Origin of the sequence: Limnobacter sp. (genome assembly GCF_036846585.1) — a bacterium.
Taxonomy (GTDB): domain Bacteria; phylum Pseudomonadota; class Gammaproteobacteria; order Burkholderiales; family Burkholderiaceae_B; genus Limnobacter.
The window spans coordinates 13722-116635 of the sequence record NZ_DAIUBR010000002.1; the positions used below are offsets into that span (position 1 = coordinate 13722).

At 53.9% G+C, this 102914-nt stretch carries 120 protein-coding genes, 2 tRNA genes and 2 pseudogenes; 65 read left to right on the forward strand and 59 right to left on the reverse strand.

Annotated elements, in window-relative coordinates; translation table 11 throughout:
- Positions 1 to 35: 35 nt before the first annotated feature.
- From V7028_RS00975 to V7028_RS00990, 4 genes are all read right to left on the reverse strand, one after another.
- Positions 36 to 404, reverse strand: a complete 369-nt coding sequence (locus V7028_RS00975) for a MarR family EPS-associated transcriptional regulator (protein WP_334118240.1) — start codon at positions 402 to 404, stop codon at positions 36 to 38.
- Positions 405 to 701: 297 nt separating this feature from the next.
- Positions 702 to 899, reverse strand: coding sequence for a hypothetical protein (locus V7028_RS00980; protein ID WP_334118241.1), 198 nt, complete (start codon positions 897 to 899; stop codon positions 702 to 704).
- Between the two features lie 23 nt (positions 900 to 922).
- Positions 923 to 1135 carry a HipA N-terminal domain-containing protein gene (locus V7028_RS00985; protein WP_334118242.1) on the reverse strand — a complete coding sequence of 71 codons (213 nt, stop codon included), beginning with the start codon at positions 1133 to 1135 and terminating at the stop codon, positions 923 to 925.
- Positions 1136 to 1456: 321 nt separating this feature from the next.
- Positions 1457 to 2896: a Fic family protein gene (locus V7028_RS00990; RefSeq protein ID WP_334118243.1), complete on the reverse strand. Its 1440-nt coding sequence runs from the start codon at positions 2894 to 2896 to the stop codon at positions 1457 to 1459.
- A 198-nt stretch (positions 2897 to 3094) separates the two neighbouring features.
- On the opposite strand from V7028_RS00990, the gene V7028_RS00995 reads away from it, so the two are divergent.
- Positions 3095 to 3940, forward strand: coding sequence for a hypothetical protein (locus V7028_RS00995; protein WP_334118244.1), 846 nt, complete (start codon positions 3095 to 3097; stop codon positions 3938 to 3940).
- On the forward strand, positions 3927 to 4250 hold the full coding sequence (locus V7028_RS01000) for a hypothetical protein (protein WP_334118245.1): 324 nt from the start codon (positions 3927 to 3929) through the stop codon (positions 4248 to 4250). Before V7028_RS00995 ends, V7028_RS01000 begins: the two co-directional genes overlap by 14 nt.
- A 17-nt stretch (positions 4251 to 4267) precedes the next feature.
- Here the strand turns inward: V7028_RS01000 and V7028_RS01005 are convergent, their stop codons facing one another.
- The 5 genes from V7028_RS01005 to V7028_RS15290 form a co-directional block, all read right to left on the reverse strand.
- The gene (locus tag V7028_RS01005; RefSeq protein WP_334118246.1) at positions 4268 to 4714 is read right to left on the reverse strand and encodes a hypothetical protein; all 447 of its coding nucleotides are present in this window, start codon (positions 4712 to 4714) and stop codon (positions 4268 to 4270) included.
- Between the two features lies 1 nt (position 4715).
- Entirely contained in the window at positions 4716 to 5087 is a 372-nt protein-coding gene (locus V7028_RS01010; protein ID WP_334118247.1) for a hypothetical protein, read from the reverse strand.
- Positions 5071 to 5607 carry a nucleotidyltransferase domain-containing protein gene (locus V7028_RS01015; RefSeq protein ID WP_442918668.1) on the reverse strand — a complete coding sequence of 179 codons (537 nt, stop codon included), beginning with the start codon at positions 5605 to 5607 and terminating at the stop codon, positions 5071 to 5073. Before V7028_RS01015 ends, V7028_RS01010 begins: the two co-directional genes overlap by 17 nt.
- Before the next feature lie 96 nt (positions 5608 to 5703).
- Entirely contained in the window at positions 5704 to 5982 is a 279-nt protein-coding gene (locus V7028_RS01020) for a helix-turn-helix domain-containing protein (protein ID WP_334118249.1), read from the reverse strand.
- Between the two features lie 4 nt (positions 5983 to 5986).
- On the reverse strand, positions 5987 to 6394 hold the full coding sequence (locus V7028_RS15290; protein WP_442918663.1) for a HipA domain-containing protein: 408 nt from the start codon (positions 6392 to 6394) through the stop codon (positions 5987 to 5989).
- A gap of 656 nt (positions 6395 to 7050) precedes the next feature.
- Between V7028_RS15290 and V7028_RS01030 the strand changes: the two genes are divergently transcribed.
- The 5 genes and pseudogenes from V7028_RS01030 (at position 7051) to V7028_RS01050 (ending at position 9461) form a co-directional block, all read left to right on the forward strand.
- On the forward strand, positions 7051 to 7215 hold the full coding sequence (locus tag V7028_RS01030; RefSeq protein ID WP_442918664.1) for a DUF4143 domain-containing protein: 165 nt from the start codon (positions 7051 to 7053) through the stop codon (positions 7213 to 7215).
- A gap of 14 nt (positions 7216 to 7229) precedes the next feature.
- The gene (locus tag V7028_RS01035) at positions 7230 to 8717 is read left to right on the forward strand and encodes a mannose-1-phosphate guanylyltransferase/mannose-6-phosphate isomerase (RefSeq protein ID WP_334118251.1); all 1488 of its coding nucleotides are present in this window, start codon (positions 7230 to 7232) and stop codon (positions 8715 to 8717) included.
- Positions 8718 to 8945: 228 nt separating this feature from the next.
- Complete coding sequence (locus tag V7028_RS01040) at positions 8946 to 9203, forward strand: HI0074 family nucleotidyltransferase substrate-binding subunit (RefSeq protein ID WP_334118421.1); 258 nt, start codon at positions 8946 to 8948, stop codon at positions 9201 to 9203.
- A pseudogene (locus V7028_RS01045) lies at positions 9158 to 9286 on the forward strand (DUF3375 family protein); the annotation flags it as partial. The gene V7028_RS01040 and the pseudogene V7028_RS01045, both read left to right, overlap by 46 nt.
- A gap of 52 nt (positions 9287 to 9338) precedes the next feature.
- Positions 9339 to 9461 carry a Wadjet anti-phage system protein JetD domain-containing protein gene (locus tag V7028_RS01050; RefSeq protein ID WP_334118422.1) on the forward strand — a complete coding sequence of 41 codons (123 nt, stop codon included), beginning with the start codon at positions 9339 to 9341 and terminating at the stop codon, positions 9459 to 9461.
- Here V7028_RS01050 and V7028_RS01055 read toward each other — a convergent pair.
- Positions 9458 to 11197: an ATP-binding response regulator gene (locus V7028_RS01055; RefSeq protein WP_334118252.1), complete on the reverse strand. Its 1740-nt coding sequence runs from the start codon at positions 11195 to 11197 to the stop codon at positions 9458 to 9460. The two genes, V7028_RS01050 and V7028_RS01055, sit on opposite strands and share 4 nt — an antisense overlap.
- A gap of 90 nt (positions 11198 to 11287) precedes the next feature.
- Positions 11288 to 12463, reverse strand: a complete 1176-nt coding sequence (locus tag V7028_RS01060; protein WP_334118253.1) for an ATP-binding protein — start codon at positions 12461 to 12463, stop codon at positions 11288 to 11290.
- A 54-nt stretch (positions 12464 to 12517) separates the two neighbouring features.
- Here V7028_RS01060 and rfbA point away from each other — a divergent pair, with 54 nt between their 5' ends.
- Positions 12518 to 13396: a glucose-1-phosphate thymidylyltransferase RfbA gene (rfbA, locus tag V7028_RS01065; RefSeq protein WP_334118254.1), complete on the forward strand. Its 879-nt coding sequence runs from the start codon at positions 12518 to 12520 to the stop codon at positions 13394 to 13396.
- Here rfbA and V7028_RS01070 read toward each other — a convergent pair.
- On the reverse strand, positions 13363 to 13704 hold the full coding sequence (locus V7028_RS01070) for a nucleotidyltransferase domain-containing protein (RefSeq protein ID WP_334118255.1): 342 nt from the start codon (positions 13702 to 13704) through the stop codon (positions 13363 to 13365). The two genes, rfbA and V7028_RS01070, sit on opposite strands and share 34 nt — an antisense overlap.
- Entirely contained in the window at positions 13701 to 14105 is a 405-nt protein-coding gene (locus V7028_RS01075) for a nucleotidyltransferase substrate binding protein (protein ID WP_334118256.1), read from the reverse strand. The genes V7028_RS01070 and V7028_RS01075 overlap by 4 nt, the downstream gene beginning before the upstream one ends.
- Positions 14106 to 14131: 26 nt before the next feature.
- Here V7028_RS01075 and rfbC point away from each other — a divergent pair, with 26 nt between their 5' ends.
- Positions 14132 to 14683: a dTDP-4-dehydrorhamnose 3,5-epimerase gene (gene rfbC, locus V7028_RS01080; RefSeq protein WP_334118257.1), complete on the forward strand. Its 552-nt coding sequence runs from the start codon at positions 14132 to 14134 to the stop codon at positions 14681 to 14683.
- On the opposite strand, the gene V7028_RS01085 is transcribed toward rfbC, so the two are convergent.
- A complete protein-coding gene (locus tag V7028_RS01085) occupies positions 14667 to 16778 on the reverse strand; it encodes a TonB-dependent siderophore receptor (RefSeq protein ID WP_334118258.1) in 2112 nt (703 codons plus the stop codon). The two genes, rfbC and V7028_RS01085, sit on opposite strands and share 17 nt — an antisense overlap.
- Before the next feature lie 153 nt (positions 16779 to 16931).
- Here V7028_RS01085 and nusG point away from each other — a divergent pair, with 153 nt between their 5' ends.
- Entirely contained in the window at positions 16932 to 17435 is a 504-nt protein-coding gene (nusG, locus tag V7028_RS01090; protein ID WP_334118259.1) for a transcription termination/antitermination protein NusG, read from the forward strand.
- A gap of 70 nt (positions 17436 to 17505) precedes the next feature.
- Here nusG and V7028_RS01095 read toward each other — a convergent pair whose 3' ends face one another.
- Positions 17506 to 17910 (reverse strand): hypothetical protein, encoded by a 405-nt coding sequence (locus V7028_RS01095; protein ID WP_334118260.1) that lies wholly within the window; start codon positions 17908 to 17910, stop codon positions 17506 to 17508.
- Between the two features lie 134 nt (positions 17911 to 18044).
- Here V7028_RS01095 and rfbB point away from each other — a divergent pair, with 134 nt between their 5' ends.
- Both rfbB and rfbD read left to right on the forward strand, forming a co-directional pair.
- A complete protein-coding gene (gene rfbB / locus V7028_RS01100) occupies positions 18045 to 19073 on the forward strand; it encodes a dTDP-glucose 4,6-dehydratase (protein WP_334118261.1) in 1029 nt (342 codons plus the stop codon).
- Between the two features lie 103 nt (positions 19074 to 19176).
- Positions 19177 to 20124 carry a dTDP-4-dehydrorhamnose reductase gene (gene rfbD / locus V7028_RS01105; RefSeq protein WP_334118262.1) on the forward strand — a complete coding sequence of 316 codons (948 nt, stop codon included), beginning with the start codon at positions 19177 to 19179 and terminating at the stop codon, positions 20122 to 20124.
- On the opposite strand, the gene V7028_RS01110 is transcribed toward rfbD, so the two are convergent.
- The 3 genes from V7028_RS01110 to ftsY are packed head-to-tail and all read right to left on the reverse strand — an operon-like array spanning position 20125 to position 22728.
- Positions 20125 to 21033 carry a cell division protein FtsX gene (locus V7028_RS01110; RefSeq protein ID WP_334118263.1) on the reverse strand — a complete coding sequence of 303 codons (909 nt, stop codon included), beginning with the start codon at positions 21031 to 21033 and terminating at the stop codon, positions 20125 to 20127. It abuts the gene before it with no gap.
- A 22-nt stretch (positions 21034 to 21055) separates the two neighbouring features.
- The gene (locus V7028_RS01115; RefSeq protein ID WP_334118264.1) at positions 21056 to 21790 is read right to left on the reverse strand and encodes a cell division ATP-binding protein FtsE; all 735 of its coding nucleotides are present in this window, start codon (positions 21788 to 21790) and stop codon (positions 21056 to 21058) included.
- The gene (ftsY, locus tag V7028_RS01120; RefSeq protein ID WP_334118265.1) at positions 21787 to 22728 is read right to left on the reverse strand and encodes a signal recognition particle-docking protein FtsY; all 942 of its coding nucleotides are present in this window, start codon (positions 22726 to 22728) and stop codon (positions 21787 to 21789) included. Before ftsY ends, V7028_RS01115 begins: the two co-directional genes overlap by 4 nt.
- 116 nt (positions 22729 to 22844) lie before the next feature.
- On the opposite strand from ftsY, the gene V7028_RS01125 reads away from it, so the two are divergent.
- The 5 genes from V7028_RS01125 to V7028_RS01145 are packed head-to-tail and all read left to right on the forward strand — an operon-like array spanning position 22845 to position 27122.
- Positions 22845 to 24248, forward strand: coding sequence for a M16 family metallopeptidase (locus tag V7028_RS01125; RefSeq protein ID WP_334118266.1), 1404 nt, complete (start codon positions 22845 to 22847; stop codon positions 24246 to 24248).
- Positions 24249 to 24274: 26 nt separating this feature from the next.
- Positions 24275 to 25624, forward strand: coding sequence for a M16 family metallopeptidase (locus tag V7028_RS01130; RefSeq protein ID WP_334118267.1), 1350 nt, complete (start codon positions 24275 to 24277; stop codon positions 25622 to 25624).
- Between the two features lie 6 nt (positions 25625 to 25630).
- Positions 25631 to 26236 (forward strand): 16S rRNA (guanine(966)-N(2))-methyltransferase RsmD, encoded by a 606-nt coding sequence (gene rsmD, locus V7028_RS01135; RefSeq protein WP_334118268.1) that lies wholly within the window; start codon positions 25631 to 25633, stop codon positions 26234 to 26236.
- A gap of 59 nt (positions 26237 to 26295) precedes the next feature.
- Positions 26296 to 26799 carry a pantetheine-phosphate adenylyltransferase gene (gene coaD, locus V7028_RS01140; RefSeq protein ID WP_334118269.1) on the forward strand — a complete coding sequence of 168 codons (504 nt, stop codon included), beginning with the start codon at positions 26296 to 26298 and terminating at the stop codon, positions 26797 to 26799.
- 8 nt (positions 26800 to 26807) lie between these two features.
- On the forward strand, positions 26808 to 27122 hold the full coding sequence (locus V7028_RS01145) for a YfhL family 4Fe-4S dicluster ferredoxin (protein WP_334118270.1): 315 nt from the start codon (positions 26808 to 26810) through the stop codon (positions 27120 to 27122).
- On the opposite strand, the gene V7028_RS01150 is transcribed toward V7028_RS01145, so the two are convergent.
- Complete coding sequence (locus V7028_RS01150) at positions 27062 to 28333, reverse strand: hypothetical protein (protein WP_334118271.1); 1272 nt, start codon at positions 28331 to 28333, stop codon at positions 27062 to 27064. The genes V7028_RS01145 and V7028_RS01150 overlap by 61 nt on opposite strands.
- Before the next feature lie 133 nt (positions 28334 to 28466).
- Between V7028_RS01150 and V7028_RS01155 the strand changes: the two genes are divergently transcribed.
- From V7028_RS01155 to V7028_RS01175, 5 genes are all read left to right on the forward strand, one after another.
- Positions 28467 to 29366 (forward strand): hypothetical protein, encoded by a 900-nt coding sequence (locus V7028_RS01155; protein ID WP_334118272.1) that lies wholly within the window; start codon positions 28467 to 28469, stop codon positions 29364 to 29366.
- 65 nt (positions 29367 to 29431) lie between these two features.
- Positions 29432 to 29737, forward strand: a complete 306-nt coding sequence (locus V7028_RS01160; RefSeq protein ID WP_334118273.1) for a hypothetical protein — start codon at positions 29432 to 29434, stop codon at positions 29735 to 29737.
- Between the two features lie 62 nt (positions 29738 to 29799).
- Positions 29800 to 30120, forward strand: coding sequence for a hypothetical protein (locus V7028_RS01165; RefSeq protein ID WP_334118274.1), 321 nt, complete (start codon positions 29800 to 29802; stop codon positions 30118 to 30120).
- Positions 30121 to 30126: 6 nt separating this feature from the next.
- The gene (locus V7028_RS01170) at positions 30127 to 31686 is read left to right on the forward strand and encodes a DUF4384 domain-containing protein (RefSeq protein ID WP_334118275.1); all 1560 of its coding nucleotides are present in this window, start codon (positions 30127 to 30129) and stop codon (positions 31684 to 31686) included.
- A gap of 16 nt (positions 31687 to 31702) precedes the next feature.
- Positions 31703 to 32182, forward strand: coding sequence for a hypothetical protein (locus V7028_RS01175; protein ID WP_334118276.1), 480 nt, complete (start codon positions 31703 to 31705; stop codon positions 32180 to 32182).
- A 231-nt stretch (positions 32183 to 32413) separates the two neighbouring features.
- Here the strand turns inward: V7028_RS01175 and V7028_RS01180 are convergent, their stop codons facing one another.
- On the reverse strand, positions 32414 to 32764 hold the full coding sequence (locus tag V7028_RS01180) for a hypothetical protein (protein ID WP_334118277.1): 351 nt from the start codon (positions 32762 to 32764) through the stop codon (positions 32414 to 32416).
- 31 nt (positions 32765 to 32795) lie between these two features.
- Between V7028_RS01180 and V7028_RS01185 the strand changes: the two genes are divergently transcribed.
- The 6 genes from V7028_RS01185 (at position 32796) to V7028_RS01210 (ending at position 38815) form a co-directional block, all read left to right on the forward strand.
- Positions 32796 to 33092 (forward strand): hypothetical protein, encoded by a 297-nt coding sequence (locus tag V7028_RS01185; RefSeq protein WP_334118278.1) that lies wholly within the window; start codon positions 32796 to 32798, stop codon positions 33090 to 33092.
- A gap of 56 nt (positions 33093 to 33148) precedes the next feature.
- Positions 33149 to 36025, forward strand: a complete 2877-nt coding sequence (locus V7028_RS01190) for a hypothetical protein (RefSeq protein WP_334118279.1) — start codon at positions 33149 to 33151, stop codon at positions 36023 to 36025.
- Positions 36026 to 36105: 80 nt separating this feature from the next.
- Positions 36106 to 36672 (forward strand): RNA polymerase sigma factor, encoded by a 567-nt coding sequence (locus V7028_RS01195; protein WP_334118280.1) that lies wholly within the window; start codon positions 36106 to 36108, stop codon positions 36670 to 36672.
- A complete protein-coding gene (locus tag V7028_RS01200; protein ID WP_334118281.1) occupies positions 36669 to 37328 on the forward strand; it encodes a hypothetical protein in 660 nt (219 codons plus the stop codon). Before V7028_RS01195 ends, V7028_RS01200 begins: the two co-directional genes overlap by 4 nt.
- Positions 37329 to 37345: 17 nt before the next feature.
- A complete protein-coding gene (locus V7028_RS01205) occupies positions 37346 to 38167 on the forward strand; it encodes a caspase family protein (RefSeq protein ID WP_334118282.1) in 822 nt (273 codons plus the stop codon).
- A 15-nt stretch (positions 38168 to 38182) separates the two neighbouring features.
- Positions 38183 to 38815 carry an OmpA family protein gene (locus V7028_RS01210; RefSeq protein WP_334118283.1) on the forward strand — a complete coding sequence of 211 codons (633 nt, stop codon included), beginning with the start codon at positions 38183 to 38185 and terminating at the stop codon, positions 38813 to 38815.
- Between the two features lie 5 nt (positions 38816 to 38820).
- On the opposite strand, the gene ychF is transcribed toward V7028_RS01210, so the two are convergent.
- The 4 genes from ychF to leuA form a co-directional block, all read right to left on the reverse strand.
- Positions 38821 to 39912, reverse strand: coding sequence for a redox-regulated ATPase YchF (gene ychF / locus V7028_RS01215; protein WP_334118284.1), 1092 nt, complete (start codon positions 39910 to 39912; stop codon positions 38821 to 38823).
- 46 nt (positions 39913 to 39958) lie between these two features.
- Positions 39959 to 41071: a patatin-like phospholipase family protein gene (locus V7028_RS01220; RefSeq protein WP_334118285.1), complete on the reverse strand. Its 1113-nt coding sequence runs from the start codon at positions 41069 to 41071 to the stop codon at positions 39959 to 39961.
- Positions 41068 to 41667 (reverse strand): aminoacyl-tRNA hydrolase, encoded by a 600-nt coding sequence (gene pth / locus V7028_RS01225; protein WP_334118286.1) that lies wholly within the window; start codon positions 41665 to 41667, stop codon positions 41068 to 41070. Before pth ends, V7028_RS01220 begins: the two co-directional genes overlap by 4 nt.
- Before the next feature lie 84 nt (positions 41668 to 41751).
- Positions 41752 to 43425: a 2-isopropylmalate synthase gene (leuA, locus tag V7028_RS01230; RefSeq protein ID WP_334118287.1), complete on the reverse strand. Its 1674-nt coding sequence runs from the start codon at positions 43423 to 43425 to the stop codon at positions 41752 to 41754.
- Between the two features lie 141 nt (positions 43426 to 43566).
- Here leuA and V7028_RS01235 point away from each other — a divergent pair, with 141 nt between their 5' ends.
- On the forward strand, positions 43567 to 44034 hold the full coding sequence (locus V7028_RS01235) for an Lrp/AsnC family transcriptional regulator (RefSeq protein ID WP_334118288.1): 468 nt from the start codon (positions 43567 to 43569) through the stop codon (positions 44032 to 44034).
- 22 nt (positions 44035 to 44056) lie between these two features.
- Here the strand turns inward: V7028_RS01235 and V7028_RS01240 are convergent, their stop codons facing one another.
- The 7 genes from V7028_RS01240 to V7028_RS01270 all read right to left on the reverse strand — a co-directional run bounded on the left by V7028_RS01240 (position 44057) and on the right by V7028_RS01270 (position 49869).
- The gene (locus tag V7028_RS01240; protein ID WP_334118289.1) at positions 44057 to 44722 is read right to left on the reverse strand and encodes an exopolysaccharide biosynthesis protein; all 666 of its coding nucleotides are present in this window, start codon (positions 44720 to 44722) and stop codon (positions 44057 to 44059) included.
- A gap of 73 nt (positions 44723 to 44795) precedes the next feature.
- Positions 44796 to 45383 carry a 50S ribosomal protein L25/general stress protein Ctc gene (locus V7028_RS01245; RefSeq protein ID WP_334118290.1) on the reverse strand — a complete coding sequence of 196 codons (588 nt, stop codon included), beginning with the start codon at positions 45381 to 45383 and terminating at the stop codon, positions 44796 to 44798.
- Between the two features lie 99 nt (positions 45384 to 45482).
- Positions 45483 to 46436: a ribose-phosphate diphosphokinase gene (locus tag V7028_RS01250; RefSeq protein WP_334118291.1), complete on the reverse strand. Its 954-nt coding sequence runs from the start codon at positions 46434 to 46436 to the stop codon at positions 45483 to 45485.
- A gap of 73 nt (positions 46437 to 46509) precedes the next feature.
- A tRNA-Gln gene (locus V7028_RS01255) sits at positions 46510 to 46586 on the reverse strand.
- Between the two features lie 14 nt (positions 46587 to 46600).
- Positions 46601 to 47515, reverse strand: a complete 915-nt coding sequence (gene ispE / locus V7028_RS01260; protein ID WP_334118292.1) for a 4-(cytidine 5'-diphospho)-2-C-methyl-D-erythritol kinase — start codon at positions 47513 to 47515, stop codon at positions 46601 to 46603.
- 4 nt (positions 47516 to 47519) lie between these two features.
- On the reverse strand, positions 47520 to 48089 hold the full coding sequence (locus V7028_RS01265; protein WP_334118293.1) for a hypothetical protein: 570 nt from the start codon (positions 48087 to 48089) through the stop codon (positions 47520 to 47522).
- Between the two features lie 4 nt (positions 48090 to 48093).
- Entirely contained in the window at positions 48094 to 49869 is a 1776-nt protein-coding gene (locus V7028_RS01270; RefSeq protein WP_334118294.1) for a tetratricopeptide repeat protein, read from the reverse strand.
- 78 nt (positions 49870 to 49947) lie between these two features.
- On the opposite strand from V7028_RS01270, the gene mutM reads away from it, so the two are divergent.
- On the forward strand, positions 49948 to 50766 hold the full coding sequence (gene mutM, locus V7028_RS01275; RefSeq protein ID WP_334118295.1) for a bifunctional DNA-formamidopyrimidine glycosylase/DNA-(apurinic or apyrimidinic site) lyase: 819 nt from the start codon (positions 49948 to 49950) through the stop codon (positions 50764 to 50766).
- Positions 50763 to 51914: an A/G-specific adenine glycosylase gene (gene mutY, locus V7028_RS01280; protein ID WP_334118296.1), complete on the forward strand. Its 1152-nt coding sequence runs from the start codon at positions 50763 to 50765 to the stop codon at positions 51912 to 51914. Before mutM ends, mutY begins: the two co-directional genes overlap by 4 nt.
- Here the strand turns inward: mutY and rapZ are convergent.
- The 10 genes from rapZ to V7028_RS01330 all read right to left on the reverse strand — a co-directional run bounded on the left by rapZ (position 51870) and on the right by V7028_RS01330 (position 59618).
- Positions 51870 to 52730 carry an RNase adapter RapZ gene (gene rapZ / locus V7028_RS01285; protein ID WP_334118297.1) on the reverse strand — a complete coding sequence of 287 codons (861 nt, stop codon included), beginning with the start codon at positions 52728 to 52730 and terminating at the stop codon, positions 51870 to 51872. The genes mutY and rapZ overlap by 45 nt on opposite strands.
- A 2-nt stretch (positions 52731 to 52732) precedes the next feature.
- Positions 52733 to 53716 carry an HPr(Ser) kinase/phosphatase gene (hprK, locus tag V7028_RS01290; protein WP_334118298.1) on the reverse strand — a complete coding sequence of 328 codons (984 nt, stop codon included), beginning with the start codon at positions 53714 to 53716 and terminating at the stop codon, positions 52733 to 52735.
- A 4-nt stretch (positions 53717 to 53720) separates the two neighbouring features.
- Positions 53721 to 54191 carry a PTS sugar transporter subunit IIA gene (locus V7028_RS01295; RefSeq protein ID WP_305563847.1) on the reverse strand — a complete coding sequence of 157 codons (471 nt, stop codon included), beginning with the start codon at positions 54189 to 54191 and terminating at the stop codon, positions 53721 to 53723.
- A 110-nt stretch (positions 54192 to 54301) separates the two neighbouring features.
- A complete protein-coding gene (gene hpf / locus V7028_RS01300; RefSeq protein WP_334118299.1) occupies positions 54302 to 54631 on the reverse strand; it encodes a ribosome hibernation-promoting factor, HPF/YfiA family in 330 nt (109 codons plus the stop codon).
- A 40-nt stretch (positions 54632 to 54671) separates the two neighbouring features.
- On the reverse strand, positions 54672 to 56192 hold the full coding sequence (locus V7028_RS01305; protein WP_334118300.1) for an RNA polymerase factor sigma-54: 1521 nt from the start codon (positions 56190 to 56192) through the stop codon (positions 54672 to 54674).
- Positions 56193 to 56205: 13 nt separating this feature from the next.
- Entirely contained in the window at positions 56206 to 56955 is a 750-nt protein-coding gene (gene lptB / locus V7028_RS01310) for an LPS export ABC transporter ATP-binding protein (protein WP_334118423.1), read from the reverse strand.
- A 5-nt stretch (positions 56956 to 56960) separates the two neighbouring features.
- Positions 56961 to 57518: a lipopolysaccharide transport periplasmic protein LptA gene (lptA, locus tag V7028_RS01315; RefSeq protein WP_334118301.1), complete on the reverse strand. Its 558-nt coding sequence runs from the start codon at positions 57516 to 57518 to the stop codon at positions 56961 to 56963.
- Positions 57515 to 58114 (reverse strand): LPS export ABC transporter periplasmic protein LptC, encoded by a 600-nt coding sequence (lptC, locus tag V7028_RS01320; protein WP_334118302.1) that lies wholly within the window; start codon positions 58112 to 58114, stop codon positions 57515 to 57517. The genes lptA and lptC overlap by 4 nt, the downstream gene beginning before the upstream one ends.
- Positions 58099 to 58626 (reverse strand): KdsC family phosphatase, encoded by a 528-nt coding sequence (locus V7028_RS01325; RefSeq protein WP_334118303.1) that lies wholly within the window; start codon positions 58624 to 58626, stop codon positions 58099 to 58101. Before V7028_RS01325 ends, lptC begins: the two co-directional genes overlap by 16 nt.
- Positions 58626 to 59618 (reverse strand): KpsF/GutQ family sugar-phosphate isomerase, encoded by a 993-nt coding sequence (locus tag V7028_RS01330; RefSeq protein ID WP_334118304.1) that lies wholly within the window; start codon positions 59616 to 59618, stop codon positions 58626 to 58628. Before V7028_RS01330 ends, V7028_RS01325 begins: the two co-directional genes overlap by 1 nt.
- 106 nt (positions 59619 to 59724) lie before the next feature.
- On the opposite strand from V7028_RS01330, the gene V7028_RS01335 reads away from it, so the two are divergent.
- Positions 59725 to 61725, forward strand: a complete 2001-nt coding sequence (locus tag V7028_RS01335) for a monovalent cation:proton antiporter-2 (CPA2) family protein (RefSeq protein ID WP_334118305.1) — start codon at positions 59725 to 59727, stop codon at positions 61723 to 61725.
- A 4-nt stretch (positions 61726 to 61729) separates the two neighbouring features.
- Here the strand turns inward: V7028_RS01335 and V7028_RS01340 are convergent, their stop codons facing one another.
- The 8 genes from V7028_RS01340 to V7028_RS01375 are packed head-to-tail and all read right to left on the reverse strand — an operon-like array spanning position 61730 to position 69621.
- Positions 61730 to 62365 carry a type II secretion system protein gene (locus tag V7028_RS01340; RefSeq protein ID WP_334118306.1) on the reverse strand — a complete coding sequence of 212 codons (636 nt, stop codon included), beginning with the start codon at positions 62363 to 62365 and terminating at the stop codon, positions 61730 to 61732.
- A complete protein-coding gene (locus V7028_RS01345) occupies positions 62362 to 63135 on the reverse strand; it encodes a type II secretion system protein (RefSeq protein ID WP_334118307.1) in 774 nt (257 codons plus the stop codon). The genes V7028_RS01340 and V7028_RS01345 overlap by 4 nt, the downstream gene beginning before the upstream one ends.
- Complete coding sequence (locus V7028_RS01350) at positions 63132 to 64214, reverse strand: hypothetical protein (RefSeq protein ID WP_334118308.1); 1083 nt, start codon at positions 64212 to 64214, stop codon at positions 63132 to 63134. Before V7028_RS01350 ends, V7028_RS01345 begins: the two co-directional genes overlap by 4 nt.
- On the reverse strand, positions 64211 to 64771 hold the full coding sequence (locus V7028_RS01355) for a hypothetical protein (protein WP_334118309.1): 561 nt from the start codon (positions 64769 to 64771) through the stop codon (positions 64211 to 64213). The genes V7028_RS01350 and V7028_RS01355 overlap by 4 nt, the downstream gene beginning before the upstream one ends.
- Positions 64768 to 65628 carry a hypothetical protein gene (locus V7028_RS01360; RefSeq protein WP_334118310.1) on the reverse strand — a complete coding sequence of 287 codons (861 nt, stop codon included), beginning with the start codon at positions 65626 to 65628 and terminating at the stop codon, positions 64768 to 64770. The genes V7028_RS01355 and V7028_RS01360 overlap by 4 nt, the downstream gene beginning before the upstream one ends.
- Positions 65625 to 66647 (reverse strand): type II secretion system F family protein, encoded by a 1023-nt coding sequence (locus V7028_RS01365; protein ID WP_334118311.1) that lies wholly within the window; start codon positions 66645 to 66647, stop codon positions 65625 to 65627. The genes V7028_RS01360 and V7028_RS01365 overlap by 4 nt, the downstream gene beginning before the upstream one ends.
- An 8-nt stretch (positions 66648 to 66655) precedes the next feature.
- On the reverse strand, positions 66656 to 67633 hold the full coding sequence (locus tag V7028_RS01370) for a GspE/PulE family protein (RefSeq protein WP_334118312.1): 978 nt from the start codon (positions 67631 to 67633) through the stop codon (positions 66656 to 66658).
- Positions 67630 to 69621 (reverse strand): type II secretion system protein GspD, encoded by a 1992-nt coding sequence (locus tag V7028_RS01375; protein ID WP_334118313.1) that lies wholly within the window; start codon positions 69619 to 69621, stop codon positions 67630 to 67632. The genes V7028_RS01370 and V7028_RS01375 overlap by 4 nt, the downstream gene beginning before the upstream one ends.
- Positions 69622 to 69819: 198 nt before the next feature.
- Here V7028_RS01375 and V7028_RS01380 point away from each other — a divergent pair, with 198 nt between their 5' ends.
- The 23 genes from V7028_RS01380 (at position 69820) to tatC (ending at position 85443) form a co-directional block, all read left to right on the forward strand.
- Positions 69820 to 70608, forward strand: a complete 789-nt coding sequence (locus V7028_RS01380) for an ABC transporter ATP-binding protein (RefSeq protein WP_334118314.1) — start codon at positions 69820 to 69822, stop codon at positions 70606 to 70608.
- Entirely contained in the window at positions 70605 to 71390 is a 786-nt protein-coding gene (gene mlaE / locus V7028_RS01385; RefSeq protein ID WP_334118315.1) for a lipid asymmetry maintenance ABC transporter permease subunit MlaE, read from the forward strand. Before V7028_RS01380 ends, mlaE begins: the two co-directional genes overlap by 4 nt.
- Before the next feature lie 12 nt (positions 71391 to 71402).
- The gene (gene mlaD / locus V7028_RS01390; protein WP_334118316.1) at positions 71403 to 71876 is read left to right on the forward strand and encodes an outer membrane lipid asymmetry maintenance protein MlaD; all 474 of its coding nucleotides are present in this window, start codon (positions 71403 to 71405) and stop codon (positions 71874 to 71876) included.
- A 21-nt stretch (positions 71877 to 71897) separates the two neighbouring features.
- Entirely contained in the window at positions 71898 to 72764 is an 867-nt protein-coding gene (locus V7028_RS01395; protein ID WP_334118317.1) for an MlaA family lipoprotein, read from the forward strand.
- Positions 72765 to 72837: 73 nt separating this feature from the next.
- The gene (locus V7028_RS01400) at positions 72838 to 73461 is read left to right on the forward strand and encodes an MlaC/ttg2D family ABC transporter substrate-binding protein (protein ID WP_334118318.1); all 624 of its coding nucleotides are present in this window, start codon (positions 72838 to 72840) and stop codon (positions 73459 to 73461) included.
- A 1-nt stretch (position 73462) separates the two neighbouring features.
- Positions 73463 to 73714 (forward strand): STAS domain-containing protein, encoded by a 252-nt coding sequence (locus tag V7028_RS01405; protein ID WP_334118319.1) that lies wholly within the window; start codon positions 73463 to 73465, stop codon positions 73712 to 73714.
- A gap of 33 nt (positions 73715 to 73747) precedes the next feature.
- The gene (locus V7028_RS01410) at positions 73748 to 74656 is read left to right on the forward strand and encodes an ABC transporter ATP-binding protein (protein WP_334118320.1); all 909 of its coding nucleotides are present in this window, start codon (positions 73748 to 73750) and stop codon (positions 74654 to 74656) included.
- A complete protein-coding gene (locus V7028_RS01415; protein ID WP_334118321.1) occupies positions 74653 to 75408 on the forward strand; it encodes an ABC transporter permease in 756 nt (251 codons plus the stop codon). Before V7028_RS01410 ends, V7028_RS01415 begins: the two co-directional genes overlap by 4 nt.
- 33 nt (positions 75409 to 75441) lie before the next feature.
- A complete protein-coding gene (locus V7028_RS01420; RefSeq protein ID WP_442918666.1) occupies positions 75442 to 75684 on the forward strand; it encodes a BolA family protein in 243 nt (80 codons plus the stop codon).
- 14 nt (positions 75685 to 75698) lie between these two features.
- On the forward strand, positions 75699 to 76955 hold the full coding sequence (gene murA, locus V7028_RS01425; RefSeq protein WP_334118322.1) for a UDP-N-acetylglucosamine 1-carboxyvinyltransferase: 1257 nt from the start codon (positions 75699 to 75701) through the stop codon (positions 76953 to 76955).
- Positions 76952 to 77587, forward strand: coding sequence for an ATP phosphoribosyltransferase (hisG, locus tag V7028_RS01430; RefSeq protein ID WP_334118323.1), 636 nt, complete (start codon positions 76952 to 76954; stop codon positions 77585 to 77587). The genes murA and hisG overlap by 4 nt, the downstream gene beginning before the upstream one ends.
- Positions 77588 to 77607: 20 nt before the next feature.
- On the forward strand, positions 77608 to 78930 hold the full coding sequence (gene hisD, locus V7028_RS01435; RefSeq protein WP_334118324.1) for a histidinol dehydrogenase: 1323 nt from the start codon (positions 77608 to 77610) through the stop codon (positions 78928 to 78930).
- Positions 78931 to 78937: 7 nt separating this feature from the next.
- Positions 78938 to 80038: a histidinol-phosphate transaminase gene (gene hisC, locus V7028_RS01440; RefSeq protein WP_334118325.1), complete on the forward strand. Its 1101-nt coding sequence runs from the start codon at positions 78938 to 78940 to the stop codon at positions 80036 to 80038.
- Positions 80039 to 80052: 14 nt separating this feature from the next.
- The gene (gene hisB / locus V7028_RS01445; protein ID WP_334118326.1) at positions 80053 to 80640 is read left to right on the forward strand and encodes an imidazoleglycerol-phosphate dehydratase HisB; all 588 of its coding nucleotides are present in this window, start codon (positions 80053 to 80055) and stop codon (positions 80638 to 80640) included.
- Entirely contained in the window at positions 80637 to 81269 is a 633-nt protein-coding gene (gene hisH / locus V7028_RS01450; protein WP_334118327.1) for an imidazole glycerol phosphate synthase subunit HisH, read from the forward strand. Before hisB ends, hisH begins: the two co-directional genes overlap by 4 nt.
- Before the next feature lie 57 nt (positions 81270 to 81326).
- Complete coding sequence (hisA, locus tag V7028_RS01455) at positions 81327 to 82076, forward strand: 1-(5-phosphoribosyl)-5-[(5-phosphoribosylamino)methylideneamino]imidazole-4-carboxamide isomerase (RefSeq protein ID WP_334118328.1); 750 nt, start codon at positions 81327 to 81329, stop codon at positions 82074 to 82076.
- Entirely contained in the window at positions 82076 to 82840 is a 765-nt protein-coding gene (hisF, locus tag V7028_RS01460; protein WP_334118329.1) for an imidazole glycerol phosphate synthase subunit HisF, read from the forward strand. The genes hisA and hisF overlap by 1 nt, the downstream gene beginning before the upstream one ends.
- A gap of 14 nt (positions 82841 to 82854) precedes the next feature.
- Positions 82855 to 83280, forward strand: coding sequence for a phosphoribosyl-AMP cyclohydrolase (hisI, locus tag V7028_RS01465; protein WP_334118330.1), 426 nt, complete (start codon positions 82855 to 82857; stop codon positions 83278 to 83280).
- A 13-nt stretch (positions 83281 to 83293) separates the two neighbouring features.
- Positions 83294 to 83632, forward strand: a complete 339-nt coding sequence (locus tag V7028_RS01470; RefSeq protein ID WP_334118331.1) for a phosphoribosyl-ATP diphosphatase — start codon at positions 83294 to 83296, stop codon at positions 83630 to 83632.
- A 22-nt stretch (positions 83633 to 83654) separates the two neighbouring features.
- Positions 83655 to 84002, forward strand: a complete 348-nt coding sequence (locus V7028_RS01475) for a histidine triad nucleotide-binding protein (protein ID WP_334118332.1) — start codon at positions 83655 to 83657, stop codon at positions 84000 to 84002.
- A gap of 46 nt (positions 84003 to 84048) precedes the next feature.
- Entirely contained in the window at positions 84049 to 84285 is a 237-nt protein-coding gene (gene tatA / locus V7028_RS01480) for a Sec-independent protein translocase subunit TatA (RefSeq protein ID WP_305561588.1), read from the forward strand.
- A gap of 24 nt (positions 84286 to 84309) precedes the next feature.
- Positions 84310 to 84690 (forward strand): Sec-independent protein translocase protein TatB, encoded by a 381-nt coding sequence (gene tatB / locus V7028_RS01485; protein WP_334118333.1) that lies wholly within the window; start codon positions 84310 to 84312, stop codon positions 84688 to 84690.
- 15 nt (positions 84691 to 84705) lie between these two features.
- Positions 84706 to 85443, forward strand: coding sequence for a twin-arginine translocase subunit TatC (gene tatC, locus V7028_RS01490; protein ID WP_334118334.1), 738 nt, complete (start codon positions 84706 to 84708; stop codon positions 85441 to 85443).
- Positions 85444 to 85467: 24 nt separating this feature from the next.
- Here the strand turns inward: tatC and V7028_RS01495 are convergent, their stop codons facing one another.
- Entirely contained in the window at positions 85468 to 86622 is a 1155-nt protein-coding gene (locus tag V7028_RS01495) for a Do family serine endopeptidase (protein WP_334118335.1), read from the reverse strand.
- Between the two features lie 22 nt (positions 86623 to 86644).
- On the opposite strand from V7028_RS01495, the gene V7028_RS01500 reads away from it, so the two are divergent.
- The 8 genes from V7028_RS01500 (at position 86645) to V7028_RS01535 (ending at position 92633) form a co-directional block, all read left to right on the forward strand.
- On the forward strand, positions 86645 to 87406 hold the full coding sequence (locus tag V7028_RS01500; RefSeq protein ID WP_442918667.1) for a Nif3-like dinuclear metal center hexameric protein: 762 nt from the start codon (positions 86645 to 86647) through the stop codon (positions 87404 to 87406).
- Between the two features lie 64 nt (positions 87407 to 87470).
- On the forward strand, positions 87471 to 88076 hold the full coding sequence (petA, locus tag V7028_RS01505; protein WP_334118337.1) for a ubiquinol-cytochrome c reductase iron-sulfur subunit: 606 nt from the start codon (positions 87471 to 87473) through the stop codon (positions 88074 to 88076).
- A gap of 25 nt (positions 88077 to 88101) precedes the next feature.
- Positions 88102 to 89367, forward strand: a complete 1266-nt coding sequence (locus V7028_RS01510; protein WP_334118338.1) for a cytochrome b — start codon at positions 88102 to 88104, stop codon at positions 89365 to 89367.
- A 26-nt stretch (positions 89368 to 89393) separates the two neighbouring features.
- Positions 89394 to 90152, forward strand: coding sequence for a cytochrome c1 (locus tag V7028_RS01515; RefSeq protein ID WP_334118339.1), 759 nt, complete (start codon positions 89394 to 89396; stop codon positions 90150 to 90152).
- Positions 90153 to 90227: 75 nt separating this feature from the next.
- Positions 90228 to 90830, forward strand: coding sequence for a glutathione S-transferase N-terminal domain-containing protein (locus V7028_RS01520; RefSeq protein ID WP_334118340.1), 603 nt, complete (start codon positions 90228 to 90230; stop codon positions 90828 to 90830).
- 46 nt (positions 90831 to 90876) lie between these two features.
- Positions 90877 to 91419: a ClpXP protease specificity-enhancing factor gene (locus tag V7028_RS01525; protein ID WP_334118341.1), complete on the forward strand. Its 543-nt coding sequence runs from the start codon at positions 90877 to 90879 to the stop codon at positions 91417 to 91419.
- A gap of 14 nt (positions 91420 to 91433) precedes the next feature.
- A tRNA-Thr gene (locus V7028_RS01530) sits at positions 91434 to 91509 on the forward strand.
- Positions 91510 to 91763: 254 nt separating this feature from the next.
- Positions 91764 to 92633 carry a class I SAM-dependent methyltransferase gene (locus V7028_RS01535; protein WP_334118342.1) on the forward strand — a complete coding sequence of 290 codons (870 nt, stop codon included), beginning with the start codon at positions 91764 to 91766 and terminating at the stop codon, positions 92631 to 92633.
- 21 nt (positions 92634 to 92654) lie between these two features.
- On the opposite strand, the gene V7028_RS01540 is transcribed toward V7028_RS01535, so the two are convergent.
- From V7028_RS01540 to V7028_RS01570, 7 genes are all read right to left on the reverse strand, one after another.
- Complete coding sequence (locus V7028_RS01540; protein WP_334118343.1) at positions 92655 to 93254, reverse strand: UbiX family flavin prenyltransferase; 600 nt, start codon at positions 93252 to 93254, stop codon at positions 92655 to 92657.
- 8 nt (positions 93255 to 93262) lie between these two features.
- Positions 93263 to 93595, reverse strand: coding sequence for a Grx4 family monothiol glutaredoxin (gene grxD, locus V7028_RS01545; RefSeq protein WP_334118344.1), 333 nt, complete (start codon positions 93593 to 93595; stop codon positions 93263 to 93265).
- A 73-nt stretch (positions 93596 to 93668) separates the two neighbouring features.
- Entirely contained in the window at positions 93669 to 94532 is an 864-nt protein-coding gene (gene prmC, locus V7028_RS01550; protein ID WP_334118345.1) for a peptide chain release factor N(5)-glutamine methyltransferase, read from the reverse strand.
- Complete coding sequence (prfA, locus tag V7028_RS01555; protein WP_334118346.1) at positions 94529 to 95611, reverse strand: peptide chain release factor 1; 1083 nt, start codon at positions 95609 to 95611, stop codon at positions 94529 to 94531. Before prfA ends, prmC begins: the two co-directional genes overlap by 4 nt.
- Positions 95612 to 96880, reverse strand: a complete 1269-nt coding sequence (hemA, locus tag V7028_RS01560) for a glutamyl-tRNA reductase (RefSeq protein WP_334118347.1) — start codon at positions 96878 to 96880, stop codon at positions 95612 to 95614.
- 54 nt (positions 96881 to 96934) lie between these two features.
- On the reverse strand, positions 96935 to 97678 hold the full coding sequence (locus V7028_RS01565) for a response regulator transcription factor (protein ID WP_334118348.1): 744 nt from the start codon (positions 97676 to 97678) through the stop codon (positions 96935 to 96937).
- Positions 97679 to 97820: 142 nt separating this feature from the next.
- Complete coding sequence (locus V7028_RS01570) at positions 97821 to 98453, reverse strand: TetR/AcrR family transcriptional regulator (protein ID WP_334118349.1); 633 nt, start codon at positions 98451 to 98453, stop codon at positions 97821 to 97823.
- 149 nt (positions 98454 to 98602) lie between these two features.
- Here V7028_RS01570 and V7028_RS01575 point away from each other — a divergent pair, with 149 nt between their 5' ends.
- Together V7028_RS01575 and V7028_RS01580 are read left to right on the forward strand one after the other, a co-directional pair.
- Positions 98603 to 99772: an alkane 1-monooxygenase gene (locus tag V7028_RS01575; RefSeq protein WP_334118350.1), complete on the forward strand. Its 1170-nt coding sequence runs from the start codon at positions 98603 to 98605 to the stop codon at positions 99770 to 99772.
- A gap of 18 nt (positions 99773 to 99790) precedes the next feature.
- Positions 99791 to 100864: a 2Fe-2S iron-sulfur cluster-binding protein gene (locus V7028_RS01580; RefSeq protein ID WP_334118351.1), complete on the forward strand. Its 1074-nt coding sequence runs from the start codon at positions 99791 to 99793 to the stop codon at positions 100862 to 100864.
- Between the two features lie 10 nt (positions 100865 to 100874).
- Here V7028_RS01580 and V7028_RS01585 read toward each other — a convergent pair whose 3' ends face one another.
- Positions 100875 to 101612: a hypothetical protein gene (locus tag V7028_RS01585; RefSeq protein ID WP_334118352.1), complete on the reverse strand. Its 738-nt coding sequence runs from the start codon at positions 101610 to 101612 to the stop codon at positions 100875 to 100877.
- A 118-nt stretch (positions 101613 to 101730) separates the two neighbouring features.
- Positions 101731 to 102914: pseudogene (locus V7028_RS01590) on the reverse strand (hypothetical protein); the annotation flags it as partial.

A 102914-nucleotide genomic window follows, 5' to 3' on the forward strand; every position in this document is an offset into this window, starting at 1 on the left:
TGCCTGAACCGCCACAAAGAATGACGGGTGTCACTTTAATCACGGTTTTTCACTCTTTCTTTGCTTCGTGTTTTAACTTCCGATTGAAGAGCCTTGATCTCCGCCTTCAGCGCCTCATATTCTTCCATCTTCCTTTTCAGAAAGTTGCTTGTCAGCTTGGCTTTCTCTGCAATACCCCTGGGTGTAAGCACATACACATACCCAAACTTGTTTTTGCTGTTGGCAAAGTTTTGCATCTTCACCAAGCCTTTTTCCGTTAGGGCTTTCAGGCAGTAATTCAACCCGCCCACGCTAACGCCCAGCTTTTCAGCCAGCTCACGTTGGGTAAGGTCGGGGTTATCTTCCAGCAGCCGCATAACGCGGTAGTTGGTGTCTTCCTGAATTTTGGCTTGTCGGCTAGTCATTTTTGGGTTTTGGGCACGCTACCGCCCTGCTGTGTAACGGTCAGCATGCGCAGGTAGAAAGGCTAGGATAACGAAGATTTGTTAAAGTTTGAACAATCATGGCAGGTCTGATCGAATATTTTCTGTACCCCCGCATTTGCGGGGGGTTATTAAACAACCAGTTGCGCAATGGCCCACTGTTGGGTGCTGAACACTTCTGGCAATGAAACGCCATCGCGAATGTCGCGGGTGTGCTTTCCGTGGGCCAGTGGCCGTTCGTATTTTTGCATGGCATCGCGGTTCAATAGTTGGCAACCGTCAATGGTGTGCCTGCGCAAGGGTCAGTGTGGTCAATTCATTGATGACCAGGCAGGGTGCGTTTTTCGATTCAAACTTAATCAGGTGGGTGGAAGCCCACGCGCCATCTGCAAACCCCAAGCCATGTGTGGGGTGTTGCATCACGTTCAGTTTGTCTTGCACGCCTGCGGCGGACAGGCGCACTTTCCCGTTCCACACGGCAAGGTTCCTGTCGTTCTCGTTCAGGCATTTTGCCAGTTCATCCAGATCAAGTGCTTCGAACTGCGCAGGCAGTTGAAGTTGTTCAATGGCATGTTGGGGGACAGGGCAAAGCCTTCTTGTTGCCACTGTGGTGTGTATTCGAACCGGTGAATGCGTGTGTATTCAAAATGTACCGTGGCCACATGTTGCTGGCCGATGTACAGGCCCAGGGTTGGGTGTTCAGAACCAGCCATCGTTGCCCTCGGTGTGGCTGCCTGGTAACTGTGCATGCAGATGTACGCTCAGGCTTACGCCCCGCTAAGTGCGGCTGCTTGTTCAATGGTTAAACCTTGCTGCGTGCGCGCCGCTTTGATGAACAAGCCCAACGATGTCGGGGTGCAGGCTTCACTCGGGTTTGGGGGCTGGGTTGGGCTGACTTTCTTCATAAATTCTATTGTGGTGGAATTTTATTGATTGATTAACGCTGAGGTATCGCTGCTGTCGAAGCATGGTTGGCAGGGTTTGATGTGTTGCCTTGGCCGGTAAGTGCTGATCACCAACAACGCCCGGGAGTTTCACCGAGTGCCGGGCTTGGTGGTTGAAGAATGGGCGATTGAATAAGTTTTGTACTTTACCCACGCTCGGTATTCTGATGGCCGAAGGCCGTAACGCGCCAGTACGCCTTCATGAATGCGGCGAAGTTCTTCAATAATCAGGGTCTGAATTTCAGCCTGGTGTTGCACTTCTACGTTGGCTTGCACCGTGTTTTGAATAATTTCAAAAGCGTCACGGTTTGTGTGTAGAACAACTTCCCGAATGGTACTTTTAATCAGTTCTCGCCACTTCAGGCGCAGTGGGTTGGGTTCGGCCAATTCTTGGGTAATGGTCAGGTATTCCTGGCTTGATCGTTCGTAGGCCCACATATACAAATCACGAAGCAATTCAACACGCGTCATTTCATATACACCCAGGGTGGCGCGGCTGTAGGCGGCTTCGGGTACGTCCAGAAAAGTAAGCGGGCACAGGTTTGCGCGAAACAGGGGCAAATTGGCTGCAAGCCGGGAGGTCCGCTTGTTGATGTCTGCAAAAGGTTGCAGGTAGGGCAAATGCACCATCATGAAAAAGGATTGTTCGAACGGATCCGTAATTTGATTGGCTTTGGCAAGGAGTTGGTTAAGTAACTCATCGATTTGCTGCGGTGCTGCCAGGGGGCGGTAAACGCTTTTGCCAATATCCACAGCATGCTGGCGTACTCGGCCTTCGTCTTCGGGGTTGGGTAGCAGGTTTTCTGAAAGTGCGCTGTGCAGGTTCATGATTGTGTAGCGGTCGAATGCTGCGTTGTCGATGTTTTGAACCAGCAGTTCAATAGCTGTTTTGTGGTTCAAAATCATTTGTGTTTCAAGTGCGGCTTTTCCTGTGGCTGCGCGTCCATGTTCGATCAGTTTGCGTGTGTCTAGCCTTGAGTAGGTGTTGCCTTCCAGCTGGCTGGATGCCCACGACAAATCGATCAACAATCGGTCAAGGATTGCCCGGCTGTATGTACCCGCAGGCAAATCGTTTTTGGATGTGCTGCCAATTCGGTAAAGCTGTTGACGCAGTGTTGTAGGCAAGTACCAGGTTTTGTTGGGTTGGTAACTGGCCAGAAATTCGCGTTGATAGCCGACTGGTTTTTTGGCGTGAATGGGTAGGTCGATGTAAGCAAGTATGTCTGCGCTATCAGCAGACACGGGGATGTGCTGTGGAAACGAAGCGCTGGATATGTGGCTCACTTCCTTGGCCTTGCCCTCATTTTTTTCATTGTTTGCAGCGCGATATTTGCGCGCGCGCGCGGCCCCTTGGGCTGTAATTGCGCCATTTTTTATCATTTCGCTGACAATACGCTGAGCCGTGCGACGGGACAGTTGTGGGTGCAGTGCTAACAATTCCTGAAGGCCTATTCCCTGCGGGTTTTCAGCAATGCTGCGGTAAATGCTGGTGTGGATTGGCATTGTTTTTGGCGCAATTGTGGTTGGCATGGCGCTATTTTGGCGCAATTTAACGAATCGCGCCAGTTGTTTGGCGCAGCTACGCATCTCCTGCAAGTCGCCGGTTTAATAACGGATGGTCAGGGTGACAGATTGGTCCGTGCATAACCCAACTCAGCGCTTCTCACCCTGCTGCTTTTCCCCGTAAATTGGGCGCAATGTTTCACGCGCACATTTCCGGAGGTTTACGTGGCCCATTTTATTCACCGTTTCTGCCTGTGTATTTTGTTGCTGACCACAGCAGCATGTGCCAGCAAAACCCCGCTTCAGGTCGAGGGGCTTGCCGACACAGGCAAGCAGTACACCAGTACGCTGAAGAAAGTGAACAGCTTTGCGCTGGATCACACCCTTGAATTCACGGCCGACCTGTTGCCCAATTTGCCCCGCGACAACACCACCTTGCAGCAGCACACCGATGCCATGCGGCAACGGGCGGCGCTGGTGCAAACCACCGCGAATTACTTTGACACACAGGCTTTGTATTTCGCCGAGCTAAGCGCCCTGGCCAAAGGCGACCACAGCACGGGCACCACGCGGGCTTTGAAAAAGCTGGTAGAAGCACTGAACAAGGCGCCCGATGTGGGGGGCATACCGCGTGTAACCAAGGACGCGGTGGCGGGTATCGCCGGGCATGTGGCCAGCTGGAAGCATTCGGCGCAGGTTCGCGACGAATTGCTGCGCAGTGCTGAACCGGTTGCGCAGGCCTTGTTAACGAACCAGTTGATTCTGGACGAGCAAATACAGTGGATTACCCAGCGCGAAACCCTGGCCCGTCAGCTTGAATACCGGGAAGAAGTGCAGAAGCCTTTTGTGGGCGACAAAAAATTGCCCGAGCGCTGGAAGAAGGCGTGGATGGCCGACATTACGCAGCCACCCACCATTGAGCTGCTGGAGCAGGCCAAAGCAGCAAGCATCGAGATGCAGCAGGCCTGGGTGAATGTGTTGCGCGGGGAGGGTAGTTTTGAGCACCTGCGCAGCGTGTTCGATCAAATCAATATCAACATTGCGGCGGCACACAACCATGACCCCAAGTGATTTCCATTCCATTCAAAACGATTTACATGCGGTGTTTTCTGCGCTGTATTTGATTGATGCCGACCAGCTAAGCAGCGAGCAACGCAAGCAGCACCAGCAGGCGCTGTCAGCGGCTTACCTGGCCTGGGTGAATGCCGAGAACGCGAAGTTTGACCTGTTGAGCAGTCAAGTTAAAACTGAGCTTGTTCAGTTGGCGGGGCAGGTAAGGGCGGTTCGTGATGGAGTTTCCGGTTTGTTGACGCCCCCTGAAAGGTTGGGCGCTTTGGCGCAGGGAATGGATGTGTTGGCGCGTTTGGCGAGGATTTTGTAGAGCTGTTTCTTGGCGGTTCAGTTGCCCCAAAGGTAGTTTATGCCCAGCACAGTGGGGCGCGGTGCATACACCACGCAGGGTTTTAGCGTGCCTAGAGCAATCCAGTCAAAAAGTGCATCAAGCAGTTTGATTTCTTCCTGGGCGTATTTGCAATAGGTTCGAATCACTTCATGGCAAACCAGTCGAAACCGGGCGGGGTGCGCCAGCAGTTCGCGGTATTGCAAGGGGTTCAGGTTCAGCAGGGGTTCAAGGTCGGGCCGGTCGTGAAACCACAACGTATTTCCGGTTTGTATGGTACTTGCCCACCGCAGGCCTTGCAGTTTGTTGGAAGGATCAGCGCTGGCTTTGATTTTCAAAAGTGCGCTTTGCAATTCTTGAACTGAGTGGTTATTTTGAAGCAGGTGTACCAGCAAATTGGGTGCGTTGTTTCTGGCCTGGTTGCCTACCAAAAATATGCTGTGCACCTTATCCCCAAACCCTTGCAGCAAGGGTGTTCCCAATGTGTTTGTTTGGTCGCGGGCAATGTGCTGCAAGCGCTGTGGCGAATATTCGCCATGTAGACGCGGGTAGGCCAGCGGTGCTTTCGAGTAGCTGAAAAACGGTGTACCTGTTTTCTGAGCGATATCCCGCCTTGCGAAGTGCTGCCAGAGAGAGGGAGTGTGCCGCGTTGTAAGCAAGATCGAAGCGACTGTCTTTCGATAAACTGACGTTTTTGGCATCGTGGAGTTTACGGTTTGCGGTGCTAACGAGTCCGTCAAATTCAGCCTTAATAAAAGCCTCCTGTTTTAATTGCCCTATTTTTAGCAAGTTATCAAACGGATTATTTTCTTTGTTCATCGATCACATTGAGGACTGAAATGGTTGGTGCGTCAAAAATTCGACGCATAAACTCGGTGTCTATTTTCTGTGCGAATTCTTCGGTCCGATACAGCGTGGGTTGAATGGTTCGCCCCAGTTGTTGTTCCGCAGGTTGCAATATGTCAAAGAGGTCGTGGAAGTGAAGCTGGTCGCTCACTACCATTAAATCAATGTCGCTTTTTGAATTGTCTGTTCCCTTGGCAATAGACCCGAATATGATTGCACGGTCTATCTTGGTGGCGTGATTTTGCAAGCAGTTCGCGATTACTTCCCGTATGCCAAACGTTTTGATGATCAGGGAGCGAAGATCTAAAAAAACCGGATTTTGCTTATTGGCTTGAAAGTGCTTTTGGTTGCCTTGTTGGGTTGTAAGAACAAGCCCGGAGGATTCCAGTTTAAGCAGTTCGCGTTGCACAGCGCCTTTGCCAACATTGGCATGTCGCACCACTTCGTTGAGATAAAAAGACCGTTCGGGATGCAAGAAGAGCAAACCCAACACCTTCTGCTGTGTTTTGGAGAAAAGACTGTCTGATATGGAAGTTGGTATCATAATGGGTACGATAATACCCGTTTTGGGTATCAAAGTGCAAAGGGATTAAATTTTACATACCCCCAAGCGCAAACCCATCACCCCCAATATTTTATTCATGGTTTGTACGGTGCCCTGGCTTCGGCCTTGTTCAATGTCTTGCAAGGTGCGGGCGGAAATTCCCGCAACTTTGGCCAGTTCGGCAGTGGTTAGCCGAAGGCTGGTTTTAAGGTGTTGAACCACCTGCTGCAAAGGCCAGTGCGGGTTGGCCAAAATGTCTTCAACCACTTGCTGGCGTATACGCATTTGCTCGCTGAGGCTTAAGGGTTTGTAACGTTTGTCCATGTTGTTATTGCAGTGCCTGCAAGGCGTTGATTTGTGCTTTCAAATGTGGGCCGATTAACTGAAACAGTTCGGGTTCAATACCATGCTTGCGAGGGTTTTTTTGAATGGCAGAAAGCGGTTTGATCAGGCTTTGCAAGCTGGCAACAAGGTAGGTGGTGGCACCTGCTTGTAGCTGTTCGATGAACTGAATGATGTCGGCCCACTGGGGTACCGATGCGGTTTCCTGTTGCCAGCGCATGCGGCGTGCAATGCCATCGGGGTGCAGCACCATGGGTGCGAAATCAAACAGTGGCGTTAGTTGAAGATTGCCTTGCATGTTGCGTGTGAACGCGGTGTTGCGTGCATGGTTGTCTTTGTTGCCCAGCGCCAGGTTAAGTACATCCCGGCGAATGTATTCTGCAAGCTCGGGCAACGGGTTTGCGCAGTGTTGGCAAATGGCGGCGCAAGCACGCCTTGGCCTTCGGATTGAAGCAACGCAATTTGTGCTGTATCAACCCATTGCCCATGAATACACAATTGAAGTGTGATTTCTTTTTCTATCATTTACACAGATTACTATATAAAGTAATTCAGTTAAAGCATGTAGTTACGATATTTTTCTGTGTAAATAATGGTTTGAGTTTTGGTGCTGTAAAAGTTTGGCTGTCGGGAGGCGGTACACCGCGCAAGCCGATGAACGTTGAATGTTTGAAAGGCGCACTGACAATGGATTGACGTTGCAGATGAATATATTATGTGCAAACCGAAGTTATAACTTTAAATTAGCATGATTATCCCAAGATTGGCTGCCAGTGCGGTTGAGCGTTTGGCCAAACGGTTCCCTGTAGTGGCAATTACGGGCCCAGGCAGTCGGGTAAAACCACGCTGACCCGTCATTTGTTTGCCCACGCTGTTTTCCTGGTTGCAAGGCTTGGGATATGACCTGCAGCGCATGGGCGATTTCGTGCTGGCAGGTTCTTCCCAGTTTGAGTTGGTTCGTCATATGACGCAATCGACTGGTTCGCGAATTACGCCGCCACTTATGTTGAACGTGATGTGCGGCAGTTGTTGCAGATCAAGGATTTACAGTTGTTTCAGCGCTTCTTGCGTTTGCCACCGTATTTTGAAAACTTCGGCAAACGTTTGGTAAAAACACCCAAGCTGTATTTTCTGGACACGGGCTTAATGTGTTGGTTGTTGGGCATTCATTCTGCCGAGGTGTGGGCCTGGACGCACGCACTGGAGAAACTTTGATAATGGACATAACCATGAAGAACACAAACCGAGTAATCCCAGTGATTTTGTGTGGTGGCGCAGGCACACGCTTGTGGCCTTTGTCGCGCAAAAATTTTCCGAAACCTTTTTTGAAGGTGGGCGCTGAAAGTTTGATTGCGCAAACCGTGCGGCGCGCGGCGGCGGTTGCAAAGTCTTCTTCATCGGAAGACATACTGCTGGTTAGCAACGAAAGCTATCAATTCCTGCTGCAAGACGAATGCATGCCGGTTTTGCAAAGTGAAGGTGGTGGCATTGCCTTGCACCAGTTGCTGGAACCGCAAGGCCGCAACACTGCACCGGCCATTGCCTTGGCTGCGCAGTGGGCACAGGCCAAATACCCCGATGAAAACCCGGTGCTGCTGGTGCTGCCCGCGGATCATTTAATTAACCCCGTGACTGAATTTGTGCGCGTTGCACAGCAGGCGGTGGCCGCTGCGGGCAAGGGTTGGCTGACCTGCTTTGGCATTACCCCCACCGCGCCTGAAACTGGTTTTGGTTACATACAACAGGGTGCCCCTGTGGACGAAATCAACCGCGTGTTTGCGGTGCAGCGTTTTGTGGAAAAACCCAGGCTTGAATTGGCCATGGAATACCTGGCCAGTGGCCAGTACGTGTGGAACGGCGGCATGTTTGCATTGCGTGCAGGCGATTTGCTGCATGCGCTTGAAACGAACGAACCCACCGTGGCCGCGCAAGCGCAGGCCGTGTGGGCAGGTGCAAAAGAAAGTAAAAATGCAAAAGCAAGCGGCAGCGTATTTACTTTCAACAAAGAAGAATTTGCCAGGCTGCCCGACATCAGCATTGATTACGCCGTGATGGAAAAAGCCAGCAACGTGGCGGTGGTTGCGGCCAGTTTCCAGTGGAGCGACATTGGCAGCTGGGCGGCATTGGCCGACCAATGCACAGCCGATGAACAAGGCAACACCGTGCAGCAGGAAGGTGAAGGTCAGTTGATTTCAATCGACAGCAACAACACCCATGTGCGCATGGGCAACCGCGCCGTGGCCACGCTGGGCGTTGAAAACCTGTTGATTGTGGACACGCCCGACGCATTGCTGGTGGCCGACAAAAGCCGCCACCAGGATGTAAAAAAAGTGGTGGAAAACTTGAAGGCACAGGGCAGTGATTTGGTGAATTTTCACCCCACAGTGCACCGCCCATGGGGCACGTACACCGTGCTTGAAGATTCAAACGGCTACAAAATAAAACGCATCGAAGTAAAGCCTGGTGCATCGCTTAGTTTGCAGATGCACCACCACCGAAGCGAACACTGGATTGTGGTCAGTGGCACCGCCGAAGTAACCAATGGCGAGAATGTATTTTTGGTGCGCAAGAACGAGTCCACCTACATACCCGCGGGCAACAAACACCGCTTGGTCAACCCTGGTGTGATGAACCTGGTGATGATCGAGGTGCAAAGCGGTGACTACCTGGAAGAAGACGACATTGTGCGTTTTGATGATGTGTATGGCAGGGCTTGATTAAAATGAGCAGGCGCTTGATATGCGCCTTTTTTCGAGCGAAACTGATAATGCGGCCTGTACGCAAAAGTTGGCTTGATCTTGTAAACGTTGAAAAAGCGGATGACGACTTTGTAATTGAGCGCTCGGCTGTGATTGAGGAAGGTGTTATGGACAATCAAAGGCTCTTAGAGAGGGCTCAACTTTTTGAAGGCGAATGTGCGTTTGGGCGAGGCATGTGAGCAGTCGGTGAATTCTTTTATCCGCGATTCGGTAATCCAGCGTTTCGAGTTTTGTTGGGAGTTGGCCTGGAAGGTCTTGAAGCTGCGGCTTGAGCAGTTAGGTATTGCCGCTTCTAACCCTCGTGATGTTTTTAAGGAAGCACTTGCAGCAGGTTTGATTCATGATGGAAATCGATGGAGTGAAGCGCAGCGCATGCGAAATTTGTCGAGCCCAATCAAAGGGTGTTGGCGGACGATATTGCCGTGCTTGATGACACTGCTGTGAAAGAACGTTTTCAGCAATTCGTTCAAGGGGCCAGGGAATTGTTGACTGATTTTCGGGAGGTTGAACACAATTTTCGCCACCTTGCTGGCGCATAGTGCCTACTGGGGAATTGAGGACAAACCAGTTCATGCAAATTTGCCCTTGCTTTCAGCCGATGAACGGGCTCTTTATCATGATTTGCGAGATAACCTGATTCGCCCCAATTTGCGGCTGGAGCAAGAACTGATTTCCTTTCAATGGTTTTCAAGTCAGCTTTAAGCTGTTTTTTCGCCCATCAATTCACCCAGCGTATTTCGAAGTTGCACGCCACTAAGCGGTTTGTGCAAAATCAGGAAGCCTGATTTTCTGGCTTCCTGAATGCGGCCCGGTGCGGTGTCACCAGTCAATATGACAGCCGGAATGTTTCCAAGTTGCGCCTGCAGGGCGTGAATGGCTTGTACCCCTGTGCTTTTGTTGCGAAGGCGGTAGTCGGCCACAATGGCATCGGGTACCTTCCCACGGGCCATCAAAATGCGCAGTGCGGTTTCTGCATCCTCGGCAGAAATGGTGCTGCACTGCCAGCGGGCAAGCATTTCAGTCACGCTGGCGCGCACCATGTCGTCGTCGTCAATCAACAGCACGGTTTTGCCGGCCAGCGGCGTTTTGCTGATTTGTACTTGCCCGGGAACGTCTTGCAGTTGGCTGGCTTCGCCTTGGGGTACGGTGACATAAAACATCGACCCTTTGCCCGCAGTGGAATTGACACCAATGTCGTGATTCAGCAATTTGCCCAAGCTGTGTGCTATGTAAAGCCCCAGCCCCAAGCCCTTGGCTTTGTCGCGTTCGGGGTTGCCCAGTTGGTAAAATTCATGAAATACAGTTTCCCTTGCGCCGGGGGGTATGCCGATGCCTGTGTCGTGTACTTCAATACGAATGTGTTGGCCTTGCTTGCGGCAGCCCACAACAACCCGGCCTTCGCGCGTGTACTTGATTGCGTTTTCAATGTAGTTGCGCAAAATCAGTTCAAGCAGTTCCGGGTCGGTGTAGGCGCAGGCCTTGGTGTTGGCCAGGCGAATGTCCAGCCCTTTGTGTTGCGCCTGGGTGTTCAGTTCATTGCAAATTCGCTTAAGCAGCGGGGCAAGCTGAATGTGTCGGGGTTTGGCGGTGATGGCGGCCGCGTTTATTTTTGCAGAATCAAGCAACGCATTCAATAAATTGCGAAGCCCGTAACCTGCTTCCTGAATGCGATCCAGCAAACTTCGGCTGGGGTGGTTGGCCAGGTCTTCACTTAATGCGTCCACCAGCAATTCGATGGCCTGTACGGGCTGGCGAAGGTCGTGGCTGGCTGCAGCCAGAAAGCGGGTTTTGGCAATGCTGGCTTGTTCAGCCACACGCTTTTGCATGGTGAGTTCTTCAACCAGCTCGGCATTCTGAAAACGCAGAAGAATGGATTGGATCACCAGGTTCTGCAGGTTGCGGCCGTAGTGAATATTGATCAGCACATACACCAATGCCACTGTGCCCAGCACAAGAAAGAATGGCTCCATTTCCCAGTAGCAGCGCAAAATGAACGGTAGGGCGGCGGGCACTGCGAACGCAACATAGGCCGGTGTATGGCATGCATGCGAGGACACCGCGCCCGACACCATGCCCGCCAGAAAGATGGACAGGGTCATGAGGACCAGTGGGTCCGATGAAAAAAAGATGACGCCGGCGATGCCCCACAATGCGCCAGATGCGGCGGTAAGCTGAATTGCAATACGAAGCCAGTATTGCGCATCGAAGTGTTCATCTTCGCGAAGGAAGCGCCTGCGCACCAGCCAGCGCAAGGCTGTGAGCAAGTAGATGGCGATTGCCCACAACAACAGTGCAGTGTCTTGGCCTGTTGACCACAACAATGCAGCAAACCCGGCTGCTGCAGCCATAACCCCATACAACACAAAGGGAAGGTGTTCAAAAAGAAGTTTGGTTTTTTCCCGCAGTACAACGTGCTGGTGGGGATCGTCGAATTTCATATGCAATGCAATAAATAAATTGTACTAAGCATAAGTGGTGTTGCAAGGGCCCCGCAACGCCTAAATGTGTACCCCCCCCTGTTTTGTCACCTAAACAGGTTTTTCTTGCCCCAACTGTTTGATGAGTTGGATCAAGGGCAATGCATGAACGTGGTTGCCCATCGGGAAAGCGCTTCCCCCCCCGTGGACCACTATTTTTCGTGTGGGTGCGATGTCCTCGCTTGCGGTGTGAAACCCGCGTGACAACGTGGGTGCACTGTTGCGTTTGATTTCAATGGCCCAGCGTTGTTTGTTTTTATGCTCAATCACCAAATCGATTTCGGCCCCGCCGCTGCTGCGATAAAAGCCAGCGTGGGTATGTGCTGGCAAGCGGCTCAGAATTTGCTCAACGACAAAGCCTTCCCAACTGCCACCCACCACCGGATGACCCAGTAACTCGTTGAATGTTTCGATGCCCAGCAACGCGTGGCATATCCCGGAATCGCGAATATACACTTTGGGTGCTTTGACCATGCGTTTGCCAACATTGCTGTGCCATGGTTGAAGCCTGCGAACCAGAAGCAAATCAACAAGCAGGTCAAGGTAGCGTGAAATGGTGACACTGCTTGTGTCAATTGCACGGGCCAGTGCAGATGCATTGAATGTTTCGCCTTGATTGTGCGCAAGCATGGTCCAGAATCGACGCAGTGTTTCCGCAGGAATGCGGGGGCCAAGTTGTGGAATGTCGCGCTCAAGGTAAGTGCGAATAAAGTTGTCTCGCCAATTCAGGCTTGACGCTTCATCATTGGCCGCAAGGCTTTCAGGAAAGCCTCCCCGCAAATACAGTTGTTCGGTGCTTGCTTGCCCTGCCGTTTCGTCAATCGACAGTGGCACCATTTCTGCATAGGCGATGCGACCAGCCAGGCTTTCACTGCTTTGTTGCAGCAATGAAATGGAGGCTGAACCCAGCAGCAGAAATTGTCCGTGTTTGTGGCCTGCTCGGCGGCGTTTGTCGATAATGCTGCGCAAGGGCGCAAACAGACCTGGCAAACGTTGTACTTCGTCGAGCACAATCAGTTTGCCTTGATGTAAATCGCAAAAGGCTTCGATGTCGTTTAGCATGACCAGGTCGCGCGGGCTTTCAAGATCAAGGTAAACAGAGGGCTGTTGCCCTGCAATTTCAAGCGCTAGCGTGGTTTTCCCGACCTGCCTTGGCCCCATGACTGCAACAGCAGCATTTTGGCCAAGCAAGGTCTGAACCGATGATTGAATATGTCTTTTGTACATTCTTGCAAATTTAACATAACATATTAAATATGCAAGGTTAATGAAGGTAAAAATATGAACCGCAAAGGCATTGTGTTGGCCGGTGGACAAGCCACCCGCCTGTACCCGGCAACAGCAGCGGTCAGCAAACAATTGCTGCCCGTTTATGACAAGCCCATGATCTACTACCCGCTTGGCACCTTGATGCTGGCTGGGGTGCGCGAAGTGCTTGTTATTTCCACCCCGCACGACACGCCCCGGTTTGAACAACTGCTGGGCGATGGCAGCCGCTGGGGCATGCGCATTGAATACGCTGTGCAGGCCACGCCGGGTGGTGTTGCGCAATCGCTAACGGTGGCTGAACCTTTTTTGCAGGGCGACCCTTGCGCCCTGGTGCTGGGCGACAACCTGTTTTATGGCCAGAACCTGGTGCGGCAAATGCAATATGCCTTTGGGCAAAAGCGTGGTGCCACGGTGTTTGCGTATTCAGTGGCCAACCCGCAAGCCTACGGTGTGCTTGAATTGAATGCCGAAGGCACGGTGGTGGGTGTTGAAGAAAAGCCTGCACAACCGAAAAGCAAGCAAGCGGTAACCGGCCTGTACTTTTTTGACGGGCAGGCTGTTGGTATTGCAAAAGGGTTAAAGCCTTCGCCCCGGGGCGAGCTTGAAATTACCGATGTTATTCGTGCTTACCTAAGCATGGGCCAGCTGGAGGTGCAGCACATGGGGCGCGGCCAGGCTTGGCTGGACACCGGTACCGCAGACAGCCTTCTGGATGCCGCCAATTTCATTCAAACCATTGAGCGCAGGCAGGGCTTGAAAGTAAGCTGCCCTGAGGAAATTGCATGGCGCAACCAGTGGATCACTTCTGTACAATTGGCCGCGCTGGCCATGCCTTTGCGCAACAGTGGCTATGGCGATTACTTGCTGGGTTTGATTGAAGCAGGGGTTTGAATTACTTCGTAATTTGTTTGAATGATTTTTTGAAATTCCGGAGAAATGCTGTGCCAGTCGACCAAGTCGACTTTCCATGGCAGATCAGATTCCGAAAATGCATTGTTTAATTCGGCGCGAATGCTCAACGGCAAAGGTTTGGAATCAATTAAAACCAGATCGAGATCTGAAAAAGGCTTCGGCAAGCCGCCCACCCTGGAGCCAAAGGCCCAAACCGTGTAGTTGGGGACATGCCTTTTTAGCAGGTCCAGAACAATTTGTAATTCATGCGCCTGAATTTTAAGCGTGGAATGAGATGGGCTTATCACTTGTTTCTGGTCTGTAGCTGTTTGACAAGGTATTGCGCTTCATTCAAAAAGGCCGGGATTTCCGCCACCACTTGAAGGGCGATTGATTCATCGTAGGTGTGGCTGGTTTTAGAGCGCATTTCGCGATATTTTCTCCACACGGTCCAATCGCTCAGCAACAACCCTTGTTCATTGCCGGTTCGAATCAAATCCTGAAATGCGAGCGCATCAATTTCTGCGGGGCTGGGCGATGTAGACTCCAGAAAACGCTTCAGCATTTTGTGGCTGAGTTCGTATGTGAATTCAAAACGCTGGATCAAACCATCGCGAATTTGTGTGTCGCTGGTGTCTAGGTAATAGCGTTGAATGCCCTCGTTGAGGCGAAGAATTGCATTCTGAAGAGAGCTTAGGTCTAGGATCATGCCAAGAATGATAACCGCGAATTTCTATGAAATGTAACTTTACTCCTTTACATGGTTTGTTGCTGCTAACCCCTTTGGTATATACCGATGCGCGGGGACACTTTTTTGAAAGCTTCAATGCGAAAACTTTTAAACAGGTGGCGGGCATTCAACCCGATTTTGTGCAAACCAATGAGTCACTTTCAAAGCGCGGCGTGTTGCGCGGCCTGCATTGGCAAACAGCACCCAAGGCGCAAGGCAAGCTGGTGCGTGTGGTGCACGGCGCGGTGTTTGATGTGGCCGTGGACCTGCGCGAAAACTCAGAAACATTCGGGCAGTGGTATGGCTGTGAACTGAGCGATCAGAACCATGTGCAGTTGTGGATACCCCCGGGGTTTGCACATGGTTTTTTAACGCTGACGGATACTGCAATTACAAGCTACCAGGTGACTGAACACCACAGCCCCGACCACGAGCAGTGCCTGGCCTGGAACGACCCGGTGCTGAACATTGCCTGGCCCTTGAAGCGGGCCGGTGTTGCACAACCCGCCCTGTCGCCGAAAGACGAACAGGGCATTGCATTTACAAGTCTACGCTGACCGTGGCCTTGACCACACGCGGTGCGCCCACGCCCACATACGGGTTGCCTGCGGTGCTGTAGTAATTTTTGTCGGTGGGGTTGTCCACCACCAACTGGAATTGCGTGGGTGTGCGGCCAATCACGGTTGAGTAACGTGCACCCAGCGAGGCCACGGTGTAACCACCGATGAAGGCCTGGTTTGCATCATTCACCGCGCGTTTGCCGGTGTAGTACAGGCCACCGCTAAGGCTTAAACCCGGTACATCTTGCAAACGGTATTCAGCAAACAGGCTGGCTGTTTGTTCGGGTGTGTTGTTGGGCACTTTGCCAAGCGTTGCTGCATTGTTGGCGTTTTGCAATTCAGCATCCATCAACAGGGCAGACGCAGCGATTGAAAGTTGTTTGTTCAATTCACCTGTCCACGCCATTTCGAAACCGCTGAACTGTGCCTTGCCATTCAGACCAAATACATTGGTGTTCGGGTCTTGAAAAGTAGAGGCACGTTCGATGTCAAAATATGCAATTTGCGCCAGGCTGTTCTGGCCCACTTTGAACTTGGCACCCACTTCACGCTGTTCCGATTCCGCAGGGTCAAGCAACTGGAATGCATTCGCTGCGTTGGCTGGTGCCTGGCCCGATTCTTCCAGACCTTCCACATAGCTGGCATACAGCGAAACATCCTGGCGTGGCTTGTACATCACAGCCAGCGAGGGCGTGGTTTCTTTCGCGTTGTACAGGCGTACAGTGCGCGTGCCATCGGCGGCTACACTCAGGTTCTCTGTGCGGTAGTCGCCACGGCGAAGGCCTGCCAGCAACTGCCATTGTTCGTTTAACTGCATGCGGTCGAACACATACAAGCCTTGGTCATCAATGGTGGCGGCTGAATAGGCCCCGGTGAATGAAACGCTTTGTGGTTCGATTGTGCGGGGGTTGTACAGGTTTTGGCTGAAAATGGTTTGCCCACCCGCAACGCCCGGCGTGTTGCTGGCGCGTGTGTTGGTGGTGTAGCCGAATGACAGGTTGTGTGTCACTGTGCCTGTGCGCACTTCGCCGTACACTTCGCCACGGTAATTGGTGTTGTCGAATTGTTGGTCGCGGGTGTACAAAATTCGAAGCTGACCCTCGCCGGTGTTCAGGTCGTAGTTCTGGAATTGCGAGAAGTTGCGGTCTCGGGTGGTTTCGGCGTAACCGGCTTCAAACAGCACGCCCCATGAATCGTTCAACACATAGTCGACGCGGGCCAGGTAGTTCTGGGCATTCGCATCGTATTGTTGCCATTCGCCAGCCAGGTTGGTTTTGTTGTCAGGTACGGGGGGAAGGGTAATGCGGCCGTTGACTGCAGGCAGCAATGCGATGGCGGCCTGTTCGCTGACTGATTTTTCGTAATGTTCGATGTCAAAGCGGAAGCTTAGGCGGTCGGTGATTTTCCAGTCGTAAGCAGCGCTGACCAGTTCGCGCTCGCCACTGTAGTTGTTCACGCCAATGTCTTCGGAGCCTTTCACCAAATTAACGCGCAGGCCTTGGCTGTTGTTTTCACCAAATTTGCGGCCCCAATCCAGGTGCGTGGTTGCGGCACCGTATTCATTCACGCTTTGGCTAAGGCTAAGCACGGGTTTATTGCCGGCACGCTTGGTGACCAGGTTAACCACGCCCGAGGGGGGAATAAAACCGTAGTACAGCGAGGATGCACCCTTGAGCACCTCGACTTGCTGTTTGTTTTCAAGCGGTACATCAACCAGGTTGATGATGGGCAGCGAACCGTTCAAGCGGTAGTTGCCGCGGTTTTCAACCAGAATGCCCCGAATGGCAATGTTGTCGTAAGTCGAGCCATTCAACTGGGCGCGTGTAACACCGGCAGTGTTGCGCAATGCGCCATACAGGGTGGTGGCGGATTGGGCGTCCAGCACTTCACGGGTGACGGAATTGACCGTCAGTGGAACATCAATTGGTGCCGTGTCGCGAAAGGTGCCTACTTGTACGGCGCCGCTTGAATAGCTGCCTTGTTCGCGGGCTTGTACTTCGACTTCCTGCAGTTCATTGTTGGTGGTTTGCGCCAGGGCGGCGGTGGGCAGGCCCAAAGTGAGCAAGGCCAGTGAAATGGGTTTGAGTTTCATGTGTGGTGATGTGGAGAGTTTTGATTTTATGAATAATTAATTATAAATGATAATGAATCGCATTATCAATATCAATTAAGAAAACTGTTGTTTATCCAGGTCTGTGAAGGGTTTAGAATGTGGCCTGTGTTTTAACCGGAAGAACCCTGCAGCATGGCCAAGTGGTATGTGATGTACACCAAACCCCGCCAGGAACCCGTGGCGCTGGACAACCTTCAGCGCCAGAATTACACGGTGTTTTATCCCCAGGCCCGCGTGCTGAAACGCAAGACAGGCAAGGGTTGTGCAGCGGTGGTGGAACCCCTGTTTCCCCGATACATGTTTGTGAACCTTGAAGTGGGGGTGGACGATTTTTCCAAGCTGCGTTCAACCAAGGGTTGCATGGATTTGGTGAAATTTGGCGGCAAGCCGTCCACTGTACCTGCCGAGCTGATCGAGTTGATTCAAAGCCAGATCGATGACCAGTGCGTCATTGACCTTGCCACATTTCCAGAACTGAAGGTGGGCAGTGGCGTGCGCATTGCAGAAGGCCCTTTTGAGGGCTTGATGGGTACCATTGCTTCGCAGAAAAGCGACGAACGCGTTGTTGTGCTGCTGAACATTCTGGGCGCAGAACGTAGCGTGGAGCTGCGGCGCAATCAGGTTGACAAGGTTTGAGGCTTGCCAAGAACAGCGCGAAGCGTGTCCCCCCACTGATGCCCACAGCTTTTTCGTCTTCACCGCAGGCTTACTTTGTGCGGTTCCAGTCGTTGATGCAAGCCAGTTGGATTTTGCTGCGCTCAACCGGGCCGGTTTGTGTCAGGGTGCGGTTCTCGCCGGGCATGATGTACAGCTCGGTGGCCTGTGTACCCGTTAAAACGCGACAGCGCTTGGGGTGTTTTGCGTGTTTGTTTTCGATGTAAATTGCCGTTTCTTCGCAAGACTGCGTTACGCTGGCCTTGGTGGTGCCGTCGGAAAGGTTCTGTTCTTGTTTGCCTTCAATGTTGCACAAGCTGGCCGATGTGTTGCTGTTTGCGCTGTTGCTGGCTTGGTCATTGCCGGGCGCGGGAACTACGGCAACACATCCGGCCGCCAAAGCGGAAATGATGGTGGCCAGGCTGATTCGGGTAAAAAGCGTTGGATTGTTGGTCATGTTCTGTCCCTGTTGAAATAAAAGCCCGGTTTGGGCCTGTAATGATGAACGGTCGCCCTGCGCCACGAGGTGTAATGTGGCATATCGTTTATAGTTGGCTTAATCACCAATTCTATGCAAATTACCTACCCATCATGACCCTTCTTGTTACCGGATCTGCAGGTTTTATTGGCTCTTGTTTTGTGCGTCAGCATTTTTCCTACAGCACGGAGCCTATTGTTAGTCTGGATGCCCTGACCTATGCCGGGCACCTTAGTACCTTGGCCACGGTGAGCGAAAAACCACAGCATTATTTTATCAATGCATCAATCGGCGATGTAGATGCAGTGCGCGCTATTTTGAGCGAACACAAACCACGCGCCATTGTGAATTTCGCAGCTGAAAGCCATGTAGATCGATCCATTCTTGGCCCGGGTGCATTCATTGAAACCAATGTTGTGGGCACTTACCGCTTGCTGGAATGTGCGCGCGAATACTGGAATGGATTGGCGGGCGACGCCAAAAATACATTTCGATTTTTGCATGTCAGCACCGACGAAGTGTACGGTACGCTTGGCCCGGACGATGCGCCGTTCGCCGAGACCCACCGTTACGAACCCAACAGCCCCTATTCAGCCAGCAAGGCCGCCAGCGACCACCTGGTGCGCGCCTGGCACCACACGTATGGCCTGCCTGTGCTGACCACCAATTGCAGCAACAACTATGGCCCGTACCACTTTCCTGAAAAGCTGATTCCGCTGTGCATCATGAATGCATTGAATGGCAAGCAACTGCCCGTGTATGGCGATGGCCAGCAAATTCGCGACTGGCTGTTTGTTGAAGACCACACCCGCGGCATACGCACTGTGCTTGAGCAAGGCCGTTTGGGCGAAACCTACAACATTGGTGGCTGGAATGAGAAAGCCAACCTGGATGTGGTGAAGCTGATTTGCAGTTTGCTGGATGAGTTACAACCGCGTGCGGATGGTGCTTCCTATTCTTCGCAAATTGCATTCGTGACCGATCGCCCAGGGCATGACCGCCGCTACGCAATTGATGCGCGGAAAATTGAACGCGAATTGGGCTGGAAGCCTGCAGAAACATTCGAAACCGGAATTCGGAAAACGGTGCAGTGGTATTTGGCGAACCAGGCGTGGGTGGGTGAGGTGACCGCGGAAAGGTGAGCGATCGGGATACAAGCTGATTGGGCCAATAAACCAGCAAGCCAGGGTTTGCGACTTGCGTAGTTCAGTTAAACTATCGCAACAGTTTTCAGGAGAATTTGTTTTGGGAATCCGCGTACTCGTGCTTGGCGCACAAGGCCAGCTTGGCCACACCATCGGCCAACACGCCAAACCCGCCTTGATGGAAACGATGGACGCATGCATCACCTATGGCCGCGAGAAAGCCGACCTGAGCAAACCTGACACAGTGATCAACGCGCTGAAAGATGTTCGGCCCGATGTGGTGATCAACGCCGCCGCCTACACGAATGTGGAAAAAGCAGAAACGGAAAGCGAGTTGGCACATGCCATCAATGCCAAGGCCGTGGGTGTGCTGGCCGAGCAATGCAAGAAGCAGGGTGTGGCGCTGGTGCATTACAGCACCGATTACGTGTTTGATGGAAAGGCCGCACAACCCTACCTTGAAACCGATGCCACCAACCCGTTGAGCGCCTACGGCAAATCGAAACTGGACGGCGAGAAATACCTGAAAGAAGTGGGTGGCAACTGGGTGGTGTTTCGCACGGGTTGGGTGTACGGCCAGCGTGGTAATAACTTCTGTAAAACCATGATCAAGCTGGCGCAGGAACGCGACACACTGAATGTGGTTGACGACCAAACCGGCGCCCCGACACCGGCCAACTGGCTTGCTGAGCTGGGTTTGAGTGTTGCTGGTGTGGTTGCCATGCACCGCTACAAATCCACGGGCAAATTGGCCCCCACATTCCTGCCCGATTTTCCTTCCGAAATTCCCGGCGGCGAAATTTTTCATGCCAGTGCAATGGGTGTTACCACTTGGTTTGACTACGCGCGTTTGGCTATCGATCTTGCGCACAAACAAGGCATTGTTCAGCACATGCCGAACATTGAGCGCGCGAAAACCGCTGACATGAATTTCGCTGCACAGCGCCCTGCGTATTCTGTGTTGAGCAACAAGAAACTGATGGACACCTTCCGTGTGAACCCACCCGAGTGGACAAAAGGCGTGCGCAATTTTGTGTTGAATTATTGATCAGTGAATGCGCAGCACCGTACTTTTCACGGAAGCCCAGGCACCCAGCATCACCAGCACCACCCACACCAGAATCAGCCCCAGTGCGGTAATGCCACTGGGTTGCTCGAAGCGAAAGTCGCGATCAAATTCACGAATGAATTGCCCTGCTGCGTCGTCGGCCAAACCCATTGCGCCACTGACTACCCCATAAGCCAAACCAAACGCCACCAGCGCCAGGCTGACTGACCACCACAGGGTAGGGCGGCCCACTTCGGTGTCGGTTGCGCCCAGCGATTTCAACACATGCACTTCGGCCTGGTTGCGAATCAGCTGCAAGCGCACAGTGTTGAAGGTAACCACCAACACCATGCCCGCAATCAACACGGCCAACGCCATGGCAATAATTTGTGTGCCGTTTAACACCGATTGAAGGCGGCGTACCCACTGTGCGTCGTACTGCACATGTTCAACACCCGTGAAGTTTTGCCATTGTGCAATTTTGTCTTCAATGGATCGGGTGTTGGTGGTGGTGTCTACTTCCAGCACCACAACCACCGTGTAGGGCAGCGGGTTTTCGGGCAGCGCTTCTGCCAGGTCGGGTGTTTGGCTTTGGGTGCGCAAACGTTCCATGGCCTGTTCGGGCGTCACGATACTTACGCTGTCCAGATCGAAATCGCGCTTCAACTGTGCAGCGGCAGTTTTTACGGAATCAAGCGACGCATCGGGTTTGAAGTACAGGCTGATTTCGGGGTCGCCCACCCAGCGGTCCATGCTGGGCACAATGGCGCTTAGGCCCTGCGCAATGGTCCAGGGCATTGCCAGCGCAATGGCCAGCACCAAGGCGTTGAACAGGTGACCAAGCGGTTCGTCCAGCCAAAGTTTCAAACCGGCAGAAATTGAAAACCACTGCAAACGTAACCAACGCATGTGTTGTCTCTTGAAAGGTTGATCAGGCCCCGTAGGCCTTGTTCAGAAAGTCTTTGGAAAAAGTTTGCACGCCGGCTTCACGACCGCCGTTTTGCGACAAATCCGCCGGTGCGGGCAGCACGGCCCCTTCGCCCAGTTTCAAGCGATGTGTTATGCGGTTAAAACGGTGTGCTTCGTGCGTGGCTACAATGATCGTTACGCCTGCACGGTTGAATTCTTCAAGCAAACCAACCACGCGCGCGGCCGATTCATCATCCAACTGTGCGGTGGGTTCGTCGGCCAGCACCAATGCCGGGCGATTCACCACGGCGCGCGCAATTTGCAAACGCAGTTGCTGCCCGCCCGACAATTCGCTGGGCAGCATGCGGTCGGTGTGGCTTAAACCCACGCGGGCCAGCGCGGCTTTCACGCGGCCTTGAATATCGCTTTCACTCAAACCCACCACACGCAGGGGCAGTGCAACGTTGTCAAAGCAATTGCGGTTGTGCAGTAGTTCGACATCAAAACCTGTGTAGCCCACACTGCGGCGGTAGTGTGAACGTTCGCGGCGGTTTAGCCGTGCAATCGAGCTTTTGCCCACCAGAATGTCGCCACTGGTGGGTTGTTCGAAGGTGGCCAGCAGCCGCAATATTGAACTTTTGCCTGCACCGGAATGGCCTTCCAGCAGGGTGAAAGACCCCTTTGGCAACTGGAAATTCACGCCCTTCAAAGCGGCGTGCGTGCCGTACTTCAAGGTGACGTTTTTAAATTGGATCATGCAGTTTGATTTCCGTCTGTGTCTATGCCAACCAGCGCGTTGGCAAATTCGCGGGGGCTAAAGGGGCGAAGGTCGCCCAGCTTTTCGCCCACACCAATGAAGGCCACTGGAACGCGGGTGCTCATGCTCATGGCGGCCAGAATACCGCCTTTGGCTGTGCCGTCCAGCTTTGTGACCACCAGTGCAGTCAGTGTAAGCGCATCGTTGAAGGCTTTGATTTGTTGCAAGGCATTTTGGCCATTGGTGGCATCCACCACCAGCACGATTTCATGCGGTGCATCCATCTTGGCTTTGCCCAGCACTTTCTTGATTTTCTTCAATTCTTCCATGAGGTGAATCTGCGTGGGCAAGCGGCCCGCGGTGTCGCAGATTACAATGTGTTTGTTGCGCGAAATACCCGCTTGCACTGAATCGAATGCCACAGCGCCGGGGTCGCTGCCCTCGGCAGAAATGACATCGACATTGCTGCGCTGGGCCCACACATCCAGTTGTTCACGCGCTGCGGCACGAAAGGTGTCGCCAGCTGCCAACAGAACGGAGTAACCAATTTCACCATAGTGATTGGCCAGTTTGCCAATGCTGGTGGTTTTTCCGGCACCGTTCACGCCCACCACCATCATGACCAGGGGGCGTGCACGGTCCACGCCCATGCTGGTTTCAAGGGGGCGCAGCAGGTCGAACACGGCATCGCGCAGCACAAGGCGAACATCCTCGGGCTTGGTCAAACCTTTTTGATATACCGTGTCGCGCACCTTCTGCATCAACAGTTCGGTGGCTGGCAAGCCGCAATCGGCCAGCAGCAGGCGTTCTTCCATTTCTTCGAAAAAGGCTTCATCAACCTTTTCACCCGTGAACATGGAGGTGAGGCCGGAACGGGTCTTGGTCAATCCAGATTTCAAGCGGCCAAGCCAGTCCTGTCTCTGCCCAGGAATCTGCATGTAAAACTCCAATTGAGGAAACTAAGCTGTGCGAACGACTGTCACACAGCGAGATGTTGAATGACTTATTCTACCATTGAGCTTAAAACGGACGTTTGCTGTAAAAGGTGTCTTGAATGATAAAAACTGGTTTTCAACTGAATCGATGTTTCGCAGCACTTGCGGGTGGCGTGTTGCTGCTGGCTTCAAGCGTGCTGCCTTTGGCCCACGCGGCCGACGGCGATATTACCGAGTACAAACTGAACAACGGCCTGCGGGTGGTGGTGAAAGAAGACCACCGTTCGCCCACTGTGGCGCACATGGTGTGGTACAAAGCCGGCTCGATGGACGAGTACAACGGCACCACCGGCGTGGCGCACGTGCTGGAACACATGATGTTCAAAGGCACCAGGCGTTTGGCTGTTGGCGAATTTTCCAAAACTGTGGCGGCCTTGGGTGGGCGCGACAATGCATTCACCAGCCGCGATTACACCGCGTATTTTCAGCAGCTTCAGGCCAAAGACCTGAACAAGGTGATGGCGCTGGAAGCCGACCGCATGGCAAATTTGGTGCTCAGCGAAACGGAATTCAAAAAAGAAATCCAGGTGGTGAAGGAAGAACGACGCTACCGCACCGACGATCAGGCCCAAGGAAAGCTGTATGAGGCCTTCATGGCCACAGCCTTTCAGGCCAACCCCACGCGCATGCCGGTGATTGGCTGGATGAGCGACCTTGAAGCCATGACCTACAAGGACGCCCGCAAGTGGTACGACACCTGGTACACCCCGCAAAATGCGGTGCTGGTGGTGGTGGGCGATGTGCAGCCCGCGCAAGTGAAAACCATGGCCGACAAAACATACGGCAAGGTCAAGCCCAAGACGCTTGAAGAGCGCAAGCCGCAGGTGGAACCCAAGCAGGAGGGCATACGCCGCGTGCAGGTGAAAGCGCCGGCCGAGAACCCGTATCTGATTATGGGTTTCAAGGTGCCCAAATTGAACGACGTGCTGAAAGACCGCGATGCTTATTCCCTGGCCGTGTTAAGTGCCGTGCTGGACGGTTATTCCGGTGCGCGCCTGAACCGCGAACTGGTACAAAACCAGAAAGTGGCGTTGCAGGCGGGTGCCAGTTACGACATGACAGGCCGTGGCCCTTCGCTTTTTTACCTGGACGGCACGCCGGCTGCGGGCCAAACCGTGGAAAGCCTTGAGAAAGCCTTGCTGGCACAAGTGAAGGAAGTGGCCGACGAAGGTGTTAGCGAAGCCGAACTGGCGCGCGTGAAAGCGCAACTGATTGCCAGCCAGGTGTACAAGCGCGATTCCGTGTTTGGGCAGGCCATGGAAATTGGCCAGAACCTGATGATTGGCCTTGAGGTGGCGGACATTGACCGGATGATCGAGCAGATCAAAACCGTGACGGCAGCAGAAGTGCAGTACGCCGCGCAAACCTTTTTTGATCAAGACCAGTTGACGGTGGGCACCCTGTACCCCTTGCCGATTGACCCGAACAAAAAAGACGCGCCGCCCAAGGGCTTGAGTCATTAATGAGTTACCAAGCAGGAAGTAAAACCATGTTGAGTAGCAAAAACAAAGTATTTATCCGTGGCCTGTTTGCTGCGGGTGCGACCGCAGCGGCCGTATTCGCTGCGCCTGCAAGTGCGGCGTTGCCCATTGAAACCTGGACTGCCGCCAGTGGTGCGAAAGTGATGTTCATGCGCGCAGAAGCCTTGCCCATGCTGGATGTTCGCGTTGATTTTCCGGCGGGCAGCCGCGCCGACCCCAAGGGCAAGGAAGGGCTGGCCAGCGCCACGGGCGACATGATTGGCCGTGGTGCGGAAGGTCTTTCTGAGAATGAAATTGCCGATGGGTTTGCTGACACGGGTGCCCAGTTTTCCGGGGGCGCAAGCACCGATTCCGCGGGTGTGCAGTTGCGCACGCTGACTTCCGAGCCTGAATTTTCAAAGGCCATTGCGCTGATGAAAACCGTGCTGCAAAAGCCTGTGTTCAATGCCGATATTCTGGCGCGTGAAAATGCGCGTTCGGTTGCGTCATTGAAGGAATCGCTGACCAAACCGGACACCCTGGCCGACCGCGCATTTGCCACGGCCCTGTACCCGAACCACCCCTATGGCACGCACACCACGCAAGCCAGCCTGAACAATATTGCCCTGGCCGATGTGCAGCAGTTCTACAAAACCCGCTACTTGGGCAACAAGGCGGTGGTTTCGCTGGTGGGCAACATTACCCGTGAACAGGCCGAGACGCTTGCCAATGAATTAACAGCCAGTTTGCCCAAGGGCGAACTGGAAGGCAGCCCGCTGGGTGGCACCGGTTTTGAAGAATTGCAGGCGGCCATGAAAGGCCAAACCATTCAAATAGACCACCCCGCCGCGCAAAGCCACGTGTTGATGGGGCTGCCCGCCATGCGCCGTGGTGCACCTGATTATTTTGATTTGCTGGTGGCCAACCATGTGCTGGGTGGTGGTGGTTTTGTGTCGCGTTTGATGGACGAAATTCGCGAGAAGCGCGGGCTGGCGTACAGTGCTTATTCCTATTTCATGCCTTCTGGCGATGCGGGCCCTTTCCAGGCGGGCGTGCAAACCAAGAAGGAATCGACAGCCGAGGCGGTCAGCATTATGCGCAAAACCATTCTGGAATTCATCGAGAAAGGCCCCACGCAGGCCGAGTTGAATGCAGCCAAACAAAACCTGATTGGTGGCTTTCCTCTGCGGATCGACAGCAATAGCAAGCTGATTTCCAATATTTCGATGATGGGCCTGTACAACATGCCGCTGGATTACCTTGACACCTGGACTGCCGGGATTGACAAGGTGACCGTGCAAAGCGCCCGTGCGGCGTTTGCCAAACACGTGAATGCCGACAAGCTGGTGACCGTGGTGGTTGGCGGCAAGGTTGAGTGAAACACGTTGAACAAGTTACGAATAATTGGTGGCGTGTGGCGCAGGCACCAGTTGCCTGTTGCGCCCGTGGAAGGGCTACGGCCCACGCCCGACCGCGTGCGCGAGACCGTATTCAACTGGCTGGGCCAGGATTGCACCGGCATGGACGTGCTGGATTTGTACGCAGGCACTGGCGCTTTGGGTTTTGAGGCCGCTTCCCGCGGGGCGGGCAGGGTGGTCATGGTTGAACAGAACCGCAAAGTAGTGGCCCAGCTTCTGGACAACAGGGCGTACCTGCTTTCCAAGTGGACCGACACCACTGCGCCCAAACCCGTGCTGGTGGTGGATTCTGGCAACGTACTGGCAAGTCTTAAGCGTTTTGCCACGGCCGGGGCAGGTTTTGACCTTGTTGCGCTTGACCCACCTTTCAGAAGCGAATTGATGCAGGCCACCCTGCCGTTGATTAAACCGGTGCTAAAACCCGGTGGCTTGGTGTACGCTGAATGGCATGAAAACCTGTTTTCTGACGAAGCGGCACTGTGCAAGGCGTTGAATGTTAGGGAAATTGAGGTTTTGAGGCATTTAAAAGCGGGTCAAGTGCATGCGCATTTGTTCGCCCTGCCTGCTCTGTGATACAAAGCGGGGATGGTGCATTTATCACGCTAAAGAAACCCTTCACATGGAGATCAGCGATGCGCATTGCTGTGTATCCCGGAACATTTGACCCGCTAACCCGTGGCCACGAAGATTTGGTTCGCCGCGGCGCGAAAATATTCGACAAACTGGTGGTTGGTGTGGCCGACAGCCCCAACAAGAAGCCGTTTTTCTCCATGGACGAGCGCGTGCAAATTGCCCGCGAGGTGCTTAGCCATTACCCCAACGTGGAAGTGAGGGGTTTTCGCGGTTTGTTGAAAGATTTTGTGCGCGACAACAACGCCAATGTGATTATTCGCGGTCTGCGCGCCGTCAGCGATTTTGAGTACGAGTTTCAAATGGCGGGCATGAACCGCTATTTGTTGCCCGATGTGGAAACCATGTTCCTGACACCATCGGACCAGTACCAGTTTATTTCCGGCACCATTGTGCGGGAAATTGCTTCGCTGGGCGGCGATGTCAGCAAGTTTGTGTTTCCGTCCGTTGAACACTGGTTGAACGAGAAACTTGGTTTGACACCGCCCCAGGTGATCAACAAGTAGAAAGAGTTATGGCTTTAATCATCACCGATGAATGCATCAATTGCGACGTGTGCGAGCCCGAGTGCCCCAACGGTGCGATCAGCATGGGTGAAGAAATTTACGAAATAGACCCCGGCAAATGCACCGAGTGCGTGGGGCATTTCGACGAACCACAATGCGTGGTGGTGTGCCCGGTTGAATGCATTCCCAAAGACCCGGCCCACCCTGACACCCAGAAGCAATTGCTGGGCAAGTTCTTCAAGCTGCACCCGGACAAAACGCCTTATTTGCCTGCTGGTGACGCACCGGTTCCCGTGAAAGCACCCCCCACCGAAGGTTGTTGAACGGGACACAACACCAAACCGAACCTGCCTTGCGGATAGTTGTTTAGCACCCTGAACCAGCCTTCCTGCCACGTCCAATAAGGCTTGTCTTCCCGAATCAGGGTTTCATCCGGATCGCAATTCATTTCACGAACCTGCCCCTGTGCCGGAATGCCTTCGCTGCCCTCAATGGCATCAGGCGAAATTTCCAGCAAGCCCTCTGAGGCCCGGTAGTTCACCTTGAAAGTCCAGGCTTGTGCGTCTTCATGCGTGTAGGTCCATTCGGCCTTGTTCAGTACCCAGTCTTGTGCTGGCAATCCACCTTCAAGTCGCTGCATCGAAAATGCGGCCTGATGGGTTTCAGGCAGGTCGTCGCGGCGCACATAGGTGCGAAGGTTCTCGCCGTTGATCTTCACAAAAGGCGCACCTTCGCCATTGTTGGTTTGTTCAATGGCCAGCACCAGTTGGTCTTGTTCGGCAGTGCCGGTCCAGGGAAAACCGCCCCACTGGCCGTCAATGTCCAGTTTGATCTTGTTCAGTTTCAAGGCACCACCCGGCAGTTGCTCCGGCTGGGCGCTCATCGATATGTACAGTTGATTGTCCACTTCAGGTGCCTTGGCGCCAAGCCGCCAGCCCAGGCTTAGCTGGCTTGCGTCAGCTGAATTGCCCAGTTCAAATTTGAGTTGTTCCAGTTGACCTGTTAACAGCTGTTGCGTTTGGGGATTGCTGACAGAAAATGTGGCCTGTTCAATGTTCAGTTTTTTCAACGCAATTTGCGGCGTGAAAAACCCGGGGTTTGCCACTTGGGTGCTTTGCCAGCCACGCGCGGCCAAAGCCACCGGCAACACAGGTGAGCAACCCAGTGTGTGGCTACTGCAATCGACCTGTTTTTCAGATTGAACCGCCAGGCCTTTCAGGGTGATTGAATCAACCAGCAGGCGGCCCTGCTTCACCGATTCCACTGCGTTCATGCCCAAGCGTAGCAAGGCCAGTTGAACGTTTTCCTTGCGGGTGGGGTCGTCGATTTCAATTTCAGAAATGATCAGTTGTGGCTTCAGGGAAAGCGCAAGTACCACGCGTTTTACATCGATGCGCTGGTCGGGGTATTGATTTTGGATGCTTTGAAGGCGGGGTTCCCAGATGAAGCGGGGAACCACAACGCCGTGGGTCAGGATCAAGACCACTGCAAGTAGCAGCACGATGGCTGCACCACCTGTTAACGCTCGGTACATGGGAGTAAACGTGCCAATTGCAAAGCGATACCGTACCACATCCGGAAGTACTGTCGAAATTCAAAAATAATTTGAACGGGATTCCAGACACCGCCGACTTACCTTTCACTGATTAACTTTGAAGGCAAACAACATGGCTGTTCACACTCGGCAAGACTGGAAGCGGATTGTCCTGATCGCGGTGCTGGCATGCCTGCCAGGTGCGGCCCTTGCGGAGGTTCAGCAACGCACATCCATTCGCGGTGCCTCAGTCAATGTTGCCCTGATGGGCGGCGAGGCGGGGTCTAGCATGTCGAGTGGTACCGGTTTGCAGCAAGGAAGCTCAATCCAGTCTGCATTTATAAGCGGGGTGGTAATCAACGGTGCTGTGGGCACCGGAAGCCACTCGACAATCACGCTGTCTTCAACACGCAAGGTGCGGGGCAGCAACATTCAGCTTAGCTCATTCAAAGGTGTGTTGGTCAATGGTTCGGCATTGGTGGCCAAAGCCAGTGTGCAGATGGCAAGCGTGGGGGGCGACGTCAGTGGCAACAATTTGCAGATTGCAAATGTGAGTGGTGCGGTGGTGAATGCTGCGGCGCTGGCTGCGAAGTCTACGGTGCAAATTGCCAGCGTGGGTGGGAATTCAAAAGGGTCGAACCTGCAAATTGCAGATGTGAAGGGTGCTGTGGTGAATGGCGCAGCGCTGGTGGCGACCGCTGATACCCAGCTGGCTTCTGTGGGGAACAATGTTCGGGGCAGCAATGTGCAACTGGCCGTGATGCGGGGTGCCATTGTGAACCTGGCCGCAGCCGGTGCAATCGCCGATGTACGTGTTGCGTCGGTGGGTGGCGCGGTGAATGGTGCAAACACCCAAAGCGCAGTGGTTACAGGCGGCATTGTGAATTTGGCGGCTGTCGCTGCCAAGGCTTCTGTGTTGGTGGCTGCGCGGTCTGGCGGCGTGGGTGGCAACGCGCAGTCCGCTTTTGTGGGTGGTGGTGTTGTGAATATTGCCGCTTACGGTCAAAGCTCAACGATAGAAATCGGAAATTAGTGGGTATGCGTTCGGCCCGCTTTCATGTTTATAAAAAAGCGAACGTTTTTAATTTTGGAGAAATCATGATGTTGAAGTCCATGTCTTGTGTAGTTGCCTTGTTGATGTCTTTTGCAATTGCAGGCACTGCGTCTGCGGAAATCACGATCAAGGGCAAGAACGATCAGCAAACCCGTGTCGATGGCGCTGTGACCAACATTGCCATTGGGTCTGAAACCGAGGCCGAGCAAAACCTGTCGTCGAATGTGGGAAGTGTGTCTATTGGCGGTGACAACAAGCAGGTTACCGAGGTGGAAGGTGCTGTTACCAACATTGCAATTGGCAGCAAGTCCAAGGCGATGCAAAACCTGTCTTCCAATCGCAGTCTTTGATCCTTGATGTGGTCGGAAGGATTCTGCCCGATGGCCACACGCTTTTTTTTCGGAGATTTTTCATGAGTAAATTGTTTTGCCTTGTCTTGGGGCTTCTGTGCTGTGTTACTGCCCAGGCCAAACAGGAGGACCCCACGCCCCGGCGTGAAATGAGCCCCCGGGATGCGGCCACCGTCACAAATATTCAGGCCAAACGCTGGACCACCTTTGGGCAGGCCCAGCAAATTGCCCGGACTGAAAGTGGCAACAAGCCAGGGCAAAAAAGCTGTGTGACGCAGGTGGGGCAGCCTAGCCAGCCTGTTAACGATGCGCCAAAGTATGGCCCGCGCCAAACACCGCAGATGGTGGTGGTAACGGGTAGCGTAATCAATGTGTGTAACTGAACAAACATGAACAAAGTTCGAAAGCGATTGTGTGGGTTGGGCGTGTTGGCCTTGATGGCGGTGTCGGGTTGCGCGGTCAACCCCCGGAACGACATCGATTTTTACGAATCGGCTTACACCCGCAACAAGCCTGTGGTTGCACCAGTGCGGTCTGTGTCCAATTTCAACGAGGCGCTGGCCTGCATGGACAAGCTTCTGGCTGATTCAGGACGTGGCCCCACCTTGGTGACCAGCAAGGCGATTCCCGATGCTTCGGGGCGTTTGTTTGTTGGTACGAAAGACATGGTGGTCACCGCTTTGCACGCCATGTCCCGAACCAGCAACGCTTTTCGATTTGTGGACTTTGAGTTGAACCAGCTTTCCCAGGACTCGGTGCAGGGCATGACCAATTGGGCCATGAGTAAAGGCTATGTGCAGTTGCAAATGCCCAGAATTTATGTGTCCGGATCTATTAGCTTTATGGACCAAAACATCAGGAGCGAGAGACAAGGGGCTGGGCTGGCCACACCTTTGTTTGATTTTGGCATGAGCCGTGACAAGAATTCCAGCGTGTTTGGCATGGACCTGCACCTGGGTGACTTCGCAACTCGAACCCTGATTCAGGGCATTGCATCGGCCAATGAAATTGTGGTGGCCAATGCTGGCATGGGCATGGATGCTGGTGGACGAATCAACAAAACAGGGGTGCAGTTTAATTTGGGTGCCGAGGTGTCTCAAGGCGTTGGACCAGCAGTGCGTTCATTGGTTGACCTGGGCATGATCGAGTTGATTGGTAAGTGGGCACAATTGCCCTATTGGCAGTGTTTGGCACTTGATTCAAATCACCCGGAATACACGGCGCAAATGCTGGCATGGTGGGAAAAAATGACTGCAGAACAGCGAGTGCTTTTTTTTCAGAACAGTTTGAACCGACAGGGCTACTTTGGCGGACCACAAGATGGCAAACCAAGCCTTGCGCTTGAGAAGTCAATTCTGGCCTATCAGACAGACGAGAATTTGATTGAGACGAGCCGTGTCAATTTTGAGACCTATGCCCGGTTTATGAAAAAGCTGGTGGCATTTGATGAGGCCGGAAATTTAACGCAAATTGGTTGGCCAGTTGCTGGAAAGCCCCACGGTAAATCCAGGCCTGAATTGATTGTTCGTTTGAACAAGGACGACAGGGTGTATTACCCGGGCGAGGCATTGAACTGGACTTTCAGCACCACCCAGCGCGCTTATGTGTACTGTTATTACGAGGATTCAGCCGGTGTGGTGTCGCAGGTTTATCCCAATATGTTTCAGAACCTCCAGCCTGTGGCGGGCAACAAGGCCATTGTAATTCCCGACCAAACCCTTGAGAAAAACTTTTTAATCACCCTGAACCGACCTGGTGTTGAAACTTTGTTGTGTGCGGCGTCACCCAAACAATTGGCCAGTAGTTTTCCGCTGGCATTAAAAACAAAGCCGCTTTTGCCAATGCAATACGTTGAGAACATGGCAGACATTCAGCGGGCATTTTCAATGTTTGAATCTGAAGAAGCGGATGTACAAGTGCTGCGCTGGACTGTGCTTGGCGGTAATTAAAAAAATCGGGATAAACATGAAATGGCTTGGGCGTTTTGTTTGCATGGGTGTTTGCTTCACGGGTTTGCTGGGTCAGGCGGTAGCGCATACCGGTTCAGTGGTTATGCCTCCTTTGAGTGGCGGCGCGCCACCATCCACACTTGAAACGCCCGGGGTGCCGGCAAAAGCGGTCTCGCGGTCCACTGACCAGTCGGCGCTTAGTGGTTTGTTGGCGGCAAACAAAGCAGGCAACGCAGAAGGCAGCAGCACGGATGCAGCCAATTTGGTATTCCTGAAATTTCAGCACATTCAGGGAAATCCGGTTTATTTGATTGATGATCGCCGCCGTGAGGGCTTTGTTTTTTTCTCGGTACCCGTTCAAGAGTTTCAGCGCATTACCCAAATTGAATTGCCAGCGGGGCTTGAACATTTATTGGATGGGGGGATACGTGTTGTTACCGCCCTTGAGTCAAAAAACATTTCTTCAAATTCAACCAATCGAGAATCAAATGAATAAAATTTATCAACAGCTGATGTTTGGTATTGCGTGTGTTGCCTTGGTCGGTGTCGCACAAGCGCAGACTGTACCACTGGACAGGTTGCGTGAAATTGTTCGAGGTAACGCTGCGGCTGCGGCCTCCAATCCGATTGACTTAAATAACGCGACCGAAGCTGGCGGTAAAGTTACGCCTAGTACAGCACTTCCGTCGGGGCTCCAGCCAATATCCATTAGCGAGGTATCTCCATCTCAGGTGCGCACTCCGCGCGCGCCCCGGGCACCTGCGCGCAGTGCCCCCCGCGCCACACCTGCACCAGCAGCCCGAATTGCTCCCCGGGCGGTTGTGCCAGTGGCAGCAACTGCAGTTACTTCAGCGCCTGGCGTTACCGCTGCGCCAGTGGCTACCCTCGCTGCCGTATCATCTTCAGCCGCGTTGCCAGCGCAATCGCTGGCGGTGAAAGCGTTGCCCTTGCCCCAGCAAACTGAAGCGGCCAGTGCGGCCGATTCAATCGCCTCATCAACAACCAGCGGCGTGGATTCTGCCGGGCAAGTTTCATTGAGCAGCTTGTTGGCTTCGAATTCTGGAGATATCGAAAACACGGCCCAGCCGCTTGCCGATCCCACTGTGTATTTGAAACTTCAGCAAACGCAAGGCAAGGCGTTCTACCTGATTGATCAACAGTTGAATGAAGGCTTGGTGTTTTTGGCCTTGTCTGCAGACGATTTTGAACGGGTGGCCGGGTTTCAGCTGCTTGATGTTGAGCCAGACACCCTGGTGGGTGTTGCCATGTCATCTGAACTTCATCAAGCGCTGTTGGCCACTTCGTCTGCCGCCATTGCAAAAGTGAGTGAAGGCGTGGGGCTGGTCGAGTTGCCCGGTGGTGTTGTTCGGGTTGTGTCAAATTCCCAAAGCGTTTCTGACCAATGAAGGTTCTGGCTTTGTTTTGGGTTTTATTCATCAGCTTCTGTTTTTCAGGCGGTGTTTTGGCAAAGCCAGGGTCAGTCCTCACAAGCCCTTTTCCCCGAATTGAGGTTGCACAGCACACCAGCCTGATTCGGCGGGCAGAGGTCGATCAATCTCGTGATTTGCTGTACACCGCCGCCGATGACAAAACTGTACGGGTTTGGCAGCTGCCTGAACTGAAAGCACTCAAGGTATTTCGTGTGCCAATGTCTTCAGGTCATGAAGGTCAGTTGTTTGGGTTGGCATTGTCTGCCGATGGCACTGTGATTGCTGCAGCGGGGTGGACCGGCTGGGATAAAGAACGCACCGCATCGGTGTATTTGATTGATGCGCAAAGTGGCGCATTTTTGGGTCGCATCAAAAATTTGCCGCAAGGGGTTTCGGCACTTCGGTTTCTGGGGTCTTCAAATTACCTGGCGATTGGCTTGATGGGCAATGCCGGTTTGCGCGTCGTAGATGTTCGTACCCAAAAGGTGTTGTTCAAAGACACTGAATATGGTGCCGACGTTCGGGACATTGTGTTGAACAAGGAGGGTCAGCTTGCAGTAACCAGCCTGGATAAATTCATTCGGTTGTATGGGGCAGATTACACCTTGCTCGGGCGAATCAAACCCGATCCGCAGGGCACACCCTTGACCCTTAGGTATTCGCCAGACAATCGCTTGCTTGCTGTGGGCTACTTTGAGCATGCTGAAGTTCATTTGCTTGATGCAAACACCTTGCAGCTCAATTTGAAGGTTAAGGCTGGTCACCTAACCTTGGGCAAAAACATCAATTCACTGGAATGGTTGCCGGGCGAGAGGCGCGGTGAAGAATCGGTAGACAGACTGTGTGTTGCGGGCGAGGCCTTAAAATTAAAGCTGGTTAAAACAGCGTGTTTCCAGGTTGAGCAGGGGTTACAAGATTCCATTAAAATCAGCGACACGCAAAGTTATTCAGTTGCATATTCAAAGATCAATGGCATTGTGCGCTGGAAAAATGATCGACTCGTTTTGTTAACTGAAGAGCCCGCCTTGCATGTAATGAACAAGGCCGGGAAGATCGAATATTCAGCCCGATCATCGGTGTTGAATTTTCAGGATACTTCGAAGTTTCTCGCCTTGTCTGCCGACGCACAACGCGTTCAATTCACTGCGGACAACGGGGCTGGCGAACTGTTTGACCCTTTGCTGTTTGATGTGTCCAATGGGCGACTCGAGACAAAAAAGCCTGTAGCACAACGCAGTATCAGGCTAGTGACTGCACGGCAAAATGTGCCTGGCGAGCAGCTTGATTTGACCGATCGTTACAAGCCCACATTGAACCAGCAGGCATTGCAGCTGGAGGCGTTTGAGCGTGTTGAAAGCCATGCATGGTCTGCTGATGGAGGCGCTTTGTTGCTGGGCACCAGTTGGGCCTTGCGGCACCTTGACAGACAAGGAAACCCCCGGTGGGTTGCAAGATTGTCGGCCGTGGCCTGGGCGGTTAATTTAAGCGAGGATGGAAAGTGGGCTGTGGCCGCGCTTTCAGACGGAACCATTCGCTGGTTCTCAACTGCCACCGGGCAAGAACAGCTGGCATATTTTCAGCATTCAAACAGGGATGACTGGATCGCCTGGCGACCAAACGGCTTGTACATGGCTTCACCGTCTGGTGATCAATTCCTTGGTTGGCACATGAACCGCGGAATGGACAATGCGCCCGACTTCTTTTTGGCCGCTCAATTTGAGCGCACATTGTACAAACCCGAGCAGGTGCAGCGAACCTTGCTGGATGAGAATTCTGTTTCAAAAAATCTTGTTTTGCAAAATGTGCTGCCGCCACGGGTCACGATTCAAACCAATCGCCTTGTTCAACGCAGCTCGGGAGAATGGGTTCTCACCATGAGGATCAAGGGCGAAACATTGGGGCCAAAGCCCAATGATGTCATTGTTTTCGTCAATCAGATTCCCGTGACGGCACCTGATGAAAGAGCTTTGGGTTGGCTCGACAGAGGGACGTTTGAGCGCGAAATTGAGATTGTGCTGACCCACCGATTCAACGAATTGCGGGTGGAGGCAATGACCGATCATTCACTGGGGCTTGCCCAAACCACAGTATCCTTGCCCCATAAAAGTCCCGGTTCAACGCGTCGCGAATCGGACCAAGGCAATTTGTACGTGTTTGCTGTTGGCGTCAGTGGGTTCAAGAACTTGTCGGATGCGCACCAACTCGATTTTGCGGCCAGTGATGCATCGCAGTTTGCGCACGCCATGCGGCAGTTTGGCGAATCGAATTACCGGCAAGTGCATGTTCGGCTGCTTGCGGATCAGGCCGAGAAGGGCCCCACCAAAGCCAATATCGAGGATGCCTTGAAATTCCTGTTACAGGCCAGGGCACAAGACACGGTGATGATTTTTCTTGCTTCTCACGCGGTGCAAGATGTGCACAAAAATTATTACTTCGTGCCTGCGGATGTCTCGGTGGCTGACCTGAAAAGTTTGACCGATCTGAATCCGGATTCCCGTGTGGCACGAAAGGGTTTGATTTCGTGGGAGGTGTTTTTCGAAGCGTTGCGCAACACGGCGGGTCGCCGAATTTTGATTGTGGATACCTGCCATGCGCAGGGAATTGAGGGTCGTCTTAACCCGGCATCGCTGATCAAGCGCTCAGTGTCGTCGCTGTTTCCAATGTTGTTGGCCTCGGCCAAAGACGAGGATTCCCAAGAATATGCGCTTGCCGGGCGTGGCTTGTTTACGCATGGCCTGCTTCAGGGGCTTGAGCAAACATCCGCCAGCGGACGGGCGCTGACAGTGCAAAGCTGGTTTGACCAAGCGGTGCCCCTGGTTGCGCAACTGCGAGACCAAACCATTGGACAACAAACCCCCCAACTGATTGCCACGTCGGAAATGCGCAATTGGCAGATTCTTGGCCATTAAATTCTTTGAACCGGAAATACTTCATTGCCTACTTACCTGCTGTATCCAACTGATCCACAATTTTTCACGCTGACCGAATCATGACTCCCAGCGAATCTGTTGCACATTTGATTCAGCGCATCGCGTTGCGAGATGAAGCGGCTTTCCAGCGCTTCTATGCTGCTTTTTCCAGGCGGATTTTTACCTTTGTGAAAAACCATCTGCATTGCGAGGAGATGGCCAAGGAAGTGGTTGTGGACACCATGCTTGCTGTGTGGCGTTCAGCTGGCACTTTTGGCGGTCGATCCAAGCCCGAAGTGTGGGTGCTGGGTATTGCGCACAACAAATTGCTGGACAGGCTGGACAAGGAGCGGCGCCACCAGGGTGATTACCTTGAGGACATGGGCGATTGGCAGTCTTTGTTGGGCAGTTGTGATGATTGCGAACAGGAGCGCATGCAGCAAGACCTTGGGCAAGGAGTAAGACTTTGTATGGACAAACTGGGTACGCAGCATCGGGAGGCGTTGACTTTGGTCTACTTTGATCAGCTTACGGTGGCGCAGGCTTCAGAAGTTACTGGGGTGCCGGATGGCACGATCAAGACACGGCTTTTTCATGCCAGGCAGAAGCTGAAAAGTTGTGTTAATAAACTGAAGGGTTTGCTATGACGGGCAATGAACTTGATTTAAGGCGATTCGCAGAACAGTTGCCCTTTTTTGTGAGCGGCACGCTGGATACAGAAGAACAACGCTGGATGCACTTGACCCTGAGTGGAAATCCCGAGTTGTATGAGCATTTGCGCTGGCATCACACCCTGATGCAGCAAGTGGTTCTTGATGAAGAACATGCCCAGTTACAGGCACCTGCTGATTTGGGCTGGTCGGATATTAAAAGACAAATGAACAGGCCACATTTGTTCGCATGGTTTCAAAGTGCGTACAAGCATTGTGTGCGCTGGTTGTCCACACCTGTGCGTGTGGGGTCATTTGCCACGTCGCTGGTTGTTTTTGCAGCAGGCAGCGCAGTGCTGGTGGGGTACATTGGCCAGCCGGAAACGCCCGCACAATTTTCTGACTTCAGAAGCTGTGGCGTGTTCGCTGAAGACAGGGATTATGCTTATTTCCAGATCGGATTCAAACCCGGAGTTGGCGAGCAGCAAATTCGACTGGCCTTGATACAGAGCAATATTTCTATTGTGGCTGGGCCAACCCACATGGGAGAGTACACCGTCAAAGTTCCTCGGCGCACCATGGAAGGTGCACCTGACCTGTTCAGCACACTGGATGTGGTTGAGTCGGCGTCATCAATCCAATACCCACATTGATATGAAAGGCAGTAACCATGAAGATGTTTAACAGTGTGGTTTTCAAATGCTGGCTGGTGGTGTTCATTCTGTTCCCGGTAACGGGAAAAACAACTGCTGGCGAGCGCAAAGTTGCCTTGGTGATTGGTAATTCGAAATACGCGTCGGCTCCTTTGCGAAATGCCACACAAGATGCACGATTGATAGCGAGCTCCCTGCAAAGCCTGGGTTATCAGGTCAAGCTGCTTGAGAATAAAAACCAGCGGGAAATGATTGTTGGCATGGAGGACTTTTGGCGACTGGGTCGGGATGCAGATGTTCGTGTGTTTTTTTTCGCTGGTCATGGATTGCAGTATCACGGAAAAAATTATTTGATTCCGGTGGATGCCGTGGTCAATTCTGAACATGACATCTCCCCGAAATCAGTGTCGGTCGACGATTTGATGCAGCGCCTTGGCGGTTACAGGACAGGCGTCAATGTTTTAATGGTTGATGCCTGCCGTGCCTATCCGATACCCAAATCAATTGATCCCGGTCTGGGCAGACTGGGTGGCACAAAGAAGCGCTCACTGATTGAGAAACCGGGAGGATTGGCTGCACAAATTGCACCAACGGGAACCTTGATTGCCTATTCCACCGCGCCTGGTGAGCTGGCCTTCGATGGCAAGGACGCTGTCAGCCCCTACGCACAGGCTTTGAGCAGGCACATTCAAACACCTGGTTTGCATGTAGAGCAAATGTTCAAGCGAATTCGGGTCGATGTGTTGAAGGCCACCGGTGGTGCCCAAACACCTTGGGAAAGTAACAATCTGGTCGGTGAGTTTTGTTTCACTGTTGACCAGCGAGGGCGATGCCTTTAAATCAATGGAGAAGTCATGATCGTTAAATATATCGTCGCTACATTGTACGGAATTGCCGCAATCGGGATTGTTTCCCATGCGCGTGCTGATTCGGTCACGAGCGATACCACCGTATTTTCGGGCAGGGTTCCCACCGTGGAAGAGTTGATCAAGGCGTTGTCCCCCCACCAACCTGTGGCTCGAACAAAAACCCGTTCGCTGGACCTTTCGCTTCTTAGTGACGAGGACCGCTTGCAACTTGCACAGCACGGAGAGCCGCTAGAGGAAAGTGGGCTGGATTTGCCCGAAAGGCCAGTTCAGGTGAACCTGTCCAAAGCCAGCCTCGACATGATTGAGTTTGAGTTTGATTCCGATCAAATCAAGCCCGAGGCTTGGCCCGTGTTGATGCGGGTATCCAAGGCGATGCAATCTGCTGAACTGGAGGGGCAAAAATTCACCATTGAAGGGCACACCGATGCCAAGGGTAAGGAAGGCTACAACCTTGAGCTTTCAAAAAGACGGGCGGCATCGGTCAAACAGGCGCTGGTCACTCAACTGAAGGTACCCGCCACCCGCCTTTTCACAATTGGTAAAGGTGAGGCACAACTGTTGAATCCAGCCCGGCCTGACAATGGCGAAAACAGGCGAGTGGTGTTTGTGGCGTTTTAAGTTGCTTAAACATTAAACAGGAAGTTCAGCACATCGCCGTCTTTCACCACATATTCTTTGCCTTCAGCCCGCATTTTCCCAGCTTCTTTGGCGCCGTTTTCACCTTTGAACTGGATGTAGTCTTCATACGCAATGGTTTGGGCACGAATGAAGCCGCGTTCAAAATCCGTGTGAATAACACCCGCAGCTTTGGGGGCTGTGTCGCCAATGTGAATGGTCCAGGCGCGTACTTCCTTCACGCCTGCAGTGAAGTAGGTTTGCAATCCCAGCAGTTTGAAGCCGGCGCGGATCACGCGGCTTAAGCCAGGCTCAGTCATGCCCATGTCCGCCAGAAATTCCATTTTGTCGGCGTCGTCCAGGTCAGCAATTTCAGCCTCAATGGCAGCACACACAGCCACAACGGGCGCGTTCTGTTTGGCGGCATATTCCTGAAGGCGTTCAACGAAAGGGTTGTTTTCAAATCCGTTTTCGGCCACGTTGGCCACGTACATGGCGGGCTTGGCGGTGATCAGGCCGAAGCTTTTGATGGCAAACAGTTCTTCTTCATCCAGGCCCAATGCGCGCACTGGTTTGGCCTCGTTTAACTGGGTTTCGCAGCGCTGCAAAATGGCCAGCACCTTGGCGGCTTCCTTGTCGTTGGCGCGTGCCTGTTTGGCAAACCGGTGTATCGCTTTTTCCACGGTGCCCATGTCGGCAAGACACAACTCGGTTTCAATGGTTTCAATGTCTGAAAGCGGGTCCACCTTGCCGTTCACGTGGATTACGTTGTCGTCTTCGAAACAGCGAACCACGTTCACGATGGCATCGGTTTCGCGGATGTGCGCCAGAAACTGGTTGCCCAAGCCTTCGCCTTTGGATGCCCCAGCCACCAGGCCGGCGATGTCCACAAATTCGACTGTGGCGGACAAAATGCGTTCGGGCTTCACAATGCCAGCCAGTTTCTGCAGGCGTTCATCGGGTACTTCAACAACACCCACATTGGGTTCGATGGTGCAGAAGGGATAGTTTTCCGCAGGAATGCCTGCTTTGGTCAGCGCGTTGAACAGGGTGGATTTACCGACGTTGGGAAGGCCAACGATGCCGCATTTGAGGGTCATGAGAATTCGCTAAGTGCTTAATTGAATGGGGTGAATTGTACCGCGCCTAGCGATTCACGTCGGCGAGCCACTGCTGAAAATCGTCTGCCATGCGCTCGCTTTCACGAATTGCAGCTTGCCACAGCGGTATGCGAATGCGATGGTCAAAGTTGTAGCGTTTGAAGTCGCCGCGGTCTGGAATTTTTTTCGCGGGCAGGCGCTTCACAAATTCTGGTGACGGACACACCAGAATCACATTGCTCATCCACTCGGGTTTGGCTTTGCGCACTTTCAAAAACTTGTCTAGCCAGCCGGGTGTTACGGTGGGGGCAAAGTGCGGGTACAGCACCAAACCTTCCAGGCGATTGTAGGGCAGAGCCAGGTGGTAGTCGGTCAGCCCGCCATCCCAGAAAGGGCCTTCATGGTATTTCACTTCAGGGTGGTTTTCAGACAAAGCCCTGGCAATTTTGTACACCGGGTTCAGCACAAACGGAATGCTGCCGCTTGCCAGCAATGCATCGTGAATGTTCAGCGCATCCAGATCTTCAATGTGGGTTGGAATGCGGTCAAAGGGTTGTTTTAACCAATCGGTGTGCGCGCCTGGGCTTTGAAACACCCAGCGCTCGAAGTAGGCGGACAGTTTGTTGCGGTTCATGCTGTTGGCCAGCACGGCACTGGCAAAGCCGCGCTTGCGCGCGCGCAGTTGTTGCGCATGGTGCAAAGGGGTAAGCCCTTTGTTGACCCACACCAGCAGTTCTTTGCCCACTGGTTTCACCATGTGCTGCGCTTGCTCAGAAACCACAGCCTGCACCATGGCGTGGCACACGCGGCTTATTTCATGGCGGTCCACGCCCTTGCTGTAATCTTGCGTTTCAACATATTGCTGGGCAAGGCGCTTCAAGGTGGCTGCCGGGTTGTTGCTGGCTGCGGCTGCCATGCGCCACGCGCCAATGGATGCACCGATTAGTTGCAAAGGTTTCACGCCTTTTTCGGCGCGGGTTTGCAAATGGTCCGCACCCAGCCAGTCGTTGAACAAGTACTGGTCAAGCCCCTGCAAAATCAAACCCTTCGGGCCACCGGCTGCCGCAGGTATGGCGCAAATGTCTTCGGGCTGCAAGCCCTTGTTGGCAATGTGCGCCTTGGCGCGGTCGCCCAGAATGATTTGTATGCTGCTTTTCATGCGCACTCCGTGTGAATGTGCGTGGTGGCTTGCCCAATTTGCCCTTTCAAAATCAACTCGGTGTTTTTAAGTAGCACGTCGATTGATTTGTCGATCACCTGCTGTTGTTCGCTGCTGGGGCGGTGCAACACAAAATCTGCTACACCCTGTTGCAGGTTCAGGCTGCGGGGGTGGCCAATGCCAATGCGCGCACGCCAGAATTCACTGCTGCCCAAGTGGGCATGCATGTCTTTCAAACCATTGTGCCCTGCAAGCCCGCCACCTTTTTTCATTTTGATCTGACCTGGCAACAAGTCAAGCTCATCGTGCGCCACCAGAATTTCTTCCGGGTTTATTTTGAAGAATTTTGCCAAGGCGCCCACTGCTTGCCCAGACCTGTTCATGAAGGTGGTGGGAAACAGCAGCCAAACGTCTTCCCCTGCAAACTTGATGCGCGCCATGTCGCCAAAAAAACGTTTGTCGCTTTGCAAAAATACATTGTGTTTGCGCGCAAGTGCTTCTAGGTACCAAACCCCTGCGTTGTGGCGGGTGTCTGCGTACTGGGGGCCTGGGTTGCCAAGGCCGACGATCAACTTGATGGGGGTGTTGCTGGACATGAAGAAATACAGCCCTGTGAATCACAAGGCTGTATTTTCACCGATACGCCGGTGGTTTCCAAACAATCTCGCTGATTATTTGATCTAGGCTGCAGCTTTTGAAGGGGCTGTGGCTTCAACCCTTCGCCACGCACTGATCAGCGCCATCAAGCTGGCGGTGGTGATGTTGTCGTGAAAGCCCACGCCAAACTTGCTGCCGGGCACATTCGGTACGCTCACCTCGATCATGGCCATGGCTTTTGATTTCGCGCCTTGGCCCACGCTGCGTTCCTCGAACCCCACAATGTCCATGGGTACACCAAGGGCTTGCACGGCGGCGTCCAGCGGGCCGTTGCCCACGCCTTCAATCCGTGCGGTTTCGCCGTGTTGCTGCACTGTAATTTCAATGCCTTGCCCACCCTCGGCATCGAATACTTTGTGGCTGATGTAGCGCGGCTGGCTTTCATCATTTTGCAAATAGGTTTGTTCAAACAAGGCCCACAAGGCGGACGAGGTCATTTCGGCTGCCGTGCTGTCGCTAACCTTTTGCACCACACTTGAAAATTCAACCTGCATGCGGCGTGGCATTACCACACCATGTTCGCGTTCCAGAATGTAGGCGATGCCGCCTTTGCCTGACTGGCTGTTCACGCGGATCACGCTGTCGTAAGTGCGGCCAACATCGACCGGGTCGATTGGCAAATACGGTACTTCCCAAACGGCATCGGGTTGTTGAATGTCGAAGCCTTTTTTAATCGCATCCTGGTGCGAACCGGAAAACGCCGTGTACACCAAATCGCCCACATAAGGGTGGCGGGGGTGAATGGGCAGTTGCGTGCAACTTTCCACAACACGGGCCACGGCATTGATGTCGGAAAAGTCAAGGTTTGGGTGCACACCTTGGGTGTACATGTTCAAGGCCAGCGTCACAATGGCCACGGTGCCGCAGCGTTCGCCGTTGCCAAGCAAGCAGCCTTCCACGCGTTGTGCGCCCGCCATCATCGCCAGTTCAGCGGTGGCCACGCCGGTGCCACGGTCGTTGTGCGGGTGCACGGAAAGCACCACATGCTCGCGCCGCGCAAGGCGCCGGTTCATCCATTCAATTTGGTCGGCAAATACATTGGGCGTGCTCCACTCCACAGTGGTGGGCAGGTTGATGATGATTTTTCTGCCAGGCCCGGCTTCCCACGCTTCAATGGCGGCGTTGCAGGCCTGCAAGGCCACGTCCAGTTCCGTCATGTTGAAACACTCGGGCGAATACTGCAAAACCCATTGTGTTTCGGGGTTTGCGTCGGTCAGTTCTTTCACCTTTTGCACCCGCTTTTTCACCATGTCGATGACTTCAGGCACTGTCATGCGGAACACCGTATTTCTCCACACGGGTGCGGTGGAGTTGTAGATGTGGACGATGGCGCTTTTGGCACCAATCACCGATTCCACTGTTCGCTCGATGAGATCATCACGAGCCTGGGTCATGACCATGGGGGTGACGTCTTGCGGAATCAAATCGTTGTCGATCAAATGCCTAACCACGTCGAAGTCGATCTGTGAGGCGGCGGGAAAGCCGACCTCGATTTCCTTGAAACCAATGCGCACCAATTCCTTGAAGAAGTCCAGTTTGGTGGCCATGCTCATGGGCTCAAAAATCGCCTGGTTGCCGTCGCGCAAGTCGGTGCTTAACCAGATTGGCGCATTCTCGATGGCCTTGTTGGGCCATGTTCTGTCGGGCAGGTCCACTTTGTAAGCGGGGCGATATTTGCTGGCGGGGTTCTTCAACATGCTGCTTTGGCCTGAAACGTGAATCGATGAAGAACAGTGTAGGTGCTTTACCGCGAAATATGATTGCGTTTATTGCTTTGATATTTGAATTAATTGGCAGATAATTGCGTATAAATTGAATTAATGGGTATTAAAATCGATATGCAAGAACTTGACCGCTATGACAAGCGAATTTTGACCCTGTTGCAGGCCGATGGGCGAATCAGCAACCAAGACCTGGCCGATGCAATTGGGCTGTCGCCTTCGCCGTGTTTGCGCCGCGTGAAAGCGCTGGAAGAAGCGGGGCTGATTACTGGTTACCGGGCCTTGGTGGATGCCAAAAAACTGGGCTTTAGCCTGATGGCACTGATTTATATTTCAATGGATCAACACACGCCCGAGCGCTTCGCCAGTTTTGAAGGGGCGATTGCCGCCATTGCCGAAGTGCTGGAATGTTTGTTGATTACCGGGCAGCAGGCCGACTACCAGTTGAAGGTGATCGTGGCCGACATGGATGGTTACCAGAATTTGTTACTGAATAAAATTACCCGCATCAAGGGGGTAAGCGGTGTGCATACCAGTTTTGTGTTGCGCCGGGTGGTGGACAAAACGGAAGTGCCGGTGGCTTAGTTTGGCAACTGAGCTGGGCAAGCTAGTTTTGCAGCATGTTTTGAATCATCATGCCCCCACCACCAATCAGCACACCGAAATACACAATAGAGGCCACATTGGCCAAGTGGCCCAGCAACACCGCAGCACCGTCGCGTTGAATAAGGCCCACAGCCAGAAACAGCAAGGCAATGCCGGGCACAGTGTTGCTGAAAGGGATGAAGCCGAACGGGGCCATCAGCAACACGGCGCCCAATATCAAGGCACCATCATTGATGATGTTCATCATGCGGCCTTGCGCAAGCCAGGCCATGCGATGTGGTCGGCTGATTTTTTCAAGTCGAGGAATCCACACCAAACCTTTTTCAAGGGCATTGCGCAGTTTGTCGGCGGGCAGGGCGCGTTCTTTGAAGCGTTTGGGCAACCACAGTGTGCGGTCAAAAATCCGGCTGATGCCGATCAGCAAAATGGCCGCACCAAAAATGGTGCTAACCCCGGGAATTGAAACAGGCACCATGAATACCAAGGTAAGAAACGCCACCAGCAGCAGCATGCCTTCGCGGCCGACCAGTTCCAGAATTTCACCCAGGCTTACCGTGCTGGCCGGCAGTTGTTCAATGACAAGCCTGATTTGCTCGCCCAGCGTACGTTCGTCGGTGGAATGTGTGTTGTTCAATTCAAGTGCTGTGGTTGATTGTGATGGAGGCATTCATTGTGCCCATAAAAAAAGCCGCTGAACCAGGGCGCAGCGGCTTTTCTGAAGACTAACTTGCGACAGCGACTTACTCGTCGCCAGCCTTTGCAGCGCCAGCCTTGATTTTCACGCTAACAACTGACAGGTCTTGCTGGCCGTGGTTGGGAATGCTTACGCCTTCAGGGAACTGCAATTCAGTCACGTGGATAGAGCGCTTGGTAACATCCAATACGCTGCAATCTACGGCGATGAATTCTGGCAGGTCTTTGGGCAAACATTCGATTTCAATCTGGTTGGCTACAAAAGTAACCAGGCCAGCGTACAGCTTCACGGCTGGGCTTTCCAGATGGCCAGAGAAGTGCAAAGGCACGTTCATGTGGATCTTCTGGTTGCTGTCGATGCGCTGAAAATCGATGTGCAGCAACTGCGCCTTGTAAGGGTGTGACTGGTAGTCGCGCAGCAACACTTGCTGTGACTTGCCATCAATTTCCAGATCCAGAATGCTGGAGTGGAATTTTTCCTTTTGCAGCGCGTGCCACAGGGGGTTGTGTTCAATTGACACAGCCTGAGCTTCCTGATTTGCGCCATAAACAATGCCAGGTACCTGGCCAGCACGACGCAGGCGGCGGCTCGCTCCGGAACCCTGCTCTGTGCGGGATGTTGCAACTACTTTCATGTTGATTCTCCAAAATTGACTTCACCGCGACCAGTGAAACCAAATTATGCGGCACTTAAAGGCGTCCGCAAAAAAGCCCAAAAAACATTTTGCTACTACTTAATCGATAAACAGCGAACTGACGGAGTCGGAGCGCACGATGCGGCGAATGGTTTCAGCCAGCAGTTCGTCTACGCTCAACACCCGAATGGTGTTGCTGTTTTGTGCTTCTTCAGACAAAGGAATGGTGTCGGTCACCACCAGTTCATCCAGATCAGATTCTTCCACACGCTGAATGGCCCCACCCGACAGCACCGGGTGTGTACAGTAAGCCACTACCTTCTTGGCGCCATTGGCTTTCAGGGCGGCGGCGGCTTTGCACAGAGTGTTGGCTGTGTCGACCATGTCGTCCATGATCACGCAGGTGCGGTCTTTCACATCACCAATAATGTTCATCACTTCAGCCACGTTGGCGCGGGGGCGGCGTTTGTCGATGATTGCCAAATCGCAGTTCAGGCGTTTGGCCAGTGCACGGGCGCGAACCACACCACCCACATCAGGCGACACCACCATCAGGTTGTCCAGGTTCTGCTTCCACACATCGCCCAGCAACACGGGTGAGGCATAAATATTGTCCACGGGAATGTCGAAGAAACCCTGAATTTGGTCGGCATGCAAATCCATGGTTAGCACGCGGTCTACACCGACCACCTGCAGCATGTTAGCCACCACCTTGGCGGTGATTGCAACGCGGGACGAGCGCACACGGCGGTCCTGACGGGCGTAGCCAAAATAAGGAATTGCAGCGGTAATGCGGCCGGCTGATGCACGCTTGAGCGCGTCGATCATGACCATCATTTCCATCAGGTTGTCATTCGTGGGCGCGCAAGTGGACTGCAGTACAAATACGTCTTTGCCGCGAACGTTTTCGTTGATCTCAACCATCACTTCGCCATCAGAGAAGCGACCCACGGTGGCTTTGCCTAGCGGAATATTTAGCTGCTTGGCCACTGATTCGGCCAATGCAGGGTTTGCATTGCCAGTGAAGATCATTAGACTGCTGTCGCTTGCCATTGTTTACCCCGGGGCTTGACGTGTGCGTTGGCGAAATAAAAAAAGGGCCAACCTGTGGCTGGCCCTTTGGTATTGGCAGAGGAGGAAGGACTCGAACCTTCGAATGCCGGAATCAAAATCCGGTGCCTTAACCAACTTGGCGACTCCCCTAAAACTTTTTCAATTCAAACCGTGATTTTGCATTGAAACCACTTTCCGGCTTTCAATTCAGGTGCATCGGCGACTGCTGCCACTGCGTTACTGAGCTGGCTTGGGCTGGCAAACACAGCAAACATGGCGGAGCCGGAACCTGACATTCGAATCAATTGCGGGTTGAACCTTGCAACACAGTTTGTAAAAACACCAAATTGGTGTTCCCAGACTGGGAAGTTGCGGGACACAACAGCTTGCAAAGCATTCCGTGTGTTGCCCTTCAGAAAGGCCATCAACTCGCTATTCATTCGGCGGGCCGAATCGAAGACCGCTATTTTGACGTCACTTGAGTTGCGTGTCAATTGCGGATCGCTAAAAATTTTCGGTGTTTGGCAAGAAATTGGTGGTTTGTAGACAATTAAGTGGCCCGAGACCCCGGAAATCGGCGTGATGGTCTCGCCAATGCCTTCGACAAAGGCGCTGTTGTTCTGCAAAAAGAAGGGCACGTCGGCGCCCAGCTGCAAACCGGCTTGTGCCAGTTTTTCGTCGGAAACCGGGTTGCCGTGATGGTGTTGAAGCAGGCGCAGGACAGTGGCCGCATTGCTGCTGCCACCGCCCAGCCCGGCTTGTTCCGGAATGTTTTTTTTCACCTGAATGCGAACAGCAAGGTTTTGGTCAAGGTTTGCCTGCGCGTAAAAGGCCTTGCAGGCGCGAACGGTCAGGTCCGTCTCTTCGGGCAGGTGCACCAGGTCGCCTTCACGCGCAATGTTCAGCTGACCATTGTCGGAAGGGTGCAAGGTTAGCGACACTTCATCGGCCAGTGTGATGGGGCAGAAAATGCTTTGCAGCAGGTGATAGCCGTCTGCCCGGCGCCCGGTGATGTGCAAAAACAGGTTGATTTTGCCTGGGGACAGGGCAGACAGTGTGGTTGGCTGGGCAGTGTGCACGGGTTTACTTGCGCAAGGCACCACGTGGGATCAGGTCGATTCGACCCGATGTGTTGTTCTCGACAAATACAACGCGATACCGCCCGTTCCGGTTTTCCCAGGCCCAGTTGGCGGGCAAAGCGGGCAGCTCGTCGGGATTGGGGTTTTCCATCCATTGAACCAGGGCTTCGGCGGGCAGTTCAACGGGGAACATCAAGTCGAACAGGCTTTGCCAGTTTTTGGCAAGGTACACGCGGCCGTCGGCAGCGCGCACTTCATAGAACTCACCCAGGCGTTTTGCGCTGCCCAGGGACGGGCCCAGTGTGGAGTTCACTTCAAGGTAGGCAATTTCCGGTGCCTGGCTGGGCCCGGAGCGGCCTGATCGCCATTCGTAGGTGCCGGAAATGGAGTCTGCTTCTACTTTGCCATCGGCCTGTTCTACTTTCCAGATCAGGCCGAAGCGGCCATGGTGGCAGCTGGACTGAATGGCCCCGCAATCCACTTCAGTGGATTTGTCTTTTCCAAGGGTGCTGCAGGCACCCAATGTTGCGCTGATCGCGGCGATGCAGCCAAGGCGAATGAACAACAAAGACATGAACTTAAATTTCCTCAAGCTGTTGAACCAGTTTTTTCAAGGGCTTGCTGTCGGGGTAGCGGCCTGTCAGGTTTTGACCAAGCTGACGGGCCTCATCTTTTTTGCCTGATTTCATTAACACTTCCATCAGGTGCAGGCCTATTTCCTCGTCTTGCCGCAAATCATAAGCTTTTTTCAACGTGGCTTCTGCATTGTCCATTTCACCAAGGCGATAGTGAACCCAGCCCAGCGAATCCAGAATGAAAGGATCATTGGGCGCAAGTTCGACCGCTTTCTTGATTAGTTCCAGTGCTTCATTCAGGCGAATGTTGTTTTCGGCCCAAGTGTAGCCCAGTGCATTGTAGCCGTGGGGGTTGTCTGGGCGAACGGTGATCAGGCGCTTGAGGAATTGTTCGACGTTGGGCAGGTCGTCCTGGCGTTCCGCCACCATGGCGCGTTCATAGAGCAGGTCGGGTTGGTCGGGGTAGCTCAGCAAGGCCAGTTCAAGTTCCGTTGCTGCCTCGGCGGGTGCTTTCTGCGATTCAGCCAACTGCGATTTCGCCAATGCAAGCCGAACCAACTCTTCCTCATTCTTGGCTTTGAACTGGTTCAGCACTTTTTTGGCACCTGGCGTCTTGCCCTGTTTTTCCAACAGCGCTGATTTCTTCAGTTGAATGTCCAGGTCGTCTGTGGCATTGGGTGTGCTGTCGAGCCATTTCAGTGCGGCTTTGTAGTCTTTACGCTCCACGGCCATGTCGGACAAGGTGGCGTGGATCAGTACCTCGTTCTGTCGATCGGCTGGTGGGGTTTTGTCCAGGTAAATCCGGAAATGTTCCTCGGCTGCCTTGTAATCTTTCAGCTGGGTCAACACAAAACCCTGGCTTGAATACAGCGGAATGTTGTCGGGTTGCAAGGCGATCATTTCGCCGAACCGCTGGCGTGCCTGCTGCCATTGTTGCAGTTGGGTGTGGTTGCGTGCCAGGTACAGGCGGGCACCAAACCAGTCCGGGTTCTGGTTGGCCAGCCCGTTGATCAGCTGCATGGCGCTGTTGGGGTTGCCGTCGCGTTTCTCCATGAACTGCGCCATCAAGACGTAGAAACGTTCCTGGGGCAATTTCCGGACAACATTTTCCATGTGCCCAACGGCTTGGGCAGGTTGTTCGGATGCGTTTGCAACCTGTGCAAGCATGGTTTGCACTTCGACATCTGCCGGGTCGTTGCCGAACAGGTCCAGTGCCGTGGCGTAGGCCTTGGGTTTGTCGGGGATGCGCATCAGCATGTCCAGCGCAGCTTTTTCAACTGTCACTGTACCCAAACCAGGGTGGCTGGCTTCGGCGTTCTTGATGTCATTCAAATATGTTTTCAGCGCGGGCAGGGCGTCGTCCACTTTGTTGGTGCCAAGTTGCAGCAACATGACGGAACGGCTGGCCTGTTTGTCTTCGGGTGACAGTTCAACCCACACCTTGGCGGCATTCAATGCAAGTTCCAGCTGGCTTTCAGCCAGGCTGATTTCAACGGCGCGTTTGGCAAGCTCGGGGTTCTTCTGCTGTTTGGCCGCTTCGGTGTATGCCAGCGTGGCAGAATAGGTGTCGCCGCGCTGGCTTGCAATTTCTGCGGTCAACAGGGCAAACAAAGGGTCTTGTTGCACCAGTTGTGCCACGCGTTCTTCATAGGCTTGCTGTTCTGAAGAAACCGGCTTTTGCGGCTCGGTTTGTTCAGTGGGGGCTGTTGCGCAGCCTGCCAACATGGCGGTGGCTAGTAAAATCGTTGGGCCTGGGGTGGTCCATTTAAAACAAGTCATACTGTTGAACCCAAAGAAAACTGGTGAATCCACATTCATTTTTATCACATTAACAGATGCGCGTGCGCGCTTTAGCTTATGCCTGAATTACCCGAGGTAGAAATCACCAAAAGAGGCGTAGACCTTCACTTCACTGGTCAACGCCTGTTGGCTTGCACGGTGCGCCAGCCGCGTTTGCGCTGGCCTGTGCCTGCGGATGTGCAAAGTTGTGTAAAGCAGGTGCTGTGCGCGGTGCAACGCCGCTCGAAATACATGTTGATGGATTTTGGCGGGCACGTGCTGGTGGTGCACTTGGGCATGTCGGGTTCCATGAAAATTGTCAACGCAAGTACGCCGTGGGACAAACACGACCATATTGAATGGAATTTCGGCGAGAAGGTGCTGCGGTATAACGACCCGCGCCGTTTCGGCAGTGTTGAATATGTGCTGAAAGAGCCGGGCTGGGAAAGCCGCTTTGTACGCTTTGCGAAGTTGGGCCCGGAACCATTCGATGGTGTGTTCACGCCCGAATCTTTTTTCAAGGCCACGCGTGGCAAAAAAATTTCCATCAAGGCGCTGTTGCTAAGCGGCATGGCGGTGGTGGGTGTGGGCAATATTTATGCTTGCGAGGCTTTGTTTCGCAGTGCCATCCGGCCGGGCAAGGCAGCAGGCCGTTTAAGCCGTGCCAATGCGGCTGCTTTGCACGCTGCGGTTGTGTCGGTGTTGGCCGAAGCAATTGAACGGGGTGGTTCAACCCTGCGTAACTTTCAGGCCGTTGATGGCGAGCTGGGACATTTCCAGCTTCATTGCGATGTGTATGGTCGGGAAGGCATGCCTTGCAAGCGTTGTGGTGCAACAATCAAGCGCCGTGTGATGAGCCAGCGCAGCACATTTTATTGTGCGCAATGTCAACAATGAGGTCAGCATTGAAGGTGTTAAAGGGTGAGCAATTTGCCAGTGCCCTGGTGCTGTGGCAAAAGCAGCATGGCCGCCAGCACTTGCCTTGGCAGCACACGGGTGATGCCTACAAGGTGTGGTTAAGCGAGGTGATGTTGCAACAAACGCAGGTCGCCACGGTGCTGGCCTACTATGCGAAATTTTTGCAGGCCTACCCCACGGTGGCCGATTTGGCAGTGGCACCGGAACAGGATGTGATGCAGTTGTGGGCGGGTTTGGGTTACTACACCCGTGCCCGCAATTTGCATGCCTGTGCGAAACAGGTGGTGGCCCGGTTTGGCGGGAAATTTCCGCGTGTGGTGGTTGAACTTGAAAGTTTGCCTGGCATTGGGCAGTCCACGGCGGGTGCAATTGCATCACTTGCTTACGGTGTTCCGGCCCCCATTCTGGACGGCAATGTGAAGCGTGTTTTTTGCCGCTACTACGGCATTGAGGGCTATGCAGAGCAAGCACCCATCAAGAAAAAGTTGTGGGCAATTGCGGCTGACAACGTACCTGTTGCTGAGCCGGGTGTTTACAACCAGGCTTTGATGGACCTTGGTGCCACGTGTTGTTTGCCACGCAACCCGGTGTGTTCCGCATGCCCTTTGATGGGCAGTTGCGAGGCCTTGCGCAAAGGCATGGTGGGCCAGTTGCCCACACCGAAGCCCAAAAAGCCCCGCCCCGAGCTGCATTTCATCAGCCTGATTGTTCAGGATGAGCATGGCCGTGTGTTGTTGGAATTGCAAACAGGCAAGGGGGTTTGGCAAAGCCTGTGGACCCCGCCCTGCGTGGCCTGCAGTGCGCAGCCTGACACGGCTGAATTGTTTTCATTGGTCGATCAATGGATTGAACGGTATGGTTTGGCCAATTCGGATGTTGGCGCCAAACAGGCGTTGTGTGGGCAGATGGAAACCTTGCATGGTCAACCTTGGCTGGTGCACGAGCTGACCCACCGCAAAATGCATTTCAAGGTGTTGGTGTTGACGCTACCGGGTGTGCGTGGCGGGTTTTACATGGTGGATGAAAAACCGGTGCCGAAAATTGTGCACAAGCTCATGGTGCAGGTTGCGCAGCTGCTCCAGTCAACCCAGGGTGCGGTGGCGAAGCAGAACGCTCTCGATTTCTGACAGTGGTGTTTGTGTGAAACGTCGTGCCAGTGTTTCAGCCACATACACGGAACGGTGTTGCCCGCCTGTGCAGCCAACGGCCACAGTCACATAGCTGCGCTGTTCGTTGAGATAAGAGGGCAGCCATTTGCGCAGGTAGTGTTCAATGTCGTTGATCAGTGCGTCACTGCGTTCATCGGCCTGAATGTAGCGCTGCACTTCAATGTCTTTGCCGGTGAGCGGGCGCAAATTCCTGTCGTAATAGGGGTTGGAAAGGCAGCGCACATCGAACACCAGGTCGGCATCGCTGGGCAAACCTTTCTTGAAACCAAATGTTTCAAACACCAGCGTAAGCCTGGCGGACTCCTCTTCAACCGTTTCCAGCACCCAGCGGCGCAGCACGTTGGGCAACAGGGCTGAGGTGTCAATGCAGCTTGCAATGGCGCGAAGGGGTTCCAGGGCGTCGCGTTCGGCGTCCACACATTCCTGCACGGTGGCTTGTTCGCCCAAGCGGGCGCTCATGGGGTGGCGCCTGCGGCTTTCAGAATACCGGGTGATCAGGGTTTCATTGTCAGCATCCAGAAACAGGATGCGAACATCGGTTCCTTTGGCCTTCATGTCTTGAATGATTTGCGGTACATCAATGATGTCGCGGCCTGTGCGCGCATCGGCTGCAATCGCAATTTGGGAAATGCCTTCCGAGGACAGTCGGCTAATGACTTGCGGAATGAATGAGGGTGGCAGGTTGTCCACACAATAGAAATGCGAGTCTTCAAGTGCTCGAATGGCAACGGATTTTCCGGATCCAGACAGGCCGGTGACCAATATTACTTTCATTGTTAATCCTGACCCATGTCTGTTTCCGTGTCGGGATCGGCCTGCAGGTAGTCGATGCCCCCCAGTTCGCTGAGCATTGCTTTTTGCTGGCGGACCATGAATTCATCCAGTGTATTAATGCCCCGCATTTGCAAAATGGTGTTGCGCACCGCAGCTTCCAGCAATACAGCCAGGTTGCGGCCCGCGGCAACCGGCAATATGGCCTTGCGAATGGGCAGGCCCAGTATTTCCTGAAACTGTTGTTCGGTCGCCAAACGTTCCTGGTGCAGCTCAAGTGATGCTTTTCGCACCAGGTGCACGATCAGCTTCAGCCGCATTTTGCGGCGCACGGCTGTTTCACCAAAAATCGCTTTGATGTCGAGCAGGCCCACGCCGCGCACTTCCATCAGGTTGCGGATCAGTTCCGGGCAGCGCCCTTCGATCAGGTTGGGCGCCACGCGTGAAAACTCCACCACATCGTCGGCCACCAAGCCATGTCCGCGTGAAATCAATTCCAAACCTAGCTCACTTTTGCCCAGTCCCGATTCCCCACAAATGAGTACACCCATGCCCAACACGTCCATGAACACGCCGTGCATCATGGTGGTGGGGGCCAGCCATTTGTTGATGTAAACGCGCAGGAAGTCGATGATTTCCGCTGCGGACAGGGGCGTTGCCAATAAGGGAATGTTGGATGCGTTGCAGGCATCCTTGAGCAGGGCATGGGGCAGGAAAGATTCTGCCACGATGATGGCAGGTGGATCGCCTTCAATCAGTTTTTCGATTTGGTGTTTTTTGCGGTCGTCGTCGATGCGCGAGAAGTATTCAATTTCCTGCCGGCCAAACACCTGGATACGACCGGGGTGAATGGTGTTGAGGTGACCCACAAGGTCTGATGAAGCAAAACACTGAAGGTCAAGGTGGCGATCGCCGCCATTCAGCCCCGCAAGCCAATCCAGCTTGAGTTTGTTGCGGTTGGCTTCGATCAGTTCTTTCAGTTGCTTCACAGGTTTAACTCGCGGGTTGGTAGGGCTCCCAGTTGGCGATGAGCTGATGCGTGGCGCCCGGATCGACTTCCGTCAATAGTTTTTCGCGGAAATCTTTGTCAGACAACATTTGAGCCAGTTCAGACAGTATATCCAGATGATGCTGGTTTGCGCTTTCAGGCACCAGCAAAAACATCAGCAGCTTGACGGGTTGACCGTCGGGGGCGTCGAAAGGAATGGGGTCTTGCACACGAACGAGTGATGCAACAGGTTCACGCAGGCCCTTGATGCGGCCATGCGGCACAGCCACCTGCTGGCCCAAGCCGGTGGATCCAAGGCGTTCACGCGCAAAAAGGCTGTCAAACACTTTGGATCTTGCGATACCTTGGTTGTTTTCAAAGACCAGTCCAGCTTGTTCGAATACCCGCTTTTTGCTGGTGACCTGTGTGTCCAACAATATGTTGGATGGAGGGAGTAGATTTGCGATCAAGTTCATCGCTGTTGATTCCTGAGACCCGCTTCTAATCGTGGGGCCGATTATACGCCATAAAAACAGAAAAGGCGGATGTATGTCCGCCTTTTGAAATTACCTGCAATTACAGGGGTTTATTCAGCTTCTTCGACCAATTGATGTTTTATGGGGGTGTGGTTGTGGTTGGTAAGTTTGTCTTTGTGACGCAAAACCTGCCGATCCAGCTTGTCGGCCAGTGCGTCAATGGCAGCGTACAGATTTTCGTGACTTGATTCCGCATGAATGTCTTTTCCGCGAACGTGCAGTGTGACATCTGCCCTTTGAACCAGCTTGACCACCGAGATGGTCACCGACGCATCAATAACATGGTCAAAATGCCTTTTCACCCGATCCAGTTTTTCAATCACATAATTTCGAATTGCTGGGGTAACTTCCAGATGATGACCATTGATGTTCAAGTTCATAAGGTATCTCCTTTCGTTGCTGCGGGGGACGCTTTAACAGTTAAAGCGACTTTCGCATGTTCACCGGGGGAATTTTCAGTGACTCCCGGTATTTAGCGACCGTGCGTCTTGCGACCACGATGCCCTGTTGACCGAGTAGGTCGGCGATTTGGCTGTCAGATATCGGCTGCTTGGCGTCCTCCGCAGAAATCAGTTGCTTGATGAGTGCACGGATGGCCGTGCTGGAAGCCTGACCACCTGAATCGGTAGAAACATGACTTCCGAAGAAATACTTTAGCTCAACCAACCCATAGGGCGTCAACATATATTTTTGCGTGGTGACTCTTGACACGGTCGATTCATGCAGACCCAGCAAGTCGGCAATTTCCCTCAGAACCAAGGGCTGCATTGCGATTTCGCCGTGATTGAAGTAACCAATCTGCCTTTCAACAATCGCTTGGCTAACCCGTAAAATAGTGTCAAATCGTTGTTGAACGTTTTTTAACAACCAGCGGGCCTCTTGAAGCTGGGCGCTTAGCTGCGCACTTTGCCCGCGGTGTGAACGCAAAATTGAGGCATACATTTCATTGATGCGAATTTTTGGCATGACATCCGGGTTCAGTTGCACATGCCATTGGCCGCTTATTTTTTTGACAATGACATCCGGCACTACATGATCATCATCAATTCGTCGAAAGCGCGCGCCGGGGAAGGGTTCCAGGGAACGGATGATCTGGTGGCACAGTTTCAGCGCCTCTTCATCGATGTTCAGCGCTTTTTTCAGCTTTGTGTAGTCGCGCTGCGCAAGCAAACCCAGGTGGTCGCGAATGATGGTTTGGCAAGGCGTGTACAGGCAGATTTGCTGAACAATGTCGCGGCGCTGGGCCAGTTGCAGCAACAGGCATTCCGAGGCATTGCGCGCGCCCACGCCGGGCGGGTCGAAACTTTGAAGCAGGCGCAGTGCGGCGCTCAGTTCTTCAAATTCCAGGTCGGGTTCGTTTTGCAGTGTTTCCCACAAGTCTTCCAGTTCAATGGTCAGGTAGCCGTCGTCGCTCAAATAATCAATCAGCCACAGCACCAGGTTTTTGTCGCGCTCGCTGGCCTGTGTCATGCGCAACTGATCGATCAGGTGCTGGTGCAGGCTGCTGTCGGGTGCGGCCAGTTGAAGGCCGGGCTTTTCTTCATCGCCATCGGAATTGGATCCGCTGTTGTCTCGCCAGTCGCCTTCCCAGTTGTCTTGAATGGAGTCGATGGTTTCGCGCTGAACAATTTCCTCGCCCTGGTTGTCTTGCTCCGCTTGTTGGTCGCTGACGGGTTCCGGGGTTTTGCGCGGGTCGGGTTCTGCCTGAAAGCTGTCGCCCTGGGGTTCGTGCATTTCGCCGTTGCTGCTGTCCAGGCTCAGGGTGCGTTCGCCCTCAATTGCTTCTTCGTCGGCCAGCTCCAGCAAGGGGTTCTCGGCCAGGGCCTGTTGAATTTCCTGTTGCAATTCGAGCGTGGACAATTGCAGAAGCCGAATGGATTGCTGCAGCTGTGGCGTAAGTGTGAGGTTTTGCGAGACTTTGAGCTGAAGGGATTGTTTCATGGCGTTTTCAGCTTTACATCCGGAAGTGTTCGCCGAGGTACACGCGGCGCACATCGTCGTTTTTCACAATTTGCTCGGGGCTGCCAGAGGCGAGCACATGGCCTGCGCTGATGATGTAGGCGCGGTCGCAGATGCCCAGCGTTTCACGCACATTGTGGTCAGTGATCAACACGCCAATGCCTTTTGATTTCAGGAAGGCCACGATGCGTTGAATTTCCAGTACAGCGATTGGGTCAACGCCAGCGAAAGGTTCATCCAGCAAAATAAAACGTGGTTGACTGCCCAGGGCGCGCGCAATTTCGAGGCGGCGGCGTTCGCCACCTGAAAGGGATGCTGCCAGCGAGGTGCGAATGTGGGCAATTTGCAGGTCATCGAGCAAGCCTTCAACGGCTTGGTCAATCGATTTGTCTTTGGGCGGGTTGATCTCGAGCACTGCGCGAATGTTTTCTTCCACGGTCAGTTTGCGGAAAACAGATGCTTCCTGCGGCAGGTAGGACAGGCCTGCGCGAGCACGTTCGTGAATGGGTTGCAGGGTGATGTCGCGGCCTTCCAGGCAAATATTGCCCTCGTCGGCGCTGACCAGGCCAACAATCATGTAAAAGCAGGTTGTTTTGCCCGCACCGTTGGGGCCCAGCAGCCCAACCACTTCGCCAGTGTCCACATGCAGTGAAACATCTTCAATGACGCGTTTGCTGCGGTAGGCCTTGCGCAGGCTAAGTGCTTGCAGGCGACCTTGCCCCGTGAGCGTTTGGGCGGGTGGCATGTTGTTCAATTGGCAGGTTCCGTGGCTTGTTGGTTTTTGGGCTTGATCACAGCCTGTACCCGCGAGTTTCCTTTGCTGTTGGGTGTGCCCACGACGCTGAGGAACTCGGTGTTCTGTTCATAGGTGATCTTGTTGCCTGAAATGGATTCAGTGATTTGCCCGTTGGTGCTTTTCTGGATACTGGCGGCACCTGTCAGTGTGACGATGGATTTGTCGCCGTCAAATTCAATGGTGTTGCCAGTGCCGTTGATCAACAGGATTTCGTTGGGCACTTCCGAATCGCGTTGCTGTTTGAAGCGGGCTGGTTTGCCTTCCACTCTGGCGTTCTGGGTGCCGTCGCTGCTTTCCGTCAGCGTCAGTTTGTCGCCGCGAATTACAAGGCTTCCACGGGTCAGCAATACATTGCCGGTGAACACGTTCACGTTGGACCTTTCGTTGTAGGTCATTTGATTGGCATCAATGGTCGTGGGCTGTCGTTTGTCCAATTCCAGAGCCTGTGCGGGCGCGCCCATCGCCAGCAGGTGTGCAGCCAGAATGACAGGAATCCATGATGTGCGTTTCATCGTTTTGCCTCTATGCGAAACTTGATGGACCCTTGCGCAGTTAATTCGCCGGTGTCGTTGTTCAGGGTGGCCCCTTGGGCTTCAAATTTTTGGCCTGGACGGGTTACCAGAACTTTTTTATCAGTTGTAATTTCATTGGTAATGTTGTCTATCCTGATTTCATCGGACTTCATCACGGTGAGCAAACCATTGTTGCGGCTGTTCACGACAACATCTTTTTTAAGAAAAATTTCATCGGTGTCCAGCAGGTAGACTCCAGTTTTGGCATTGCCATTGATCATCACATTGTTGGGTTCGAACTGTTCAAGTTCAGGGTCGGTGATGTTCCATACATTGCCCTGGGGTATGTGTTCAGCAGATTTGCTGCGAATGATCGAATATTTATTTTCGGCAAGGTTGTGGTTTTGCACTGAAAAATTGCGCACGTAATAATCGCTGCTGGCCGGATCGGCTTTGCCGCTGGAACTGAACAGACTCAGTTCGGATTGAATGGCAAACCAGTACGATGCGGCCGCCAACAAGAATGTGAGCAGCAAGGGAATGAACTGCGAGAGCAGGTCGAAAAAAGCGCCCAGTGGTTTCACTGCTGTTCCCATGGGTTGATGTAGCCCCCCTGGTTACCCAGAATGAAGTCGCACAGTTCGCGAACAGCACCGTCGCCGGCTGGTCGGGTGTTGATCCAGTTGGCTGTTTTCCTCATGGCTGCTGGCGATTGTGGTGTGGTGGCGGCCAGTGCAACGTGCTGAAGCACAGGGTAGTCGGGCCAGTCGTCGCCGAAAAAGCCACATTCATGCCACTCCAGGCCCAGCGATTGGCGAATGCCATCGTACGCTTGAAGCTTGGTTTTGCAACCCTGCACAAGTTGGTAAATACCCAGGTCTTTGGCGCGTTTCTCGACAATGGTGCTTGACCGTGCCGTGATCCACACCACTTTGATGCCGTGGTCCATCAACAGGCGAAGGCCTTGACCATCGAATACGCTGAAGCGTTTCATGACTTCGCCATCGTTGCCGAAATAAAGCCCGCCATCTGTCAGCGTGCCATCCACGTCGAAGCCCATCAGCTTGATGTGGCTTGCAGCCTGTTTCGAATCGGGTTTTAAATCCATTACACCACCTTCGCTTCAAAGAGGTCGTGAAAGTTCAGCGCACCTACGATGTACCCTTGTTTGTCAATGACGACCACCTGGCTGATGTGGCATACCTCCATCATGCGGACAGCCTCCACGGCCAATTTGTCGGGTGCGATGCACTTTGGCGCGGCGTTCATGACTTCGCTGACCAGCAGGCCACGAAGATCCAGCCCCTGTTCGATCAGGCGGCGCAGGTCGCCATCGGTGAATATACCGAGCAGCTTGTTGTCCGTGTCCGCCACAGCGGTCATGCCCAAGCCTTTCCGGGTGATTTCCAGAATGGCGCTGGAAATGCTGACCGAGGGGGCCACCACTGGAATGCGTTCTCCTTTGCGCATGACATCGCTGACATGGGTCAGCAGCTTGCGGCCCAGGCTGCCACCAGGGTGCGACAAGGCAAAGTCTTCTTCGCTGAAGCCGCGCGCTTTCAGAACAACCACAGCCAATGCGTCGCCCAGTGCCAGGGCGGCGGTGGTGCTGGCGGTGGGGGCAAGGTTCAAGGGGCACGCTTCTTTTTCAACGCCGCAGTCCAGTACCAGATCAGCCTGCCGTGCGAGTGCCGAATCCAGTTTGCCTGTCATGGCGACAATTTTTGCCCCCCGCCGCGTGATGGCTGGCAGCACGGCAACCAGTTCTTCGGTGTTGCCGGAATTCGACAGGGCGATGACCACGTCTTCGGGGGTGATCATGCCCAAATCGCCATGCGAGGCTTCGGTGGCATGTACAAAGAAAGAGGGGGTGCCCGTGCTGGCAAAAGTGGCGGCAATTTTCTTGGCAATCAAGCCAGACTTGCCCACGCCGATCAGTATGACCCGACCTTTGCAGTTCAAAATTGAGTTTGCGGCTTCGCTGAATTGGTCATTCAGTCGGTCAGACAGAGCAGACACGGCCTGTGCTTCAATGGCCAGTGCTTCTCTGGCCATGGCCAGAAAATCATGATTGTCTATATTCGACGGTGTTTGTGACATGTTGGACCCTGATAGACTTAAGCATTAAAGGTGCTTGAGACTGTTCGCTTTTCAGGGCAGTATAGCAAAGCGCGTGCCAATTCTCTTCACTTCTTAAGCATTAAACGTGCCTAACGCTCTAGAGCTTTCTCTGATTCTTATGCTGATCGCCGTGCTGGCGGTTTCGCTCTTCCGTCACTGGAAGCTGCCCGCGATGCTGGGCTATCTTTTTGCGGGCACGCTGATTGGCCCCAATTCACTGGGTATCGTGCCGGATTCTCCGGAAACCCGACACCTTGCAGAGTTTGGCGTGGTGTTTCTGATGTTCTCCATCGGTCTTGAATTCAGTTTGCCAAAATTGCATGCAATGCGCCGGGTGGTTTTCGGGCTGGGGCTTGCGCAGGTCAGCTTGACCATGCTGGGAGTCATGGCGCTTGGCCTGCTGGCAGGCTATTTTTTCAATGTGCCGTTCAGCACGGCTTTTGTGCTGGCGGGCGCGGCAGCCATGTCGTCCACGGCGATTGCCAGCAAATTGTTGTCTGAACGGCTTGAACTTGATTCGCCGCATGGTCGCCAGGTCATGGGTATTTTGCTGTTCCAGGATTTGGCGGTGGTGCCGCTGCTGATCATCATTCCTGCCTTGGGGCAAAGCGCGGAAAACCTGACCTTGACGCTGAGTGTGGCCTTGGTGAAGGCTGCTTTGGTGCTGGGTTTGATGCTGGTGTTTGGCCAGCGCATGATGAACTGGTGGATGACCTTTGTTGCTCGCAGCAAGTCACAAGAACTGTTCGTGCTCAATGTGCTGCTGATTGTTCTCGGCCTGGCCTGGCTGACTGAACTGGCGGAGTTGTCCCTTGCTTTGGGCGCATTCGTAGCGGGCATTTTGATTGCTGAGACGCAGTACAAACACCAAGTGGAAGAAGACATTAAACCATTCCGCGATGTGCTGCTGGGTTTGTTTTTTGTCACCACGGGCATGTTGTTGAATCCGCAGGTGGTGTTGGAAAACTGGTATTGGGTGCTTGGGCTGGCGGTGTTCCCCGTGCTGGCCAAGTTGATTTTGATTGCGGTATTGGCCCGAATTTTTGGTGCGAACACGGGTACTGCAATGCGCACGGGTATTTACCTGGCGCAGGCCGGTGAGTTTGGTTTCGTGTTGCTGGCCAATACCGGATCGGCCGGTTTTGACCTGGTGCCCGACCCCTGGCTGCAAACCATCACGGCCAGTATGGTGTTGTCGATGCTGGCTGCGCCGTTCATGATTCAACACGCCGACCGCATCGTGTTGCGTTTTTCAAGCCAGGAATGGTTGCAAAAGTCGCTTGAGTTGCACCAGATCGCCCAGAAAAGCCTGGCCACCACCAAGCACGTGCTGATCTGTGGTTTCGGGCGAAGTGGGCAACACCTGGCCCGCTTGCTGGACAGGGAAGACTTGGACTACGTGGCGCTGGATCTGGATCCCGACCGAATTCGGGAGGCCACTGCAGCTGGCGATTCAGTGGTGTTTGGTGATGCGGCCAAGCGTGAAACCCTTGTGGCAGCGGGTTTGTTGAGGGCCTCGTGTGTGGTTGTCACGTTTGCAGAATTCAAGTCAGCCGAAAAAGTGTTGTTGGCTGTTCGCGCCTTGGCACCAAATGTGCCGGTGGTGGTTCGCACTTATGATGAAAGTGATCTTGAGAAGCTGACTGCGGCAGGTGCCACCGAAGTGGTGCCTGAAATTCTTGAGGGCAGTTTGATGTTGGGTTCGCAAGCGCTGATGTTGATTGGTGTGCCGGTTTCCCGTGTGGTCAAGCAGATTCGGGCGATTCGCGAGTCGCGCTACCAAATGTTTCGAGGGGTGTTTCGGGGTGTGGACGATGAGGCCGACACACCGGAGAATCAGTGGGTGCGTTTGCATTCGGTGTTTGTTGAGCCGGGTGCCAGTGGTGTGGGTAAAAGCCTGGCTGAACTGGGTATTCTGGATCTGGAAATTGAAGTGTGCGCCATTCGAAGGCGTGGCATTCGGGGGGGGGATCCGTCGCCCGACACGCGACTGGAGTCGGGCGATATTCTGGTGTTGAAGGGGCAGCCCGATTCACTGAGTTTGGCCGAAGCAATTATTCTTGGCCGAACTGTTACCGGGCGATAGAAATTTAGCGAAGAACGTACAGTGCCGCGCAGGGCTGGCCATTGGCTTCATCCCAGTGGCCGTCTTTTGTGGTGCAAAGCGTTTCTTCGTTGTCGAGAACCTGCACCGTGCCGCGCAAGGGGTTGCCGTCGTCCAGCTTGCGATCGATTTCAGCAAGCCGGCTAACCGAGATGTTTTCCCCCAGCAGCAAGGTCATTGCGTTTTCCCGCGAGTTTGCGCCTTGAAGGGTGTTGCTGAGCAGGTAGTGGCTGCTGAACTGGTTTTCCATTAAGCTGCCAGGTGTGCAGTTGCCCGAGGTGTCAGTACCTGCCCGGAAGTCGCCCTGAATAAAGCCTGACAGTTGAAGGTGGGTGAATACATCGCATGTTTCATCGCCTTCAATCAACCCGTTGCCGTCACCGCCTGTGCCCGACAAACCCGCAGCAGCCGCCGCAATGAAGTCGCCGGGCAGGGCGGAGTAACGGGCCTGGAACGCGGAAATTGCAGTTTCCAGGTTTGCAATGTCGGTGACCGTGGCGTGAACACGGGCGCTGTTCAACAGTTCGCGGCCCTTGAGCACGCCGCCCGCCAGTATGGCAACAACGGCCAGCGCAATGGCCAGCTCCAGCAAAGAAAATCCGTGTTGTGGGTGTTGTTTCAATTTGATTCTCCTGAATAAGCAATTGGGTCGAGCGCGCCACGTTTCATCCACAGCCAGTTCATTCGTTCAAATGAAATCCAGACCGGGTTTTGTGTGGTTTGCTCGGGGTCGATAAAAAACTGTTGAAAGCGGTTTTGGTTGATGCTGTGATCGCTTGTGCCGCTGTTGGTCACCACCGGGTAGGCCACCCACACTGCAGTGGCGCTTAGCAGGGTGTGCGCACCACAACCTGGTTGCGTGTTGGTGGGCAGGGTTTGACCTGCAACGCTTTGGCAAAGGTGGATGGCAGGCAAAGGCCCTGTGCCTGCACTGTGGTTGGTCGTGAAGGGCGCCATCACAATTTCGGCCAGTTGTTGCGGGCTTAACTGTTCAAAAGGTTGGGTAGATACCAAGGTGTTTTGTGCTGGTTCACCTGCGCTTTCCAGTGTGGCCACTGCCATTTTCCAGTTGCCGGAAAGTCCCCAGGTGCTCAGCGTGGCATTGGGCAGCCACCCTTCGGCGCGGGTGCAAGCATCACCAGTTCTGGATTCCTGTCCGCCAGCCTGCAGTGCGGGGCAGGGCAAGCGGCCTGTGGCCAGAATAAAGCCTTCAACAGCTTCAGCAATTCTCTGTTTGCTGGACAGTTCATGTGTTGTCTGGTTTTTCTGTTGTTGACCCGCAAGCAGATGCAAAATCGGGCCGAGAATGATGGCCAGCACCACAATCACCAGTGCAATTTCAATCAGCATGAAGCCTGCTGTGTGCGGTTTGCAATTGTGCGATCTGTTCATGGCTTCACCTGATTTACCACCATGCCGCTGATTGGTGAATAGGTGATTTGGAAGTTTGCAAGATCTGCCTTGGTGTTGTCTGGCCATGAAAAGTCGCAGGTGCATGCGGTGCTGTTGGTGCTCAATGGGCATTCTTGTCGTTTGCTTGGGCGACACGATTTGTTGCTGGCAGCCACTGGTTCGAAACGACTGACCGGCCATTGGCTTTGAAGTGTGGCGGGGCCTGCAAATATGCAAGGCGATTCGGGTGTGCTGAAGCAGACGGGTTGTTCGCTTGAGGTCGATGACCATTGCCCTGGTTCATCGCAGTTGCAGGTGCATTTTGTTTTTGTACAGCGGCAAGCACAGTTTGAATTCACGGGTGTGAAGGTGTTGGTTGTTCCGGGTGCCTGAATCAGGTTTTCGTGGGGCGGGTTGTTTGTGTTGCGCAGCGTGTCCCGAAGCAAATGGATTTGTGCCTGCACCATGTGGGCTTGTAGCTCATTTACTCGGATCAGCATGTACGGTGGCGTGACATCGTAGTGATGTTCGCCTGTGCTTTGAATCGATTTCGCAACCACTGCCGCAATGTTTTCTTCGATCCGGTTCTGTTGCGCAGGAATGCGAATACGCATGGCAGGTTTTGAATAATCGACCCAGCGGCTCCACCCCAGTGCATTGGGCTGCAGCAGTTGGGCTGATACGGCGTAATGCCAATGGTGGCTGGCAGCGTGCGCCAGCTCATGGTTTCGGGCACTGATTCCACGATTCAAATAATTGATGGCGGTTTTGCTGTGAATTGGCAAGTAAGCCCACGGCTTTGCCAGGCAAGTGGTTTGCGGCGGGCCTTCCGGCAGTGTGGCCGGGCATGGAAGGTGTCCCAGATGACTTTGGCTGTGAATGCCCTGAGTGCTTGCAAAACCCAACAGGCCGGAACGAATGTGATCAAGAATCTGGCTTTGTCGGGTTTGCTGCTCAAGCTGCAGTGCGTGTTGAAGTGCGCCGGATTCAGCTATTTTTGAGGTTGCAAAACCACCCAGTATCACCAGCACCAGTACCACGAGAAAAGCGTACCCTTGGTGGCTTGCTTGCATGTTCATGGCAGCCACCTTTTTGAAACCGGATCAAAATGTTTGCGGCCTGTGGGCGTGTTGATCCAGCCGCTCACGGGTGCGGTTTTGTTTTCATCATTTGCGGGTCTGGAAATTTTCTCTGGTGCTACCAGTACATTCGATGCAAATGGCGCGTTCGGGTTTACGGTTTTTTCGGGCACGTTGTTCATGGTGTTCGAGCTGCCTGCGCATTGCAGTGAATACGGGGTTTGCTCGATATCGGCACGGGCTTCAATGCGGCAGTTCCCTGATGCAGTTTCAGTGGTCTGAAGCCAGTTGAAAAACGCATTCCACATGTCAGCTTCATTTGAAAACTGTTGAGCAATTGATACTGCTTTTTGGTGGTTTTCTTTTTGCGTTGACGTTGCCTGTAGCGCATGCGCGATCCGTTGTGTAGTGGTGTTTTCCATCTCGTTTTGCGCGGAAATGTTGTCAAAATGCATGAACAGAAACAAGCCCAGAAGCAAAAGGCCGCAGTCAATGGCTGGCCGCGCACAACGCATCCAGCGAATACACTGCCCTGGCAAAAAACCGGAATTGTTCATGGGGCAAGTGCTGCCGTGCTGCACACTGCCAGCGTGGGCGATTCAAGGGTGCAACCCTTGGGTGCGCGTTTGCGTTCCCTGTTCAATTGCGCCGTGGTGCTGACATGTCCGTCACCATGCCACTGAATACTCAAGGCTTTCAGGTTTGCGCGGTCACCTTTGCCGAACTTGTTGATCTGGGTTGACCACGGTTCGAGCAACAATGGTGAGCCACTGGTTTTAATGTTTTTTACTGCATGCTGATTGTGCCGAAGTGTCTGGTTTTCAAGGGCCATGATTTGTTGACTTGAATGAAACTGCAGCAGCATTGCCGTGGTCAATGTGCAGGTCGCGGCAACCAGGCGCAGTTGTTGGTAGGTGGCACATGGTTTGTGCCACAAATTGAGAAGAAGCCGCAATGTGGCAATACGTTTTCCAGCACCCTTTTTCTGTTCTGTTGTCCATTTGCCAAGGTGCTTCGATTCGATCGCATTCACGCGAAGCATGGGTGTGGCGCGTTCGAAATTCGAAGGGTTTTCTGTGGACACAACGGTGATTTGTTGCCCCATGGATGCCAGTGCTTGACGCTGATGTTGATGAACTGGCTGTTCGGGTATTTCAACAAACCGTAGAGGGTCGTATTCAACACTTGTCCAAACGTAGGGTGGTTGAATGTAGGGTGTTGTTTTTGCAGCGTGCAGATTCAGGTACACCCGCGTTTCAGGCAGTGTGAAGCTGGACAATGCTGTAGCACTGCCAAGAAAGGCGTCAAATGGCATGCGCATTTTTTCATGCCATACCCCTTCGTGTTGGTGAAACAGCAAGGCATGGTTGTGGTGGATGACCCACGCATCTGCATTGGCAGAAACACGTTTCATGACAATCCCGTCAGGTTGCTGTAGAGCGGAGCCAAGGTAAATTGATAAGCCATGGCAAGGGTTAGCGCTGCAATACCCAAAGCCAATGGGGGCAGAATATTTTGCAAGCGCTGTTGGGCTGTTCTTGCGTGTATTTCATACACCTTCGAGGCCAGAAAAAAACAGTGCGCCAGGTTGCCGGTTTGTTCGGCCAGTTGACACTGTCGAATCAGGAATTGCGGGGCCTGGGCATGTTGCATGGCCTGCGGCAGAGTCATGCCCTGTTTCAGGTTTTTGTGGATGTGGGTCACCAACAAATTCAAGGTGTGCAGCATGGTGTGGTTCGGGTTAAGGCGACCCGGCAGCCTGCCCAGCGGCATGGCCCTGTAACGCAGGCAGTGCATCAGGTCCAGGCCAGCATTCAGTTCGCATGCCATGACATGGTAAAAGCTGGATGCCAGCCAGGCTTTGTTGGGCAATAGAAACCGGGTTTGCAAGCCCGTTTCCTGTTTTCGGGCAAGGCGTATAAACAGGGACGCAAGCAATGTCATGCCCCCGATACCCAGCAACAGTTCGGCCAGGCCGGCCGATGCTTGCCTGTTGGTGTTGGCCAGGTGGGGGCTGCTGACATGGTGTAAAAACACCCAGCAGCAAATGGCCATTGTCAGCACAAGGCCAGGATAAATCAAACTTCTCGTCAGTGTTTGGTTTGCAGTGCTGGTGGTGTTCCAGCGTTGTAATTGTTCTTGCAGTGCTGTGCCCAAATCGCCGTTGGCCTGTGCACACAGCAAGGCCACTTCCAGTGGCATGGGAAGTGCACCGAAGCTGGCCCGGAATGCGGTTTGCAGACTTTGTCCGGTTTCAAGAAACATGGCTGTGCGTTGCAGTTTTTCATGCAGCAGTTGACCTTGCCTGTGGTTGCACTGTAGTTCGCTGCTGAGAACAAGTGCATCAAGCACGGGCATGCCAGACTGCAGCAATTCTGCCCACTGGCCCATCCATTCTCGCCAGCTTGTTGCGCGTATTGTTCGCTTCGACATATTTGTTTTCATGGAAAGGGCACGTACGACCGGGTTGTGCACAAGCGCATCAGTTGTTCAATGCCCGTGCAGTTCAATACCAACTGACGTTCCATGTTTTTCAAATTAATAACTTCAGCGAACAATTGTCGTAATTCTTCATTGGGTGTCGCTTTCAGGCGAAGCGTGGCAATGCCGTTCAGGCAATTCAGAAGGCTGCCAAGTCGCACATTCAGTTCGGTTAAGCGGCACAAGGCGCCCAGGCAATCGGGTGCGTGGATTGAGGCAAACACCCTGTGCCCCGTCAACGCCGCATTCAGGGTTAGTTCAGCTGTTTCTTCATCGCGAATTTCACCGACCAGAATGGTGTCGGGGTCTTGCCGCATCAACGAACGCAGTCCGGATGCAAAATTCAGATGAGGCAACCGTGACAGGTCGGTTTGCATGGCATTCCCGTTGACAATTTCAACCGGGTCTTCCAGCGTGGCAATTCGACCGGCACGTGTTCCCAAGGTGTTCAGCATGGCGTGCAGTGTGGTGGTTTTGCCGCTGCCTGTTGCGCCTGCCACCAGCATCAAGCCGTTTTCGTGTTGCAGCAATTGTTCGATCTGGTATTGCGCGGGGGCGCGCAAACCCAGATCATTCAGGTGTTTTTTTTCGCTGGTGTTCAGCAACCGGATGACCAGGTTTTCACCGTGCAGGGTGGGGTGGGTGGCCAGACGCAGTTCAACATGCTGTTTGCAAAGGCGTGCGTCTTGGGGGCGCCTGGTTTCGGCGATGTTCATTTTTCCTTCGGCTTTGAAAGCCTGAATCAATGATCGACCGGTTTCATGTTGCACCTCCATGGCCTGGCTCAGGGCACCATGAATGCGTAGCTGAACCCGGTAGCTGGCTGCAGTGGGTGTGATGTGTATGTCCGAAGCGCCCGATTCAACTGCGTGATGGATGGTGGAATCGGTGGTGCGCAAAGGGTGCGTTGCATCGGCTGCGTGGTTGGATTGATTCATGGGTTTCTGGCTTGAATCAATGCGCGCACTGTGATGAAAGGCAGCGTGCAGTCCAGTTTTTCACACATCGATTCTGCCTGGGTCAGTTGCGCCAGGGCCTGTTCGACATGGCCTTGCCGGGCTTGAAGCAAGGCCATGTTGTAGCGGGGTTCGGGTGCTTTTGGAAAGCGTTGGGCAAGTAGTTCAAGCAGGGATTGAAGTTCCCGGTGTTGTTCAGACTGAAACAAACCCAAACCCGTTGCCAGTGCATCGGCCAATTGATGTTGTTTCTTGTCGCTTGATGGGCTGTAGGGCAGTTCAGCGTGATGTTGCTGGTTTGATGCGCTGTCAAGTACGGTGGCTTTCAGCAGCACCACCAGTTCAATGTGGCTTTCACGGTGTGTGGCACTTTGGGCGATTGGATTCAGTGCTTCCGGTGCACCGGGAATTCCACGGTCAAGGGTCGCTTTTTCCTTTTGCCGCAACCCGCCGAGCAATGCCATTTCGCCGCTTTTCAAACGCAGTATAGATTCCAGTTCCCGCGTTTGAACTTCCGGTACCCGGCTGACAATGTTGAGTTGTTGAAGGGCTGGGTTGGGGTCTTGAACAAAGCCGACGATTCTGCTGAGTGTTGGGCGCACACGCAGTTGAATGGCGTTGTTGTCTGCAATTTGCGGTGTCACTGTCATTAAAAACCCCACCGGCACAGTTTGCACCTGGGTGGTGAATGTTGAAAATGCAGGGCTGTTTTGCGTGGGTGCGCTGGTTTGTACATCGGTGGTGAAGTAAACCCGGTTGTCGATCACTTTCAGCACGGCCGCTTGCTGGTTCATCGTCACAACCCTGGGAGAGGACAGCACCGAAGTTCGCCCGAATTCCTCCAGTAAGCGCAATACCACGTTCGCATCTGTGTTGGCAGTGTTCCGCAAGGCGCTGAAGGTGATGGCGGGGTTCGCCACATTCAAGCCTTGCACGGCCAGGCCGGCGGTGATGCCGTTCTGGCGAAGTACGTTCCAGTCAATGCCGCGTTCGTAACGGTCGTTCAGGGAAATTTCGGTGATCACGGCTTCAATCACGATTTGTTTGTCGATGCGACGCTGCACTTGCTGTAGCCATTGAAATACCCTGCGGTGCTGGCTTGGTTTGGCAATCACCGACACCGTGCCGGATTCCGGGTTGGCAATCACCCGCCCCGATTGTGTTTCCTTTCGCGTGGTGGTGATGTCTCGCCGCTCGGTCGACACTTGCGTGGCGCTTCTCAAATTGGGTTGTGCCCGCCGTGTTTGTGGTGCGCGCGTGTTGGCATAGGCCCTGTCTTCATCTTCATCGACAATCCGTTCACGCGTGGACAATTCCACCGGTTTGATCTTGGTTTGAATGATTTGGTCGATCTGTGCGGCAATGTGCCGCCACAAGTCATGTTGCTGCGAATTGTTCAGCAGCAATTCCGAGCGGTTGCCTGTGTCTCGCCGGTCAGGCAGTTCGCGTGAATTGCCCGCGATGGCCGAGCTAAGGCTTGAGGAGTCGTTCATCTGTCGGGCAATCGACAAATAATCGAGTGTGTACACACGCAGTTGGTCTGCTTCGCAACGCATGGTCAATTGCTCGCCTTCAAATACCACGCTGGCACCCGCTTGCGCTTCCAGGCTTTCAATCACCTGTTGTAAGGGCATGTTGCGCCCTACCAGGCTGACGCGGGTATCGCCACAGGTGTCCATGTCATAGCCCAGGTTCAATTCGGTGGAAATCAACTCGAGAACATGGCTGGCCGGTATGTTTTCCAGCCGGAAGGAGAAGGTTTCCCTGTGCCGGGCCCAGGTGTTTTCAGTGTGCTGAACTTTGTCGGCCCAGAATTGGGCATTCAATTGCAGGCCCGTGTCGGGATCTGGCTGATGGATGGCTGGAGAGGGCGTGGCGGGTGAGCTTACGCATCCAGCCAGCATGATGCCGGGTAGAAGTGTGCAAGCCGTGGCCAGGCATTGAAGCAGAAACTTGCGCAAATTGGTCACGGTGGCACTTGGGTTTGTTGTTGTGGGCCAAATATTACTTCGATGGCACCAATCCCACGCTTCATGGTCATCCCAAGCGGGTGAGCCCATCACCAATTGGATGGTGGGCTTGTGTGGAATACCAACGCTTTCACAAATACGGCTTGTCCTTCGGGGTACAATAAGGGCCAATTTGAATCCGCTTTCAGAGGAGCCCCCATGGGCTTTGTTGCTCAATTAAAAAACGTGGATTTCGGCTACAACGATCGCCTGATTCTGGAAAACATCTCCCTGGATATTCCCAAGGGCAAAGTGGTTTCCGTAATGGGTGGTTCCGGATCGGGAAAAACAACACTGTTGCGCCTGATGTGTGGCCAGTACCGCGTCAACAAAGGTGATGTCGAGGTGCTGGGCCAGAATGTAGTCACAGCCAGTACCCAGCAGCTATATGGTTTTCGCAAGCGAATCGGCGTGCTGTTTCAGTTTGGTGCGTTGTTTACTGACCTGACGGTGTTTGACAACGTGGCTTTTCCTTTGCGTGAACACACCAGTCTGCCTGAATCAGCCATTCGCGATTTGGTGCTGTTGAAGTTGCATGCCGTGGGTTTGAGGGGTGCCAGCCATTTGTTTCCGTCTGAAATTTCGGGTGGCATGAGCCGCCGTGTCGCGTTGGCGCGCGCCATTGCCCTTGACCCTGAACTGATTTTTTATGATGAGCCGTTCGCCGGCCTTGACCCGATTTCCCTGGGCATTGCCGCCAACCTGATCCGCACCCTGAACGACGCGTTGGGCGCCACATCGGTGGTGGTCACCCACGACATTCATGAGTCTTTTGCCATCAGTGACCATGTCATCGTGATTGCCAACGGCAAAGTGCTGGCCCAGGGTACACCTGCCGAAGTGGAGGCCAATCAAGACCCTTATGTGCAACAATTCATCAAGGGCTTGCCGGAAGGGCCTGTGAAGTTTCACTACCCGGCCACCGATTTGCAGGAGGATTTTGCATGAATCCTGCCATCCTGATTTCCCGCTTGGGTGCGGGGGTGATCAACACCGTGTCTGGGCTGGGGGTGTTTGCCCGTTTTGTGCTCACTTTGTTCATGTTGCTGCCCAAGGTTTTGATGCGTCCCCGTTTGATCATTGATCAAATTCACTTCATCGGCAATTATTCGCTGGTGATCATCGTGGTGTCTGGCCTGTTCGTGGGTTTCGTGCTGGGTTTACAGGGGTATTACACCTTGAACCGCTATGGTGCCGAGCAGGCCTTGGGGTTGCTGGTGGCTTTGTCGCTGGTGCGTGAACTGGGGCCGGTGGTGTCTGCGCTATTGTTTGCGGGCCGCGCGGGTACTTCTTTAACCGCCGAAATCGGTTTGATGAAGGCAGGCGAGCAGCTAACCGCCATGGAAATGATGGCGGTGGACCCGAAGGCGCGCATTGTTTCTCCGCGCTGGGTTGCGGGGCTGGTGTCAATGCCCTTGTTGGCGGGTTTGTTCAGTGCTGTTGGCATTTTTGGTGGTTACGTGGTGGGTGTGTTGCTGATTGGCGTGGATGCTGGTGCATTCTGGTCGCAAATGCAGGCCGGGGTGGATGTGCGTGACGACATTCTCAACGGCGTGATCAAAAGCGTGGTGTTTGGTCTTGCGGTCAGTTCAATTGCCCTGTTTCAGGGCTATGCCTGTCAGCCCACGCCGGAAGGCGTGTCAAGGGCCACCACGCGAACTGTGGTCATTTCATCGCTCACAATTTTGGGTCTCGATTTTGTGCTTACAGCACTCATGTTCAGTATTTAACGGATAAATGGTATGAAAAAAAGCACAGCAGTGGATTTCTGGGTGGGGTTGTTCGTACTGATCGGCGCACTGGCTTTGGTGTTTCTGGCCCTGAAGGCCGGTAACCTGAGTTCCTTCACCACGGGGGCTCAGTACCGCGTGACTGCCGAATTCGACAACATTGGCGGCTTGAAGCCGCGTGCGCCGGTAAAAAGCGCCGGTGTCACGGTAGGGCGTGTGGGCAATATCAACCTGGATCCGGTCACTTTCCGGGCCGTCGTGGCGCTTGATTTGGAGGAGGGTTTCGAGTTTCCGAAGGACTCTTCAGCTAGAATCCTGACTTCCGGGCTGTTGGGCGAACAATACGTGGGTATCGAGGCCGGTGGCGATCTCGAGAATCTTGAGGGCGGCGGGAGGTTTGCGAGAACCCAGTCGGCCGTGGTTCTGGAAAATTTGATTAGTCAGTTCCTGTTCAGCAAAGCGTCTGAAGGTAACTCCGAAAAGTGATGAAGGGGAATTGAAGTGGTAATGTCCATTCGAAAATTGTGTTTGCTGCTCGGCGTGGTGAGTCTGACCTCCGCCTGTACTGCCATGCGTGCCCCTTCCGACTCGGATCCCCTTGAAGGGCTGAACCGAACGGTAGACGGGTTTAACCAGGTGGTTGACAAGGCAGTGGTCAAGCCTTTGGCCCAAGGTTACGACAAGGTCACCCCGCCGGAAATCAAAACCGTGATTGGCAATTTTTTCTCCAATCTCGAGGATGTCAGCGTGGCGTTCAACAACTTGCTGCAGGGCAAGCCCAAAGCGGCTGGCAGCGACATCACCCGCTTTGCATTGAATACCACCATTGGTATTGTGGGTGTTGCTGATGTGGCCACCGAATTGGGTTTCGAGAAACACAATGAAGACTTCGGTCAAACGCTGGGCGTTTGGGGCGTGGGGTCCGGGCCTTATCTGGTTCTCCCTTTGATCGGCCCCAGCACCTTGCGTGACGCGCCGGGCCGTTTAGTGGATGCCCCATTGGATCCCTTGTACCACTATGACGATGTGCGCGTTCGCAACAGCCTGTTCGTCGTGAATGCCGTGAACAAGCGTGCCCGTTTGTTGCCCGCCACCGATTTGGTGGAACGGGTGGCGCTGGATCAATATGCCTTCGTGCGCGATGCGTATTTGAAGCGCAGGGCCAGTTTGATACGTGACGGCGCCCCGGATCCCACCGAGCAGGTATATGAAGATTTTGAAGAAGCATCAAGCAGTATGGCACCACAGCCGTTTCCACCCTTCAAGGCTGCCTTGGTTCAGCCTGGGCCCGTGGATCAGCAGGTGGATACCGTGATTCCTGCAGATTTGCAACAAAGTGAACGCGCAAGGTCTGGCCTGGGTTTGCTGAACTGATTCCCGGCCGTGTGGTCAACCACAGGGAATGCATTGCGTTTTTAGGTAACGAATTATTGTTTTTGGAAGAATCATGAATATTGCCGTGAATAAATTGTTTCAATGGATTGGCGCTGCTGCACTTGGCATTGGCCTGCTTGCACAGCCCGTTTTGGCTCAAGACGTGCCTGCCAACGAGTTTGTCGAAAAGTTCAGCAATGAAGTGCTGGCCGAGATCAAGGCCCGAAAACAGGAATTGGTGTCGGATCCAAAGAAACTGGACGCGCTGATCGACCAGAAAGTGATGCCCAACGTAAATTTCCGCAAAATGACCCAGTTGGTGGTGGGTCGCCCGTGGCGCGAAGCAACGCCCGAGCAGCGTGAGGAAATCACCAAGGAATTCCGCACCCTGCTGGTGAAAACCTATTCAGGTGCCTTGTCGCAGGTGGGTGACCAAACCCTGCAGGTCGATCGTTTGCGCGCCCGCCCCGAAGACAAGGATGTGGTTGTGAACAGCCGGGTGCTTCAGAAAGGTGCCCCGCCTGTTGATTTGGCCTATCGCGTCGAGAAAAAAGACGGCAAGTGGCAAATTTATGACCTGAGCGTGTTGGGGTTGTGGCTGGTTGATTCCTACAAAGCCCAGTTTGGCCCGGTCCTGGCAAATTCGGGTGTTCCCGGCTTGATTCAAACCCTCAAAAGCCTGAACGCCAAGGGTTGACATGAAAATTGGAGTCGATCAAATTACGGTTCGCAATGGCGAGCAACTGATTGCAGCGGTCACCAAGGCTTTTGCCCAGGGTGACCATGTAATCGACTTCACCGGTGTGAAGGTGATTGACTCCACAGCCTTGGCAGTTATTCTTGCTGCCAAGCGCGTGCTTAAAACAGACAAAACGCTCGAACTGCAACATCGTCCCGCGCAGCTGGACAGTTTGATCGCCGCCTACGGAGTACAATCTCTGTTCTCTTAAAACCCAACGCGCCACCCTTGGGCGCGCGAAGTCATGTCGTTTGCACTAGAGCTCAGCTCGGTATCCAAGTTATTCGGTGAATTCCGTTCTTTGAACGATGTCTCCCTGACCGTGAAGGAAGGGGAGTTTTTTGCATTGCTTGGCCCCAATGGCGCGGGCAAAACCACGCTGATCAACATCATTGCCGGCTTGAGCCGGGCAAGCTCGGGCGTGGCCAAGGTCATGGGTTTTGATGTGGTGGAACAGTTTCGCGATGCACGCCGAAGCATTGGCATAGTGCCGCAGGAGCTGGTGTTCGATCCTTTCTTTTCCGTGCGGGAAACCTTGCGGTTTCAGTCCGGTTATTTTGGTTTGAAGAAGAACGACGACTGGATCGACGAACTGTTGCATTCGCTCAGCCTGATGGACAAAGCCGACAGCAATATGCGAACACTTTCTGGTGGTATGAAGCGCCGCGTGATGGTGGCGCAGGCTTTGGTGCACAAGCCGCCGGTGATTGTGCTGGATGAACCCACCGCGGGCGTGGACGTTGAATTGCGCCAAACCCTGTGGAAGTTTATCGCCGGTTTGAACCAGAAAGGCCACACCATTTTGCTGACCACGCACTACCTTGAAGAAGCAGAAACGCTTTGCAACCGCATTGCCATGTTGAAAAAAGGCGAAGTGTTGATTGTGGACACCACGCCCAATTTGCTGAAAAAGCACGCCAGCCAAACCTTGAATGTGCAGTTGAACGGCGTGTTGCCTGCCAGCTTGCAGCCACGGGTTTTGAAGGCCAATGTGAGTGATGGCCGCTACACACTTGGCTTGAACAGCCCTGCGGAAATCGAGGAAATTTTGGCGCAGTGCCGCAAAGAACACCTGGACGTGCTGGAATGCAGCATTGAGAAGCCTGACCTTGAAGAGGTTTTTGTGCAGTTAATGAACGGGGGCTCGAAATGACCGGTTGGCAAACCCTGTTCAAGAAAGAAATTCTGCGCTTCTGGAAGGTCAGTTTTCAAACCGTGCTGGCCCCGGTGGTTACGGCGCTGCTGTACCTGATGATTTTCTCGCATGTGCTGGACGGCAAGGTCGAGCCTTATCCCGGCGTCAGTTATGCCGCCTTTTTGGTGCCAGGCCTGGTCATGATGTCGGTGTTGCAAAATGCATTTGCGAATTCATCGTCCAGCCTGATCCAGTCGAAGATTACCGGCAACCTGGTGTTTGTACTGCTGCCGCCTTTGTCGCATTTTGAATTTTTCTCGGCCTATGTGTTGGCCTCTGTGGCACGCGGTATTGCCGTGGGCTTGGGCGTGTTGTTGGTCACGCTGGCCTTTGTGGGGTTGCATGTGCACAACCCCGTCTGGATTCTGGTGCAGGCGCTGGTGGGTTCCGCATTGCTGGGCACCATGGGTGTTATCGCTGGTATTTGGGCTGAAAAGTTTGACCAGCTGGCCGCGTTTCAAAACTTCATCATCATCCCCGCCACGTTTTTGTCGGGTGTGTTCTATTCCATTCATTCCCTGCCTGCCGTGTGGCAAATGGTGTCGCATTTCAACCCTTTTTTCTACCTCATTGACGGTTTTCGGTATGGGTTCTTCGGGGTCAGTGATGTCAGCCCCTGGTTCAGTTTGGGTGTCGGGGTGTTTGCCTGGGTGGTTCTGACCGCAATTGCGATGCGCATGGTGACCTCGGGTTACAAATTGAGGGGATAATAGTGCTGTTGAATCAAAAGGATAGGAAAAATCATGTTGTTGCCTGAAACCGTTCGCGACTATATTGCGCAGGGCTTGGAATGTGAGCACCTCACTGTGTCTGGTGATGGTCAACATTTTGAGGCGGTCATCGTGGCCGGTGCTTTTGAAGGACTGCGCTCCATTCAGCGCCATCAAAAAGTGTATGCAGTACTGGGTGACAGAATGCGCGCGGAAATCCACGCCCTGTCGATGAAAACATTGACGCCCGCCGAGTGGGCACAACAACAAGCGTAAAGGACTGCCCTTCGATGGATTCATTTTTGGTTCGTGGTGGAAAGCCACTTCATGGCGAAGTGTCAATTTCTGGTGCGAAGAATGCCGCCCTGCCAATTTTGTGCGCCAGTTTGCTGACCGCTGAGCCGGTCACCATCACCAACGTGCCGCGCCTGCGCGACATCAACACCTGCCTGCGCCTGCTGGGCTCCATGGGGGTGCAGTGCTTCTGGCACGGTGAAAACCAGTTGGCCTTGCGTGCCGAGGAAATTTCCGAGCCCATCGCCAGTTACGACCTGGTGAAAACCATGCGTGCCAGCATTTTGGTGCTGGGCCCCCTGGTGGCCCGCTTCGGAGAGGCCAGTGTCAGCTTGCCCGGTGGTTGTGCCATTGGACAACGCCCCGTGGACCAGCACATCAAGGGCCTGCAGGCCATGGGTGCTGAAATTACGATCGAGAAAGGTTACATTCACGCCAAGGCCAAGCGCTTGAAAGGCGCACGTATTGTGACCGACATGGTGACTGTCACCGGCACGGAAAACCTGATGATGGCCGCTGCGTTGGCGGAAGGAACAACCATTATCGAGAACGCCGCCCGCGAACCCGAAGTGGTTGATTTGGCCAATATGCTCGTGAAAATGGGTGCACAAATTGAAGGCATTGGCACCGACACCATTACCGTGCATGGCGTTGAAAAGCTGCATGGTTGTGAATACCAGGTGATGCCCGATCGAATTGAGGCCGGTACATTTCTGTGTGCAGTGGCCGCATGCGGTGGCAGCATTACCTTGAACAACGCCGATGCCGACAGCATGGATGCGACCATTGAAAAGCTGCGCACTGCCGGTGTCAACATCGAAGTGGATGGCACAAAAATTCATGCCAGCATGAATACCCGCCCGAAAGCTGTGGGCGCGCGCACAGCGCCATTCCCCGGTTTTGCCACCGACATGCAGGCCCAGTTGATGGCCGTGAACTGTGTGGCTGAGGGCACAGCGGTCGTGAACGAAACCATTTTTGAGAACCGCTTCATGCATGTTCAGGAAATGGTGCGCTTGGGGGCGAACATTGAAATTGAAGGCCACACCGCCATCATCAAGGGTGTGCCGCAACTGGAAGGTGCCACCGTGATGGCCACCGACCTGCGTGCCTCTGCCGGCCTGGTGATTGTGGGTTTGGCTGCCAGCGATGAAACGCGGATCGACCGCATTTATCACCTGGACCGCGGGTATGACAAAATGGAAGAAAAGCTGCGCAAACTGGGCGCAGACGTCAAGAGAGTAGCGCAATGATTACACTGGCCCTGTCCAAGGGACGTATTTTTGAGGAAACACTGCCCCTGCTTGAGAAAGCAGGCATTGTGCCGTCTGAAGACCCTGAGAAATCCCGCAAGCTGATCATTGGCACCAACCGGGCAGATGTGCAAATCATTATTGTTCGCGCAACCGACGTACCCACTTATGTGCAGCATGGCGCTGCCGATTTGGGCGTGGCCGGGAAAGATGTTCTCATCGAGCATTCTGGCGCCGGTTTGTACCAGCCACTGGACTTGAACATTGCCAAATGCCGGCTGTGTGTGGCTGCTCCGGAGGGCTTCGATTACGCCAGCGCGGTGAAGCAGGGTGCACGCTTGCGCATTGCCACCAAGTATGTGAACAGCGCACGCGAACACTTTGCCAATCGTGGCGTGCATGTGGATTTGATCAAGCTGTACGGTTCAATGGAACTGGCACCGTTGGTGGGCCTGGCCGATGCCATTGTTGATTTGGTCAGTACGGGCTCAACCCTGCGTGCCAACAAGTTGGTCGAGGTTGAGGAAATCTGCGAAATTTCTTCCCGTCTGGTGGTGAACCAGGCCGCCTTGAAAATGAAGTATGTGTCTTTGCAGCCTATCCTGGACGTGTTTGCCCAAGCTGTTGCGTGAAATTTTAAAGGTAGTAAAAAATGTCTTCCCAAATTCGTCGATTGTCTACAGTAGAAGCCAACTTTGCCGAGCAGTTCCGTGCATTGCTCGCCTATGAAGAACAACGCGATCCCCATGTGGAAGGCGCAGTGGCCGATATCATTCATGCCGTGCGCAAGCGTGGGGACGAAGCCTTGTTGGAGTTCACGGAGAAGTTTGACCGGGTGAAAGCCAACAGCGCCGCCGAGCTTGAAATTGATCAAGACGAATTGAAGCACGCTTATGACACGCTGGATTCCGCCCAGCGCGAAGCCTTGAAAGTGGCCGCACAGCGCGTGCGTGCTTTCCATGAACACCAGGTTGCGCAAAGCTGGGAATTCACCGAGGCCGATGGCACGCGTCTTGGCCAGCGCATCACCCCGCTGGACCGTGCTGGCTTGTACGTGCCGGGTGGCAAGGCGGCTTATCCTTCTTCCGTGTTGATGAACGCAGTGCCCGCCAAAGTGGCGGGTGTGAAAGAAGTGATCATGGTGGTGCCCACGCCCAGTGGCGTGAAAAACCAGATGGTGCTGGCCGCCGCCCACCTGGCCGGTGTAGACCGTGTGTTCACCATTGGTGGCGCGCAAGCCGTGGCCGCTTTGGCGTATGGCACACAAACCGTGCCGCGTGTGGACAAAATTGTAGGCCCTGGCAATGCCTATGTGGCCGAAGCCAAGCGCCGAGTGTTTGGTGCGGTGGGCATTGACATGATTGCAGGCCCCTCGGAAATTCTTGTGATTTGCGATGGCAGCACGAATGCCGACTGGATCGCCATGGACCTGTTCAGCCAGGCCGAGCACGATGAAATGGCTCAATCCATTTTGCTGAGCCCCAGCAAGGAATTTCTCGACAACGTACAAGCCAGCATCAAACGCCTGATGGACACCATGCCGCGTGCCGCGGTGATTGCTACTTCATTGAAAAACCGGGGTGCCTTGATTCAGGTGCGCGACATGGACGAGGCCTGCGAACTGAGCAACCAGATTGCACCCGAACACCTGGAACTGAGCGTTCAGGATCCCGATGCCCTGCTGGGCAAACTGCGCCACGCCGGTGCCATTTTCATGGGCCCGTACACCAGTGAATCGCTGGGCGATTACTGCGCAGGCCCCAACCACGTGCTGCCCACAGCGGGCACGGCACGGTTCAGCTCGCCCTTGGGTGTGTACGACTTCCAAAAGCGCAGCAGCATTATTTTTGCCAGCCGTGAAGGTGCCAGCACGCTGGGGGAAGTGGCTGCTGAATTGGCCTATGGCGAAGGCTTGCCAGCACACGCGCGGTCTGCGGAATACCGCGTAGGCCCAAAATTCCGAAAGGCAGACTGAGCGCACCATGAGCCTTCTTCAAAAAACCATTCGTGCCGACGTGCGGGCCACCCAAGCTTACGTGGTGGCTCCCTCCGCCGGCATGCTGAAACTGGATGCCATGGAGAACCCGCAGGGCATGCCCGCGGCCTTGCTGGATGAATTGGCGCAGCAGTTGAAAGCCGCCGAGCTGAATCGTTACCCGGCGCCCAAGGCGCTGGAACTGGAAGCGGCCCTGCGTGCCTGCACAGCCATTCCCAAGGCGGCCCATGTGTTGTTTGGCAACGGGTCTGACGAGTTGATTGACCTGATCATTCGCGCCTGTTGCATGCCCGGCGATGCCGTGTTGTCACCTGTGCCCACCTTCGTGATGTATGCGGTGTACAGCCAGTGGAGCCACGCGCGTTTTGTGGGTGTCGATCTGAACGCGGATTTCACGTTGAACATGCCCGCCATGTTGAAAGCCATTGCCACCAACCAGCCCAAGGTGGTGTTTTTGGCTTACCCCAACAACCCCACGGGTGTGGCGCTTCGTGAAGCGGAAATCGTGCAGATTATCGAAGCCACGCCGGGTTTGGTGGTGGTTGATGAAGCCTACGAGGCTTTTGCCAATGCATCCTTCATGGCTCGCGTGCTTGAATTCCCGAATGTGCTGGTGCTACGCACCTTTTCCAAGCTCGGTCTGGCAGGGGCCCGTTTGGGCTACGCCGTGGCCAGCCCTGCCTGGGTTGAGCAAATAGACAAAGTGCGCCCGCCCTACAATGTGAATGTGCTGACCCGCATTGCCGTGCAATTTGCGCTGGAGCATTTCGAGGCTTTTGAAGCGCAGGCGGCCCTGCTGTGCGAACAGCGCAGCCTGCTGACCGAGGCCCTTGAAAACCTGAATTCACCCAGCGGCAGCGTCGAAGTGTTTGATTCTTGCGCCAATTTTGTGCTTTTCCGTACGCCTAACGCGCTTGAAGTCTTTGATGCCCTTAAAAACAAGGGTATCTTGATAAAGTACGTGGGCAAGGCACATCCTTTGCTGCAAAATTGCCTTCGGGTCACCGTTAGCACGGCACAAGAAAACCAGTTGTTTTTAAACGCCGTGCAACAATCCATTGAGGAAGTGGCCGCCAAGGCTGCATAACCATTTAGAACATCATGAGAACCGCAGAAGTTACCCGCAATACCCTGGAAACCCAGATCACAGTCAAAATCAATCTGGACGGTACAGGTGAACGTCACCTGGACACCGGTGTGCCATTTCTGGACCACATGCTGGAACAAATTTCGCGCCACGGCCTGTTCGACCTTCACATTGTGGCCAAGGGTGACCTGCACATTGATGCACACCACACCGTAGAAGACACCGGCATTACCTTGGGCATGGCCTTCACGAAAGCCTTGGGCGAAAAAAAAGGAATTGTGCGCTACGGCCACAGCTATGTGCCTTTGGACGAAGCCCTGTCACGCGTGGTGATCGACCTGTCCGGTCGCCCCGGGCTGCACCAAGACATTCCGTTCACACGCGCCAGCATTGGTGCATTTGATGTGGATCTGGTGTTTGAATTCTTTCAGGGCTTTGTAAACCATGCCCTGTGCACCTTGCACATCGACAACCTGAAGGGTGTGAATTCACACCACCAGTGTGAAACCGTGTTCAAAGCCTTTGGCCGTGCCTTGCGCATGGCGGTGGCTATTGATGAACGCCAACAGGGTGCCATTCCCAGTACCAAAGGTGCTTTGTGAGCCTGGTTGCCGTTGTCGATTACGGCATGGGCAACCTGCGTTCGGTGGCCCAGGCCTTGAAGCACGTCAAGCTGGACAATCAGGAAATCTGCATCACGGCTGATCCTTCTGTGATCGATCAGGCCGAGCGCGTTGTGTTGCCCGGTCAGGGCGCAATGCCCGATTGCATGAAAGCCCTGCGGGAATCTGGCCTGATGGATGCCGTATACCGCGCCGCCGAGAAAAAACCGCTGTTCGGTGTGTGCGTGGGTGAACAAATGATGATGCAATTCAGCGCCGAAGGGCCTGCGGATTGCCTGGGTTTGTTTCCGGGTGAAGTGGTGAAATTTGACCCGCGCCTGACAATTGAGTGCGGTTTGAAGGTACCCCACATGGGTTGGAACCGGGTAAACCAACGCATGGAGCACCCCTTGTGGGATGGCATCGAGAACGGCGCGTGGTTTTATTTTGTGCACAGTTACCATGTCAACCCGGTGAACCCGAACCACGTTGCTGGAGAGACAGATTATGGTGTCCGCTTTACCTGTGCCATTGCACGGGATAACATCTTTGCAACACAGTTCCACCCCGAGAAAAGCGCAGATGACGGTTTGAAGCTGTACTCGAACTTCCTTCGATGGAATCCGTAAGCATTACATTGAAACAATTTTTTTCACCCACTTGAATAGTTAACACAACACAGGCTCATGTTACTCATTCCAGCAATCGACCTGAAAGATGGTCAGTGTGTACGCCTTAAACAAGGCAATATGGACGATGCCACCATTTTTTCGGCAGACCCGGTTGAAATGGCCATGAAATGGGTTGCAAGCGGCGCACGCCGCTTGCACCTGGTCGATTTGAACGGCGCGATTGCGGGCAAGCCCGTGAATGAAGGCGTGATCATCGACATTCTGGATGCCGTGGGTGGCGCAATTCCTGTCCAGTTGGGCGGTGGCATTCGCGACCTGGACACCATTGAGCGTTATCTGGACGATGGCTTGAGCTACGTGATCATTGGCACGGCTGCGGTGAAGAACCCTGGCTTTTTGCACGATGCCTGTGGCGCATTCCCGGGCCAGATCATCGTGGGTCTGGACGCCAAGGAAGGCAAAGTGGCAACAGACGGCTGGAGCAAAATTTCCGGTCACGATGTGGTTGATCTTGCCAAGAAATACGAAGGCTATGGTGTGGAAGCCATTATTTACACCGACATTGGCCGTGACGGCATGCTGGGTGGCGTGAACATTGAAGCCACAGTGCGCTTGGCCAACGCTTTGACCATTCCTGTAATTGCCAGCGGCGGTATTACCAACCTGGACGATGTGAAGCAGTTGTGTGGTGTGGAACACGAAGGTGTGATGGGCGCCATTTGCGGCCGTTCCATCTACGAAGGCACGCTTGATTTTGCCAAGGGCCAGGCCCTGGCCGACGAACTGAACGGAAAGTCTTACTAATGCTTGCCAGCCGTATCATTCCCTGCCTCGATGTCACCGCAGGCAGGGTGGTCAAGGGCGTCAATTTTGTCGAACTGCGTGATGCGGGTGATCCCGTTGAAATTGCCCGTCGCTACGACGAGCAAGGCGCAGACGAACTGACCTTTCTGGACATCACCGCGTCTTCGGATGACCGTGATTTGATTCTGCATGTCATCGAAGATGTGGCCAGCCAGGTGTTCATTCCCCTGACTGTGGGCGGTGGCGTGCGCAAGGTGGAAGACGTGCGCAGGCTGCTCAATGCAGGCGCAGACAAAATCAGCATCAACACATCGGCAGTGACCAACCCGGAGCTGGTGGGTGAGGCTGCGGCCAAATATGGCTCGCAGTGCATTGTTGTGGCCATTGATGCCAAAGAGAAATCCAATGGTGAACCCGGTTGGGAGGTCTACACCCACGGGGGGCGCAAGCCCACCGGAATTGATGCAGTTCAATGGGCGCGCAAAATGCAGGCTCTTGGCGCCGGGGAATTGTTGTTGACCAGCATGGACCGTGATGGCACCAAAATCGGTTTCAATCTCGAGTTGACCCGGGCAGTGTCGGATGCGGTCACTATTCCCGTGATCGCCAGCGGAGGCGTGGGCAACCTGGATCACATGGTGGATGGTGTCATCAAGGGCAAGGCCAGTGCAGTGCTGGCCGCCAGCATTTTTCACTATGGCGAATACACCGTGCAGCAGGCCAAAGCCCACATGGCCAAGGCCGGTATCACCGTGCGGCTGTAACGGGGGCGCGCACCATGAGCAAAGATGTGGTGATCACCGGGAACTGGCTGGAGAGCGTCAGTTTCGATGAAAAAGGTTTGGTCAATGTGGTTGCGCAAGACCACATCACCAAGCGTGTGCTGATGGTGGCCTGGATGAACCGGGAAGCCCTTGAAATTACTGCCAGTACCGGCTTTGCAACGTATTATTCACGTTCGCGCGGTAAGCTGTGGCACAAGGGTGAGGAATCGGGCAATCAACAGAAGGTCAAGGAAATTCGCCTGGACTGCGATGGCGATGTGCTGATCCTGATGGTGGAGCAGGTGGGTGGCGTCGCTTGCCACACTGGCCGTGAAAGCTGTTTTTATTACGCGCTGGAAGGTGCACAGGGCGACAGGCCCCAATGGGTTGCCAAAGACCCCGTGCTGAAAGACCCTTCTGCCATGTACGGCAAAAAATAAAGGAATACACACCATGACTGACCTTGAAAAAGCGTCTGGCGATTTGCTCGAGCGTTTGACGCAAGTGTTGGAAGAACGCAAAAAAGGCGACCCGGAGCATTCATATGTGGCGAAGTTGCACCACAAGGGCCAAGACGCCATTCTAAAAAAAATCGGTGAAGAATCGTGCGAATTGGTGATGGCCTCCAAAGACCAGGACCGGGCCAAGGTGGTCGCTGAAACTGCCGATTTGTGGTTCCACAGCCTTGTGTTGCTGGGTTGGCACGGTTTGCAGGCTGCCGATGTGCTGGCTGAGCTGGACCGTCGAATGGGGCTTTCCGGCCTGGTTGAAAAGGCAAACCGGACAAAATAAGAACAGGCAAAAGGGGCAAAACATGACAGATTGCATATTCTGCAAAATAGCCGCTGGGGAAATCCCTAGCAGAAAAGTGTATGAAGACGAGGATATCCTCGCGTTTCACGACATCAAGCCAGCTGCGCCAGTACACTTTTTGATCATTCCCAAAAAGCACATTTCAACGCTTGCCGATGTCACTGAAGAAGACATTCCAGTCATGGGAAAAATCATGACGATTGCCGGGAAACTGGCCAAGCAGGAAGGTTGTCACGATGGCTTTAGAACCATCGTGAACACCGGAAGGGTAGGTTGCCAAGAGGTGTATCATGTACACATACACATTCTTGGTGGAGACAAGCCCTTGGGCTTGATGCTCAGCAAGTAAATGGCAAGCACGCAGCAATTAGGCAGACACATTCAAGGAGTAGGTTATGGGTTCATTTAGCATTTGGCACTGGGTCATCGTGCTGGTTATCGTGATGTTGGTGTTTGGCACCAAGAAACTGCGCAACATAGGATCGGATTTGGGCGGTGCCGTGAAAGGTTTCAAGCAGGGCATGAAAGACGGCGGTTCGGACGATGAGCAAAATTCCGCCAAACTGGCCGACGACAGCAACAAGAAATCCGACACCATCGACGTAGAAGCCAAAGAAAAGTCTTCCAGCTAATTTTCCTTTTTTTCGGCGCGCAGCATGTTCGACATCGCATTTTCAGAAATGCTTATCATCGCAGTGATTGCACTGGTGGTGATAGGTCCCGAGAAATTACCCAAAGTGGCCAAAACTGTTGGGCACTTGCTGGGCAAGGCACAGCGTTACGTCAGTGATGTGAAGTCAGAGATCAACAGGGAAATGGAAATTGACGAGTTGCGCAAGCTGCAAACCGAGATGCAGACTGCCGCACGCAAAGTGGAAAGCGATGTGCAAACCACGTTACGCGATACCGAAACCGATTTGAACAAATCGGTGAAGTTCATCGAAGACGACATTGCTGAACTGGAAAACACCCCGGCAGCAGACAACAATGCGCCAGAGCAGCCTGCCGGGCCAAGCCCCAAGGCAGAGGCCAAATAACAAGGTGCACGGGTTATGAGTCAGCAAGAAAATTTTGTCAGCCACCTGGTCGAGCTGCGCGACCGTTTGTTGCGCGGCGTGGTCGGTTTTTTGATTGTGTTTGTCGCACTAATGGCCTACCCGGGGGCGGCTTTCATTTTTGATTTACTGGCCCAGCCCATTCAAAGCGCATTGCCCGAAGGCACCAAGATGATTGCCACCGGCGTGGTGACCCCATTCATGGTGCCTGTCAAATTGACGGCCATGGTCGCTTTTGTCATTTCGCTGCCAATTTTGCTGTATCAGGCCTGGGCTTTCATTGCCCCCGGTCTTTACCAGCACGAGAAAAAAATGGCGCTGCCCATTATTTTCTCAAGCACCGTGCTGTTTTTGATCGGCATTGCATTTTGCCATTTCATCGTGTTTGGCAAAGTGTTCGCTTTCATCAACGACTTCGCTCCGCAAAGCATTACCCCGGCACCAGATATTGAAGCCTACATGAGCTTCGTGTTGACCATGTTCATGGCTTTTGGCATGACGTTTGAAGTGCCGATTATTGTGGTTGTGCTGGTTTATCTTGGGGTGATCAGTGTTGAAAAGCTGCAGGAAATTCGCGGTTACGTGATTGTGGGCGCATTTGTTATTGCGGCCATCGTGACCCCGCCCGATGTGATGTCGCAACTGTTCCTGGCCATTCCCATCTGCATTTTGTACGAAGTGGGTATTCTGGCCGCGAAGCTGATCGGGAAAAAACGCCAGGAAATACTGGAGTAACCACCGTCGTAACTACTGCGGTAATTACTGGCGTTTGATGAAGTCGCCCGGCTTTGGGCGCACCCCGATTTCAATACTGATTGTTTGGTTTTTGCCCTCCCGAAGCAACTCAACCGATTTCTTTTCACCGGGTGCATACGCCGCGATCTGGTTCAGCATTTGCGTGGTGTCCCTGATCTTTTCATTGTCCAGTTTCAACAAAATATCGCCCACTTTCAGGCCGGCTTTGTCTGCGGGGCCGTCTTTGACAATTCCTGCAATAATGACGCCATCGCGCTGTGGCAAGTCAAAGGCAGTCGCCAGCTCTTCGGTGATGTTCTGTTGTTCAACCCCAATATAACCCCGCGTCACAGTGCCTGTGCGCACAATCTGGTTCAGCACGCTTTGAACTGTTTTGGCCGGAATTGCGAAACCAATGCCCAGCGAGCCGCCTGATCGGCTGTAGATGGCTGTGTTGATGCCCAGCAGGTTGCCTGCGGTGTCAACCAGCGCACCACCCGAGTTGCCCGGGTTGATGGCTGCATCGGTTTGAATGAAGTTCTCGAACGTGTTGATGCCGACATGGTTTCGCCCCAACGCGCTGACAATGCCCATGGTCACGGTTTGGCCCACACCAAAAGGGTTGCCCATGGCCAGCACCACATCGCCCACCCTCACTGTCCCTTCTGCGGCAAACTTCAGGCTGGGCAGTTTGTCCAGATTGATCCGCAGTATCGCCAGGTCTGTTTCCGGGTCCATTCCGACAAGTTGTGCGGATGCGGTCCGGCCATCGTTCAGGCTTACCTCGATTTCATCGGCCGCTTCAACCACGTGCTGGTTGGTCACAATCAAGCCTTCACTGTTCACGATCACGCCCGAGCCCAGGCTGGAAGCCTGCTCTTCCTGCTCGAATTGTTCTTCCAGTTCATCACCGAAAAACTTCCGGATTTCCGGGTCTTCGAAAAATGGATGCTTGGGCAATTCCGGGGTGCGCTTGCTGGTGAAAATATTCACCACCGCGGGCATGGCCTTGTCCACGGCGTGCCGGTAACCCGCCACGCCTTCGGGTTGCGCTGTTTGGTGCGCCGGCTTTTGCAGCCAGTCTGGAACCCATTCGGGGCGCAGCACTTCCGTGATGAAATACAATGCAAGTAGCACTGCCAGGGCCTGGGAAAAGGTCAGCCAGAGTTTTTTCAACATATCAAATAGCAGGGGTGCGCCGTTGGTTTCAGTGGATCGGAAAGTTCTTGAACATGATTTGCGGGAATTGCTGGATCAGGCTCGCATGTCAGATTATTGCCCAAATGGCCTGCAGTTGGAAGGCAGGCCCAGTATTCGGCGTTTGCTGACCGGGGTTACCGCTTCGAAGGCCTTGATTGACCTTGCCGTTGAACTGGATGCCGATGCCGTTTTGGTACACCACGGCTTGATGTGGAAAGGCGACCCACAGGTGATCACCGGGTTTCGCAAAGAACGCTTGCAGACCGCTCTGGCGCACAACCTGAATGTGTTTGCCTATCATTTGCCGCTGGATGTTCACCCCGAACTGGGCAACAACGCACAATTGGGAAAAATGCTGGGCTGGCCCAGCGACCGCGAGGTGGGCGAGAAGGGGTTGATTCGCGTGGGCACGCTGGATGCCCCGCAGCGCTTGGAAGACGTGGTGGCGAACGTGGCTGTTGTGTTGGGCCATCGCGTGCAGGTGGAGGGGGCCAATGACCCCGCGCGAATGGTGCGCACGGTGGCATGGTGCACCGGTGGTGCGCCGGGTTATGTGGAGTCGGCGGCCTTGAACGGTGCCGATTTGTACCTGACCGGGGAGCTGTCCGAGCCCGCTGTGCATGTGGCCCGGGAGTGCAATGTCAGTTTGCTGGGGGCGGGGCACCATGCCACTGAGCGCTGCGGCGTGCAGGCATTGGGCGAATGGATTGCCCGGCGCCATGGTATTGAAGTCATTTTCCGTGATTTGTTTGTCGCGGTTTAGATCGTTTCTAATGTACAATCTCGGGTTGCATGGATCACTGGTTTTTACTTTCGGGGTTATTTTGATGAGCAATAATCAACCTGTAGACAAAGAACGCCGCGTATGGATGATCGCCTGTGGCGCAGCGGGTGGTGTGGCTGCTACAGCAACTGGCGCAGCGTTTCTGACCTCAATGGCACCTTCCGAGCGCGCAAAAGCCGCTGGTGCTCCCGTTGAACTTGATATTTCCGGCATGCAGCCGGGCGACATGAAAACCGTGGAGTGGCGTGGCAAACCCGTGTGGGTTGTTCGTCGCGATGAGACCATGGTCGAGGCCTTGCCCACCTTGGATGGTCAACTGGCCGATCCGAATTCAGAGCGCAAACCCGATGAACTGACCCCCGAATATGCACGCAACACGCATCGCTCCATCAAGCCTGAATACCTGGTTGCTGTGGGCATTTGCTCGCACCTGGGTTGCTCACCTTCTGCGCGAATCGAGGCTGGCCCCCAGCCAAGTCTGCCTGATGACTGGAAAGGCGGTTTCTTCTGCCCTTGCCATGGCTCGACATTCGATTTGGCTGGCCGCGTGTACGCAGGCAAGCCCGCTCCAGACAACCTGGAAGTGCCACCCCACAAGTATTTGTCAGACACCAGGTTGTTGATCGGTGTAGACGAGAACAACGCCTGACATCTGAGAGCGAGGAGTAGTAATTATGGCGGCAGATAAAAAAGTCGAAACCACAGGCGTGTTGGGCTGGATTGACCAGCGCTTCCCCCTGACATCGACCTACAAAGCGCATTTGTCCGAGTACTATGCGCCCAAGAACTTCAACTTCTGGTATTTCTTCGGTTCACTGGCCTTGCTGGTGCTGGTGATCCAGATTGTGACCGGTATTTTCCTGGTCATGCACTACAAGCCCGATGCCGCCAAGGCATTCCAGTCTGTGGAATACATCATGCGTGATGTGCCATGGGGTTGGTTGGTGCGCTACATGCATTCCACTGGCGCTTCCATGTTTTTCGTGGTGGTGTACCTGCACATGATGCGTGGCCTGCTGTATGGCTCATACCGCAAACCCCGTGAACTGATCTGGATCTTCGGCGTTGCCATTTTCCTGTGTCTGATGGCCGAAGCCTTTTTTGGTTACCTGTTGCCATGGGGTCAGATGAGCTACTGGGGTGCTCAGGTAATCGTGAACCTGTTCTCTGCAATTCCCGTGATCGGCCCTGATCTGGCCATCTGGATTCGTGGCGATTATGTGGTTTCCGATGCAACTTTGAACCGCTTCTTCTCTTTCCACGTCATTGCCATTCCTTTGGTGTTGCTGGGCCTGGTGGCCGCACACCTGGTGGCCTTGCACGAAGTGGGTTCCAACAACCCCGATGGTGTTGAGATCAAGGAAAAGAAAGGCGCCGATGGCAAGCCATTGGACGGCATTCCTTTTCACCCTTACTACACCGTGCACGACATTCTGGGTGTGGGCGTATTCTTGATGGTGTTCTCTGCCATTGTGTTCTTCGCGCCTGAAATGGGTGGTTACTTCCTGGAATACAACAACTTCATTCCGGCCGATCCATTGAAAACGCCTGCGCACATTGCGCCTGTCTGGTACTTCACGCCGTTCTATTCGATTTTGCGTGCAATTACCTTCCCGTTCTTCTGGATTGATGCCAAGTTCTGGGGTGTTGTGGCCATGGGTGGTGCTGTGGTTATCCTGTTCTTCCTGCCTTGGTTGGACCGCAGCCCAGTGAAGTCAATTCGCTACCGTCCGGCTTTGCACAAGTGGATTTACGCCATCTTCGTGGTGAACTTTGTTGTGCTGGGTTACCTGGGTGTGAAACCACCCTCAGACATTGGTCAAATCGTGTCTCAACTTGGAACCCTCTATTACTTCCTGTTCTTCCTGGCAATGCCTTGGTGGTCAAAGATGGGTACTTTCAAGCCCGTGCCCGACCGTGTTGTGTTTCACGCGCACTAAGCCTGACTGGACGAGATAAGGACTAGATGATGAAAAAATTATTGGCTTTGTTGGCGCTTGTTCCTTCACTGGTGTTCGGTGCGGGAAGCAACTACCCCCTGGATGCGGCGCCCGACCTGACGAACGACCTTGCTGCCTTGCAACGCGGCGCCAAGCTGTTCTCGAATTACTGCCTGAACTGTCATGCTGCTGAAAGCATGCGTTATAACCGCCTGCGCGACATTGGTTTGACTGACGAGCAGATCAAGGAAAACCTGATGTTCGCGTCGGACAACGTGGGCGAAACCATGACTGTTGCCATGGACCCCAAAGATGCGAAAAAGTGGTTCGGTGGCGTGCCGCCTGATTTGTCCCTGATTGCACGTTCGCGTGCTTCGGGCAATGGCCCCGGTGCAGACTACATTTATACTTACTTGCGTACTTATTACCGTGATCCTGCCAAGCCAACTGGCTGGAATAACATGGTGTATCCCAATGTGGGCATGCCCCACGTGTTGTGGGAGTTGCAAGGCGAGCGCGTTGCGATGTACGACGATGTGGCCGACCCGCATTATCCGGAAAAAAAGGTACACAAGTTTGTGGGCTTTGAACAGATCAAGCCAGGCACGATGAATCAGGTTGAATACGATCAGGCCATGGCCGATCTGACCAGCTTCCTTGTGTTTATGGCAGAACCTGTTCGTGAAGGCCGTTTCAAGCTTGGTGTGATCGTGTTGCTGTTCTTTGGTGTGTTCACCATATTCGCTTGGCGCCTGAACGCGGCTTACTGGAAAGACATCAAGTAAGCATTTTGGCTTAATTGCATACAGGCTGGGGTGTTTGCTCGCCCCAGCCATTTTTTGTTTTGGGATGACAACATTATGATGGTTCTTTACTCTGGAACAACTTGCCCGTTTTCTCAGCGTTGCCGGTTTGTTTTGCATGAAAAAGGCATGGACTTTGAGATCAAGGACATTGATCTGTTCAACCGGCCTGATGACATCAGTGTGATGAACCCGTACAGCCAAGTGCCTATTCTGGTTGAACGTGATTTGATTCTTTACGAATCAAACATCATCAATGAATACATTGATGAGCGCTTTCCGCATCCTCAGTTGATGCCTGCGGACCCGGTGATGCGTGCGCGTACGCGCTTGTTCCTGTTCAATTTTGAGCGGGAATTGTTCCAGCATGTCAGCGTGCTGGAAAAAGCGGGCAACCCGAAAGCCATGGACAAGGCCAAGTCGGCTATTCGTGAGCAACTGACCCAGTTGGCCCCTGTGTTTGTGAAAAGCAAGTACATGTTGGGCGAAGATTTCTCCATGCTGGACGTGGCGTTGGCCCCTTTGTTGTGGCGCCTGGAACACTACGGAATTGAACTGCCGAAGTCTGCTGCACCACTGATGAAGTATGCCGAGCGAATTTTCGCAAAGCCCGCTTTCATTGATGCGTTGACACCTTCCGAGAAGGTGATGCGTCGTTAATTGGGTGCTAATTGATTAGCGACCCGGAACCGCTGAGGTATATGCAGTGACTGAAGTTTCTACCAAGCCTTATTTGATTCGTGCCATTCACGAATGGTGCGTCGACAATGGCTATACGCCCTACCTCGCCGTGGCTGTTAATGAAAAAACCCAGGTGCCCAAGGAATTTGTGAAGGCGGGAGAGATTGTGTTGAACACCTCACCCTTGGCCACCAACAAATTGAATTTGGGCAATGACGCCATTGAGTTTGAGGCTCGTTTTGGCGGGGTGGTGCGTGAAATTTACGTGCCAATCGAGCAGATCAGCGCCATTTATGCCCGTGAAAATGGACATGGCATGGCGTTTGAAGTGTTAAAGCCTTTGGCGGAAATTGAAGGCGATGGTGCTGAGGCTGTTCAGTTTGTTCTGGATGAACAGAATGAGCCTGTTTCTGATGATTCCGGGGACAAGCCTGCTGGTTTGCGTTCGGTTTCCGGTGTCAGTGAAGACTCAAAGCCTTTGTCTGTTGCTAAATCAGATAAATCTGATGAAAAAACACCAAAAAAACCCGGTCAGAAGAAAAAGAATCATCTGACTCGAGTAAAATAGCGCTTCTCTTAAGTGCCGCTTTAGCTCAGTTGGTAGAGCAACCGCCTTGTAAGCGGTAGGTCGTCAGTTCGAATCCGACAAGCGGCACCATTCTTCTCCCGGTCTCTCGGGGCACCACCAAATTTAGTTGTACTGGCCATTTTAAGCCGTCCCGGCGCGCGCTATTCGGTCTTTTTTTTGTTGGCCAGCTAGGCGGGGTTACCCGATTCCGCGCAGAGAGGGCCTTAATGGAACCAGAAATTAGAACTCGCGCTGATTGGTTCTTTCCGGAATGAGCGACTGGGCTTTATTCAGGTACGGAACGCTTTACACTGTGCGCATTGAATTCAACGCAGCAACACACCATGCCCAAATTCAAGAAGAATCCATTAGACGCACTGGAGCTAAAGCCCGGTCAGTCAATCGAATTGCTCAAGGCGCTTCACATCGTGACGCGTGAGGGTGGAATCAACCAGGACAGTCGAAGAAAGTTAAAGCAGGTGTATCACCTGACCCATTTTATTGAGCCTTTGATTGATGAAGTAAGGAGGGCCAATGAGGGACAACTTTATTTGGTCGATCACGGTGCGGGCAAGTCGTATCTCGGGTTTATTCTTTACGACCTGTACATCAAGCAAAACCCGGAAGGTGCGGTGGTGGCCGGTGTGGAAACCCGTCAGGAGCTGGTGGACAAATCCAACACACTGGCCAGTCAATTGGGGTTTGGCCAGGGCATGAGGTTTATTAACCTGCCTGTGGCGCAGGCCACGGAGCACCCGGATTTGCCAGGGCAGGTGGACATCGTGACGGCATTGCATGCGTGCAACACGGCCACAGACGATGCCATTTCATTTGGTTTGAAGAAGCAGGCGAAGTTCATGGCCTTGGTGCCGTGTTGCCAGGCCGAGATGGCCACACACTTGCGCAAAAACAAAGCCAGCCAGTTGGGCAAAACCAGTCTGGTGGAAATGTGGCGCCACCCCCTGCATACGCGTGAATTCGGTAGCCAGTTGACGAACGTTTTGCGGTGTTTGCAATTGGAGGCGCATGGTTACCAGGTGACCGTGACCGAATTGGTTGGCTGGGAACATTCCATGAAAAACGAGCTGATTATTGCGAAGAAACACCAGCGTTCAAATCCCAAAGCCGCGCAGCGTTTGCGGGACATGTTGGCTGAGCTGGGTCTGGATGGTGATGAGGGTTTGCAGCAGCGTTTTCATGTGCCGCAGCAATAAAGGCGTTTTGAAACGCAGCGGTTAGCTGCTTCGCAAACCTTGCCATTCAGTGCGTAGCACGTTGGGCAGGCCCAGTAGCTGCAAGGCGTGCTGGGCGGTGTCGGTGACCATGGCGTCGATGCTGCCGGGGCGCTGGTACAGTGCGGGCACGGGTGGCATCACAATCCCGCCCATTTCGGTCACGCTGACCATGTTGCGCAGGTGTGCCAAATTCAATGGGGTTTCACGCGGCAATAAAACAAGGCGTCGTCGTTCTTTCAGCACCACGTCGGCGGCACGGGTAATCAGGTTGTTCGACAGGCCATGTGCCACGGCGGCCAGTGTGTGCATGGAACACGGTGCCACCACCATGCCCATGGATGGGTAGGACCCGCTGGCAATGCAATTGCCCACTGATTTGGGCGAGTGCACCACATGGGCTTTCACCTCAATTTCTTCCTTGCTTAAATCGCTTTCACTGGCCAGGGTTAGCCAGCCTGAAGGGGATACCACCAGGTGAATTTCCGTGTCGCCACGCGCGCGAAGCAGATCCAGAATTTTCAGGCCAAACAAGGCACCACTGGCGCCTGTGATGGCCACGGTGATGGATTGTTTGAATTGGGCTGGAGGTGTGCTGCTCAAGTTGGAAATTACTCGGACTTGGTCGATGCGTTGGCGGCAGCGATAAGTGCCTGCAGTTCGCCGTTCTGGTACATCTCGGTCATGATGTCGCAGCCGCCCAGGAATTCACCGTTCACATATAGTTGTGGGATGGTGGGCCAGTTGGCGTAATCTTTAATGGCTTGGCGAATTTCGGGGTCGTCCAGCACGTTCACTGTGAGCACCTTTTCAGCTTCGCAGGCTTTCAGGATTTGAATGGCGCGGCCAGAAAACCCGCACATGGGGAACTGGGCTGTTCCTTTCATGAACAAAACCACGGGGTTGCTGGTGACGGTTTCGTGAATGGAATCGCGAGCGCTCATAAAAACTTCCTTTCAATGGGGTGAGTTGCTACAACCCTGTATTGTAATGGATATGGGCATAAAACGCTCGTTTTCAAATGCGTGCGAACACAAAACGCGGGGTGCCAGCCAGATCGGGCAGGCCTTGTACATACACGTAAGGGGTGGTGCAAAACAGTGCTTTGACGGCATTTTGCTGGTCGTGGCCATGTTCAACCAGCACACCGCCACCGGGGCGAAGCAGGGTGGGGCTGTGGCGGGCAATTTCCCGATAGAAGCGCAGGCCGTCGCCCCCGTCGGTCAAGGCCTGGGCGGGTTCGAACCGCAAGTCGCCCTGTGAAAGGTGGATGTCGCCTTGTTCAATGTAGGGGGGGTTGCTGCAAACCAAATCAAAGGCCAGTGCTGGTGTTTGATTCAAAAGCCCGGCGAACAGGTCAGATTCAATGAAGCGCACATTTTTTGCGCCCAGTTCATTGGCGTTGTGTTGGGCAACCCACAGGGCATCTGCGGAAAGGTCGGTGGCGGTTACTTCAAGGATGGGGTTTTCAAGCGCAAGTGAAATGGCGATGGCACCGCTGCCGCAGCCAATGTCCAGCACGCGGGTTAGCAAGTTCTCGGTTGACTTGTTTTGTAGAAAGCCCAGGGCGTGTTCCACCAGTTCTTCGGTTTCCGGGCGGGGTATCAACACGCGTGGGTCGACAAAAAAAGAGCGGGAATAAAATTCTTTCTGTTGCACCAGGTAGGCGATGGGTTCGCCGTGTTGCCGTCTGGTTGCCAGCGACTTGAATGCGATGAGCTGGTCCACGGACAGTGCGCGATTGCCTTTGGTGACCAGGCTTACTCGGTCAAACCCGGTGATGTGCGTCATCAACACACGAAGTTCATTGGGCGGCAGGCCGGTTTCTTCGCGGGTTTGTTGCAACACCGATTCAATGGTGGGTTGGGGCTGGGTGCTCATTCTTTGGCGGTGATTTCGGCAAGCAGCTCGGCTTCGTGGAATGCGGTCAGGCCATTCATCAGGTCGGCCAAGTCTCCGTCCATGATGTAGTCGAGTTTGTAGAGGGTCAAGTTGATTCGGTGATCGGTCATTCGCCCTTGCGGGAAGTTGTAGGTGCGAATGCGTTCCGAACGGTCGCCCGAGCCGACCAGGCTTCGGCGCTCGCTGGCCTCTGCGGCCTGACGCTCGCGGTCAATTTTGTCTTGAAGGCGAACATTGAGCACCTTCATGGCTTTGGCCTTGTTTTTGTGCTGGCTTCGTTCATCCTGACATTCCACTACAAGGCCAGTGGGCAGGTGGGTAATGCGCACAGCAGAATCGGTTTTGTTGATGTGCTGGCCACCTGCGCCGCTGGCGCGGTAGGTGTCGATGCGCAAATCAGCGGGGTTGATTTCAATTTCTTCCGCTTCGTCGGGTTCGGCCATCACTGCCACGGTGCACGCCGAGGTGTGTATGCGGCCCTGGTTTTCGGTGGCCGGAACACGTTGCACGCGGTGTCCGCCTGATTCAAATTTCAGGTGTTTGTACACGTTCTCGCCGGCCAGGCGAACAATCACTTCTTTGTAGCCGCCCAATTCCGATTCGCTGGCGCTCATCACTTCAATTTGCCAACCCTGGCGTTCGGCGTACCGGGTGTACATGCGAAACAGGTCGCCTGCAAACAAGGCTGATTCGTCGCCACCTGTGCCTGCCCGAATTTCCAGCATGGCGTTGCGGTGGTCGTTGGGGTCTTTGGGCAGCATCAGGCGTTGCAGTTCAGTCTCGATTTGCAGCAGTTTGGCTTCGTTTTGCGCAATTTCCTCGCGAGCCATGTCGCGCATGTCGGGGTCGGTAAGCCACTCGTGGGCGGTGTTCAGGTCGGCTTCAATGCTTTGGTATTGCGCAAAACGTTCGGTGGCAGGCAGTAGTTCGGATCGCTCGCGCGTGATGGCCTTGAACTGCACCATGTCATTGGCGGCGTTCTGCGAGGATAAAAAATCTTCAAGGTCGGCCAGGCGTTCTGTAAGACGCGTGAGCCGGGCCCGCATGCTGTTGTTCATCTATTTGTCGGTGTTTTTAATGTTGAAAAGCTCTGGAAGCCACTTCAGCAGTGCTTCGCGTTCAGCGGGGGTGGCTTTGTGCAGTGCCTGCATCGGGCCATGCATGAATTTCGCACCCATTCGATGGGCCATCAATTGCAATACGTCGTCTGCCGGTATGCCTTTGGCCAGTTGTTTGCGGGCGTATTCAAGTTCAAGCTGGGCAATGTCGTCGGCTTTCTGGTGTATTTCTTGAATGGTGGGAACCAGTGAGCGTTCGTTCATCCAGCGCATGAAGCCCTGAACCTGGGTTTCGATGATGGCTTCGGCTTGTTCTACGGCAGCAGCGCGTTGCTCGCGACCTTCCTGAACAATTTGACTAAGGTCGTCAATGGTGTACAGAAATACGTCGTCGAGCTTGCTGACCTGTGCTTCGATGTCGCGGGGTACGGCCAGATCAAGCATGAAGATGGGTTCGTGTTTGCGTTTTTTGCAGGCGGCTTCCACCATGCCCAGCCCGATCAGGGGCAGGGTGCTGGCTGTGCAGGAAATGACGATGTCGGATTTTGCCAGTTGTTCCGGCACTTGGGCCAAACCAATCACGTTGGCGTTGTAAGTCAGCGCCAACTGGTGGGCGCGTTCGGCGCTGCGGTTGGCAATGGTGATGCTTTTCGGTTGCTGGGCTGCAAAATGGGTGGCGCACAACTGGATCATTTCGCCTGCGCCGATGAACAGCACGTTGCGTTTGCTGAGGTCGCCGAAAATTCGTGTGGCCAGTTTGACGGCCGCCGAAGCCATGGAAACCGAGTGCGCACCAATTTCTGTGTGTGAGCGCACTTCTTTGGCCACCGAGAAGGTGCGCTGAAAAAGCTGGTGCAGCATTTGGCCCAAGGTGCCCGCTTCTTCGGCGGTGCGGGCGGCTTGCTTCATCTGGCCCAGAATTTGTGCTTCCCCCAACACCATGGAGTCCAGCCCGCTGGCCACGCGAAATGCATGGCGAACCACTTCCTGCTGGGGCAGGATGTACAGGTGGGGACTCAGTTCCTTGGGGGATATGTTGCGGTTGCTGGCCAGCCAGTCCAGCAGTTCGCGCTCCAGATGTGCAATGTCGCCGCTGGCGCAATACACTTCGGTGCGGTTGCAGGTGGACAATATCGCTGCTTCATGGGCCTGTACCCGGTGGGCGAGGGCGCGTAGTGCTTCTTGCAATTGTTCGGCCGGAAACGCCAAGCGCTCGCGAAGGGCGAGCGGGGCAGATTGATAATTCAGGCCGACTGCGAAAAGCTCCATAATACCTACTGGGCGGGAAACCCTTCATTATAACCCGTGATGTTGGCAGTGCCTTCAGTCGTTTTCGGCGAGCTGCCGTTTGATTTTTGCAAGGTCGGTTGATTTTCCTTCGTGATCAACCTGTTCCAGCTTGTAGCCAAAGCCGTACACAGGCGTTAAGCGAAAGCCTTGTTCGGGGCGCAGGGCCAGTTTGGAGCGCACGCGCGATATGTGGGTGTCCATGGTGCGCGAGGGCAAATCCGTGTCGCGACCCCACACGCTTTCCTGAATGTGTGAGCGTGACAGTGGTTTGCCAAAATTGCGAAACAGCAGCAGGGCCAAATCAAATTCTTTCTGGGTCATGACCACGCGTTTGGCGTGGCGAACGATTGTTGAGAACTTGGGATGGAATTCCAGGTCCGCGATTTCAAACACTTCGGGTGCCGTCAATTCCGGGTAGGCCCGGCGCAGCAGTGCATTTACACGGGCAACCAGTTCGCCACGCCGAATCGGCTTGATCATGTAATCGTCGGCACCGGCATTCAGGGCTTCAACAATATTCTCTTCGTCGGTTTTGGAGGTGATGAATAGAACCGGTACTTTGATGTGCAGGGTTTCACGGATCCAGTGCATGACCTTCGGGCCCGAGCTGTCGGGCAGCACCCAGTCCAGCAACACCAGATCAAAGCTGTCCCGGTACAGTGCGGTTTGAAAGCTTTTGAACGAGGCGAATGAATAACATTTGTGATTGACCGATTCCAGTACCCAACGCAGTAATTCGCTTTGTGTCAGGTCGTCTTCCAGTATGGCAATGCGCATGGGCGTGGCTCCTGCGGGGGGATTTTGTTACCACAATGCTAATTTGTGTGTTGACAGTTTAATCCTTTAAACAGGACAGGAAAGACGATGTTGCTTTTTTGTTAAATGCCGGTGTGTTCCGATGTTTCAATCAGAGTGGGCTTTACTGATTGTTCTGTTCGGTCTGAAGGGCGTGAATGGCATGTGCCCCGGCAAACATCACGCCGACAATGCGCAGCGTTTTGTCGTAAATGGCGGGGCGCTGCTCGGGCTTTTCAATGTATTCAACCGCCATGAACAGCACGTTCTGGGCAATCACTTCCAGCACTTCGAACATTTCATGTTGTGGCAGACCGGGCAACAATGCGGCAATGCGGTTGTCGCTGCAAATGTCTTCACTGACGGCGCGGATGGTTTTTTTCAATCCATCGCGCATGCGTTCCAGGGAGCCAAAAGCTTCAGAGGCGCCCACCACCACGGGCTTTGGATTTTCCACGGCCCAGTCAAAGAAGCGTTTCACCAGCATGGGGCGAATGTCGAGGTCGGATTCATTGGCAGTGCTGATTCGCACTTCTTTGAACGCTTCGATAACCGCGGTTTCGACTTCCCGAATCACCGCAGTGCCCAGGTCGGCCAGGTCGCTGAAGTGGCGGTAAAAGGCGGGCGCGGACAGGTTGGCTTCGCGGGTTATTTCGCGAATGCCAAGGCTGGAGAAACTTCGCCGGTGATAGCTCAGGTTCAGTGCAGCGTCGATCAGCCGTTTGCGGCCATGGGTTGTGGGTGTGGTAGGTGCCATAAGCGATCGATTATATCCAAAACCCGAACAACTGTTATGAAACCTCATTTGGAAGTTTTAACCAATTTGTGGTTTGGGGTATTGACGAGTGTGTTTACAGTTGTTAACATCGGTTGCATTGAAACAAGGCATTCATTGGGAGACCTCTCATGCTGCACTACCTGAAATTCACAGCCTTTCCATTGATTGCCCTGGGCGTGATGCACGCCATGATGCAGGGCGGCGCCTGGATGTACACCGGTATTGCTGCTTTGGTGTTTGTGGTTGCGGTCGGCGACATCTTGCTGCCCGACGACCGCAGTGAACCCCGCATGGACGGTGAGTTTTTTCTGAACCTGATGCTTTGGGTAACCCTGCCCATTCTGATGTGGGTGACCTTGTGCTTTACCTGGGCTGTGGCCCCGGTGGATGTGCTGGGCATTGATGAATTCATGCGCAACACGTTTGGCTATGATCGCATCGAGTTGCAGGCCGGTACCACTTGGTACCAGTGGTTCATGGGTGCATTGGCCGGGGCATTCCTGTTCGGCGCGGGTGGAACAAACGTGGGGCACGAGTTGACCCACCGCACCTACAGCATGCGCGACATGATTCTGGGTCGCTGGATGCTGGCTTTTACCTGCGATGCCTCGTTTGCGATTGAACATGTGTATGGCCATCACAAAAACCTGGGTACTCCTGCAGACCCCGCCACAGCACAGCGCGGCGAAAATGTTTATGGCTTTGTTTTGAAAAGTACGGTGGGTGGATACAAGTCTGCCTGGAAGCTGGAAAAGCAGCGCCTGGCAAAGTTTGACCAGTCGGTGTGGAACCCTGTTCACAGCCGCATGATGCGCGGAAATTTAATGAGCTTGAGCCTGTTTGCTGTGGCGTTTTATGTCGGAGGCTGGGCTGGTGTTGCGATGTTCTGGATCATGAGTGCCGGTGGTAAAACACTGCTGGAGGTGGTGAATTACATGGAGCATTACGGTATTGTTCGCCGCCCCGAGGACAAAGTGGAACCACGCCACAGCTGGAACACCAATGCCTCGGTTTCGACTGCGTTGCTGTACGCACTGACCCGCCATTCGCACCACCATGCCGAGGCCGATCAGGAATACTGGAACCTGCGCAGCTACCGCCACGCACCCATGCTGCCCACTGGCTACCTGGGCACAATCTTGCTTGCGCTGGTGCCGCCCCTGTACAAGAAAGTGATGACGCCTTTGTTGAACCATTGGGACGAAACCTTTGCTACGCCCGAGGAGAAGAAGCTTGCGATTGCGGCCAGTGTTAAAAGTGGCATGGCTGGTTTGAAGTCTGCGCAAGTCGCGGGCTGATTCAACACGGAGACAAAGATGAAACTACTTGAATGGTTTGGTTTGCAAGGCGGTGCGGCCGCGGCCAACAAAGGAAAAGTGACCCACAAGGTGTGCGTGGCCCCCGGTGGCCAAAGCTTTGAGGTGGAGAAGGGGCGCAAGGTGATTTTGAATTCTGCGTTGTCTGCGGGTTTGGGCTTTCCCCACAATTGCCGGGTGGGCAGTTGTACCCAGTGCAAGTGCAAATTGAAAAGCGGCAAGGTGCGCGAGCTGACCGATTCAAGCTATGTATTGAGCGCTGAAGATTTGAAGGCGGGGATGATTCTGGCCTGTCAGTCCATTCCCGAAACAGACCTTGAAATTGAGGTGGAACTGACGTCGGGCGGTGACCGTTTGGTGGAAACGCGCGCAACGATTGTGGGCCAGAAAGAATTGACCCATGACATTGTGGAACTTCGCGTTGTGCTGGATGAACCCATGCCGTTCAAGGCAGGGCAGTACGCGGAAATTCGCCTGGAAGAATTCAGTTTGTCGCGCAACTACAGTTTTGCGGTGGCGCCCAAAGGGCAGGAGGCCAATGAACTGGTGTTTCATGTTCGAAAGGTGCAGGGTGGCAAGTTCACGCAGTGGTTGTTTGCTGCGAACCGGCAGGAAACACGTTTGAGTGTAAGTGGGCCATTCGGCGATTTTTACCTGCGCCCGGCCGAGGGTGAAAAGCCTGCGCCGATTGTGTGTGTGGCGGGTGGCAGTGGCATGGCACCCATTTTAAGTTTGCTGGATCAGGCAGGTTGGGCTGGGGAAACACGCGATGTGGTGTACCTGTTTGGTGCGCGCACGCAGCGTGATTTGTATGCGGATGCCGACATGGGTCGCATTCAGCAAGGCTGGCGGGGGTCATTGAGCTTCCAGCAGGTGTTGTCAGAAGAACCTGAACATTCAGGCTGGAAGGGTGCGCGTGGGTTTGTCACCGATGAACTGGACAAGCTGCTAATGGATTGGCCGCAGGTTCAGGCCTATCTGTGCGGCCCGCCTGCGATGATCGATGCCGCCATTGCAAAGTTTTCCAAACTGGGTGTGAAAGTGGAAAACATTCGCTACGACAAGTTTGAGTAAAGTGGTGCCACTAAGCCGGTAAGTTGCTGGTGATTGCATCCAGTGGCAGGCTTTCAAGTGGATTGGCTGTAGAGCCAATTGGTGATGAGGCCACGGCATCAAGAAGCGGATCAACCACTGCATCCAGCGGTGTGCCAGTGGTGCCTTCATCAACGGGTTCTTCCGGTGTTTCGGGTTCGTCATCGGGTGTTTCATCTTCTGGCTCGTCCACGGGCTCGGATGTTTCATCGCCGTTGCCCACGCGAACGTCTGTGAACGTGGTGCCTTCAATGGCATTGCTGTCGCCGCCCGATGATGCAGCCAACGCGGCAACGCCTACGCCGCCCCCAACAACGGTGGCCAAACTGCCAACACCCCCGGCGGATCCTGCGGAAAGCAGGCCTGCGCCGACCAGCCCATTGAAGCCAGTGCCCGCATCGGTAAGCAGTATGGCGCCGTCAGCACCATCGCTGATGGCGTACAGTTCTACGCCATCCGTTAGTGATGTCACTTCAATCACGGCCCCATTGGCTGCGGAATTGCTGGCGATCTGCGCGGCCGATTCCGGTGCCAGGGTAACCAGTGAATCCGCCTGCCCTTGCGTTAGCGCGGGCAGTTCAATGTCCACAGGCACCAAGTCTTTGTTTTGAATCACGTCGCCCGCCAGAATCGCATCGCCTTGGCGCAGTGTTAATTGCTCGCCTTGACGCTGAACGACCAGTTTTTCTGTTGTGGACGCAACGATGCCAATTTTGGGTGCTGTGCTCATGGTGATGTCCGTTGATTTGTCAGTAAAGTTATTATTTTTTACTTGTGTATGGCTTGGTTTGGATTCAAATAAAAACCCCCTCCGTGGAGGGGGTCGGTTGGAAAAACCAATGCGTCGTTTAGATCAGTCCACCTGTGATCGGGCTGATGGCATCCTGCAAGGGATCGGTGACTGTGCTGATCGGCGTGCCTTCTGTTGCCGCCAGCAGGTCGTCAATTGGTGTTGCTTCACCACCGCCATCGCCACCAGCCAGTGCGTCTGCCAGCGGCTCGGTCACGGGTTCAAGTGGGGTGTTGGTGCCAATGTCCTCGACCACTCCGCCAACGCTCTCACCCAATACTGCAGGGTCCGAATTTTCCATCAACGCGTCTGTCAATGGATCCAGTGGCGTGTCTGGCGTGTCGCCACCTTCTACCAGGGACACCACGGGATCCACCACTGCGTCCAGCGGTGTGCCAGTTGTGCCGCCGTCAGCAGGTGGCTCCTCTGCGGGTGGTTCTTCTGTGGCAGGTTGGGTCTCGCCACCCAGCAACGTGCCCGTTGTTGTCGCGAGTTCTTCGCCAGGGCCCGCCATTTCAGCGTTGTCGATGAAGGCGTCGCCAGCATCCGAAGTGCCGGATGACAGGGGTGCAACCAGCATGTCGGATACGGCCGTCGTAAGTGGGTCCAGCGGTGCCAGGGCGCTGTTTTCATTGGTCAAGTCTGTCAGGCCTTCGCCTGTTTCGTCCAGCGTGCCACTTAGCCCGGTTGATCCACCCGATTCCTCGTCGGTGCCAACCACGGGAGCCAGCACATCAGAAGTCAGTGGGCTCAACTGGCTTTCATCGCCAGCCAGTGTGTCGCCAACACTGCTCAAGCCTGCAGCCACACCGTCTGTGCCGTCTTCTTCGCTGTAACCCAGAGTTTGAGTCAGTGGGTCGACCACAGGGTCCAGTGGTGTTTCTTCTGCGCCTTCCGCCAGGCCTTGAGACAGGTTGCTGACAACACCAACCACACCTTCCTGGTCGTTGGTGTAGCCTTCCTGCTCTTGGCCGATTGTTTCGGCAAGCAGATTGCTGATGGGGGTCGGATCTTGCGCGGAGGCATCGGCCAGCCCGTCAGAAACGGTACCTAGTCCATCTGCAAGTGGCTCTGTAACGCCCGTCAAAGGTGCCAGTGGCGTTTCTTCTGTGCTTTGATTCAAAGACTCAATCCCGCCGATCAAACCAGATGTGTCGCCTTCGGCATCGGAATCGCTGTCGGAGTCAGAATCGCTGTCGGAATCGCTGTCGGAATCGCTGTCGGAATCGCTGTCGGAATCGC

Bases quoted from the DNA above. Each gene is read 5' to 3' on its own strand.
- V7028_RS00975 (WP_334118240.1), bottom strand. From the start codon at position 404: ATGACTAGCCGACAAGCCAAAATTCAGGAAGACACCAACTACCGCGTT.
- V7028_RS00985 (WP_334118242.1), bottom strand. From the start codon at position 1,135: ATGGCTGGTTCTGAACACCCAACCCTGGGCCTGTACATCGGCCAGCAA.
- V7028_RS00990 (WP_334118243.1), bottom strand. From the start codon at position 2,896: ATGCCAACCACAATTGCGCCAAAAACAATGCCAATCCACACCAGCATT.
- V7028_RS01000 (WP_334118245.1), top strand. From the start codon at position 3,927: ATGACCCCAAGTGATTTCCATTCCATTCAAAACGATTTACATGCGGTG.
- V7028_RS01010 (WP_334118247.1), bottom strand. From the start codon at position 5,087: ATGAACAAAGAAAATAATCCGTTTGATAACTTGCTAAAAATAGGGCAA.
- V7028_RS01020 (WP_334118249.1), bottom strand. From the start codon at position 5,982: ATGGACAAACGTTACAAACCCTTAAGCCTCAGCGAGCAAATGCGTATA.
- V7028_RS01035 (WP_334118251.1), top strand. From the start codon at position 7,230: ATGAAGAACACAAACCGAGTAATCCCAGTGATTTTGTGTGGTGGCGCA.
- V7028_RS01055 (WP_334118252.1), bottom strand. From the start codon at position 11,197: ATGAAATTCGACGATCCCCACCAGCACGTTGTACTGCGGGAAAAAACC.
- V7028_RS01060 (WP_334118253.1), bottom strand. From the start codon at position 12,463: ATGTACAAAAGACATATTCAATCATCGGTTCAGACCTTGCTTGGCCAA.
- rfbA (WP_334118254.1), top strand. From the start codon at position 12,518: ATGAACCGCAAAGGCATTGTGTTGGCCGGTGGACAAGCCACCCGCCTG.
- V7028_RS01075 (WP_334118256.1), bottom strand. From the start codon at position 14,105: ATGATCCTAGACCTAAGCTCTCTTCAGAATGCAATTCTTCGCCTCAAC.
- rfbC (WP_334118257.1), top strand. From the start codon at position 14,132: ATGAAATGTAACTTTACTCCTTTACATGGTTTGTTGCTGCTAACCCCT.
- V7028_RS01085 (WP_334118258.1), bottom strand. From the start codon at position 16,778: ATGAAACTCAAACCCATTTCACTGGCCTTGCTCACTTTGGGCCTGCCC.
- nusG (WP_334118259.1), top strand. From the start codon at position 16,932: ATGGCCAAGTGGTATGTGATGTACACCAAACCCCGCCAGGAACCCGTG.
- V7028_RS01095 (WP_334118260.1), bottom strand. From the start codon at position 17,910: ATGACCAACAATCCAACGCTTTTTACCCGAATCAGCCTGGCCACCATC.
- rfbB (WP_334118261.1), top strand. From the start codon at position 18,045: ATGACCCTTCTTGTTACCGGATCTGCAGGTTTTATTGGCTCTTGTTTT.
- V7028_RS01110 (WP_334118263.1), bottom strand. From the start codon at position 21,033: ATGCGTTGGTTACGTTTGCAGTGGTTTTCAATTTCTGCCGGTTTGAAA.
- V7028_RS01115 (WP_334118264.1), bottom strand. From the start codon at position 21,790: ATGATCCAATTTAAAAACGTCACCTTGAAGTACGGCACGCACGCCGCT.
- ftsY (WP_334118265.1), bottom strand. From the start codon at position 22,728: ATGCAGATTCCTGGGCAGAGACAGGACTGGCTTGGCCGCTTGAAATCT.
- V7028_RS01125 (WP_334118266.1), top strand. From the start codon at position 22,845: ATGATAAAAACTGGTTTTCAACTGAATCGATGTTTCGCAGCACTTGCG.
- V7028_RS01130 (WP_334118267.1), top strand. From the start codon at position 24,275: ATGTTGAGTAGCAAAAACAAAGTATTTATCCGTGGCCTGTTTGCTGCG.
- coaD (WP_334118269.1), top strand. From the start codon at position 26,296: ATGCGCATTGCTGTGTATCCCGGAACATTTGACCCGCTAACCCGTGGC.
- V7028_RS01145 (WP_334118270.1), top strand. From the start codon at position 26,808: ATGGCTTTAATCATCACCGATGAATGCATCAATTGCGACGTGTGCGAG.
- V7028_RS01150 (WP_334118271.1), bottom strand. From the start codon at position 28,333: ATGTACCGAGCGTTAACAGGTGGTGCAGCCATCGTGCTGCTACTTGCA.
- V7028_RS01155 (WP_334118272.1), top strand. From the start codon at position 28,467: ATGGCTGTTCACACTCGGCAAGACTGGAAGCGGATTGTCCTGATCGCG.
- V7028_RS01160 (WP_334118273.1), top strand. From the start codon at position 29,432: ATGATGTTGAAGTCCATGTCTTGTGTAGTTGCCTTGTTGATGTCTTTT.
- V7028_RS01165 (WP_334118274.1), top strand. From the start codon at position 29,800: ATGAGTAAATTGTTTTGCCTTGTCTTGGGGCTTCTGTGCTGTGTTACT.
- V7028_RS01170 (WP_334118275.1), top strand. From the start codon at position 30,127: ATGAACAAAGTTCGAAAGCGATTGTGTGGGTTGGGCGTGTTGGCCTTG.
- V7028_RS01175 (WP_334118276.1), top strand. From the start codon at position 31,703: ATGAAATGGCTTGGGCGTTTTGTTTGCATGGGTGTTTGCTTCACGGGT.
- V7028_RS01195 (WP_334118280.1), top strand. From the start codon at position 36,106: ATGACTCCCAGCGAATCTGTTGCACATTTGATTCAGCGCATCGCGTTG.
- V7028_RS01200 (WP_334118281.1), top strand. From the start codon at position 36,669: ATGACGGGCAATGAACTTGATTTAAGGCGATTCGCAGAACAGTTGCCC.
- V7028_RS01205 (WP_334118282.1), top strand. From the start codon at position 37,346: ATGAAGATGTTTAACAGTGTGGTTTTCAAATGCTGGCTGGTGGTGTTC.
- V7028_RS01210 (WP_334118283.1), top strand. From the start codon at position 38,183: ATGATCGTTAAATATATCGTCGCTACATTGTACGGAATTGCCGCAATC.
- ychF (WP_334118284.1), bottom strand. From the start codon at position 39,912: ATGACCCTCAAATGCGGCATCGTTGGCCTTCCCAACGTCGGTAAATCC.
- V7028_RS01220 (WP_334118285.1), bottom strand. From the start codon at position 41,071: ATGAAAAGCAGCATACAAATCATTCTGGGCGACCGCGCCAAGGCGCAC.
- pth (WP_334118286.1), bottom strand. From the start codon at position 41,667: ATGTCCAGCAACACCCCCATCAAGTTGATCGTCGGCCTTGGCAACCCA.
- leuA (WP_334118287.1), bottom strand. From the start codon at position 43,425: ATGTTGAAGAACCCCGCCAGCAAATATCGCCCCGCTTACAAAGTGGAC.
- V7028_RS01235 (WP_334118288.1), top strand. From the start codon at position 43,567: ATGCAAGAACTTGACCGCTATGACAAGCGAATTTTGACCCTGTTGCAG.
- V7028_RS01240 (WP_334118289.1), bottom strand. From the start codon at position 44,722: ATGCCTCCATCACAATCAACCACAGCACTTGAATTGAACAACACACAT.
- V7028_RS01245 (WP_334118290.1), bottom strand. From the start codon at position 45,383: ATGAAAGTAGTTGCAACATCCCGCACAGAGCAGGGTTCCGGAGCGAGC.
- V7028_RS01250 (WP_334118291.1), bottom strand. From the start codon at position 46,436: ATGGCAAGCGACAGCAGTCTAATGATCTTCACTGGCAATGCAAACCCT.
- V7028_RS01265 (WP_334118293.1), bottom strand. From the start codon at position 48,089: ATGTCTTTGTTGTTCATTCGCCTTGGCTGCATCGCCGCGATCAGCGCA.
- V7028_RS01270 (WP_334118294.1), bottom strand. From the start codon at position 49,869: ATGACTTGTTTTAAATGGACCACCCCAGGCCCAACGATTTTACTAGCC.
- mutM (WP_334118295.1), top strand. From the start codon at position 49,948: ATGCCTGAATTACCCGAGGTAGAAATCACCAAAAGAGGCGTAGACCTT.
- mutY (WP_334118296.1), top strand. From the start codon at position 50,763: ATGAGGTCAGCATTGAAGGTGTTAAAGGGTGAGCAATTTGCCAGTGCC.
- rapZ (WP_334118297.1), bottom strand. From the start codon at position 52,730: ATGAAAGTAATATTGGTCACCGGCCTGTCTGGATCCGGAAAATCCGTT.
- V7028_RS01295 (WP_305563847.1), bottom strand. From the start codon at position 54,191: ATGAACTTGATCGCAAATCTACTCCCTCCATCCAACATATTGTTGGAC.
- hpf (WP_334118299.1), bottom strand. From the start codon at position 54,631: ATGAACTTGAACATCAATGGTCATCATCTGGAAGTTACCCCAGCAATT.
- V7028_RS01305 (WP_334118300.1), bottom strand. From the start codon at position 56,192: ATGAAACAATCCCTTCAGCTCAAAGTCTCGCAAAACCTCACACTTACG.
- lptB (WP_334118423.1), bottom strand. From the start codon at position 56,955: ATGCCACCCGCCCAAACGCTCACGGGGCAAGGTCGCCTGCAAGCACTT.
- lptA (WP_334118301.1), bottom strand. From the start codon at position 57,518: ATGAAACGCACATCATGGATTCCTGTCATTCTGGCTGCACACCTGCTG.
- lptC (WP_334118302.1), bottom strand. From the start codon at position 58,114: ATGGGAACAGCAGTGAAACCACTGGGCGCTTTTTTCGACCTGCTCTCG.
- V7028_RS01325 (WP_334118303.1), bottom strand. From the start codon at position 58,626: ATGGATTTAAAACCCGATTCGAAACAGGCTGCAAGCCACATCAAGCTG.
- V7028_RS01330 (WP_334118304.1), bottom strand. From the start codon at position 59,618: ATGTCACAAACACCGTCGAATATAGACAATCATGATTTTCTGGCCATG.
- V7028_RS01345 (WP_334118307.1), bottom strand. From the start codon at position 63,135: ATGAACAGATCGCACAATTGCAAACCGCACACAGCAGGCTTCATGCTG.
- V7028_RS01350 (WP_334118308.1), bottom strand. From the start codon at position 64,214: ATGAACATGCAAGCAAGCCACCAAGGGTACGCTTTTCTCGTGGTACTG.
- V7028_RS01355 (WP_334118309.1), bottom strand. From the start codon at position 64,771: ATGAACAATTCCGGTTTTTTGCCAGGGCAGTGTATTCGCTGGATGCGT.
- V7028_RS01360 (WP_334118310.1), bottom strand. From the start codon at position 65,628: ATGAAACGTGTTTCTGCCAATGCAGATGCGTGGGTCATCCACCACAAC.
- V7028_RS01365 (WP_334118311.1), bottom strand. From the start codon at position 66,647: ATGTCGAAGCGAACAATACGCGCAACAAGCTGGCGAGAATGGATGGGC.
- V7028_RS01370 (WP_334118312.1), bottom strand. From the start codon at position 67,633: ATGAATCAATCCAACCACGCAGCCGATGCAACGCACCCTTTGCGCACC.
- V7028_RS01380 (WP_334118314.1), top strand. From the start codon at position 69,820: ATGGGCTTTGTTGCTCAATTAAAAAACGTGGATTTCGGCTACAACGAT.
- mlaE (WP_334118315.1), top strand. From the start codon at position 70,605: ATGAATCCTGCCATCCTGATTTCCCGCTTGGGTGCGGGGGTGATCAAC.
- mlaD (WP_334118316.1), top strand. From the start codon at position 71,403: ATGAAAAAAAGCACAGCAGTGGATTTCTGGGTGGGGTTGTTCGTACTG.
- V7028_RS01395 (WP_334118317.1), top strand. From the start codon at position 71,898: ATGTCCATTCGAAAATTGTGTTTGCTGCTCGGCGTGGTGAGTCTGACC.
- V7028_RS01400 (WP_334118318.1), top strand. From the start codon at position 72,838: ATGAATATTGCCGTGAATAAATTGTTTCAATGGATTGGCGCTGCTGCA.
- V7028_RS01405 (WP_334118319.1), top strand. From the start codon at position 73,463: ATGAAAATTGGAGTCGATCAAATTACGGTTCGCAATGGCGAGCAACTG.
- V7028_RS01410 (WP_334118320.1), top strand. From the start codon at position 73,748: ATGTCGTTTGCACTAGAGCTCAGCTCGGTATCCAAGTTATTCGGTGAA.
- V7028_RS01415 (WP_334118321.1), top strand. From the start codon at position 74,653: ATGACCGGTTGGCAAACCCTGTTCAAGAAAGAAATTCTGCGCTTCTGG.
- V7028_RS01420 (WP_442918666.1), top strand. From the start codon at position 75,442: ATGTTGTTGCCTGAAACCGTTCGCGACTATATTGCGCAGGGCTTGGAA.
- murA (WP_334118322.1), top strand. From the start codon at position 75,699: ATGGATTCATTTTTGGTTCGTGGTGGAAAGCCACTTCATGGCGAAGTG.
- hisG (WP_334118323.1), top strand. From the start codon at position 76,952: ATGATTACACTGGCCCTGTCCAAGGGACGTATTTTTGAGGAAACACTG.
- hisD (WP_334118324.1), top strand. From the start codon at position 77,608: ATGTCTTCCCAAATTCGTCGATTGTCTACAGTAGAAGCCAACTTTGCC.
- hisC (WP_334118325.1), top strand. From the start codon at position 78,938: ATGAGCCTTCTTCAAAAAACCATTCGTGCCGACGTGCGGGCCACCCAA.
- hisB (WP_334118326.1), top strand. From the start codon at position 80,053: ATGAGAACCGCAGAAGTTACCCGCAATACCCTGGAAACCCAGATCACA.
- hisA (WP_334118328.1), top strand. From the start codon at position 81,327: ATGTTACTCATTCCAGCAATCGACCTGAAAGATGGTCAGTGTGTACGC.
- hisF (WP_334118329.1), top strand. From the start codon at position 82,076: ATGCTTGCCAGCCGTATCATTCCCTGCCTCGATGTCACCGCAGGCAGG.
- hisI (WP_334118330.1), top strand. From the start codon at position 82,855: ATGAGCAAAGATGTGGTGATCACCGGGAACTGGCTGGAGAGCGTCAGT.
- V7028_RS01470 (WP_334118331.1), top strand. From the start codon at position 83,294: ATGACTGACCTTGAAAAAGCGTCTGGCGATTTGCTCGAGCGTTTGACG.
- V7028_RS01475 (WP_334118332.1), top strand. From the start codon at position 83,655: ATGACAGATTGCATATTCTGCAAAATAGCCGCTGGGGAAATCCCTAGC.
- tatA (WP_305561588.1), top strand. From the start codon at position 84,049: ATGGGTTCATTTAGCATTTGGCACTGGGTCATCGTGCTGGTTATCGTG.
- tatB (WP_334118333.1), top strand. From the start codon at position 84,310: ATGTTCGACATCGCATTTTCAGAAATGCTTATCATCGCAGTGATTGCA.
- tatC (WP_334118334.1), top strand. From the start codon at position 84,706: ATGAGTCAGCAAGAAAATTTTGTCAGCCACCTGGTCGAGCTGCGCGAC.
- V7028_RS01495 (WP_334118335.1), bottom strand. From the start codon at position 86,622: ATGTTGAAAAAACTCTGGCTGACCTTTTCCCAGGCCCTGGCAGTGCTA.
- petA (WP_334118337.1), top strand. From the start codon at position 87,471: ATGAGCAATAATCAACCTGTAGACAAAGAACGCCGCGTATGGATGATC.
- V7028_RS01510 (WP_334118338.1), top strand. From the start codon at position 88,102: ATGGCGGCAGATAAAAAAGTCGAAACCACAGGCGTGTTGGGCTGGATT.
- V7028_RS01515 (WP_334118339.1), top strand. From the start codon at position 89,394: ATGATGAAAAAATTATTGGCTTTGTTGGCGCTTGTTCCTTCACTGGTG.
- V7028_RS01520 (WP_334118340.1), top strand. From the start codon at position 90,228: ATGATGGTTCTTTACTCTGGAACAACTTGCCCGTTTTCTCAGCGTTGC.
- V7028_RS01535 (WP_334118342.1), top strand. From the start codon at position 91,764: ATGCCCAAATTCAAGAAGAATCCATTAGACGCACTGGAGCTAAAGCCC.
- grxD (WP_334118344.1), bottom strand. From the start codon at position 93,595: ATGAGCGCTCGCGATTCCATTCACGAAACCGTCACCAGCAACCCCGTG.
- prmC (WP_334118345.1), bottom strand. From the start codon at position 94,532: ATGAGCACCCAGCCCCAACCCACCATTGAATCGGTGTTGCAACAAACC.
- prfA (WP_334118346.1), bottom strand. From the start codon at position 95,611: ATGAACAACAGCATGCGGGCCCGGCTCACGCGTCTTACAGAACGCCTG.
- hemA (WP_334118347.1), bottom strand. From the start codon at position 96,880: ATGGAGCTTTTCGCAGTCGGCCTGAATTATCAATCTGCCCCGCTCGCC.
- V7028_RS01565 (WP_334118348.1), bottom strand. From the start codon at position 97,678: ATGCGCATTGCCATACTGGAAGACGACCTGACACAAAGCGAATTACTG.
- V7028_RS01570 (WP_334118349.1), bottom strand. From the start codon at position 98,453: ATGGCACCTACCACACCCACAACCCATGGCCGCAAACGGCTGATCGAC.
- V7028_RS01575 (WP_334118350.1), top strand. From the start codon at position 98,603: ATGCTGCACTACCTGAAATTCACAGCCTTTCCATTGATTGCCCTGGGC.
- V7028_RS01580 (WP_334118351.1), top strand. From the start codon at position 99,791: ATGAAACTACTTGAATGGTTTGGTTTGCAAGGCGGTGCGGCCGCGGCC.
- V7028_RS01585 (WP_334118352.1), bottom strand. From the start codon at position 101,612: ATGAGCACAGCACCCAAAATTGGCATCGTTGCGTCCACAACAGAAAAA.